This window comes from Bradyrhizobium sp. B025, from assembly GCF_042257955.1.
GTDB classification, from domain to species: domain Bacteria; phylum Pseudomonadota; class Alphaproteobacteria; order Rhizobiales; family Xanthobacteraceae; genus Bradyrhizobium; species Bradyrhizobium diazoefficiens.
Window position 1 is genome coordinate 1,783,444 of sequence record NZ_CP170150.1, and the last position, 114,344, is coordinate 1,897,787.

Sequence of the window (114,344 nt, forward strand, 5' to 3'; positions counted from 1 at the left end):
TAGCTTGAAAATGAACAATGTTCAAGAAGAATCGCTGCGCGACCAAAAAAAAATTCGGCGACGGCTCCTGATCCTGGAGATCGCCCGCACCAGAATTTCTTCTAAGGGTTTGAGATCATTGAAGGTTCGTGACGTCGCCGAAGCCGCCGGCTGCTCGGTCGGCAGCGTCTATAACGAGTTCGGCGACTTCGACGGGGTGATCCTGACCGTCAATCGGGAGACCGTTCAGGCGCTCACATCGCGGCTTGCCGGGGTTCCGGCCGAGGATCCGGTCCGCCAGCTCTACGGGCTTGCCGAGGCCTATCTCGAATTCTTTGCGGAGCACGCCAATTTGCTGCGTTCGCTGTTCGAGCATCGGATGGAGGACGATCGCCCCTATCCGGACGACATCCTTCAGATGGTGATGGACGCCTTCGCGCTGATGCACCCGCCGCTGGTGCGGCTGCTGCCGGAAGCGGATGACGTGAAGATCGCGCTGTTGTCGCGCACCCTGTTCTCCGCGGTGCACGGCATCATCTCACTCGGTCTCGAGGAGCGCATGGTGGCCGTGCCGCCCCAGTTGCTGCGCCAGCAGGTGGAGCAGTTCCTCGACGCGCACCTTGCGGGCCTCGGGATTCTGCCTTTGCGCCGATAGGGCGGGCGGCCTCAAGCGCGGGCCGCATCGCGTGGCCGTGCTGCAACGAGGACGACGTCGGCCCGCACACCGTCGACCTGAACCCGATTGCGTCCCTTTTCCTTGGCGCGATAGCAGGCGGCATCCGCGCGCCGCATCGCGTCCTCGAGCGTGGTGTCGCGGTCGGTGATGCAGGTGATGCCGATGCTGGCGGTCACTGCAAAGCAGCGATCGTCCCAGGCGAAGCTGAACAGCTCGAGCGCTCGTCGCAGCCGTTCGGCGATGTCCGTTGCGTCGAACGGCGAGCACCGCGGCAGGATCAGGCCGAATTCGTCGCCGCCGAGCCGGGCCACCAGATCATGCGGGCGCCGGTCCTGTTGCAGGAGGCGCGAGACCTGGCAGAGCAGGCGGTCGCCCGCAAGATGGCCGCAGCTGTCGTTGACGTTCTTGAACTGGTCGAGGTCGAGCAGGATCAGGCCCAGCGAGCCTGCCGCGATATTGTCGAGCTCGCCTTGCAGGCGCGCCTCGAAGGCGCGGCGGTTGGCAAGGCCCGTCAGCCAGTCGTGCGACGCCTGCCAGGCCAGGCGCTCCTTCTCGGCATGCAGGGCATCCTCGAACGCCTGTCGTTGCAGCACCAATCGCCGCGTGTGCCAGATCAGCAGCAGGATCAGCGTCACGGCGGTGAGGATGTTGATGCTGGTCAGCGTCAATTTGATCGCGCGGGAGCCTTCGCCGAGGACGGTGGAGAAGCGGTTGGCATGCACCGTGAACTGGGTGTTGAGCTCAGAGAGCCGCGACGACAGGAATCGCAGGCGGCCGCTGTCCTGAACAGGGCCCTTCTCCAGCTCGGACCGGATGACCTCGCCGAACACGCTCAGCTCCAGCAGCATCGGATCGGTGGCCGCCCACTCGCGGATCGCTTCCTGGAGGAAGCTGACGCGGTTGAAATAGCGAAACAGCCAGATCAATCCCGGAACGTCATCGGGATGGTTGCCGCCTTGCAGGAAGCCGATGCGGGCGGCTTCGACGTCGACGGGATCTCGCTCGAGCGCCCAGCGTGCGAACTCGTCGCCGATCGGAACGGCGAGCGAGGCCTGGTATTGCGCGAACTGGCTCGGTTCGCCCGAATGCAAATAGCTATTGAGGAAATAGACGGCGTTCTTCTGCGAGCGCGACCACAGCGCTTCGCCCGCGACATAGGCGCGGACCGATGACATCACCTCGAGGCTGAATCCCGCAATCGCCGCCTGAAGCACGACGACCATCACGAAAGGCGAGACGAGCTTGATGACATGAAGGAAGCTGTGTCCCTTCGTCGACGCCGATGTCCTGCGAAACACCCTTAGTTCCCCAAATCGATCAACGACCCCAGCGGAGCGTTGCGCCTGCAACGTCAAGTAGAAGGGATGGTTGCTTAACTCGACCTGAAAGACGCGGGGGACTGCGCCGTAGGGTGAAGGCGTCGTGACGTGGATGCGCGCAGATCGCTTCAAATACTGAGGAAGCGGAACTGGCGCGGTATTGGCGAACCAATGCCGCGCATTCGTGGCGTGCGGTTTACCCGATCGAGAGAATTGCTAGACCAGCACCGGCTTGCGCACGCGGCCGACGTCGCCGAACACGCGCAGGTAACGCTCGATCTCCGAGGGGAGGCCGGTTGCCTTCTCCGGATTGTCGGAGAGCTTGACCGCCGGATGGCCGTCGACCGACGACACCTTGCAGACCAGCGAGATCGGATCGAGATTGAACGAGCCGTCCGGGGCGCAGCCGACGAAGTCGTTGGTGAGGTTGGTGCCCCAGCCGAAAGAGAGCCGCACGCGGCCGGTGAAGTGGTGATAGGTCTCCTCGATCGAGCCGACGTCCATCGCGTCGGAAAAGACGAGCAGCTTGTCCCTGGGGTTGCGGCCCTTCTTCTCCCACCAGGCGATGATCTCCTCGCCGGCCTGGATTGGCGGCGCGCTGTCGGGGCGGAAGCCGGTCCAGTCGGCGACCCATTCCGGCGCATCGCGCAGGAACGCTTTCGTACCGAAGGCGTCGGGCAGTGCGATCAGGAGGTTGCCGCCGTAGGTCTGACGCCACTGGTCGAGAATGCGATAGGGCGCCCAGCGCAACTCCTCGTCGTCCTTGGCGAGCCCGGCCGCGACCATCGGCAGCTCGTGCGCGTTGGTGCCGATGGCCTCGAGGTCGTTGTCCATCGCGAGCAGCACGTTGGAGGTGCCGATGAAGGAGGAGCCCAGGCCTTCCTTCACCGCCTCGACGCACCAGCGCTGCCAGAGAAAGCCGTGACGCCGGCGGGTGCCGAAGTCGGAGAGCCTCAGGTTCTCGAGCTTGCGCAGCCGCTCGACCTTGGTCCACAGCTTGGCCTTGGCGCGGGCGTAGAGCACGTCGAGCTCGAAGCGGCCGCGGCCCTTGATCGCCGCGCGCGAGCGTAGCTCGTTGAGAATCGCGAGGGCCGGAATCTCCCACATCGTGGTGTGGGTCCACGGCCCGTGGAAGTGCAATTCGTACTGCCCCTCGACCTTGCGCAGCTCGTATTCGGGCAGGCGGAATTCGGCCAGCCAGCGGATGAAATCCGCCGAGAACATATGGGTCTTGCCGTAGAAGGTGTTACCGGCGAGCCAGATCAGCTCCTTCTTGGTGAAGCGGATGGTGCGGGCGTGGTCGAGCTGGGCGCGCAGCTCGCCCTCGTCGATGATCTCGGCGAGCCGCACATGGCGCGAGCGGTTGATGACCGAGAAGGTCACCTGCTGATTCGGGTAGTCATCCCGAATCATCTGTAACATCAATAGCTTATAGAAGTCGGTATCGAGCAGGCTGCGGATGATGGGATCCAGCCGCCAGCTGTGATTGTAGGTCCGGCTCGCAATATCGGTCACTGTCATGGCCGAATTCTAGCGTGGCGGTCCGCGCGCAACCAGTGGGTTTGGCGAAGGGCGGCCTGAATTTGGGAAAGGCCTGTTGGAAGGCTGCCTCCCGTCACCGCCGGCCCGTACCGGAAGATGGCTTCGGCCTGATCCGGCAACGACGCCGAGCATCCTGATATCGAGGGCGGTGCGAAGACGCGCCTATCCGCGGCCGCTGCGCGCGCAGCTGATTGCCTCCGCGAGCACGTCGCGGTCGCCGATGTGATTGGCGAGCAGCAGGATCAGCCGAGCGTTCATGCGCAGCGCTTGCTCTTCGTTCAAATCCCGCTGGCTGCCGATCAGTTCGGCATAGAATCCGTCTGGATCGGCGATATTCGGTGAGCGGTTGAGCATCATGCCGCAATCTCCTTCTGCCGTACGGCGTCTTGAGCAGTAGCGCGCAACAGCGCCGCGGAGATCTTTCCTTCGTCGAAGCCAGCCCAGCGCGCGGCGACATATTGGTCGGGCCGGAAGAGGTATGTGGTGCCAGTCGACGTGCCGTAGCGACTCGCCAGAACACCCCTGGGATCATCAATGTCACGCCCGACACGGATGACCCGTGCCGCGATTGGCCCGACCTCGATCCGCTCGTTGTCCACCGCTTGGTCGAATGTCACGACGACGAAGCCCGCGCCAAGGCAGTTGAGAAACCAGTCGGGCTTGCCGCCAATCGTCACCGGAGCGTCCGCAGCGTTGGTGCCGGGCCGCATCTCGCCGTCGAGCAGGCTGTCGTCCAAGGTATTGAGGGGCGAGGTAACGTAAGGTGTCGGTGTCGACAGCCGGCCGCTGTTGACCAGTGGGCGCGCAAAGCCGTGATGCTGCGCGAGTTCGAGCACGGCGTCGCGGAAATGGCGGCTTACCTTGGTTTTTGGTGTGATGAAGTCGGTCGCTCGCGTCGAGTTCAGGATGTTGTCATCGGCGGCGTATGCGCGTTCGTCGTGATAGCTGTCGAGGAGCGCCTCCGGCGCCTCTCCACGCAATACCATAGCGAGCTTCCAGGCGAGATTGTCGATGTCCTGCACGCCGGTGTTGGCGCCGCGGGCACCGAACGGTGAGACCTGGTGTGCAGCATCGCCGGCAAACAGCACCCTGCCGTGGCGGAACTCGTCGATCCGCCGACAGGCGAACTGATAGATCGAGACCCATTCGAGCTCGAACTCCGTATCCTCGCCCAGCATCGCCTTGATGCGCGGGATGACCCGCTCCGGCCGCTTCTCCTCGTCGGGATCTGCGTCCCAGCCGAGCTGGAAGTCGATGCGCCATATGTCGTCGGCCTGCCGGTGCAGGAGCACGGACTGCGCGGGATGGAACGGCGGATCGAACCAGAACCAACGCTCGGTCGGGAAATCCGCCTTCATGGCGACGTCGGCGATCAGGAAGCGGTCCTCAAAGTACTGCCCCTTGAATTCGGCGCCTACCATCTTGCGCGTATCGGAATTGGCGCCGTCGCAGGCGATCACCCACTGCGCCTCCATAGTGAAGATGCCATCGGGCGTCTCCACCGCGAGCTCGGCATGATCGGCCGCCTGCTTGAGGCTGATCAGCCGGTGCTTCCAGCGTAGATCGATGAGTGGGCTGGCGCGGCACCTGGCGACCAGAATCTCCTCCAAATGATATTGCTGGAGGTTGATCATGGCGGGCCACTCGTGGTCGCTCTCGGGCAGGAGGTCGAACTGGTAGGAAAGCTCGTCGCGAAAGAATACCTTGCCGACGTTCCAGCTCACGCCGCGTTCGACCATGGGATCGGCGCAGTCGAGCCGGTTCCAGATCTCCAGCGGGCGCTTGGCATAGCAGACGGCGCGTGAGCCGATGCTGACGGTATCGTTGTCGTCGAGCAAAACAACCGGCTGGCCGCGCGCCGCGCAATCGAGGGCCGCGGTGAGCCCAACGGGACCTGCGCCGATGACGACGATCGGGTGCCGTTTGACGATGCCCTCGGCCTGTTCTTTCGAGCGCAAATAGCCGAACTTCGGATAGATGTAGTTCGTCATGTCCGGTTCCTCGCGAGTCGTGCCGAATTCAATGCGCGTCCTGAAACTCTTTCTCGTGCATCCAGGCGTTATGACGTGGCGGACGCTTGGTGCGTGACCATTCCTCGACCATCTCGTGCGCGACCGATTTCATGCGGTCGATCTGGTCCGGCGTGGCGGTCCAGGCTGCGATCTCGAGGCGGTGGCCGCTCGGATCGCGAAAGTAGATGGACTTGAAGATGGTGTGGTCGGTGACGCCGACGACGTCGAGGCCGGCAGCTTCCGCGCGCGCCCGGGCTTCCTCGAGCTCGGCGAGGTCCTTGACCTGAAAGGCGATGTGCTGGGTCCATTCCGGCGTGTTGGGATCGCGGCCCATGGGCGGCGAGTTCGGCAGCTCGAAGAAGGCGAGGATGTTGCCGTTCCCTGCATCGAGGAAAATGTGCATGTACGGATCGGGTGCCTTGGTGGAAGGCACGCGATCCTCGGCGATCGCGCCGAGAAGATCCATGTTCAAGACCTTCTTGTAGAACTCGACGGTTGCCTTGGCGTCGACGCAGCGATAGGCGACGTGATGGATCTTCTCGATTTTCATGGCGGCGTCACTCCCTTTGATGGTTGCGGAATTAGTATCAAATGTTACAATCTCCTGGGTTGATCTGGATCAATCTGCCCGGAAAACTTTTGGAGGAATGCAAGCCAGGGACTGAGCGGCATGGCGGGACGTTTGCGCGAAGCACGAAATAGGGCAGCGGGTCCGGCGCAGGATGCCGGCACCGAGCTCGATCTGCAGCAGTATTTTCCGTATCGGCTGGCGCGTCTGGCCGAACAGGTGTCGCTGGCCGTGGCCGAAGTCTATTCGGAACGCTTTGCGCTGACGCGTCAGGAATGGCGTGTGCTTGCCATTCTTGGCGCGCGGACCCAGATTGCGACCAAGGAAATCGGGCCGCTCACCACGCTCGACAAGATGCAGGTCAGCCGCGCCGTCCAGGGACTGGAGACGCGCGGCATCGTCAGCCGAAAACATGCTTCTGATGACCGTCGCGAGCTGATCGTTTCGCTGACGTCAGCAGGCCGCGCGCTTTTCCGCAAGATCGTGCCGTTCGCGCTGGAACGGGAGACGAGGCTGCTTGCCGTGCTGACTTCGGAGGAGGTCGAGGTTCTCGACCGCGCGATGCGCAAGCTGTCGGCGGAATTGACCTGAAGTTCGGACGTTCCCGATTCTGCCGTTCATGCTCCTGCGGCGGTCTCTGCTACCGTCTCGAGCTGGTTCCTGATCCAGCGATGGGCCGGGTCTTTCTGGTAGCGCTGGTGCCAGACCATGAACATCGGCAGCTCGGCCAGGGTCCGAGTGCCCGAGGCCAGCGGAATTCGGGCATGTGCGAAGCCCTGCATGACACCGGACGCGAGCAGGCTCGGCATGCTCGCGAGCATCTGCGTGCCGCGCAGGAACGACGGCACGCCTGAAAAGCTCGGCACGGAGATGGCGATGTCGCGGTGGAAGCCGTTGGCCGCCAGCCGGCGGTCGAAGTCGAGCCGCTCATTGTCGGTGTAGACCACGGTGATGTGGCGCGCTGCGAGATAGGCGCTGCGACCTGCGGGCGCGGTACGTGCCTTCGGGTCAAAGTAACAGACGTAGTGGTCGCTCAGCACGCGCTTCTGCACGATGTCGACGCCGGACGGCGGCAGCGGCGTGATCATGAGATCGCATCGGTTCTCGCGCAGCATCGCGGGTGAGGGTGACTGCGAGGGGATTACCCGCAGGTGCAGGCTCTTCACCTGTTCGCTGACATGGCCGAAGAAGCGCGGCAGCAACAGGTCGCGCTGGAAATCGTTGGCGGCGATCGTCAGCGAGAGCTGGGCCTGCGCCGGCTCGAAGCTGACGCCGCCGGCAAAGCTGCGCATCTCGTCGATCAGCGCACGCGCCTTCGCCGCGAGGGCCTGGGCGTGCGCGGTGGCGACGATGCCGCGGCCGGACTTGGCGAACAGCGGATCTCCAGCGATCCGCCGCAGCTTGTTCAAGCTGTGGCTGACGGCGGATTGCGTCAGGCCGAGCCGCGTTGCCGCCGCCGTCACCGAGCCTTCTTCCAGCACGGCGAGGAACAATTCGAGGGCATGGCCGTCGAGGGCCAAATGATCGATTTTTTTCATGGAATTCATTATAATCGATCTATTTATCTTGAGAATAGGTGGCGGCATTATCGTTCAATAAGCCGCGCACCCGGACCCCGGGATGCCCTAGGGAGAGACAACGCCGATGAATGCCCAGGCGACAGCCTTGCAGGATCCCCGCCTCAACCGCCCCGAGCCGCTCACGCCGCCGCTCGGCGACGGCGGCTTCTTCCAGCGCGACCGTTCCATCCATCCGCCCGCGTATGCCCCCGGCTACAAATCCTCGGTGCTGCGCTCGCCGCGCCAGGCGCTGCTGTCACTGGAGAATTCGGTCTCGGAAATCACGGGACCGGTGTTCGGCCACAACGATCTCGGCCCGCTCGACAACGACCTGATCCGCAACTACGCCAAGGACGGCGATCCTGTCGGCGAGCGCATCATCGTCCACGGTCGCGTGCTGGACGAGACCGGCCGCGGCGTTCCGAACACGCTGGTCGAATTCTGGCAGGCCAATGCCGGCGGCCGCTACCGGCACAAGAAGGACACGTATCTGGCGCCGATCGATCCGAATTTCGGCGGCTGCGGCCGCGCGCTGACTGACGACACCGGCTATTATTATTTCCGCACCGTGAAGCCGGGTCCTTATCCCTGGCGCAACTTCGTCAACAGCTGGCGTCCCGCCCACATCCACTTCTCGGTGTTCGGCTCAGGCTTTGCGCAGCGGCTGATCACGCAGATGTATTTCGAGGGCGATCCCCTGATCCCGGTCTGCCCGATCCTGACGACGATTCCGGACAAGGATGCGCTCGATCGCCTGGTCGCGCCGCTCGACCTCAACGCCTCGACACCGTTCGACTCGCTCGCGTACCGCTTCGACATCGTCCTGCGCGGTCAGCGTTCCACCTATTTCGAAAATCGCACCGCGGGGAACTGAGCAAATGCCGCAGCCGCTCAACTATCTCAAGGAAACCGCCTCGCAGACCGCCGGCCCCTACGTCCACATCGGCCTGATCCCGGCCATGGCCGGCTTCGATATCTTCGAGAAGAACTTTTCCAACGTGCTGGTGACGCCGAACACCCGGGGCGAACGCATCACGCTGGAAGGCAAGGTGCTTGACGGCACCGGTACGCCGCTGCGCGACGTGCTGCTGGAAATCTGGCAGGCCAATGCGGCCGGCCGCTACAACCATCCGGCCGACCGCTCGGCCGGCGCGCTGGAGCAGGAGTTTCGCGGCTGGGGCCGCGCCGGCTCCGACTTCGACAGCGGGCTCGTGACCTTCGAGACCATCAAGCCCGGCGCCATCACCGACAAGGCAGGGCGCAAATGCGCGCCGCACGTCAATGTCTGGATCGTCGCGCGCGGCATCAATATCGGTCTCAACACGCGGCTCTATTTCTCGGATGAAGAGGCTGCCAACGCCGGAGACCCCGTGCTCAACCTGATCGAACAGCCGGCCCGGCGCAAGACGTTGATCGCAACGCGAAGCGAGCGCGCCGGCAAGGTCGTGTATTCCTTCACGATCAATTTGCAGGGGCCCGAGGAGACCGTGTTCTTCGACGTCTGAGAGTCGTGCGGCCTCCCGCAGGATCACTCCACCTGGTCGCCGCGATCGATCGCTACGCGCGCGAGGAATTGCGGTAACTGGCGCATCTCGCGCGATCCCGGCCGATTGGCCGGATCGCGCCCCACTTTTGGTTTCAGTTCTGCTAAATCAATGAATACGTCCGCCTGTCGGCGCAGGTCGTCGGCGACCATGGCTGGCTGAGTGGAGAGTATGGAGACGACCGTTACGCGGACACCGCGGCGCTGCAGCGCTTCCACCAGCGAACGAAAATTGCCATCGCCCGAGAACAACACGATCTGATCGACGTGCTCGGCGAGCTCCATCGCATTTACGGCGAGGTCGACATCCATGCTGCCCTTCACCTTGCGGCGGCCGGTGATGGCGTCGACGAATTCCTTCGTGAACTTGGTGACGACGGTGTATCCGTTATAGTCGAGCCAATCGATCAAGGGGCGGATCGACGAATACTCCTGATCCTCGATGAGGGTCGTGTAGTAGAAGGCCCGCAACAGCGCACCTCGGCTTTGGAATTCGCCGAGCAGACGCCTATAGTCGATGTCGAAGCCGAGCGCCTTGGAGGTGGCATGGAGATTGGAGCCATCGATAAAGAGTGCGATCTTCTCAATCGAAGACATTATACGTAAATCTCCAGTTGCACGCGAAAGGCGGCCGATCCCACCGCCAGGGCGCGGCGTGTCGGCCGGAAAAACAATGAAGGCACCGATGGCTTGCCGAAAAAGCAGCGCAGACGACCGGACAGGGGCGGCCGTCTTGCGCCCAGGTTAGGGAGGATCCAATGCCACCAGCGCCAGGGCGCCGAATGCAGCCAGGCTAAGGCGCGCGCATTCCCTACTCAATTGTACTGAGGTAAAGGGCCTCTATCCAAAGGATAGGGCCCGATATACGAAGGTAAGTGGCAGCGCGGGCAACAAAGGCCATTGCGGTTCCCAGCGTGGCCTTCGACCATGGGCGCGGCTGTTCGATCGGCTGATGTGTCAGCCTTCATCACCATGCAGCCGGGTGCGAAAGGCGCGCGGCGATAGCCCCGTGGCGGCGGCATAAACGCGGCTGAAATAGGCGGGGTCCTCGAAGCCGAGCGCGTAAGCGATCGTCGAGACCGGCAGGTTGGTGTAGACGAGGTTGCGCCGCGCCTCGCGGATCAGGCGGTTGAGGATCAGGTGAGAGGCGGTGTCGCCGGTCGCCGCCCGCGTCACCCGGTTGAGATGGGTCGGCGTGATCGACAGCGTGCCTGCGTAGTCCGCGACGCTCCAGCGTTCCAGATGATGCTGCTCGAGCAGCGCCTCGAAGCGGCGGAACAGGCCGGATTCGGCAGTGCCATTGCCACCGGTCTCGCTCGTGAGCGCGCGGGCCACGAGCCCGATCATGGCTGCGGACAAGGCGCGCAGCACATGTGCGCGGCCGAAATCGCGGGCGGCGTGTTCGGCGAAGATCTGCTTCATGGTGGCGCGGATCTGCGGCGTGCCGCGCACCACGCCTGATTGTGACAGGGCCCCGCGCAGGCCTTCGGCGGCGAGCAGCGCCTCGTCCAGAATCTCCGCCGCGATGGTCAGCACCCAGCCTTGGGTCTCAGGCACGAAGCGGAAGCCGTGGACGTGTCCGACGGGTACGTTGACGATCTGCATCGGCTTCAACGGCACCACGCGTCCGTCGAGCGTCGCCTCGCCGCCGCCGCGCTCGACCAGCAGGACCTGATGCAGCCGGGCATGGCGGTGCACGGCCAGGGTCCAGTCGTGAAGTACGGAGCGGGACGCGATCGTCTCACAATGCACGACGTCGGGCAGGTCGCCGGACTCGCCGAACAGATTGTAGACCCGGATCGCGGGGGCAGGGGCGGCGCTTTTCATGTTCGAATAGTACAAGACAAAGACGAAACCCTCCATCGGTTTGCGCGGCTGAATCTGCAAAAAAGTGCCGACGGGAGGACGCGAAAATGAAAGTTCAGGTCTGTATCATCGGTGGCGGGCCGTCCGGGCTGCTCTTGTCCCAGCTCCTGCATCTGAAGGGCATCGACACGGTCGTGCTGGAGAAATACAGCCGCGACCACGTGCTGGCCCGGATCCGCGCCGGCGTGCTCGAGCACGGTTTTGCGAAACTGATGCGTGAGGCGCAATGCGGCGAGCGGATGGACCGCGAAGGCGAGATCCACCGGGGGTTCGAGATCGCCCATGACGGGGTGCTCTCCCACATCGATCTGCACAAGCACTCCGGCGGCAATTCGGTGCTGGTCTACGGCCAGACCGAGCTGACGCGCGACCTCTACGAGGCGCGCGACCGCCTTGGCGGCAAGGTCGTGCACAATGCCGAGGACGTGACGCCGCATGATCTCGCGTCGGACCGCCCCTACGTGACGTACCGCTCGAACGACGAGATCGTTCGCGTCGATTGCGACTACATCGTCGGCGCCGACGGCTTCCACGGCGTCAGCCGCAAGTCGATCCCAAAGGACGTGCTGCGCGAATACGAGAAGGTCTATCCGTTTGGCTGGCTCGGGGTGCTGTCGCGCACCAAGCCGGTCTCGTCCGAGCTGATCTATGTGAAGCACGAGCGCGGCTTTGCGCTGTGTTCCCTGCGTTCACAGGTGCTGAGCCGCTACTACATCCAGGTGCTGCTCACCGACAAGGTCGAGGACTGGTCGGACGACGCGTTCTGGGCCGAGCTGAAGCGCCGCCTGCCGGAAGAGGTCGCCGGCCGCTTGATCACGGGGCCCGCGATCGAAAAGAGCATCGCGCCATTGCGCAGCTTCGTCGCCGAACCGATGAGCTATGGCCGCCTGTTCCTCGCCGGCGATGCCGCCCACATCGTGCCGCCCACCGGCGCGCGCGGGCTGAACAGCGCCGCCTCCGACATCTACTATCTCTATCATGCCATGCTCGCACATTATCAGAGCGGCGATGATTCCGGCCTCGAAGGCTATTCCGCCAAGGCGCTGGCGCGGATCTGGAAGGCGCAGCGTTTCTCCTGGTGGATGACGATGCTGCTGCATCGCTTCCCCGATCGTCTCGACTATGAGGATCGTCTTCAGCAGACGGAGCTGGAATATCTGTTCTCGTCCGAAACGGCGCAGCGCCTGCTCGCGGAGAACTATGTGGGCCTGCCGTTTTGAGCGAGATGATCGCGCAACACGCGATGCTGCCCTCCCTTCTCCCCTTGTGGGAGAAGGTGGCGCGAAGCGCCGGATGAGGGGTATGTCTCCGCGAATTCAAGTGAGAGTTGGATGCGCCGAGAGAAACCCCTCACCCGTCTCGCCGCCTTGCGGCGAGCCACCCTCTCCCGCAAGGGGAGAGGGGAAGCTAGCGCTCTCGGCTGACGCGGCTACTTCCCTTCGAGCGTGTTGACCGGTGTCCATTCCAGCGGCGGTGGATTTGCGACAAGCGCTCTCGCGCGCTTTGCAAACATTGACGATGGCGGATCGACCTTGGCTAGCCGGTCGAACGCATCACCCGCCTTCGCGAACTCCCGTGCGCGCCAGCAGGCCAGTCCTTCCGCATACAACGCCGTCACCTTCTTCTGCTCGGCACTCTCCCCGTCTCTCTCCGCCAGCGGCTCGAACACCTTGATCGCCTCGCCGCGGCCCTGCACCCTGATTGCGTCGAGCTCGCGCCAGGCGAAGGCGTCACCTGTCTGCGCCACCGTCGCCTCCGAGGCCATGATCGCGGTGCCGTAATATTTGTTCGCACCCTCGAGCCGCGAGGCGACGTTCACGGTGTCGCTCATCACGGTGTAGTTGAAGCGGCGGCGGGAGCCGATATTGCCGACCACGGCTTCGCCGCTGTTGAGCCCGATGCGGTGCGACAGGCCGTGGCCCGCGAAGGCGGCGTTGTTGGCGTTGAGGTCCGCCAGCTTTTCGTGGCACTTCAGCGCCGCGCGGACGGCATTGCGCGCGTGGGCGGGATCGTCGGCCGGCGCGCCGAACATGGCGACGATGGAATCGCCGATATATTTGTCGACATAGCCGCCATGGCCTTCGATGATGTCGGTCATGGCGGAGAGATATTCGTTCATCAGCGTGACCAGCTCGCCCGGCGTCATCGTCTCTGCGATCGAGGAGAACCCGCTGAGGTCGGAGAAGAACATGGTGACGTTGCGCATCTCGCCGCCGAGCGCCGGCATCTTGCCGGACGCGACCATGGTGTTGATGACTTCAGGCGCGAGATAAAAGGCGAAGCTCTTGCGCAGAAAACGCTCGTCGCGATCGGCCAGCATGAAGCGGTAGCCGATCATCATCGCGAGCGCGGCGAGGCTCGCGAGCGCGGGTTCCGTCAAGGGCAGCGCCAGGGCATGCACGAACGCTCCGACGGCCACGCCGGCGTAAACGGCGGTGAGGGCGAGCCAGGCGATCACCGCGCCGCCGGGTGCGAGCATGCAGGCCGCGCAGGCGATGATCGCCGCGAACGCAATCGTGAGGATGGTCCGCGCCGGAAAGCCGAGCTCGGTCACGGCGTCGCGCTCGATCAGGTTTCGCACGACGGTGGCATGCACGAACACGCCGGCGATATCGCTGCGGGCCTTCTGCGCGGTACCCGCCGAGGCGGGCAGGGCGCAGCGCGGCGCGGGCGAGCCGTCATATCCGCCGGAAAGCCGCATCGAGGTGAGCTTACGGTCCTCGAAATTGAGGACGGTGCCGAGCAGGACGACCTTGCCCTCGAAGGCGCGGCGGAAGAAGTCGCGGTCGCCCTTCTCGACGCAGGCACGCAGGTCGGCGAAGGAATAGGCCGGGATGTCGCGGCCCATGGCACGGTAGTTGAGCGTCAACGTGTTGGGGATCGCGCTCGGGATCGTGTAGCCGGACAGCTGCATCGCGCCGGATGGTCCGGTCCCGGGCGTCGTGCCGAGCGCACGCGCGGCGAGCTCGACCGCCATCGCAGGGACCGGCTTGCCGTCGATGGCAAAGCTCAGCGGCATCCGCCGGATCACGTCGTCGGGGTCGGTATGGACGTTGAGGGCGCGGATATTGTTTTTCACCGCCAGTTGCTGCGCGCGGTAGGGCCTGTCCGGATGGTCGTTGCTCAGGATCTCGCCGAGCACCAGCTTGCCGCTGTCGGAGAGTTGCCGGAGTGCGATGAGGTAGTCCCGGTCAAAACCCTTCATGCGGCTGCCGAGTGGCGCGTCGCCGAAGGGAATCTCCGACTGCTCGATCGAGCTGGGAAAGATGACGTCGAAGCCGATCACCTTGGCGCCGCCCTCAGTGATGCTTCCGAGCACGCGGCCAATTTCGCGCGTCCAGGTCAGCGTCGGCGATCCCTTGAAGGGCGGAGTGTCGTAGGTCTCCCCGTCGATGGCCACGACGACGACCGGCGATGTCGCGGGATCGCGGCGGTCGCCGACCAGCTTGCCGCGCATCGCGGTGAGGATGTCGAGCGACAGGCCCTGCAGCGTCTGAAGCGGCGGAGACGTGAAGACCGCGCCCGCGAAGAGCGCAATCAGGATCGCTGCAACGATGTCCCGCCTTCCGATCCGCCGCATCGCCCCGTCGCAAGCCGCCTATTCGAGCCGCAGCAGGCGGCCGACGATCGGCGTCGGCGATGAGGTGGCGCTGGCGTCGACCTGGAAGGCATAGCGCTTGGCGCCGAGAATGGCGAGATAGCTGCCGCCGGGGGTCAGCGACTTCCCGGCCTTGGCAAAATCATAGAACTTGCCGCCGATCATGGCTTCGCTTTTGAGCGGCACGGTGATCGTGGGTTCCTTGCCGTCGGTGCGCTCGATCACCAGCGTGCTGCCGCTCTTGGCCTGCACCAGCGGTGCGACGCCGTAGATCGTCGGCAGCTTGGCCGGCGCGCCCTTGGCGTCCGAGCGCATGGTGCGGAAGGTGGTCGCGGCGCTCTGGTTGGCCTCTCGATCGGACAGCTTCGCCGCGTTGGTGTCGCAGGGCACCTTTTCCCGCTTGACCTCGCCGAGCTGTACGGTGCTCTGCTCGGCGCCGACCAGCACGACGCCTTCGCTGATCGTCTCGCGCAGGCAGGATTTGAGATAGCTGAGCGTGACGCTCGCCTTCGGGCCGAGCTTGATGATCTTGCCCGGCGCCACATAGTCCATGAACGCGATGCCGTCGACCTTACCCTGGACGTCCTCGACGATCGCGGCCGGGGTCTCCGCCAGAGCGGGGGTCGCGACACAGAGCGCGCCGACAACGGCGCCGATCAGGCTTCTCATGGGGATTCTCATTCAATTCTACCGATGCTCTACCGGTCCCGTCCTGGTTCGATGTTTAGCAGCGGAGCGCCCAGGCAAGTGTGACCGGAATCACTCTTAGACATTGGTGCACTCTATCAGGAACAGGTTCAAACCGGCGACCGGAGAAAACAGAGCCGCGGCAAGCTGTTGCCGGGATATGCGATCTCAGGCGGCCGGAACGGCCTGCGGCGAACGGTCTTCGGCCGTCCGGCCCTCGACGGCTCTCTCCATGACAGGGGCGAGCGTCGCCTCCGTCTTCTGAAATGGCGTCGCCTGCTGCCCGGCAGCGATCTCCATGACTTCGTTCCAGCGCGACAGAAAAGCCTCGACGCAGGCCGGGTCGAACTGCCGTCCCTGGTTCTCGACCAGGTAGTTGCGTGCCGCCTCGAGCGGCATCGGCTCTTTATATGGCCGCCGCGTCGTCAGCGCGTCGAACACGTCGGCGACAGCGACCACGCGAGCGGCCACCGGGATCTCGTCCGTCTTGAGGCCGTTCGGATAGCCTGCGCCGTCCCAGCGCTCGTGGTGGCCTGCGGCAATTTGCGCACCGAGCTGGATCAGCTCGCAACTGGAGTCCGCCAGGATCCGTTCGCCGATCGTGGCGTGGGTACGGATCACCGCCATCTCCTCGTCGGTCAGCCGGCCGGGCTTGAGCAGGATATTGTCGGGAATGGCGACCTTGCCGACGTCGTGCAGCGGTGCGGCGAGATAGATGTCGCGGCAGAGCCGGGCCGGCAGGCCGAGCTGCTCGGCGATGATGCGGCTGTAGCGGGCGACCCGCAGGGTGTGCTCGCCGGTGTCGTTGTCGCGGTATTCGACCGCGAGCGCGAGCCGCAGGATGATCTCTTCCTCGCGCTCGCCGAGCTTGCGTATCGCGGCCGCGACTTCACTGGCCAGATGCGCGGCGCGATCGTTGAGCTTGCGTACGGCTGCACCAAGCTGAATCAAATTCCGTAGACGCACCGTCATCTCGACGCTCTGCGGCTGCTTGGGCAGGAAATCGGTTGCACCGGCCTGCAGCGCTTCCATCTTGACGTCATCGGTCTGCCGCGACGTGATCATCGCGATAGGGATGTCGACGCAGCCGGGAAGGGTTCGGAGCGTGCGGATGAAGCTGATGCCGTCCATGTGCGGCATCTCGTAGTCGACCAGCACGAGGTCGAAGACGCGCTCCCGTGCGCAGGCCAGTGCCTGCACGGGATCGAGGAAGGTGGTGGCTTCGACCAGACCTTCGGCCTCGATGTGACGTTTCAGGAAGTTGAGGACGGAACGGCTGTCGTCAACCAGAAGCGCTTGGGTCAGCATCGGCGGCCGGGGCTCTCTTCGCTGGCAAGGGCACGAACCGACTGCATAACCCGTGCGAATTTAACGCGAAGCAAATGCGCCGTGCGTGCGCACGCGCTGCGATATGCGCGCCTCGCATGCGATTTCAGCAGGCTATGCACCGTTGCATGCAATTGCGCGAAGTCCTCGGGAATGTGACCCGTAGTTGTACGGACCTCTCCGTTAGGGGTTTGCTCACTTGATTCGCGTCAAACGTGTATCGGAATTTTGCAAGGGCGGGGACAGCGATGGCGCTCAATCCGACGGAGCCGAAGTGGTCGTTGCGGTTACCCGCCGATTGCAGCATCGCGGCCATTCGCAGTGTCTATGACCTCATTCGCGAGGCGTTCGGCCGCGAGCAGCGGCTCGAGATCGATTGTTCAAGCGTCGACAAGGCCGACGTGACCTCGATCCAGCTTCTGCTGTCGACCGCCAGGACCGGCGAGGCCCAGGGCCGCCCGGTGGTGCTCACCGCATTCTCCCAATCTCTGCGCAACACCCTTCGCCGCGCCGGCTTCGCCAGCGAGGCGATGATCGAACAGCACTTCCCGCAAAAGAAAGATGGCACCTGATGGCCACGATTCTGACCGTCGACGATTCCCCCAGCATTCGGCAAATGATCAAGGTCGTGCTCGAGCCGGCCGGTCATAACGTGATCGAGGCCGGTGACGGTGCGCAAGGGCTCGCCAAGGCCCAGGCCGGCAAGCTCGACCTCGTGATCACCGACCTCAATATGCCGGTCATGAACGGGCTGGAGCTGATCCGGGCGCTGCGCAAGCTGCCGAGCGCGGTCGGCATGCCGATCGTGTTCCTGACCACCGAATCCAACGACACGGTGAAGCAGGAGGCCAAGAGCGCCGGCGCCACGGGCTGGATCACCAAGCCCTTCAAGCCGGAGCAGTTGCTCGCCGTCGTCGGCAAGCTGGTGCGCGCATGAGTGCAATGGACCCGACCGAGGTCTTTCGTCAGGAAGCCAGTGAGCTCTTCGAAGTTCTTGAAGGAGCCCTGCTCGATCTCGGCCTGCGTCCCGATGACCGCGAACTCGTCGATTCCGCCTTCCGCGCCCTGCATACGATCAAGGGCTCGGGCGCCATGTTCGGCTTCGACAAGGTCGCCTCCTTCACCCACGAATTCGAGACCGCGTTCGATCGCGTCCGCAAGGGCGAGATCAAGCCGACGCAGGAACTGATCTCGGTCGCGCTCGCCGCCAAGGACTATATCCGCGCCCTGATCGAGGATCCCCAGTCGACCGATGACGTCATCGGCGAAGGCATCCTCGACGACCTCAAGCGCTTTGTCTCGTCCGACCAGCCTGTTGCGCCGGTCGCCGGGATCGCGGAGGCGGCGGCGCCGGTCGAGAGCAAGCAGGCCGGCTGGCACCTGTATCTGGAATTCGAATCGCACATCCTGCGCAACGGCTCGAACCCGCTCGACCTCCTGGAAGATCTCTGCAAGCTCGGCCCCTGCTTCGTCGTGCCTGTTACCGACGGCATCCCGTTCCTCGACGAAATGGAGCCGGAAGACTGCTATCTGAAGTGGGACGTCAAGCTGCACGCGGCCTGCGACAAGGACGCGATCGACGACGTCTTCATGTTCGTCCAGGACGAGATGAAGCTGACCCTCTCGCCCTTGGAGCATGTCGAAGCGCCCGCGCCGATGCCGCTATTCCAGCTCATCGACGAGGAGCCGGCGCCTGAGGCCGAGATGCCTGCGCCGGTGGTCGAGGCTGCTGCCGCGCCGATCGCCGCGCAGCCCGCCGCAAAGGCGGAGCCCAAATCTGAACCGAAGCCGGAGCCGAAGGCCGAGGCCAAGCGCGACGATCGCGGCATCGCCACCGTCCGCGTCCAGGCCGAGCGCCTCGACGAACTGATGGACCGGGTCGGCGAGCTCGTCATCGCCCAGGCGCGGCTGACCCAGCTCGCATCGTCCGGCTCCGACCTCTCGATCAAGATGATCGCCGAGGAGATCGAGCGCCTCGCGTCTTCCTTGCGCGACACCACGATGGGCGCGCGCATGGTGCCGATCGGCTCGCTGTTCGGCCGCTTCCGCCGCCTGATCCACGATCTGTCGCGCGATCTGTCGAAGCCGGTCGAATTCGTCACCACGGGCGAGGACACCGAACTCGACAAGACCATGATCGAGTGCCTGGCCGATCCGCTGGTGCACCTGATCCGCAACGCCATCGACCACGGCATCGAAGACACCGCAACGCGCGCCGCCAACGGCAAGACCGAGCAGGGCCGGATCGAGCTCGCCGCCGTTCATTCCGGCGCGCAGGTGCTCGTCACCGTGAAGGACAATGGCGGCGGCCTCAACACCGCGCGCATCCGTGCCAAGGCGGAAGAGCAGGGCCTGATCGCAGCCGGCGCCGTGCTGACCGATCACGAGATCCACCAGTTCCTGTTCCACCCGGGCTTCTCGACCGCACAGACCATCTCGGCGCTGTCGGGACGCGGCGTCGGCATGGACGTGGTCAAGCGCACCATCGAGAACATGCGCGGCACCATCGACCTGTCGACCAAGCCGGGCCAGGGCACCACCGTGACGCTGCGCCTGCCCTTGACGCTCGCGATCATCGAAGGCCTGCTGATCCGCGTCGGCGAAGGCCGCTACATCATTCCGCTGTCGGCGGTGGAGGAATGCGTCGAGCTGACGGCCGAGGACGAGCGCTCGCGCGGCCGCAATTTCCTCAACGTCCGCGGCAACCTCGTTCCGTTCCTGCGCCTGCGCGAGATCATGTCGTCGTCGGGGGCGCCCGACCGGCATCAGAAGACGATCATCATCTCGACCGGTGAAAGCCGCGTCGGTCTCGTCGCCGATCAGATCATCGGCAACCACCAGACCGTGATCAAGTCGCTCTCCAAGCTGCATTCGGATGTCACGATCTTCTCGGGCGCGACCATCCTGGGTGACGGCACGGCGGCGCTGATCCTCGACGTCGCGCAGCTCGTCGCGCTGGCGCAGTCGAAGGTCGAGAAGCAGCACATCAGCGAGGCGGCGTGATGAACGAGACTTTGGCCGGCGAGCATCAGGCCGACGCGATGCAGGTCGTGATGATCGGCCTCGGCGAGGAGAAGTTCGCGCTCGACGCGGGCCTCGTGCGCGAGATCATCGATCCCGTGCCGGTGACCAGGGTCGCCGGCGCACGGGCTTTCGTTCCCAGCGTGATCAACGTACGCGGCAACGTCATTCCGCTCGCGGACCTGCGCATCCGCTTCGGTATGCCGCAGCTCGACAACTCGGCCGACACGCGCATCGTCGTCATCGAGCTGGAGCTCGACGGCGAGCCCGTCCTGGTCGGCGTCACCGCCGACAAGGTCTATGAGGTCACGGAGATCTCGCAGACCGACGTGCAGCAGACGCCGCGCGTCGGCATGCACTGGAAGCCGGAGTTCATTCGCTTCATCGCCAAATGGCGTGAAGAGTTCGTCATCGTTCCCAACATGGAACGCATTCTGAATTGAAATGAGTCCCAGGGGTGGGACTTGAGGTCTAGGGGCTGGAAATGAGATTTACGGTCAAAGCGAAGCTGGCCAGCGCATTCGGCCTGGTCATTGTCCTGTCCATGGTCGCCGGCGGTGTCGCGTACATGAAGCTCGGCGACATGATGGCCACTGCTGACAGCATGGTCCTGCGCGCGACCCGGATGGAGAAGGCGACGCAAATCGAAAAGGATATCCTGCTTCAGCTGCGGGCGGAGAAGAATTCAATTCTCGGAGCGGAAGCCCAGGCCGAACAGTTTGCCGCCGATGCCGCCAAGATTCGTGACCAGGCGCTGAAGACCAAGGACGAGGTCTACGCGTTGGCGAGCGAAGCCGGCAGGAAGCTGCTCGACAGCTTCGCTGTGACATACGCCAAGATGAATGCGTATCAGGAAGAGACGTTCAGACTGGCCAAGACCGACAAGGCAAAGGCGACCGAACGCTCCATGGGCGACGGTCGCAAGGTCGTCGCGGACGCGATGGAAGCCATGAGCGCCTATGTCGGCAACACGAAAAAGCAGATGGCGGAGCAGGCGGTCCAATCCAAGGAGGAAGGCCACCAGGCGCAGTTCGTGCTGATGACGCTGCTCGGCATTTCGCTGGCGATTGCGATCGGGGCTGCGCTCTGGATTTCCATCTCGATCAGCCGTTCGCTGGGCCGCGCCGTTGGCCTTGCCGGCGCGGTTGCGGAGGGCGATCTCAGCCAGACCATCCCGTCCGCCAGCAACGATGAGATTGGCGACCTCGTCAGGTCCCTGAACGTGATGGTCGAGAAGCTCCGGCAGATCGTCGCGGAGGCGTTGACCGCCGCGCAGAACGTCTCGGCCGGCAGCCAGGAGCTCTCCGCCAGCGCCGAGCAGCTCTCGCAGGGCGCGACCGAGCAGGCCTCGTCCGCCGAGGAAGCTTCCTCCTCGATGGAGGAGATGGCCTCGAACGTGAAGCAGAACGCCGACAACGCCAACCAGACCGAGAAGATTGCCGCGCAGTCCGCCAAGGATGCGGAATCCAGCGGCGCGGCCGTCGGTCGTGCGGTTAACGCGATGCAGACGATCGCCGAGAAGATCACTATCGTGCAGGAAATCGCACGGCAGACCGATCTGCTGGCGCTCAACGCCGCGGTCGAGGCCGCGCGGGCCGGCGAACACGGCAAGGGCTTTGCGGTGGTCGCTTCCGAGGTCCGCAAGCTCGCCGAGCGCAGTCAGGCGGCCGCGGCCGAAATCGGCACGCTGTCCACGGAGACGGTGAAGGTCGCCCGGGAGGCCGGCGACATGCTGTCCAAGCTCGTGCCCGACATCAAGAAGACGGCTGAGCTGGTCCAGGAGATCACCGCCGCTTGCCGTGAACAGGACGTCGGTTCGGCCCAGATCAACCAGGCGATCCAGCAGCTCGACAAGGTCGGCCAGCAGAACGCCAGCGCCTCCGAGCAGGTCTCCTCGACCTCGGAGGAGCTCGCTTCGCAGGCCGAGCAGCTCCAGTCCACAATCTCGTTCTTCCGCATCGACCATGCCGGCCGCGGCGAGAGCGCGGCGCCGGCGCCGATCGATCGTGCCGTTACCCAGCTCCGCGCCAAGGCGGCGCACATGGCTGCGGCGGATCGCGGCGTGAAGAAGCTCGCGCCTGTCCGCAAACCCGCACGTGCGATGAAGGTCGCCGGCAGTGGCGGCTTCGCGTTCGACATGCACGACGGCGAAGACGACCGCGACGCCGAATTCCAACGCTGATCAGGCGGTCCGGCCTCGTGCCGGATCGTGCTCATTCGCAAACCCCGGGACCCCTGGACTGCAGCATGGCCGCAACCTCGCAATATCTGACGCTCGGACTCGCCGGCGAGACGTTCGGCATCAGCATCCGCAACGTCCGCGAAATTCTCGACATGCGGCCGATCTCGCGGCTGCCGCATGCGCCGAACTTCCTGCTCGGCATGATCGACGTGCGCGGCAGCGGCTATCCGATCGTGGACCTCCGGACCAAGCTCGGCCTGCCGAGCGTGGCGACGACGGAGGCGACCCGCATCATCATCCTCGACGTGCCGATGAAGGACCGTCTGGTCGGTGTCGGCTTCGTCGCTGATTGCGTGTTCGAGGTCACCGACATCGACGAGCAGGCGATCGAGCCCATCCCCGAGGTCGGTGGCAAATGGCAATCCGACTACGCCGCCGGCATCGGCCGCAAGGGCGAGAAATTCGTCGTGATCTTCGATCTCGCCAAGCTGATGGCGCATGACGAGATCCCGGAAGGGCGCGATGCGCCCCGCGCCGCCTGAGTTTGCAAGAGTTAAGCATGGTCAAGCGTATGCCCCCCAATTCGAACCAACGAGATTGACATGAGATTTACCGTCAAAGCCAAGCTTGCCAGCGCCTTCGGCGTCGTCATCCTGCTCTCCATGATCGCCGGCGCGGTCGGCTATGTGAAGCTGTCGGACATGGTCGGCACCACCGAGACTCTGGTTAGCCGCGCGGGCCGCATGGAAAAGGCCGCGGAACTCAAGGAAGGCATCCTGTTTCTGGTGCGCGCCGAAAAGAACTCGATCCTCGCGGCGACCGATGCTGAATACGATCAGTTCGTAGCCGACCTCGCCAAGAATCGCGAAGCGCTCATCAAGTCCAAGGACGAGATCCACGCCGCCGCCAGCGAAGGCGGCAAGAAACTGATGGAGAACTTCTCCACGGCGTTTGCCAAGCTGAGCGCCTATCAGGATGAGACGGTCAGGCTCGCGAAGTCCGACAAGCCGAAGGCCCTGGACCGGTCCATGCATGACGGCCGCAAGGTGGTCGCGGACGCGCTGGAAGCAGCCGACGGCTACATCAAGAACGTCAAGAAGAACATGGCGGAGCAGGCCGAGCAGTCCAAGCAGGACGGCGCCCGCGCCGAAATGCTGCTGATGAGCCTGGTCATTGCCTCGCTCCTGATCGCCGCTGTTGCCGCCACCTGGATCGCCCTCAACATCAGCCGCGCGCTGGCACAGGCCGTCGGCCTCGCCGACGCGGTGGCGATCGGCGATCTCAGCCGTAAGATCGAGTCGTCCAGCAATGACGAGATCGGCGATCTCATCAAATCGCTGAATGCGATGACCGTGAACCTGAACGCCACTGCGGCCGTCGCCAACGAGATTGCGCAGGGCAATCTCATGGTTGAGGCCAAGCCGCAGTCGGACAAGGATACGCTGGGCCTTGCCCTCGAGCGCATGGTGGAAAAGCTCCGCCAGATCGTGTCGGAAGCTCTGACGGCGGCGCAGAACGTCTCTGCCGGCAGCCAGGAGCTTTCCGCGAGCGCCGAGCAGCTTTCGCAGGGCGCGACCGAGCAGGCCTCGTCCGCCGAGGAAGCCTCGTCCTCGATGGAGGAGATGGCCTCGAACGTGAAGCAGAACGCCGACAACGCCAACCAGACCGAGAAGATCGCCGCGCAGTCGGCCAAGGACGCCGAGGCCAGCGGCGCGGCCGTCGGACGTGCCGTCAACGCGATGCAGACCATCGCCGAGAAGATTACCATCGTGCAGGAGATCGCGCGCCAGACCGACCTGCTCGCGCTGAACGCGGCGGTCGAGGCCGCGCGCGCCGGCGAGCACGGCAAGGGCTTTGCAGTCGTCGCTTCCGAAGTGCGCAAGCTTGCCGAGCGCAGCCAGGCTGCGGCGGCCGAGATCGGCACGCTCTCGACTGAAACAGTCAAGGTCGCGCAGGAAGCCGGCAATATGCTTGCCAAGCTCGTTCCTGATATCAAGAAGACCGCCGAGCTGGTCGAGGAGATCACCGCGGCCTGCCGCGAGCAGGACGTCGGTTCGGCCCAGATCAACCAGGCGATCCAGCAGCTCGACAAGGTCGGCCAGCAGAACGCCAGCGCTTCCGAGCAGGTGTCCTCGACCTCGGAGGAGCTCGCCTCGCAGGCCGAGCAGCTCCAGTCCACTATCGCTTATTTCCGCATCGAGCAGGGTGGAAAGGGCCGCGCGGCCGCACCGATCGACCGGGCGGTCAATCAGTTGCGCGCCAAGGCGGCCACCATGGCGGCCGTCGAGCGCCCGGCCAGGAAGCCGCCGGCCAAGCCCGCGCGTGCCATGAAGGTTGCGGGCGGCGGTGGCTTCGCCTTCGACATGAACGACGGCGAGGACGATCGGGACGCCGATTTCCAGCGCTAAGGCTCTCTGAGGGATCGGCCCCCACCGGGGGCCGATCCGTCTTCAGTGATTGCGGTAACGTGTAGGATTCAAGATGGCCCGGGTGGCCCGACATTCAGTGCAGGCGGCCATCTCGGACCGGGGCCGGCGACCATGATGCCCGCCGTGCAGGACATGGCCGTGCATCTGTCGGACCGCCACTTCCGGACCATTGCCGAATTGATCGAGGGCCAGGTCGGCATCAAGCTGCCGCAAGGCAAGCGGCTGATGCTGGAGGGGCGGCTGCACAAGCGCGTGCGCGCGCTGAACTTCTCCGACCTCAACGAATATGTCGACAACCTGTTCGGCGCGGAGCATTTCGACACCGAGCTCACCCATCTGATCGATGTGGTGACGACCAACAAGACCGACTTCTTCCGCGAGCCCCAGCACTTCACTTTCATGCGGGACGTCGCAATCCCGGCCCTGCTCAAATTGCATGGGCGGAAGAACGCGAACCTGAAGATCTGGAGCTCGGCGAGCTCCACCGGCATGGAAGCCTACACGACCGCGATGGTGCTGGACGACATGACGCGGAACGGCTCGCGGTTTCAGTACCGCATCCTCGGGACCGACATCTCGACCGCGGTGCTGCGCCTTGCCAAGACCGCGATCTACACCCGCGACGTTCTCGCGCCGGTGCCGGAGCCCTTCGTGAAGCGATACTTCCTGTCGTCGCGGGACAAGTCGCGCGGCGAGGTGCGGGTGGTGCCGGAATTGCGGCGCATGACGCATTTCATGCGGATGAACCTCATGGATGCGTCCTATCCCGTCGACCGCGACGTCGACATCATCTTTTGCCGCAACGTCCTGATTTATTTCGAGCGCGAGACGCAGCGCAAGGTGATCGAGCAATTGTGCAGCCATTTGCGGCCCGGCGGCTATCTGCTGGTCGGACATTCGGAATCGATGATTCACAGTGCAGTGCCGGGTTTGAAGCAAGTTCAGCCAACCATTTTCAAGGTCTAGCCGGAGCGCAACCAGAATGCCGAGGGAGAAAGTTCGCGTGCTGATCGTGGACGATTCGGCGTCGGTGCGCCAAATCCTTCAGACGATCCTCAATGACGATCCGGACATCGAGGTGATGGGGACCGCGTCCGACCCGTTCGCAGCCGCGCGCCGCCTCCAGAACGAGATCCCCGACGTCATGATCCTCGACATCGAGATGCCGCGCATGGACGGCATGACGTTCCTGCGCAAGATCATGGCGCAACGTCCGATCCCGGTGATCATCTGCTCCTCGCTGACCGAAGAAGGCTCGAACGTGATGTTCGAGGCGTTCGAGGCGGGCGCGGTCGACATCGTCCCGAAACCGAAGATCGACACGCGGCAGGCGCTGCTCGAATGCTCCACGCGGCTGCGCGAGGCCGTCAAGTCGGCGGCGCGCGCCCGCGTGCGCCCGCGTGCGGAGCGCCGGGTGGTCGAGAAGAAGCTGACGGCCGACGCCATCATCCCGCCGCCGGTGCAGGGCAAGGTCCGGCCGACGACGGAGCGCATCGTGTGCATCGGCGCATCGACGGGCGGCACCGAAGCGCTCAACGACGTCCTCGAGATGCTGCCGCCGCACTGCCCTCCGCTTCTCATCGTTCAGCACATGCCGGCGGGGTTCACCGCGGCGTTTGCCAGACGTCTCGACAGCGTCTGCCAGATCCGGGTCAAGGAGGCCGAGGACGCCGAGCCGGTGCTGCCGGGCAGCGCCTATATTGCCCCGGGCGCCCGTCACATGCTGCTTCAGCGTATCGGGCTGCGCTACCAGATTGCGATCAAGGACGGTCCGCCAGTGTCGCGGCATCGCCCCTCAGTCGACGTGCTGTTCCGCTCGGCGGCCCAGCACGCCGGCGCCAACGCGCTCGGCGTCATCATGACCGGCATGGGCGACGATGGCGCGCGCGGAATGCTGGAGATGCGCAAGCTCGGCGCCTCGACGCGAGCACAGGATGAAGACAGCTGCGTGGTGTTCGGCATGCCCAAGGAAGCCATCGCCCATGGCGGGGTCGAGAAGGTCGTGCCGCTGCACCATATTCCGCGCGAGATCATGCTCTGGTATCAGGCCGGGCACGTCGCGGTGGCAGGTTGATTGCAATGTCCGCCATTCCGGCCACCACGCTCACTGAAGCGACCGCGGCGATCGAGGATGTCTCGTCGCGCATCGAGGATGTCTTTGCGCGCGTCGGTCGGGAGCTCGGTCGCGGCCACATCATCTTCAAGGAGCTGAACCAGGGCCTCGCCACGCTCTCCGAGGAGCTCTCCGGCGCCGAGATCGAGGGCGCCGCGACCGCGCTGCAGGAGATCGCCGCGCGGCTCAGCGAGCTGGCGCAGACGCTGCCGGCCGAGAGCGCACTGCTTGCGACGATCGGCAAGAGCACGGAGGAGGCGTCCTCGCTGCTCAAACCGCTGTTCAAGCACATCGGAATGATCACCATCATCGCGCGCAGCGCGCGGATCGAGGCGGCTTCGCTCGATGGCGACCGTGAAGGCTTTCTCGCCTTTACGCAGGAAGCCTACGATCTCGGCAAGGCCGTGCAGCGCTCGATCGAGGGCTGCGCACGGGACCAGCAACGTCTGTCGGAAGCCGTTGCCACCGCCTCCGGCCGGCAGAAGGAGTTCGAGAGCCGTTACGGGAACCAGCTGGTCTCGGAGAGCGCCGAGCTCGGCGAGGCCTATGGCGGATTGCGCGACCAGCGCAGCAAGAGCAGCCATGTCGCCGATCTCGCCAGCGCCAGCACCAGGAAGATCGCCGAGGCGGTCGGCAGCGCGATCATTTCCTTGCAGGCCGGCGACAGTACGCGCCAGCGTCTCGAGCATGTCTGTCACGGTCTCGGTCTTGCGTCAGGACCTTCACCAAGCCTCGTTCCCGAACCCGTCACGAGCGATGACGGCGCGCGCGCCATCTGCCTGTTGCAGGCCGCCCAGCTGAGGGACGCCCAGCGCGAGTTCGGTGGCGACATCGGCCAGATCGTTCGCGCGCTGGCGGCTATCTTGAATGATGCGGCCAGCGTCGTCGGCCACGGCCGCACCCTGTTCGGCGGTGAGGATGGCGGCTCGTCGTCGTTCCTGACGCGCATCAAGCAGATATTGGCGCATGCCTCGACCCTCATCGCCACCTGCGAGGGCGCCGGCCGTGCGGTCGATGACGCGCTGGCCATTGTCGAGGATACGCTGGCGAAATTTCGCCAGGCGATCGCCGGGCTCGCCGATGCGACCGTCGACATCACCCTGATCGGGATGAATGCCGGTCTCAAGGCAAGCCATCTCGGCAGCCGCGGCAGCGCCTTCGTCGTGATCGCCAACGAGCTCAAGGCGACTGCGGACCAGGTTTCGGCGGGGGCGGGGCGCCTCCGGCCCGTGCTCGACGGCATCGAGCGCTCGGCCAAGGCACTGAAGGAGCTTCGCGTGCAGGGCGATCCCACGCAGCTTGCCAACCTCGAGCCGCAGATCCTCCAGGCGCTGCGCGAGGTCGAGGCCGGCAACGAACGGCTCGACAAGCTGATGAGCCGGCTCGTCGACGAGGGAGCGGAATTCGAGAGCCTGATGAATTCGGCGCAAGGCCTGATGAGCAAGCTCGGCGAAAGCTCCGCGACTTTGCCTGCGGTGGCCGCGCGCCTCGAGACTGCGAGTGCGGTCGCCCGGCGGCCGCAACCGGGTGCGCAGGACGAGGCCATGCTCGACGATCTCTTCGCGCGCTACACGATGGAGCGCGAGCGGGACGTCCACCGGGAGTTCCTGCAAACGCTCGGGCTTGCGTCGGTCGCCGCCACGCGGCGCATCGAGGCGGTCGAGACCGCCGACGACGGCATAGAATTGTTTTGACGTCGGTGCCGTCGCGTCGCGCGCCGGCGGCAATTCGATGGATCGGGTTTTCGGGGCGTTAACCCTGCCGAAAGCGCTGGCGGTTTGGTCATTGTCGCGCCCCAGAGTTGGTTGCAAATACCCGTCAACTTTCACGCCGAGAAATTCGTATGTTGAGAGACGGCAAATACGCTGCCTGGTTCAGGACGCCGCGCGGCCAGGGCACCGGCGTCGTGGATCTGATCGAGGGCCGGATCTCGGGTAGCGACAGCTTCTTCACCTATGGTGGCTCTTATCGTGTCAATGAGAAGCACTTCTCGGCCGTCTTGACCGTGAACCGGCACACCGATGGTCCGCCGAGCGTGTTCGGGCCGGACGAGGTCGAGGTCGATCTTGCGGGTGTGTGCAATGGCCTGGTCGCGACCTGCTCGGGCACGGCCAAGGAAGCACCCGACGTCAAATTCGAGGCGACGCTGATCTACAGCCAGGAAGATGCGCCTGCCGCCGACGCTCGATGCGCGGTCGTGAAGCTCAATGCCGACAAATTGCCCAAGAATCTCGACAGCCGCTCCCGGCCGCGCCATCCATTTGCGTCGCCCAAGGATACAGCAAAGGATACAGCAAAGGATCCCGCGTCTTAGCTTTGCATTGACGCTGTTGTCGCGAAAACCCTTCGTCACCGCATTGCGGCAACCGTGCCTTTAGAGGTGAAATCTAGGTTGAGGTCCATAACAAAAGACGGACAGGGACATGCCTCAAATCTGGATGACATATGACGAACTCGCGACGCTCAACGGCTGTAGTGCTGCCGAAGCCCGGCTTCAGGCGCAGCATCTGTCGCTCGATCGCCGCAAGAGTCGCGACGGTAACACCCGCGTCAAGCTGAACCTCGCCTTGATGGCCCGGTTCTTCGAGACCATTCGCGAAGCCGAATTCGGTCTCGATGATGCGATCGCGGCGTTGCGTGAAACCCATCGGCAGATGTCGGGAGTTCTCGCGACCCAGCAGGAAAGCCTCAGGCGCGGAGTGGCGTAGGTCCGCCGCGCCCTCGGCCGCGCTAAGACGGCGGCCTTGGCAGGAAAGCCAGGATGGTTTGGGCCAGAAGGACGCCGACGGTGCCGCCGGCGGCCTTTTGCAGCACATCGATGAGCCGCGGATCACGATCCGGCGTCACCGCCTGCAAAACCTCGAGACCGACTGCAACGGCCACTACGAACGCGCAAGCCAGTTTGACGCGCCCCGGCAGCAGAAACGACAGCAGGAAGCCCAACAGGCCGTAGGCGCTGAAGCGCTCGATGACGACGACCGAGTAGGCCTCCGCATGGCCCATGAGCGCCGGCCTGCCCGCGAGCTTGGCCAGCGTGGCATAGATGATGAGCGCGAGGCAGATTCCGGCGGCTGCGATGAGATGATTGCGGCGCATGGCGCCAACATAACCGGTCGGCCCGCTGGTCGCTTTCGAAAGCCAGGAACATCGTTAAGGTTTATAGACCTTCGCGGGCATGAACCGAGGTTCACGAGCGAACGGCAGAGACGGCCCATTTCGGCGGTTGCGCATCTGACGACGTCAAGCGTGGCGATGCAGTCGCGATTTCATGCTGAATTGGCTGGGGGCGTCATCAACTCGCCGGCTCCCCGGTCTTGTGACCCACAATCTCACGGCCACGAACAGGATGTTGATGCCAAGCCAGATCGACATCACGATCAGGAAAGAGCTTGCCATGGCGCCGCCTCCCGCATTCCTTTCGGGAACAATGCGGGGCGCGGTCGAGAGTTCCGGCTTTGCGGAGGGGCAGCCGATCGTCCCTGCCCAAATTCTCGTCATTGACGAGCCGGGCCAGCCGGGTCAGGCACGAAGCCGCGCGCCCGACCGCATGACGAAGTCGTCGGCAGGAGGGCGACGTTCAGCGCCGATTGTAGGACCAGCCCTTGTCGACATCGGTCGGGTAGTGGGCTGCGAAGTACGGATTCTTGAGGCAGTTTCGCGCAGGATCATAGATCCAGTCCGCGCACTCGCGGTAATTCAGAAATCTGCAATCGAAGCCAAAGGCACACCATGGCGCGCCATTCGGAAATCCGAACCGCACGGGGACTTGCGCCGACGCCATCGAGGGCAGAGCCAGGAGCAAAGCTACAGCCAGTGCGCGGGACAACATGATCCATTCCTCCAACAAACGATCGGGCGGACATCGAAGCCCGTCGATGATCAATCTTCATCGCCGGGCAGCTTAACATCCAGGCGCGGAGAGATCGAGTGCGCTGAAGGCGTTCGGGCTGCGTCGATTGGCGGCTTTCCGCTCACCGGTCGATCGGGCAGGCGCGCACGTCCGTGAACTGTCGCGCACGGCCGGCGCGACGGACGCTAGTTCTTCTTGCTGCCCTTGGATTTCAGCGACAGGCCGAGACGCAAGGCCATGCGCTTGATCGCATCGGGCGAGCGACCGAGAAGCTTTGCCGCCTCTTCCAGCGAAGTCGAAGACTTGGCCAACTCCATCAGCCGGCGGTCTTCCTTGAACGACCAGGGCCTGCGCGCCATAACCGAATTCATCCTCTCGTCGACACAACGACAAAGCCGCCAAGCGGACCCATGTTCGCTCGACGGCTTTGCTTGGGTGGGGCCGGGCTTGGGGCAGCCCGGTGTGAAGATGGATATGCGATCCCTCGGCATTCGCAACAAACAACGCGGATTAAGCTAACCGCTCAACCTTACCGCGATGAAATCGGCGCGCGGCGCTCCGTAGTACCACGGTGTTTTTGTGAACCGCGGTCGATCCGCGCGCTCCGACAGCCGCGATCGAGGATGTTCTGTCATCATGTCCGGCTGTCGCAGAGCCAGCGGACGGCCTTCGCCAAGCCCGCTTTCGAAGCCTCGCGGGGACGCCGGCCGGGCTCGCGTCCGGCCTTGCCGGAATCCACGGCGTCGCGGAGATCGTGGCCGGACCGATCCGCCACGAAGCCGGCCTCGTCGCGTACCCGTTGTGCGGAGCCGGGTCGCCGCATCCTCGACTGACGGGCGCCATACCCGGAGACATCATCTTGCAGCGATCACTTGATCTTGCCGCGATCACCTGCGCGCGATTGCAGAATCGTCGTCGCGGCGGCTGCGTCGCGCGGAATCAATTTGAATTGAATCACCGCGCGGTGTCGATCGCAACCGCTCCGAACGAGAAGCGATCCAATCGCGACGACGCGCAAGGTGCAAGCAAATCCCGACAAGCAGCATTGCACTTCGCTCAGACGACTCGTCACGAGATCGTCGAATTCGTTCGGCTATGTTCGCGCGAACGGCGAAGAACAAATCAAACAAACAATCAGAAGACCGAGATGCTTCAGAGAGCGCGAGCGGCACTTCCCCTCACGAAGATCAGAGAGTGGGCATTCGAAGGCGCATTTTTCAGCGTTGCGCTGATTGCGATGGCGGGCTGGGTGTACTTCATCACGCTGTTGCTGGTGCGGTTGTTCCTCTGGTTCTTCGGCTGAGCGCGCGGCGGACCACTTCGCAAGCACGGTGCTGCCCAAAAAATCTCGGGCGTGGCAAGAAAATCAGCGGCGCTCATCATGATCTCGACACAACTCGAAGATGACACTGGCGCATCGTGTTGGCGATGGCGCGGACGTGTATTCCGATGATTTACAACCGGCGTGGCACGGTTGCAGGCAGGGGCGTGGATGCAGGGGAGTGGATCATGACGGGAACGCGGGTAGACGCCATCACCAGTTCGACGAACACGGCGCCGCGGCGCTATTTCGTCGATGCGGGTGGCCGGCGTGTCCTGATTGGGCTGACGCCCGAGGAGACGTTCGAGTTCGAGCGGCTCGACAGTGGCCAGGCGCCGGGCCGCGTGCAGGTCGCGTCCGGCGGCCGTGACGTGTGGCCGGATGCCGGTGAGCGGCGCCGGCTCGAGCTCTACGAGAAGCACGAGGGCGCCTGGAGGGCCTGGATGGCGCAAAGCCGCACCGAACGGCGCGAAGGCTTCAATCTTTATTAACCATCCCGGACCCATTTTCTGGTCTGGCGCCTCGAACCGGAAAGTGCACGCATGTTTCAGCTCTTCTTGCGGGCCCGCACCCATAACTTCCTGAAGGACCGTTTCGGGGGAGAGCAGACGTTCCGTGCGCGCTCGCCCGAGCGCGACGCCGAAACCGATCGCACGCGGATCGAAGCCATCATGATCGCGATCGAGGACGCGCTCCATGCGGCGGAGCGGGAGCAATCGGGCCTCAATCGCCGGGTGGAAGACGTGCTGGCGCGTGCGGCCGTGACCTTCGGCAACGGCGATGACGAATATCTCGAGCGCGAGGCGCTCGACAATCACCATCAGGATCTGTTCGACAAGGAGATCCTGAACGGCCAGCGCCGGCTCAAGGAGCTCGGTGCCTCGATCGCGCATTTCAAGTTCCTGAAGGCGGCGATGCTGAGCCGCTTTCCGGAATATCGGCCTCCGGCAAGCTCCACCAATTAGAGTGTGGCGCGCGAGCGCGGGCGGCTAGATCGCGAGCATGCTGTTGCCCTGGATGGACAGCAGCGTCAGATTTCCGGTGGCGTACGCCCCGGTATCGATGTTGGCGCGGTTCTCCAGCAGCTCGGCCTGCCGCACCGGCGTGTGGCCGTGCACGACATACTTGCCGAAACGCCTCTTGCTCTGGAGGAATTCGTCCCTGATCCACAACAGGTCGGATTCGCGCTGTTCGGAGAGCGGAATGCCCGGGCGCACTCCGGCATGGACGAAGAAGAAGTCGCCGCATGTGAATGTCGGCCGCAGCTGGCGCAGGAACGCGATGTGCTCCGGCGGCATCGCGGATGTGAGTTCGCGCACGAGATCGGACTGTTCGTCCTTGCTGAGGCCCGGCGCGGCCGACACGCCATACGACATCAGGGTCTGGAGTCCGCCGAACTGAAACCAGTCGGTGGCGCGCGAGGGGTCCTCCAGTACCGAGGTGAAATAGGCCTCGTGATTGCCCTTGAGGAAGACCGTGTTGCGGCGGCGGCTGCGCCTGATCAGGAGGTCGAGGGTGTGGCGCGAGTCCGGTCCGCGATCGATGTAGTCGCCGAGGAAGACCTCGATCGCGCGATAGGGCCGGCTGTTCGCCATGTCCGCATCGATGACGGCAAACATCTGTTCGAGCAGGTGCGCGCAGCCGTGGATGTCGCTGAGCGCATAGATGCGCACGCCGTTCGGTAGCTTCGGCCGGGGCGAATTTCGGGGCGCTGTCGTGGGCATGGGGCCCAACTCTTTCAGAGAGCTTCGCCCGGGATGTCAATATGCTATCGACGGAATCGGGGTGCCAAGAGCCGCTTTTTTCCCGCCTTCTGATGCTGAAGGCTCATCCGGAGCTCTGTAAATCGCCGATCGTCGCTGCTTCCAGGCGGACTAGCCGAAGCTCCGGCTGTCGAACGATGGCGCGGCCTTGCCGCGATAGGCTGACGCTCGCACGCGGACCAGAGCCGCGCCGCAGAAATAGCCAAACTGGAGCACCGCCGCAAAGACGAGAATCGTAACAACGGTGTGACCCGAATCATGTCCCTGCCAGACCGCGCCCGCGCCGAGGATCGCTGCACCGAGAATGATGGCAGGCGGCAGGATGAAGACTCGGAATCGGCCTCCCAGCAACGATCCGATCAGCAGGCTGAAGACGACGACGGTACTCACGACACAACTCCTCGAATTGGTCACGAGTGTTAATGGCCGCGGGCTAATAACGACTTAAGCGGCATGGTTGAACAGTCGTTCAAATGCGCGCGACGCGCTGCGCGAAAATGACGCGATTTGACAGAAATCGCGGCGCATTGCCCGCATAATTGTCACGTGTGTGACAGCAGTTTGAGCATTCTCTCGATGCGATACTGCGTTGCAGAAAAATCGATTTGATTTTCTCGGTGCACTGCCGCAATGTCGCTTTGTTTAGTTAAGATATACTTCGGCGCACGTCGAAAAATTTCGATCGATTTGCTCGCAATCGTGATTGCGGGTGCGTGACGAGGCAGCGAGGTTCGGATGGCTGTAGCAACTTACGGTTCGGAAAACTATTATTCGGCTATATCGAACCGACGCGGTGCCCTCCAGAGACCCCTCCAGGTGGCTTTGATCGCCGGCGACTTCCTCGCCGTGCTGCTCAGCTATTTCGTCGCGAGCGGTTTGTATCGCGTGCTTGTCGTCGAGCAGGATTCGTCCGTCGGAGCCGGTCTCGTCGTCGGCGCGGTATTCGTGACCATCGCCTATTTCCAGGGCGTCTACGATCATCACCGCCTGTTGAGTACGGTCTGGCAGCTGCGCAAGGCCCTGGCGGTCTGGCTGATCTCGTTGACCATCCTCGCGGTCGAGGCATTCCTGCTCAAGTCGTCCGCGGATCTGTCGCGCGGAACTACGCTGCTGTTCGCTGCGACCGGCGGCGTTGCCTTGGGCGGGCTCCGCGTGTTGTGGCGCCTGGCCCTGACCTCGAGCTATGCCAAGGGCCGTCTGGTCGATCGCAAGGTCGTGCTGCTCAGCCTCAAGCCGCTCGATTTCACCTCGACCCGCTTCAAGGATCTGCGCAAGCACGGCTTCAACGTCGTGCGGCATTTCGTGCTCGAGCCGTCCGAAGAGGGCGCAGGCTGGGATAGCGAGATTCGCGACATCATTCGTCAGGGCCGGACGGCGGACGTGGAAGAATATCTCCTGGTCATCGACTGGGACGAGATGCCGCTTCTCCAGAAGCTGAGCCAGCATCTGCGCGTCGTTCCCCAGCCGATTCGTCTCCTGCCGGATTTTCCGATCGCGGATCTGGTGTCGCGTCCGTTCCAGCCGGTCAGCGGCACGGTCGCGATCGAGATCCAGCGTGCGCCGCTCAGCGTGTTCGAGCAAGCGCAGAAGCGCTGCCTCGATATCGGCCTTGCCTCGTTCGCCCTGCTGTTGCTGGCGCCGCTGCTGGTGACGGCCGCGATCATGATCAAGCTCGATTCCAGGGGCAACGTGATCTTCAAGCAGTCCCGGCGCGGCTTCAACGGCAAGCAGTTCGAGATCTGGAAGTTCCGCTCCATGACGGTGGCGGAGAACGGTCATGTCGTCACGCAGGCGACGAAGAGCGACGCGCGTGTCACCCGTGTTGGCCGCGTGCTGCGTCGGACCAGCATCGACGAGCTGCCGCAGCTCTGGAACGTTCTTCGCGGCGAGATGTCGCTGGCCGGGCCGCGCCCGCACGCGCTTGCGCATGACAATTACTACGACCAGCTCATCAGCAATTACGTGTACCGGCATCACATGAAGCCGGGCCTGACCGGATGGGCCCAAGTCAACGGCTTCCGTGGCGAGACGCCGACCATCGATCTGATGGAAAAGCGGGTCGAGTATGACGTCTGGTACGTCAGCAACTGGAGCATCTGGCTCGACATCAGGATCATCCTGAAGACCGCGCTGGCGCTGATTCATCAGGAAGCCTACTGAGCCGGACTGAATCTGGCGCGCATTCGTCGCGCTGGATGCCGATCACGTCCGTGCGAGGCGGAGACGGCCTGCATCTTGCAGCACGCGATCTATCGCCCCCCATCGGCCATTGGAGCCACCGAAACGCGGAGCCTTGCAGATTGAGCCATCGCCTCGTCAGGTCAGCCCTCATGCTGTTGCTGCTCGCCGTCGCGGTTGTCGCGTCCTGCTCCGATGCGCTCGCATTGGAATGGGGCGTCGGCGGGCCGCCGCAGAAGCGCAGGGATCTCGAGCCGATCTTTCAGCTGATGAAGGCGCGAGGGCTGACGCAATACAGGACTGGCCTCAATCTCACGCAGGATGCCGAGCCGGTCGAAGCGCCGATGTTCCGGAAAACCGTCGCGCTGGCCAAAAAATATTCGATCACGCTTCATCCTCTCATCAACTTCCCCTTCCGCTATGGCGACCGCACAGACAGAGGGCGCTATCCGAAGGGAGACGGGGAAGCCCTCTACAGGCAGGGTTACGATCGGACCTACGCGTTCGTCCGGCAGTTCAGCGCAGATGTCCTCGACTGGGAGCTGGAGAACGAGATCAACCTGCTCGCTCTCGATTCCGACGGGAAAAAGCTGTTCGGGCGCGGGATGACGGCGGCTGACTTCGAAATGCCGGTGATGGAGGATTGGGCCCAAGTGTTGCATGGCGCCTCCGATGCCATCGACCAGATCAATCGCGAGACCGGAAGCCATCTGCGCAAGGTGTTGAACACGACCTCGACAATGCTGGGCTTCCTGGACTTCATGGAGTCCAGGGGCGTGAAATACGACGTGATCTCCTACCACTATTACGAGGTGGCGGGGCAGAATCCGCATCGGCACTGGAATGGACGAAATTTGCCCTTCGACCTGTTCAAGAAGCTCGCGTCCTATCGCCGCCCGGTGACGTTCAACGAGGTCAATTGCGGCGAGATCTACAAGACGGCCTATGGAAACCAGCCTGGCGATGCTCTGACGGAGCAATGCCTGCGGACGTTGCGGGACACCTTCCAATATCTGAAGAACCAGAAAGACGTCGAGATCGAAAGCGTCATGGTCTACGAGCTGTTCGACGAGCCGCAGAAGAAGCCTCCGGAGAACAGGTTTGGGCTGATGTACGAGATCGACAGGCCCAAGGTCGCGCTCTTTCTGCTCTCGGAGTTTGCGGGCGGCCGTCTGTCGGCTGAAGAATTGACAGAGTTGAGAACCAGGGGACTGTAGCTCTCGGTCTCCGTGCAAAGAGAAGAACCAGCAATGTCCCTACTTGGATCCGACCGCCCCAACGCCGAAAAGTCGGGCAGTATTCTAGGCTTCAACGGACTGCGCGGTCTTTCGGTCGTTCTGGTCTATCTCAATCACAAGTGCGGACTGCAGTTCTACTCAGGCAGCGTCGGCGTCTGGATCTTCTTCATCCTGAGCGGGTTCCTCATCATCGGCGAGCTCAACAGGCAGCGCAGCAAGGCCGAGACGGCCGCGTCCCGGCCTGCAGCGGAGATCGTCACCTTCTGGGTGAAGCGCGCGACGCGCATCTTTCCCGCATATTATGCGCTTCTCGCCATCCTGTTCCTGACCCGGGCGTATTTTCAGCACGCGGGGCCCGACCTCGGCTTCCGCTATCACGTCGTGTACCTGTCCAACTACTGGATCGGCAGCGTCATCGGCGGGACCGCAGGTCCCTTCGGCGTGCTCTGGACGCTCTCGGTCGAGCAGCAGTTTTACGTGGTCGCGCCCTTCCTGTTCATCCTGCTTCCCCTGGAGCGCCATTTCGTCACCTGCATGTGCGTCGTCGCCCTCGGGCTGGTCGGCCATTTCCTGATGTATTCGTCGGGCTTCAATCACACCGCCATCCACACCTTGTCGCCCTGGAATTTCAGCCTGATCGCGTTCGGTGGCGCGATCACGATCCTGCATCTGCACAGGCAAGGATGGGCTCCGAACGGAAACGGCACGTTCGCGTTTCTCCTCATTTTGGCGTTCGCGTTGTGCTCGAACGGCGTGATTTACGACGCGCCTTCGTATCTTTTCCCGGTGATCGACACTGCGATCGGGCTTTGCCTAGTCGCCCTGGTGTGGTGGGTTCGCGCCAACCAGGAAAGTGTCGTTGTTCACGCACTGGAGTGGAAGCCGCTCGAGCATCTCGGGAAGATCAGCTACGGCTTCTATCTCGTGCATAACTTCATCCCGAACCCGCTCGGCAAGGCGCTCACGCTCTATGGCGGGATGTCGGTGCCCAACAGCGTGAAGATCAGCGCGGGCGCAGCCATCGGCTTCGTGATCTCCTACGCGGTCGCGCATGTGTCCTGGAAGTACTTCGAGTCGCCGATCCTGCGCAGCCGCCGCGGGCTGACCAAGTTCTTCCTGCAATACCTGCCCGACAGCCCTTCCCAGGGCGTGCCGCGAACCGAACTCAAATAGGCGAGGTGTTTGCGTGGCGCCGAATGTCGCGGACATCGGCGCACACGCCGAGGGCCCCTGCCAACCTCAACGGCTCGTACGAACGCCGTCGCCGTCGGTTGGATAGCAGCGATGGCGGACCCGCAGGCCTTTCTCCGCGACGAAATGCGAGAACAGGTCCCGATCGGCTTCCGGCGCCGCGCAAGTGCGTTCGAGCAGCGCGACGCGCGCCTCCATGCCCGCCGCCTGATAGAGCGTGGCGGCGCTGGGGAACAGGCGGGCCTGGAAGATGTCGGCGAAGTCCTGTGTGGCGTAGTCCTTGAGCTCCGGCGAGACCGCGTTGAAGACGCGAAGAGCCAACGGTGCGCGGATGAGCTGGAGCCAGGCCTCGTGCGGCGCGAAGCGATAGGAAAGATCCAGCAACTCCGCTGTTCGCGGCCCGAAGCCGACCTGGCGGATTTCGGCCCAGTAGCGGCCGAACCAGCCCAGTCCTTCCGTCGGTGCGCACGTCAGCAACGCGAGGCTCGTGGACGCGACGGCGTCTGCGTCGATGTCGATCTGCTTCAGATCGCCTGCGCGGGTCGAGTCGTCGGCGATTGCGAGCTGGAGCAGCAGGAGTTCGCGCAGCGTCTTGGCGCTGCATAGTCGGCGGGCGGACGGCAGATTGTCCCCCACGATCCGCCTCAAGCGATCGGTTTCATAGCGTTCGCCGCGCGCCACGCGGCCGGCGATCTGCGGGACCGCGGGATTGGTCACATCCGGGACAACCGATGCGACCCAGACCAGCGCGACAGCGGCGAGAGCGATGGTCGAGCCGCGCAGAAGCCAGCGAAACGCGGATCCCGCCGGCTGCTGTGCCGGCGGCTCGGTGCTAGGCGCCCTCGACATAATAGCTGTTGTAGTGCGAGCCCTTGTACGCCTCGATCCGCTTCAGCATCTTCGGATTGGCGCGATTGAGCACGGCGCCCAGGAGCTTCTTCTGGATGCCCTCGGAGCTGGCCATCGATTCCTGGAGCGCATTGCGGCTCGTGCGGCCCCACTCGATCACGTAAACCATCGCATCGACGAGGTGGCTGACGGCCTTGGCGTCGGCCACCGGCATCACCGGCGCCAGATCGATGACGATGTACTCATACTCCTCGCGAACCACCGCGAGCAGGTCGGCCATCGACTTCGAGGCAATGACGTCCGCCGAGTTCACCATGCGCGAGGCGACGACGGAGGGCAGGAAGTCGAGCCCGCTCTCCTTGCTGCGCTGGATGTGGTAGCCGAACGAGTGCGGATCCTTGAGGGCTTCGACCAGACCGGTCTTGGAATGTGGAGCCAGCGCCCGCGTCAGCGAGCGAGTGTGAAGGTCGCCGTCGATCAGCAGCGTGCGGTGGCCGGTCAACGCGGTCAGATGACCGAAATTGGCGGCGACCGTGGTTTTTCCTTCCTTCGGCAGGGACGACAGGATGCCGATCACCTTGACCTCGCGCGAGAGGCGCGCGACGTCGATCGACACCTTGATGTTCCGCAGCGTCTCCGCAAACCGCGAGAACGGGTGCTCGACGACGTAGCTCGATATGTTTGCTTCCGGATGATCCGCCGAGGCTCTCGCCGGGCGAATGTCGGGAAGGACGCCGAGGCATTTCACCCCGAGCTGGTCCTCGACGTCGTTCGGAGACCGCAGTACGTCGCTCATCAGCTCCTTCGTGAAGGCGGCGCCGAAGCCGAAACAGAGGCCGCCGAGCAGGCCGCCGGCCAGCGCCAGCAGCGTCTTGGGCGAGCTCTTCTTGTCGGGCTTGACCGCCGTGCTGATGATGCGCGCTTCGCTGATCGGGAAGCTCTGGTTCTGCGTCGCGTTCTGAAGCTTCTCGAGGAAGTTGTTGTAGAGGTTGCGATAGGTGTCCGCCGCGCTCTCGAGATCGCGCAGCTTGACCTGCGCCTGGCTGGTGCTGCCGGCCTGGGACACGAGATTCTTGAGGTTGTCCTCGAGTGCCGTCTCGCGGCTCTTGGCGATCTCGTACTCGCTGCGATACGCGTCCGCGATACGGCGCACTTCGTCCGCGATGGCCTTGCGCAGCTCGTCCATGCGGTTGGACAGGTTGACGGCCGCCTGGTGGGTCTTGCCGTAGCGGGTCGACCAATCGGCGTATTGGGCCGCAAGGTCGAGATACTGGGCGCGCAGGCGGGTGATCACGGTGTTGTTGAGGGCGTCCGTCACCGTCGGCTGGACCAGGTCCTTGTCCAGCAACGCCTCGATCCGGTCGAGACGGGCCTTGGCCTCCGCGGTTGCCGCATGCGCGGCGATGAGCTGAGAGTTGACGTCGGCGAGCTGCTGCTCGCTCATCAGGCCCCGGCTGGTGCCGACGATGTTGTTCTGCGCCTTGAACGTTTGCACGGCGCGGTCGCTCGCCGTCGCTTGCTCACGCAGCTCGGCGCTGCGTTGCTGGAGCCATTCGCCGGCGCGCTTGGTCGACTGATATTTCGCTTCCAGCGCGCCCACGATGTACGCGTCCGCGATGGCGTTCGCGATCTGCGCCGCCTTGTTCGGATCGATCGAGCGGAAGTTCATCGAAAGGACATAGGTCGTCAGCACGCGCTCGACCTTGAGATTCTTCTGGAGCAGCTCGACCGCGCCACGCTCGACGCGCTCCTTGCTCGGAGGGCCGTCCGATCCGAACATCGCGACGACCTTGCCGATGACCAGCGGAATCAATCCTGGGTCTGAACCGTTGAACTCCGAATCCTCGGTGAGCTTCAGGCGCCGGACGATCGACAGGAGCAGGTCGTCGGACTGGAGAATCTCGACCTGGCTGTCGACGAAGCCCGGGTCGATCAGCGCGTTGGCGGTTCCGCTGTCCTTGTCCAGCACCTGGGTCTGACGCGTATCCATCAGAATGCGCGCATTTGCCGTGTACATCGGCGTCGCAACGATCAGGTAGACGAGAACGAGCGCGAGCGTACCGGCCACGATGGCGACGATCAGCGGCCATTGGCGACGTACGATGTCCAGAGCGCGCTCGGCGCTAAGCGTCGTGCCACCGACCTCGATGGCATATCTCGGACGTTGCGGAAACTGGTCTCGTGGCTGAAACATCTCTGGGAATCTTGAGGTTGTCACTCAGGGAGGGGAACGGGCTTGAACGGGTCGGCGAGTTCGGTCTTCCATTCACCCGACATCAGGCCGGCGCCCTGGCTCGAGCCTGCCGGCTGGTTATTGGCTGTAGATGGGGCAGGGCTCCCCGAAGCGGGCGCAACCGCCGTATCCTGATCCGCGAAATATCCCTTGAGCACGGAGCCGTCGTGCAGCTTGGCGACGAATTCGCTGATCCTGCGCGCGACGTCGGGTTTGGTCGCGACGCAGCGCTCCTCGGCACGGTGAAGCCCGGCGCCGATTGCGATGCGATCGGCCTGGCTCGCCTCGCGCAACATGTCCCGGACCGGCTCGAGCGCCGCGATGTCGGTCACCAGCAGCCCGGTTAGCCGTCCCGAGAGCTTGTCCCTGTCGTTCTTCGACTGCCGCAACAGAACCGAGGGATCCGAGACGAAGGCACTGATCGCGGCCGATGGGGCGCGTTCGCCGCGATCGACGCATTGCGCATGCGCCGGCGTTGCAAACGCTGCGAACAGCGCAACGGCGACGGCAATCGGCGAAGCCCGGAGAGGACCACGCAACAAGCTATCGAGTTTGAGGAGGATCGCGCTCATATCTCGTTGCGAACTATGGATGGCGTATCGATTTAGACCGTAGGTCCTTGATGGCCCAAAACTATGTCAAATTCTTGTGCGGCGCAAAATATAACCCAGCGCGGACCGAATTGCCATCCTCCGCACCGCGATTCAACATCGACGAAGCTGCTGCTGCGATCAGACGCAGATTCAGCAAATGATTGCATCAAGGCCGCATGCCTTAAGCACGATTCTTAGGCAAACGCCATGGTCAAGACAAAGGCGCGAGGGAATGGTCCAGGGACCATCTCCTCGCGCCTGTCGATTGGGGCGGGTAGAGTGGAACGTCGCGCGATCTATTGGACGGTTCGCAGCATCGCGAGACGCGTGGCCCGCAGGCGCTCGCCATGCTCGCCAATCGCGACCCAGAATTGCGGGTTGCCGCCGGACTGCATCGAGATCCACTCATAGTCCGCCGCGTTCCAGGGGCGCACCGAAGCGGAAAGATTGTCGAGAACGAAGTCTCCGTCGGCGAGACGCGCGACCAGCACAAGGTGGCCCCTGCCGCCCGTCAGGACAACTGCAAGTCGCAGCGCCGATCTGGGCCAGCCCATCTCGATCAGCTGATGGCGCTTGGTGACCGCGTAGTCGTTGCAATCGCCGGCGGACGGCGCAAGCGTCCAGCGCGCCACCATCGGATTGGTGGATTTCTGCATCGGAGTGATGGACGCGTTGACCGAACTGTTGACCTCGCGCAGCATGCTCATTGCCCGCTCGCCCGAAGGCAGGGTCCGTTCGGCGGTGTCGGCGGCGCATTCGGCGTCGTAGTTCATGCAGAACTTGACGAATTGCAGCGGCGCGAGCGCATTGTCGTACTCGCTGATGAATGCGCGCTTTGCCTGGTTCTGTGAACCGTCGTTCAGCGTGTCGGCCTTGGCTGCCGCACCGGCCGTCGCGACCCCGATCGCAACCAGCGATTTGATAATCCAGCTCATGACATCCCCATTTCGCGTTTTCTTTTTGACGCTACGGGTATCTCACAAACGATTTGAGCTTTGGTTCCGCGGAAATTTACAATTGTAGCGAAATTGGCCGGTATCGAGACCGGCCGGGCAGGGGTGGTTAATCCGCTGTCAACGCGGCGGTTCCAGTCGTCAACGCGACGGGCTTACGGAGGTCAGAACCGCGGTCGACGTCGCTGCAAACAGCGTTTGCGTCTGCGACTGGGCGCTGCCGCCGCTCTGATTCAGCACCACGGGCACGGTCGAGGTTGCCGCGCCACCGCGCGCCTCCGCGGCGGTCGAGCCCGGCCCGCCTCCGGCAGTGGTTTCGCCCGTCGGATCGGCGCCCGCCGTCACTTCGGTGGCGATATCGCCGGTTATGCTGGTGAACGACTGGATCAGATCGGGATTGTCTGTCTTGAGAACCGCCTGCTGGATCAACTGGGCAACCTGAGGCTGCGTCAGCACGCAAGTGGAAGCCGCAGTACCGAGGCCGGCGCCGATGGCGCGGCTCTGATCCGCGCTGCTGGCCTTCGCTAATGAGGCAATGCCCTCGACGGTCTCGGGACGTGCGGTCAAAAGGTCGCGGACAGCCGATGCGAGACCGCCCTGGCCGTCCTTGAACTGATCGAGCAGGCCTCCGGGATTGGCCAAAAAGTCGGTGGCGCGCTCCGCCGAAACGATTCCGGTGTTGGCGACACAGCCTGCACTGACGCCGGTCGCAGCAAATGCAGCCGGCGACCAACCAAATAATGTTAGTGCTCCGACAACCACAGCGAAGCGCTTACCAGAATTCCAACTCATTGCCCTGCCCATTTCCATTCTTTTTACTTTAACTCGATTTGCGCAGATTTGCCACGTTCTTTTCGCAATTGTGACGGCAGCGATTGCGCGAGGCCACATCCGACGATAGCCGCGAAAAACACGCCATATCCGGGGATTTGCAGTGAAAAATCGATGCAGCTATGTGATACGCCCAATACGGCGACGCTCGCGCCGATGACGGGTATGTAGCGATCGCGCTTCCTGCGCAAGCTTCCGGTAAGCAAATGGTAAAAGTACCAGAGGCTGACGAGCGCGATCACGGCAAAGGCGGGAATGCCCAATTCGACGGCAATTTCCACCGGCGTGCTGTGGGCGCGATCCCAGATGCCGAGACTGCCGAGCACTGCGGGTCTGTAGGCGGGAAAAACAGCCTCGAAATTGCCGAGCCCGATTCCGAGCAGCCGATGATCGGCGATGATCCCCAATGAGGCCTGGTAGGCTGCAACCCTCTGGGGATCGATCAGCCCATGTTCGACGATTCGCCCTGCGACGAGGCCGCCGACGAGCTGCAGGAGTACGAGCCCTGCAGCCGCCGAGCCGCCTAGGACCAGCCATTTCCGCGATCTGCCGAGTTCGAGCGGCACGAGATAGAGGATGATGGCCAGCACGAATGTGCCGACCGACAGCAGAAGGCCCGCGCGCGATCCGGTCATGGCAAGCGCAATCGTGCAGATCGCGAAGCCCGCGCCAAGCGCCACCGGCGTGGAGAGCATCTGCTCCAGCTGTGCTCGCCAATCCGGTTGCTCCGGCGGCCCGCTCTCCTGGCGGTGCATGGTGCGCAGGAGCGGTACCAGAAACAGCAGGGCGCAGCTGCCCCAGAACGTCGCCCCCGTGTTTCGGTTGACAAACGTTCCCGTGACGAAGCCGAGATAGGCTTCCTTCTGCCGGAATAGGACCACGTCAGGCGCGATCAGCTCCGCCAGGATTCCGTAGAGCGCATACAGGCAGCCGGCCCATGCCAGTATTCGTAGCAGCGAACGGGCAGCTCTCGCATCGCTTGCAAGAATCACCGCGCGCGTGAAGGCGAGTGACAGCAGCAGGACCGACCCGAACGCCAACCACGGTCCGCGTGCGGTCATAGAAAGGCGGTCAGGCAGGGCAAGACCGAACGACCGTCGCGGCAGTTCCCAGATGGTCGCGGATTGTGCAGGAGGGCCGCTCCACATTTGCATCGTGACGATGACGCCCACTGTCGCGACGGCCACTGCCGCCGGAATCAGCAGCATGGCGTTGCGACGGCTCACCGCTGAGAGATCGGCGGTCAGCAGGCTGCAAACGAGCAGAAAATTCCAGAAGCAAATCCACGCGAGGTCGAGGGATCCGAGCGGAAGTGGCGCCAGCACAAACACGGCTGCGGCGAAAAATCGCGATATCGCGCCCAAAGGCCCCTCTGTCGTTCTGCTCAGCGCCGACGGAGCTATCAGAACCTCGCATGAGATCAAGTTAATGCGAGCTGGCGTGTTGACCGTCATTCGCACGATTGCACGGAATGCGGCGGAGGTTCGCGCGCGCAGCCCTGATCTGTTCCAAACGCAATGCCCGTTGCCTCACGAAAGCTGAATTGAAGTTTATGAGCACGTTGCCGAAGCCGGAGCACAGATGTGTCCGGCTTCTTGCTGCCGCATCTTGTGTGCAGTGTCCGGCGCCGGAGATCGGCGGTTCGGCTCTTTTCAGTTGAATAAACCACCCGGTGGAGGCATTATATTGCACCGCAGCATTTCGCTTTGGTCGAATCGTAGAGCGTCTTTCAAGTGCTAGCTCATCAAACAAAGGCGCACTACGTTCCACTGGACAGCGTCCGCGGCCTCGCCGCCCTCTGCGTCGTCGTCCATCACTTCGTCGGATCGGATCCGCTCGCCGCTGCGCTGCCTCACCGCGCCTGGATCGACGTCGCGTTCTTTCACAATTCCTGGCTCTTCGTCGATTTGTTCTTCGTGCTGAGCGGCATCGTGATCTCGATGAGCTACGTTCAGTCGGAATTCAGCGAGTTCGACTTCCGAACGTTTACCCTGCGTCGGATCGCACGCATCTATCCGCTGCACATCGTCATGCTGTTCGCGTTTCTGGCGTTCCGCCTGATGCGGCTATCGCTGACCGAAATGGGCCTGCTGCACTTCTCCACCAACGAATCGGCGGATCTCCAGGTTAACAACGTGTACTCGTTCGTCGCGAACGTGTTCTTGCTCCATGCCATGGGCGTGCTCGACTATCTGAGCTGGAACGGCCCGAGCTGGAGCATCAGCGCCGAATTCTACACCTACATTGTATTCGCCGGCGTCGTCGTCATGGCGCAGCGCCTCGGCTACATCAGGCTCGTCTATGTCCTCAGTGCCGTGCTGGCCGTCCTGGGCGCGGCGCTCATCATCTTCGTGCTCAAGAATGAAACGCTTGATTTCCAGACCAACGGCTTCACCCGATGCTTTCTGGGTTTCTTCATCGGCGTGCTCACGCTTCGCTTCGTCACCGGGAGAGGCCGCGCGGTGAGCCCTCTCGTTCAGTCGGTTTGCCAGATTGGACTGGCCGCCGTTGCCGTCGTGCTGGTCTGTGTCGTCGGCTTCGATGAACGGCTCAGCTTCGTCGCGCCGGTCGTTTTCGCCGCTCTGCTGGGCTCGCTGATGGCGTTTCCCGAGCGGCTCCTGCCGAAGCTGTTGTCTGTTCGACCCCTGGTGTGGTTGGGCAAGCGCTCCTATTCGATCTACATGGTGCACGCCCTCGTCCTCGTTCTCATCCAGTACTTCGCGCGGGGCGTGGGGCCGGCGCGTCTGCAGATGGTGGACAATCTTCTTCCCGGACTGGCGGCGTCGCTGCTGCTGGCCGTCTTCGTCGTGGCCGTGCTTGCGCTTTCCAACTTCACCTATCTCCGGGTCGAGATGCCCGGTTCGCGGTTCGTGCTTCGGCTGTTCAGCCGCCGTGCCGTTCCCTCTGTTGCCGCGGCGGAGTGAGGCGCGATGTCCAGCAGCTCTTCGGCTCTCCCGAGTTCGGACTGGCGCATCGTCGATCCGGTGCGGATGCCTCTGCATCATCAGCAGGAAGGCAGTGCATTCTTCAATCTCGAGGCGATCGCACTCCTGCTTTATTTCTACCGCGACGCGCTCGCAGGCGCGCTGCGCTATTATCTGGCGGTCCTCAAGATCAGTCCGTTGTGGTTCCTGCCCGACATTTTTGCCCTGGTCTGCATTTTCGCCTTCGTGCAGCGCTACATCCTGATGGGACGGAACCTCGTCGCCATCCTCACGCTGTTCTACATCTGCTTTGCGCTCTACCTCGGATACGTGTTCCTGGGTTATTTCAGCGGCATGATGTCGTCGTTCAAGATGATCGCGCCGGTGTTCGTCGGCTTCTGCTTCTGCGGGCGTAATTTCGGCGATTACGATCGACTACAGCGCTGGCTTCACCCGATCTTCTACCTGACGATCGTCGGGATCATATTGTCGTCTCGCTTCCAGATGCCGTGGGTGGGCTATGCCTACGAGACTTTCGGCACGACGCGGCAGGCGACGCGGCTGTGGTGGTCGGCTTCCGAGACACGCCTGGCGGGGCTGGCTGCCGACAGCACGATGGCCGCGTTCTTCGTGTTCATTTCCTTTGTGATCATCTCGGTGCGCCGAAGCCTGCCGTGGTGCCTGTTCTGGACGCCCATCGGTCTCTACGCCATCAAATTGACCACAAACAAGACGTCGCTCGGCGTGATGGTGATCTACGTTCTTTGCCTGATCATCGTTCGTCTCGTTCCCGAGCGCGAGAAGTTTCCCATGCTGCGGCGGATGGCGCTTCTTTCGTTCCTGTCGATCCTGGTGCCGGCGGTGCTGATCGCCTTGTTCTCCGGCAACGGCCTCGTCAGCATGTCGCGCGGCCTGTTCAGCCTGCAGGACCGCGTCAACAACAGCTGGCAGCTGCCGTTCGTCTACATGGCCGATCTCATGCCGGTCGGCTTCTTCGTCGGCTGCGGCCTCGGTTGCTTCAATTATCCGCAGCTGCTGTTCTCGAACAAGCTCAGCTATTACGTCCCGGTGGATAATTTCTACCTCGGCACCTACCTGATGTTCGGGCCGATCTTCGTGGTGTTCATGATCCTGGTCATCCTCGCGGTCGCAAGGACCAGGGACATCTACAAGCTGTCTTTCGCGGTCGCCATGAACCTCTTCACCATCACTGTCTTGGCCTATGGCCCGGCAAGCGGTCTGATCATGCTGGGCGTGGCCTTCAGCGAGGTCTTTGCGCGGGAGAAGGGTGACAGGACCGCCCCGAGTGCGGCACCGCTCGCGCCTGACGTCGAGGATCTGGTTTCGCGGCCGGCATGATCGCCATGGTGCTTCATGCAATGAGCTGCGGCGCGCAGCGCGGGCTCCGGTCCGTCGCCTTCTTTCATCTTGAGATCGGATCGTGGTGGTGAGCGGAGACAGCAGGAATTTCGTAGAGGCGATACAGGGGCTGCGCGGTGTCGCGGCGCTCAGCGTGCTGATCGTGCATCTCCAGGACATGCCGCTTCTGGCGGGCTTCCTGCCCCCCATCTGGCCGTGGCTTGAAGCGACGGTCAACATGGGCGGGCACGGCGTCGAGCTGTTCTTCATGATCAGCGGCTTCCTGATTCCGGCGAGCCTCATGCGCCACCGCAGCGTCGGGAAGTTCTTTCTCGATCGCGCCCTGCGTATCCTTCCCGTGTTCGTGATCCTGCACCTGATCCTGTTCACGGCAGGGCCCCTGGTTGGCTACAAGTTCTTCAAGGGGATCGATCTGCCGACATATCTCAAGCTGTTCCTTGTCAATCTGGCGTTCCTGCCGGACGCACTGGGATTGCCTATCGGCCAGCAGAACGCCTGGACCCTGAGCTACGAATGGGCGTTCTACATCCTGTTCGCGCTGGTCTTCGTGACGGTGGTGCGGCGGAAGAACTGGCTTCTGGCGGCGCCTTTTATCCTGCTCGGTCTCGCGGGCATCGCCTTTCGGCCGATCGCCGCGTTCTTCCTTGTCGGATTGCTGTTCAGTCTCGTCAGCCTGCGGATCCGCGTCGTCGGCTGGCCCGGGTTGCTGGCCGGCATCCTTTGCGGGGCCGCGATGTACGTGTCGATCGAATATGTGCATCCGCTGGTCGGCTTGCTCCCGGGGGCGCTGCTGTTTGGAATGGTCCTTGCTCCAGACTCCGGTGTTGCCGTTGCTCTGAGCGGCAAATTCCTCCAGTTCCTTGGAAAGATCAGCTATAGCCTCTATTTGGTCCATCCTTTTGCGCTATTCCCGTTGCAGGTGATCGGAGTGAAGCTGGCCGCGCACGGAGTCAATCTCTGGCTCCTCTGGGCCGGATTTGCAGGTCTTGGCTTAATTGCCGCGCTGATAGCGGGTGCGGTCAGTTACGAGCTGATCGAAGTGCGACTGCGCCGTTTGCTGGATCCGGCGCTGCGAGGACTGTTTTTCGGAGTGCGTCGTGAAGCCCGTTATGTCGCCTGAGCGCATGCGCTCGCCATCGTTTCAGCCGGATCACATGCGGGTAACGTCATGATCATCAAGAATCTGCTCTCGATGTCGAGCGTGAACGTCGTGAAGTCGGCGGTTCAGTTCCTCATCACGCTGCTGATCACCTATTTCGTGACGCCGACGGAATTCGGGCTCGTGGCGTTTTCGCTGCCGTTCATCGCCTTCATCTCCATGCTGACCGACCTCGGGCTGTCGAGCGCGATGATCCAGAGGACGTCGCTCACGAAGGAGGAGGCCGGTGCGGCGACGACGCTGATGGTCGCGATCGGGATCGGCTGTGCATTGGTGCTGGCCGCCGCATCGAAGCCGCTCGGAGCCGCCGTCGACATGCAGGGACTGCCGGCCGTGCTGGCCGCGCTCTCCGGTTCGGTCGTCTTGTCCATTTCCGCGATGGGACCGCGTGCGGTTCTGGAGCGCTCGCTGCAATATCAAACGATCGCCCTGATCGAAGCCGGGGCCGCGATGGCGTCCGCGACGGTGGGCGTGGTCGGCGCCCTGCTCGGGTGGGGGATCTGGGCGTTGATCGCGTACTATGTCCTGATGCAGGCGGTGCGCGCCGTCGCGTTCTATGTGAACACCAGACGCCACATTCATCTGAACTTCAAATGGCGCGGCGTCGCCCTGATGCTGTCGTTCGGCGGCTGGGTGCTGGCCTCGAACGTCCTCAACTTCACTGCCAGAAACGTCGGCAATCTCCTGATCGGCGCCAAGTTGGGCGCGGCGGCGGTCGGCCTGTTCGGTCTCGCCTTCCAGTTCATGACGCTTCCGCTGATGATTCTCTCCTGGCCGGGCGGAGGGGTTCTCATGGCCACCTTGAGCCGGATGAGCGGCGAGCGGGAACAGGACCGGCGCAAGGCGGCAATTTGCGCGGTGCTCGGCATGACGGCGATGATCACGTTCCCGGCGATGATCTATCTGACCTTCGGGCTGAAATATCCCGTTGCGACATTCCTTTCGCCGCATTGGCAGGAGGTGCTGCCGCTGATCGCCATTCTCGCGCCCGCGGGTGCCGCGCAGTCGATTGCGGCCTATGCCGGCCCGATCCTGCTGGCCCACAACCAGGCGCGGCTCCAGTTTTGGGTGAGCAGCGCCAATAGCGCCAGCATGATTCTTGCTTTTGTCGTCGCACTGCCGTTCGGACTCACGGCCGTCGCCGTGGTGTACCTCGTCGTGTCGATCCTGGTTTGCGCTTTCATGCTGATGATCGGAGCCCGCAACTGCGGGGTTCCCTATGCGTCGTTGTTCGGTTCCCTGATGCCCGCCACCGTGGGGACGTCCCTGGGGACGTTGTGCGCGCTCGTGGCGACGAAGGGCGAGGTCGCAAGTCTGTCGCATTGGCTGATCGCGACGGCCGTTTATGCGGTCGTCGTGCTTTGCAGCTACGTGATATTCAGGCGTCGTATCTGGAACAGCATGCAGTCGCTGCTCGGCGGATCGGTTCCGCCGATGCAGGCAAATCTTCCCTCGGCAGGTTAGTAGAGATCGGTTGATGTCTTCAGGAGAGGGAATGGACGACAAGTCCCAGCCGGGAATTCCGTGGCGCGAGGACCTGATGGCAAACACCGGCAGGTCCGGCGTTGGAGCCGCTATCGTCGCCTTGCTGACGAGCCCGGGCTTTGCCGTGATCACGACGTGGCGGATCGCCAAGATGCTGCGCTTCCGGACGCGCTGGGGTCATCAGATCACCTGGCTGCTCGTGAGGGCGCTGATGCGGCGAGGCTGCTACATCTCGGTTCTCGCAGAAATCGGACCGGGACTGATCCTGCCGCATCCGACCGGAGTCGTGATCGGTGAGGGGGCGCGGATCGGCCGTTCCGTGATGCTGTATCACAACGTCACGCTTGGCCGGCGCGCCTGGGATGAGCCGGGTTGTCCGACCATCGGGGACGATGCCGTTATCTATACCGGTGCCGTAATCGTCGGCCCCATTTCGATTGGCGCAGGAGCAAACGTCGCCGCCAACGCGGTTGTGACGCGTGACGTTCCGCCGCGTTCCGTCGCTGCGGGAGCACCTGCGCGGATCGTGCGCTCGGAAGCACCCGATCGGATGCGCGCTTAAAGCAGCAAGGCGGGGCGCAGGGCCGTGTCGGGTTATCGGGGCATTGCGCTCAAAAGAGGCTCTTGTTCAACACCTGCTTTTCGGGCGGTTCAGTGTTGTTCGGAACCGTCACCCGTTCCGCGCTGCTCGTTTGTTCGCGGACCGGCGAACCGTCCTACGCATGGGCCTGAGCAGGTTCCGTTGGTTCGAGCGATGTCGCGGCCGCCCATGATGCGACAAGCGGCAAATTGCATAGATTCCGGCCATCATCGTGACGCCCTTCTAGTCGGCCTTGGCGGCAAAGCGGTCACAATTCTGATTGCTGGCTATGTATAGTTGTGTCGGGAAACGTCCAATCATGTAACCGAGGGCCAGCCGATGTCGTCGATCATTACCGATTTTTCGCAAGTCTATCCCTATCTCGACGGCTCGAAGTTCAAAGACACCATCGTCGTGCAGTATCGGGGCGACGGCGACGTCAGATACAGATGCGACGTCCTGGTGGATATCTGTCGGGGCAAGCGGGTCTTGCATGTCGGGTGCTGTGACCATCTGCCGCTCATCAAGCGCAAGATCGACAACCGGGATTGGCTGCACGGCCTGATTACGGAATGTTCCGAATACACCGTCGGCGTCGATATCGATGCGGACGCGGTGCGGGAAGCGTCACGAGTTTCCGGCCTCGACAACATGGTCGCGGGAGACGTGACGTCGGGTCAAAAGATCGAAGCAATATCCGGCCGGAAGTTCGACATCGCCGTGTTCGGCGAAGTCGTCGAGCACATTCCCAACCCGGTCTCGTTCCTGTCGCGCTTCAGGGAGAACTACGGCGACGTCGTCGACCAGATCGTGATCACCGTTCCGAACGCCTTCAGGGGCGGCAACATCAAGGGTATCCTGAAGAACGTCGAGACGATCAACAGCGATCACCGGTTCTTCTTCACGCCCTATACGATCGCCAAGGTCGCAATCGATGCCGGGTATGCGCCGGTCGAGGTGAAGATGGCGACCTTCATGCGCGCCGGAATGCTGAAGTCGATGCTGCTGCGGCAGCTTCCGCTGCTCGCCGAGGACATCATCTTTATCGGTGCGGCCACGCGGCCGCACTGACGTCGTTTCATCCGCTCATCCGTGTTCCGCCATCGGGCCGGCAGGCGTACCTGCCGGCCCGATGCGTCGTCAGACGAACAGGAAGTTGCCGTGATCGAGCGTCGCCGAATTCACATTCTTCAGCAGGATGGAATCGGCCGAGGTGAGCTGGATCAGCGTGTCGGAGCCCGATTGCGAAATCTGGAGGTGGCTGTAGTCGGCCACCAGTGATTTCAGGATTTCGATCGTGTCGTGGTTGGACGCGGTTCCGGCGTGGAAGCTCTTGATCTGGTCGTTGCCGCCGTCGAACATGACGGTAGTCGTGCCCGGTGCGGAGGAGAAGACGTCGTTGCCGGTGCCGCCGGCCAGCGTCAGTCCCGCAGTCACGGCCGTGACGGTGTGGGTGCCATCGGTGTTGAGGACGTCGATCGAGAGCAGCGAGCCGCTGGTATTGTAGCTGTCGTGTTCGACGGCGCCCGGCAGGCCGGAGACCTTGAACTTGAAGACATCCGTCGTTCCGTCGGCGTTGTTGAGGGTCTCGGTCGTCTTGACCCCGGTAGAGTCGTAGACATCGGTGACCTTGCTGCCGTCCGACTTGATGACTTGCGTGTAGTCGAGCGTGCCGTCTGCGTGCGAACGGATGAGCGACGTCATCTTGCCCGCAGCGTCGATGTGCTGCTGCTCCGTGACGTAGCTCTTGCCGGTGATGTTGTAGATCGTGTTGTCGTGCGAGCCGTCGGTGTTGTTGGCATAAACCGCGGTCTTGACGCCCGACGTGTACACCGTCGTCGAGTTCGAGCCGTCTTTGTTCAGCACGTAGTCGCTGGTCAGGCTGCCGCTGCTGTCGAACAGCTTCGTCTCCTTGGAGCCGTCGGCGTTGACGACGTAGATCGAAGCGTTCAACCCGTTCGCGTAGTTCGTGGTCGTGACGTCGCCGCCCGCTGTCTTGTGGATCTCCTGGCTCAGGGCTCCCGACGAATCATAATTGTCCGTCGTGGTCGAGCCATCGGTTGAGTTGAGGATCTCGCTGGTCTTGTGGCCGGTGCTGTCATAGAGGTCGGTGACCTTGCTGCCGTCGCTGTTGATCACCTGCTTGTAGGCAAGCGTGTCATCGGCATGGAGGCGGGTCAGGGTCGTGAGCGTGCCGGCCGCGGTGAGGTGCTGGATCTCGGTCGTGTAGCTCTGGCCCGTGATGTTGTAGAAGGAGTTGTCATGGCTGCCGTCAACATTGGTGACATAGAGCTTGGTCTTGACGCCGGCCGAATAGACCGTGTTCGAGGACGAGCCATCCTTGTTCTGGACCAGGTCGCTGGCGATCTTTCCGCTGGAATCATACAGCTTGGTGTCCTTTGACCCGTCGGCGTTGACGACGTAGACCGACGCCAGCAGCGAGCCATTGTAGTTGGTCGTGGTGGTGTTGCCGGAACTCGTCGTGACGATCTCCTGTTTCAGTGCTCCGGACGCCGCGTCATAGATGTCGGTCGTCGTGGCCGACGACGTGACGGTGACGACGGAGATCTTGTGACCCGTGGAGTCGTACTGGGTCGTGACCTTGCTGCCGTCGCTGTTCAGCACCTGGCCATAGGCCATCGTGCCGTCGGCGTGGGTGCGGCTGACCAGCAGCAGCTTTCCGCTCGGGTCGATGTGGTCGTGCTCGGTCGTGTAGGACTGGCCGGTGATGTTGTAATAGTAGTTGTCGCGGCTGCCGTCGGCGTTGGTGACGTAGGCCTTGGTCTTGACACCGGCCGTGTAGACCGTGTTCGAGGACGATCCGTCCGTGTTCTGAACCAGGTCCCCCGAGATGATGCCGTTGGAGTCGTAGAGCTTCGATTCCTTCGAGCCGTCGGCGTTCACCACGTAGACCGACACCAGCAGCGAGCCGTTATAGTTGGTCGTTGTCACGTTGCCGGAGGTCGTCTGCACGACCGTCTGCTTGAGGACGCCGGCGGTGGTGTAGAAATCGGTCGTGGTGGCCGTCGACGTCGTGGTGACGACCGAGGTCTTGTGACCCGTGGAGTCGTACTGGGTCGTAACCTTGCTGCCGTCGCTGTTGAACACCTGGCTGTAGGCCATGGTGCCGTCGGCATGGGTCCGGCTGACCGACAGCAGCTTGCCGCTTGCGTCGAGATGATCGTGCTCGCTGGTGTAGGACTGGCCGGTGATGTTGTAATAATAGTTGTCGAGGCTGCCGTCGGCGTTGGTGACGTAGGTCTTGGTCTTGACACCGGCTGTGTACAGTGTGTTCGAGGACGAGCCATCAGCATTCTGGATCAGGTCGCTCGCGATGATGCCTTGGGCGTCGTACAATTTCGACTCTTTTGACCCGTCGGCGTTGACGACGTAGACCGACACCAGCAACGTGCCGTTGTAGTTCGTCGTGGTGACGTTGCCGGAGGTCGTCTGCACGACCGTCTGCTTGAGGACGCCGGCCGTGGTGTAGAAATCGGTCGTGGTCGCCGACGCCGTGACGGTGATCACCGAGGTCTTGTGGCCCGTGGAGTCGTACTGGGTCGTGACCTTGCTGCCGTCGCTGTTGTAGACTTGGCTGTAGGCCATGGAGCCGTCGGCATGCGTGCGGACGACGGACAGCAGTCTTCCGCTCGCGTCGAGCTGGTCGTGCTCGGTCGTGTAGGACTGGCCGGTGATGTTGTAATAGTAGTTGTCGTGAGTGCGGTCGGCATTGGTGACATAGACCTTGGTCTTGACGCCGGCCGTGTAGAGCGTGTTCGAGGACGATCCGTCCTTGTTCTGGACGAGGTCCGCGATCAGATTGCCGCTTGCATCGTAGGTCTTGGTGTCCTTGTCGCCGATCGGCGAGACCGTGACGTCACGCACCATCTTGCCGTCGGTATAGGCGATGTTCTCCGACGAGCCGTCGGTATTGAGCGTGACCTTGCTGGTGATGACGCCGTTCGTGAAGTTGGACGTGCTGGTCGATACAAGCCTTGCCGAGGAGTCGTAGACCCTGGTCACGCTCCAGGTATCGGTCGAGTTGGTGACGGAGAACTGGTAGCCGCCCTGGATCGCCGCCAGCGCGTTGGTATAGTGCGAGATCATGTACTCCATGGTCGCGATCGAGGCGACCGGAAGCACGTGCGTGTCGGTGAGCGTGATGGTCTGAAGCGAGGTCGAGGCGTTCAGCTCGGACATCTGCGACACGATGTCCTCGGCGGTTCCGCTGACGTCGGTCACGGCGGGCGGTGTCGTGCCGCCTCCTGTCGGAGCGTCGATCTCGATGATCAGGGGATGATCCGTGATCGGAACCACGATCTGGCTGACGTCGGTGTAGGTGGCGATCGGCGAACTGCCCTTCAGCGGGTCGTAAACGTTGATCAGATGGTGGACGCTGCCGAGGTTCACCGTGACCGAACTGGTTGGATTCGAGATCTCGGTGTCGGTGGCGTCGTTCCAGATCTTGGGTTCCGCCCAGACCACCAACTCGTAGGCGCCGTTGCTCTTGCCGAGAACCATGCTGTTCCCGGACGCCGGCAGACCGTCGAGCGTGTAGTTCAGCGAAGCCGTCGGCGTGTGGCCGCCGGTGCCGTCGTCAGCCAGGATTGTCGTCAGATTGTGGATCGCGGTCGCCGCCAGCTTCGGGGTTCCGTCGCCGTTGAACAGGCCCCAGTGCGATTCCGGATCGGTGGGGTCGTTGCTCGCCGAAGCGTCGAGCAGCTGATAGAGATAGGTGGTGCTGACGCCGTCCTTGTAGGCGTCGACCAGCGTGTTCAGGATCGACTTGGCCTGCACGTTTTCGCTGGCGCCAACATAAGGTGTATCGCTCTTGGTCGTATAGCCGGTTTCCGTGATGACGACGGGATCGCCGGGTGTGATCGACGTCGCGTTGCCGAGCAGAGCCTGGAGGGCTGCCGCGGGGGTCAGGCTGGTGCTGACATAGGCGTGGGAGTTGGCGTAGTCGGTCGCTCCCGACATATCTCCAAGTTTGGCGTAGTCGGTCGTGTCGTTGTAGCCCAGTGACAGATTGTAGACGGGGATGTCCTTGAGCGCGGCGTCGGCCTTGATTGCGTTATAGTAGGCCGCCTGGAACTGTGCCGCGGCGGAAACGCTGGAGCTGCCGTTGTAGCTGAAGCCCTGGATGTTGGCCTCGTTGAGGCCTTCCAGCGCGATGACGCTGCCGGGATGACTGGCCGCAAACTCCTTGACGGACTCGAGATAGGCTTGGAGCGCTGCGGTTCCGCCTTCTGGAACACCCGACGGAACCACGAGATCGAATTTGTATCCGTCCTTCGCGAGTCCTTCGACGATCGGTTGCGCCTCGGGGCTCGTGGCGAGTCCGCCGCGCAGTTTGGTCACCCCGAGATATTTGAGGTCGTCCTCTACGAGGGCGAGGTTGTCGTAGGCGCCCCACGAATAACCGACATGGACATTGACGCCGATGGAACTGATGAAGGTGCTCGCCGACAGGATCGTTTGATCTGGTGATGCGGTGGTCATCGGTATTTCAGAGCCTTTTCTGGAACGCGAGAGTTCGTTGCCGCCTGTGTCCGTCGTATCGGCCAATCTCTGTTTTTCGAGTTGGTGAGATCGGTAAAAATGGAAGCACCCCGGAGATTCTCTCGCCGAGACTTTCCTGCGCGACGCTCACAGCGCACGAATCTGCTTAGACTGAGCTTCATCTGTGAAGACCACGCTAATGTGCTTGCAGCATGACGTCGCGATGGCGATGCAACGACGATGTTCGAGCGATGTTGTGCCGATGCCTAATCGCAACGCATTTGCTTCTCGTGCGGGCAGATTTGTTTCCAATGTCTTGCGTCAAGCGCTGTTAGGAGTCGTAGAAACACGGATCAAGCGTCGAATGTGACACTTGGTCTTGCGCCGAAGTCGAGCAGTGCCACGGCACTTTCGCACGCAATTTCTTTTCTTCTCTCCTGGTGTTGTGGTGGTCGCGTCGATGTCGATGAAATTTTCGTCTGCCTTCCGAACGGGCAGGGGGTGATCTTCACTGGCATTGAAGCGGGAGGTCGAACGAACGACACGATCGGACGGACGCGCGTCGCGGAGGCGGGGCGAATATCGAGGATGTGCAACCTGGCGTTGCTTTCGCGATCCGCGTGGCAGGCTCACCCCGACCGAGGCGGCGGGGGCGCGTGAAGGCAACGTCGAGCGATGCGGCCATGCCGGGCGGAGTGTCGCAGATCCGCAACGTCAATATGTTAGGCGCGCAAAGCTATGGCGGGCAAACCGCTGGCACGGCACGAATTTTGCCGCTAAGCACTGGTTAAAGTCTCGTTGATCGAACGGAGTAGAAGGCCATTCCTATGCAGGATCCCATGTCGGGCGCCCCGAATGTCATGTTTCTGGTTGAGGTCGTGAATTGCAATGACGGGATTGCATCCTATTGCGAGACCTTGGCCACGGGGCTGCACGCCCGCGGCGTGCAGATCCACCTGGTCTCCGGCATCGTGCGGTCGGACGAGAAGTCCGAATACAAGCGCCAGAAGCTGGCGGCGGCGGTCAAGCAGTGGCACGTCGTTCCCGGACTTCGCAAGCTGCCCTCGCTGTCGATCTTCATGCAGCTCTGGAAGCTGATCCGGGAGAACGACATCACCGTGATCAACGTCCATGGGCTCGGCATGCTGATGTGGGGCAGGCTGCTCTCCCTGCTCACCGGCGCGCGCTGCGTCGCGACCTATCACCCCTCGGTGCTCGGGAACATCGAGAAGGTGCAGAATGCGCCGCAATCGACTTTCAGCCCGGTCCAGATCCTGTTCTTCAATCTTTTCTTTCCGCACACCCTCATCCTGATGTCGGAGGAATCGCTCCGGCATCTCAGGCGCTACGTCTTGTTCGGCAAGAACCGGATCGCCAAGGTGTATGGCGGCGTCGATACGGTGCATTTTCGGCCGCCGTCGGATGCCGAGCGCCGCGATGCGCGCGCGAAATTCGGGGTTGCCGAGGGTGAGTTCATGTGCCTGCTGGCGGCCCGTCTCGCCTGGGTGAAGGGCCATGATTTGCTCATCAAGGCGGCGCGCAGGATCCGCGACAGCGCCAGTCCTTCGCCCATCGACATCAAATGCTACTTCGTCGGCAGCGGCGGCGCCGAGCGCGAGAAGGAAATCAAGTCGTTTGCCTTCGCCAACGAGAAGGACAAGGACACGTTCAAGTTCCTCGGGTTCATGGGCGACGTCCGCGAAATCCTCTGGGCCGCCGATGTGTTCGCGCTGCCGAGCCGGTTCGAAGGATTCCCGCTCGGCGTCGCCGAGGCCATGGCGACGGGGCTGGTCCCGGTGCGGACCCCGGCAGGGGGCGCTTCGGATCAGATCATCGACGGCCAGACCGGCTTCATCGTGCCGTTCGAAGACGTCGACGCGCTCGTGGGGGCGCTCGAGAAGCTGGCCGATCCCGCGTTGCGCGCCGCGCTGTCGCGCAATGCTCTTGCGCGCGCCCAGCAATATTTCGGTGTCGGGCCGATGGTTGACCAGACCCTCAGGATCTACGGTTTGGCGGGCGATGCCAGCGGGAATCCGCTGGCCCATCCGATGCAGGCCTAGTTCGAACTGCGTGCCGAGGCCAGCAGATCGCCTCGCCACGTCACCAGGACGACGGCGAGCCCGGCGAAGGCGATCTTTCCCGCGAGCCAGAGCAGAGAGGCCGACGGAGCTGCCGCGAGCATGGCGATCGCGGCGGCCGCGACGGTTGCCTCCACGATCAGCAGCGCCCGTGGCGCAGCGCGGAACCGGATCAACGGGCCGCTGGCGAAGAGGATGATGAGTGCGGTGGCCAATGCCGCACTCGCGATTTGTCCGGCGACCGATATGTGCAGCAAGGCGCCGATCGAAGCGGCCGCCGATACCAGCACCAGCTGGCACGCCGCGACGACCACCAGCCTGGTGGCCGATTTGGTCAGATGCGGCACCACTGCGAGCGTGGCCTGAAGGTGAATGTGGAGGAAGTAGAAGACCGCCGCGACCGGCGCTGCGTTGAGAAAATCGACCAGCAGATCGGCCGGGACGAACAGATGCGCCGCATCGGGCAGAAGGCCGATCAGCCCCCCCAGCATCACGATCGTCGCGCAGAGGATGAAGTCGAGCATGCGGGCGGTTGCTCTGCGCGCATCGCCGTCGACGTCGCGCTCGAACTGCACGACGACATTGGGGTAGCTGACGGTGTGAATGGCGGTCACCAGAACGGAGAACGGCCGCTGCAGGAGGTCGATCGCCATCGAAAAACCGGCGGCTCCCGTCGACGTCCGTCCGAGCGTGGCGATCACGATCAGGCGCAAGGTGACGGGGACGGAGAGATGGATGACGGAGGCGGCCGCGGCCATGATGCCGTATCGGCAGAAATTGCGCCAATCCGTCAGCAGGGCGTGTCGCGACGCCCGCTGTAGCGAGGTGCGATGCACGATCAGGCTCACCAGAAGCGCCGCGCCGTAGCCCGCGGCGATGCCGCACAGCGTCGCCGCCGCGGTGCCGTAGAGCAGCGCCGCCGTGACGGCGCCGGCCAGGAGCACGCTGGCGCGCAGGATCAGGAGGACGGATGCGGTCGCCAGCCGATCGGACACGCGCACGATCATGAAGTACAGGTCGGTGGCGCCCTGTAGCACGGCCATCGCCAGCGCGAGGGCGACGACGCTTGTCTCGAGCGTGCCCACCAGCCCCGCCACGCTGCCGACGAGCAGCAGAACCAGCGCGCTGAGCAGTCCCGCGCTGAACAGCGAGAATCGCAGACGCGCCGCCTCTTCTCCGGAAGCGGCGGCGAGGAAGCGAACGCCGGCCAGTTGCAGCCATTCGAACACGAAGACGCAGAACAACTGGCTCGCCGCCAGTGCCAGCGAAAACGAGGTGTATTGGGCTGGCGAGAGGATATGGCTGACGGCGAAGATCAGAATGATCGCGGATGCACTCTGGTAGATGTAGCTGCCGAATGCGAGCAGGCTGATCATTTCTGGCTACGCGTGAAGGAAAACATGGCGGGATGATTGAAGGCCGTCGGTGGCATCTGCGTCCGCCCCCATTACGTGCGAGGCATGCCGCGGCCGCGCATGAGCTGGTCGTAGACGTTGCGATAGCCGGTGACCACGTCGTCAAAGGTCCATTTGTTGATGCCGGATTTCAATCGTCCGCTCATCTCCACGATCTGCTGGGGAGCCTCGACGATCGCCGAAATGCTCTTGGCGATCGAGTCCGGATCGGGAGACGTCAGCCAGCCGGTCAGGCCCGGCTTGATCGCCTCCTGGATGCCGCCGAACGGCGTGCCGAGCAGGGGCTTGCAGGCGGCCTGGGCATCGGCGACGACGAGCGGGCTTGGATCTTCCCAGACCGAGGGGACGACCACGACATTCACCTGTTCGTAAAACTGCTTCGGCTGCACGAAGCCGAGAAACTCGATCCGCGCATTGGGGGCGAGCCCCTTGATCTGCTTGCGCTGGCTCTCGGAGGCATGACCCGCGATGACGAGCCGGATCCGCTCAGGCGGGATCGTCGCGATGGCGCGAACCAGATTGTAGATGCCTTTTTCTTCGGTCAGTCGCCCGATGAATCCGAATGTGACGGTGCCGTCGAGCATCGCCGTCTCTTCGCTTCCGACGTCGGCCGTCGAGGCGTTTCGAATGACGATCTTCAGCGGTGTCTGCGTGAAGAGACCGAGCCCGGTATGGATGTCGAGAATGCGCTGGCTGACGCCGACGACGGCGTCCAGATGTCGCGTCGCCCCGCGGCGGCGAAGGGTCAGGATCTGGCAGCTCATGCAGCTCGCCTTGCAGGCGTGTCCGTCCGAGAAGCGCGAGCAGCGGGGGCAGGTGAGATAGTAGTCGTGAAGCGTGTGCAGGACCGGGATGCCCAGTTCCGCCGCGGTTCGCCACACCGCCGTCGTCAGGCCGGAGAGATTGTTGGAATGCAGGATGTCCGGTTTGAATGCCTTGATCCTGGCCGCGACGAGCTCCGACATCTGCTGCCAGTCCTCGATCGCGTGCCAGATGCCGCGCACGGGCGCGCTGTGCTGCTTGGCGAAGGGGAAGTAGATGTTGTGCACGGCCGCCGAGTGCACATCGATGCCGTTGCAGGTCTCCATCTGCTGGTTCGGTGTGGAGGCAGCACGTATCACTTCCACGCTGTCGTTCTGGCCGACCAACGTCTCGGCGAGGCGACGGACGAAAGTTTCCGCGCCACCGACCACCTTCGGAGCCAACGGCGTCGGATAGAGGGATGACGTGATAAGGATCTTCATCGAAAAGGTCTGTCCAGCTATCCTGCCAAATGGCTTCGTGAAATCTCCGTTTCGGCCTATTGCCGGCTCGTTCGACTGTTATTCAAATAGACGTCCAAATATTGACCTGTCACTGAATCGGCAGAGAACCTCTCGGCAAACCCGGGCTGCGGAGGCCGGGCGAGCTTCCAGCGTGATCTCTCGTTGACGGCCTTCAGCATCAGTTCTCCCAGTCGCTTATGATCGTTGGGCTCGTAGGACCCAACCATGTTGGAAAACCCCGCGATCTCGGGAATCCCTCCTGCTGTGGAGCAAATAGTTGCCCGGCCGGCGTTGATGCTTTCGATCAACGTCCGGGGCAGCGGCTCCGGCCAGACCGAACTCACCAGGCATACGTCGATGCCGGCATAGAATTCGGCCGCCTTTGCAAAGCCAAGCCATTCGACGTTCCTCCCGCTGCGGCTTTTGAGCCCCCGGACGTAATCCTCAAGCCCCTTTCCGGCAATTTTCAGTTGCCATCCCTGGTCGGGGAGCTGCGCGGCGGCTTTTAGTACCACTTCGATACCTTTTTCCGCCTCGAGCCGGCCGATGAACCCGAATATCAGGTCATCCGAGCTCGAGGGAGGTGAGGGTACTACGGAGCTTGGATCGGCGATGTTGAAGATGACCCGGCCATCGGTGCCCGGGAAGTATTTCAGCCTGGTATGCTGGTCGAGCACGAACTGGCTGTTCGAGACCACCGCATCGACCATGCGCGAGGCCAGCAGATAGGGAGACGTCATGGCCGCGCAGAGGGTGCAGCGCTGCGCACATGTCGCGTCTCCGCGAAACAACGTCGAGCGTTTGCAGAGCAGGGAATAGTCGCGCAAGGTGTGCACGATCCGGATGTTGCGCCGCCTGGCTTCCGCCCACAACGAGACCGAAAATCCGGTGAGGTTGTTGGTGTGGACGACCTCGGGCTTTTCGAGATCGAGAATTTCGGCGAAGCGCGCCGCGGACTTGCGATTCCACGTGTCCTGGAGATGCCACTTCAGGCGCTGGACCGAGGAGGGCTTCCTGTCGTTGCCGAACGGCCAGTAGTCGTTGTCCAGCGGCACCCGGTAGATGCGCACGCCCCTGAGCTCGTTGACGGTGCGATCCTGCTTGTTCTGAAGGCAGACCACGGCAACCTGGTGGCCGCGCTGAACCAGCGCCTCCGCGAGCAGCGACACAGACACTTCGGCGCCGCCGATGATTTCGGGCGGATAGAGCGTGTTAACGATCAGTATCTTCAAGGATAGCCCCGGATTGCGCAGTCCGCCGCAGCGTCAGTTCGATGGCCGAATCTCGAAATCCGGCACGGCCGTGCCCTTGACACTGACAAGCAGGGGCGTCGTCGATAACGCCGTCCAGGCGCCGGCGGCAGGGCCCGGTGCTTGCTGACATACATAGCTGATCTCGGCATTCGGTTCCGCATTTTTTAATCGAACTTCGAAGCGCTTCGACGGATTCTCCGACCAAAGCGCCACTTTCGTCTCGGATCCGCTGTCACTGCGGATCTGCACGACGCCCGGCATCGGCGTGGTGCGCGCCGCCTTCAGGCTCGTACGGATGAAGGCCCAGCTTTCGCGAATGGAACACACCGCGGGCTTCGGCGAATTGTCGAAATGATAGATGCCGAAATTGTCCTCGAGTTCGCCGGGCTTCGTCCCGCTGTCCTTGAGCTCGTAGAGCCATATTCCCTTGAGCCAGGGACCCGCGGTCGATGACCAGAGGATGATCTGCGCCATGTTGTCGGCCGAGAGCTGCTCGTTCACGCCGCATTTCGCGGTCGGGGTCGGCCAGCCCGTTTCAGTCAGGTAGATCGGATAGTTGGGATTGCCGGTCGCCTGTGCGACGCGTTGATGAAAGTTTTCCAATCGCTCGATCGCTTCAGCCGCGGTGCGCCCGGCCGGCGGCAGGCAATGGTTGTAGATGTGGATGGACATGCCGTCGGCGATGCGAGGCAGGTCGGTCTTCAGCAGGGCGTCGGTCCATTTCCAGCCCGGATCGTCGCCGAGTGCGCCCACCACGAAGGGCGCAGAAGGCGCCGCCTGCTTGACCGCCGGCTGCACCAAACGGGCAAGCGTCACGTAATTTTCGACCGTGAATTGCGGCTCTGCGCGCGCTCGGAGATTGTACTCGTTCCACAATTCGAAGATGGGCTGCCGCGCAGCGACCGCTTGCGCGGCCGCCGCAGCATAGGTGACGAATCTCTGGCGCGCTTCGTCGGTCGTCGGCGGATCGGAGTTCGGGACGAGGTGATGGCCGGCTCCGAGAATGAGCAGAGGAATTCCGACACCGGACCTGATCTGGGTCTCGAGGCGGCCGTTCAGGGCGTTGAAGCCGAGCCGCTTGCCGGGCAACTCGAAATCCGACCAGGGGAAGTCGTCCCGGAACGCGGTGACCCCGAGCTCCTTCATTTGCTTGATGGCCGTCGCAGGTACGTAACCGCGAGCGCTGGTGACGCCGCCCAGGCCCTGGTGCGTACCGACGCCCAGCAGGAAACGTTGGTCGAGCGGTTGCGCGGTCTGCGCGTTCGCAGGATATGAGAGGCCGGTCGCGGCGCAGAGACCGCACATCAGCATCCGGAAACGACGCAAGGCTCGTTTCCTCTTTGGCTCCGTCACGCTCGTATCCACTCCTGCTCGCGTCAACTCGACAAGGCTAATCCTCTTCTGTGGCCCGAATTGGGTGAGGCGACCTTGTCCGCGCGCCCCCACGGAGCGCGCCGAGTTGGGCTATTTGGAGTTCACGATCACCGTGCTGATGTTGTCCGCATTCGTGGTCGCCGCGTTCAGCGGGTTCATCAGCTTGACGAATTCGGTCGACGGCGATTCCGCCACCGAAATCACGTCATGATCGCGCATCCTGAACGTATCCGCCTGGAACCAGCCGTCGGGCTTGCTCATGTCGAACTTGTAGACGGCGGGGATCGTCTTGGTCGGGAACTGGGATACTTCGACCCCGATACGCTCCAGGAGCGGCTTCGGCTCGAAACGGTAGACGTAGATGGACTTGGAATCCGCACGGTTGCCGTCGAGGCCGCCCGCCTTCGCGATGGCTTCAGCCAGCGACATGTTGTCGTTCTCGAACGAGAAGCGGCGATTGTTGGTGCCGCCGATCGATCCCGGCGATGGCGTCGAACCGAACACCATGTAGACGCGCGGAATGCGGGTCAGGAAGACGACGTCGCCCGGCGCGAGCAGGACGTCCTCGCCGGGGTGGTGCACCACGGTCGACATCGACTCATTGTAGGTGCGGCCCTCGCGCTTGATCGTGATCGTGCTCTCGTAGGAAGGGTATTTCGGGCCGCCGGCGCGCGCGATCGCGCCCATCAGGCGAATGCCGCCGGGGTCGACCGGAAAGCGGAGCGGCGAGTTGACCTCGCCGAGCACGCTGATCTGGTTGCCGCGCTGCTCGGCCACGCTCACGACCGCCTGCGGATCGATGGCGCGGTCCTTGAGGCGCTCGCGGATGATGTTCGACACGGCGCGCGGCGTGAGCCCGGCGACCTTGATCGATCCGGCGTAGGGAATGTTGATGTTGCCGGACTGGTCGACCTGCTGACGCGGAATGTCGACGAAGTTACCCGGCCGGACGCCCGCTTCGCGCGGAATGAACAGGCCGCCCGCCTGCGCTTCGTACACGGTTACGGTGACGATGTCGCCGATGCCGATCGTGACGTCGCGATAATTGCCGCCGGGAAGACGCGAGAACACCATCCCGGAGGAATCGGTGAAGGCGTTGGTCGCCTGAACGATCGCCGGATTGACCGGCATCAGGGCATAGGCGAGCGGTGCGGTCGGCTCGGTGACCAGCGCAGCGTTGGTCTGCGTGGCAACGGCATCCGGAGAGTCCAGAGGGATGAAGCCCGCGCAACCCGCCAGCGAGATGCCGACAGCAGCCAGCGCCAGGATTCGACTAATCCCGAAATCAAAAGAAAAACGTTCGGTCTTAGCCACCACCATTCCCTCGTACTCATTTAAAATCGGAATCACCGTACCAACCATCGTGCGGGTGAGTCACTGCTGCCTCTTCGACTTTATGGTAAAGCACTTATGGCTGTGACCTTATTGCAACTTGTGAACCGAGATACACGTCAGAATCGCTGTGCAAAATTTGTGCGCGACGTACTCTTTTATAAGCAGTTCGCAAACTAGACATACACGTGTCCGATCGATGTCACGATTGAGGCCGCGACTGAACTAGTGAGCTGCGGCGCGCAGATGGAATTGCATCGTCGCGAGATGAGATCGCCTAAACTTCAAGTCTTGGATCCGATTTTGAGTGACCCTGCGTTGTGTTTTCGTCGTCCTGCGGCGGGCATGGAGCCTGAGCGGACGCCCTCGCCGGGTGATCGCACCGATATTTCTGCGGCGGGATTCCACCTCCGTTAACGCTTAGATTCGGAAGCTGGCCGCGCGCTGGCGTCCGTAAGGTCTTCCTAATCCTGATCCGCCTACTTGTCGGCCAAACCAAAAGGGAAGGCGAAGACAATGTTGCACACCGGATCACTGCTGTTCGCAGCCGGCTTTCTCACCTGCGCGATGATGGTCGCCTCCGCAATTGCGTGGTCGTTCTCCGACAACCGTGTGAGTGACGGCGAGTTCGCGCAGGGCGATGCCCGCCGGATGGCTTGATCGCACGGCCGCTACGACCGCAGATTGTTCGGGAAGTCGGATTGCAGCTTCGCCTGCTGCCCGGATTCGCTTGTCCGCACGTGCAGGACGTCGGCATAGACCTGGCTCAGGGTGCGGTGCGTCTGCTCGATGTCGTAGAGGCGGCTGAAGCGCTCATATCCGGCCCGGCCGACCGCAGGCAGGTCCAGCCGGCTTGCGCGCTGAAAACCTTCAACCAGCTTTTCCGCCGAGACCTCGTCGCACAGCACGCCCGTCGCATTGTCTTCGACGATTTCCGGCAGGGCGCCGATGCGGAAGGCGATGATCGGCTTGGCCGCCCGCATGGCCTCGATCGCCACCAGGCCAAACGCCTCCCAGCGTGACGGAATTGCGACCATGTCGGCCTGGTCGAGCTCGGCCTCGATCTGGTTGCGGTTCATCCAGCCCAGGAAGGAAACGTTGGCCGGCAGATCGCTTCGGTGGAATTTGCTGACGACCGACGCGCCGATCAGGCGCACATCCAGCGTGTTTCCGAGCGCGCGGGCCGCCTCGATGAGGAGATCATACCCCTTCTGGCGGTCGAGGCGTCCGATGAAGAGGACCTTGATCTTCTCCGATCGCCACGGCGCTGCGCGCGTGTCGAGCACGGGCCGCTGCTTGGAAATCCCGTTGTGCACAAGAACGAGGCGGTTCGCCGCGATCCCGACCTGCATCGCATCGGTCCGCTCGCTTTCCGAGATGCACACGATGCGGTGGGTGAATTTCGACAGCACGAGCTCGGTGAACTTCGTGACTTCGCGGCTGAGGCGGCCGGTCTCGCGGCCGAATGCCCATCCGTGCGGGCAATAGACGATGCGTGAACGCCGATAGGTCAGCCAGAGCACCGGGCGCACCACGAGCCCGGCGAAGGACGAGTGAAGATGGATGACGTCGGGCCGAAACTCCCGGACCGCACGCATGGTCGCAGACAGCATGCGAAACAGGCCGACCGCGTTGCGGCCGTCGCGCGGAAACGTGGTGATGGCATCATCCTCGATGTTCACCAGATCGCTGCGATGATCGGACGGGACGACATAGTTGACGTTGCCGCGCCCGAAGCTCGCGCATTGATGCGGATGCAGCTCGTTGAGGTAGGTCGCGATGCCGCCTCTGACCGTTTCGGCGACATGCAGGACTTTCAGGCCGCTGGACAACGGTCATTCCTTTCTTGGCTTGCAGGCGCCGGATATTGCAGGCGCGCGTCTAACGTCTCGAAGCAGCAATATTTGGGCCGCGTCATTGTGTCTGATGGCTGGATGCGGCGTGGGGAGCGGGTTTGGCGAGGAATTCGAGCATCGCTGCGGCGGACTTGGCCCAGGAATATGTCGCCAGTCGCCTCTGCTGCTTCTCCTGTTCCGCCGGCGAGATCCGGCCGAGTGCAATTCTTTCGTGCATTCGTGCCGAAAGCTCGCCCGCGTTGAGGGGGTCGAAATAAACGGCCGCGTCGTCGCAAGTTTCGCGCACGGCTGCGGCCGAACTCGCGATCACCGGGCAGGCGAAGTACATCGCCTCCAGGGGAGGTATGCCGAAGCCCTCGTAGAGGCTGGGAAAAACGAACGCGGCAGCTCGAGCGAACAGCGCCGCGATCTCCTCGTCCTTGAGGCGCCCGGCGACGACGACGCCGGTTCTCGATTCCATGGCGTTGCCGCCAAAGACCTTGCTGTTGTCGCCTCCGACCACGACCAGCGGAAAATCCGCGCGGCCAAGCCGCTCGGCGGCGCGAATGGCGGTGTCGACATTCTTGTTCTTCGTCATCGAGCCGACGAAGAGGAAGAACCCGTAGGGCGCAAGATGCAGCTTTTCGATGATCGAGAAATCGGGCACGACGGTGGCGAAGTGCTCTGCGCTGTTGGGGATGACGGGGATCGACGCAGGATCAAGCGACAGCGCCTCGGCAAGTTCGTTGCGCGAAAACGTGGAAACTGTTGCGATCGTTGCTGTGCGTGCCAGCAAATGGCCGAGCGTCCGATGCAGGGCGAGGTAGCGCCAGCTGAAGAAGTCCGGACGTCTGAAAACCTGCGCATCGTGAATCACGACCAGGTGGTCGCGATGAAGCACGGGGCCGGAATTGGCGAGGCTGATGAGGCGCGTGCCGGCGGCCGCGCGTGCCAGATCGATCTGGTCCCACGCGTGCCCCTGCAACGATCCGACCTGCCTGACGTTGATACGGCGAAGACCGGGGAGCGGCTGCGCGTTCGGCGGCGACAGCACTTGCCACTCTGCGTCCAGGAGTTGTCGCGGAGCCTCTCCGCTCGCCAGCAAACGGTCCATCGCCTTGACGATTTCGGCGGCATAGCGCTGCACGCCGGTTAGCGACTGTGACAGGAACCTGCCATTGATGGAGAGTTTCAAAGCCGATCTTTTTCTTCGTGAGTGTCTTGTTTTTCGTGGGTGTCTTACGGTGGGTATCCTGCGCGAACGTTGCCTCAAGACTGAGCATTCGCGCCGAATATACGATCTATGCGGTGTAACACATGTGGAGCTATCGTCCGAGCATCCTCGCAGGCGGATAGCATGCGAGGATGCATGGCGCCATCATGTTTCCTACACATTTCGATGCGCTTACATGAGCGCCTGATTTGACGATTGTCGTGATCGTCCGAACCTTGCCTCTCATGTCCTGGTCTGGCATTGCATTCGCGGAATCAACGAGGTGACAAATTTGCGGCCAGTGATCGTTACCGGTGCTGCCGGCTTTATCGGAATGCACGTTTGTGAACGGCTGTTGGCGCGTGGCGAGCAGGTCGTTGGCATCGATGCGCTCACTCCGTATTATGATCCCGCGCTGAAACGTGCACGCCTTGCAACGCTCGAGCACCGTCCCGGGTTCAGCTTCCACGAGATCGATCTTGCGGACTTCGCCGCGGTGACGCGCGTTTTCGACGAGGTCTCGCCCGATCGGGTCGTGCATCTGGCGGCGCAGCCAGGCGTGCGTGCGTCGATCGACGATCCCATCACCAGCATCCGCGCCAATTGCGACGGCTTCGTCACCGTGCTCGAAGCCGGCCGGCGCCATGGTGTGGCGCATCTCGTCTACGCCTCGTCGAGCTCCGTCTACGGCGCCAACCGCACCTTGCCGTATTCGACCGAGCATTCGGTGAACCATCCGGTCAGCCTTTACGCCGCGAGCAAGAAGGCCAACGAATTGATGGCGCACACCTACGCGCATGTTCACAAGCTGCCGGTGACCGGTCTGCGCTTCTTCACCGTCTACGGTCCATGGGGCCGGCCCGACATGGCCGCCTGGCTGTTCACGCGCGCGATCTTCGCCAATGAGCCGATCAAGATTTTCAATAATGGCGACATGTGGCGCGACTTCACCTATGTCGACGACATCGTCGAGGGCGTGATCCGCACCCTCGACCGGCCCGCGACACCGAATCCCGCGTGGAACGCGGAAGCGCCGGAAAACTCGACGAGCTATGCGCCGTATCGCGTCTACAACATCGGCAACAACAGGTCGGTCAATCTGATCGAGTTCGTCGAGACGCTGGAGAAGATCATCGGCAAGCCGGCGATCCGCAAGCTGCTGCCGATGCAGGCCGGCGACGTCCTGGAGACACGCGCCGACATTTCCGCGCTCCAGCGCGACGTCGGTTTCGCGCCTTCGACGCCGCTTGCGGAGGGGCTCGGCCGCTTCGTCGAGTGGTATCGAAAGTACCACGGCGTGTAACCCCGCGACCGCGCCCACACCGTGTTCCGCATCCGGACCGATGGTTAAATGCAGCGCACCGGTCGCATATGTCGACTGCATTGTGTGCATGCGGCGCGTTTTTGGGAAATGTCCGCCGTTGCCCCCGCGCAAGGCGGTGAAGGTTTGTTCGGCAGGTGATGCAGGCTGCCCTAATGTTGGGCGTGCGGTCGGATAGAGAATTGGTCTAGGGTGTTCAGTGGAGCATCCGTCTTCAACGGAAAGAGTCTTTCATGCGAATCGCGATGATCGGAACGGGCTATGTGGGACTGGTGTCCGGGGCCTGCTTTGCGGATTTCGGTCACGACGTCACCTGCGTCGACAAGGACGAGAAGAAGATCGCGGCGCTCCATCGCGGCGAGATCCCGATCTACGAGCCCGGGCTCGACGAGCTGGTCGCGACCAACGTCAAGGCCAAGCGGCTCGACTTCACCACCGACCTGTCGAAGCCGGTCGCGGACGCCGATGCCGTCTTCATCGCGGTCGGCACGCCGTCGCGCCGCGGTGACGGGCACGCCGATCTGTCCTACGTCTACGCCGCCGCGAAAGAGATCGCGCAGTCGCTGTCGGGCTTCACCGTCGTCGTGACCAAGTCGACCGTTCCGGTCGGCACCGGCGACGAGGTCGAGCGCATCATCCGCGAAACCAATCCCAACGCCGACGTCGTCGTCGCCTCCAATCCCGAATTCCTGCGCGAGGGCGCGGCGATCCGCGACTTCAAGTTCCCCGATCGCGTCGTGGTCGGCACCTCCGACGAGCGTGGCCGCAAGGTGATGGGCGACATCTATCGCCCGCTGTCGCTGAACCAGGCGCCGCTGATGTTCACGGCGCGTCGCACCGCCGAGATGATCAAATACGCCGCCAACGCGTTCCTCGCGACCAAGATCACCTTCATCAACGAGATCGCGGATCTCTCCGAGAAAGTCGGCGCCAACGTGCAGGAGGTCGCGCGCGGCATTGGCCTGGACAACCGCATCGGCACCAAGTTCCTGCATGCAGGTCCCGGCTTCGGCGGCTCGTGCTTCCCGAAGGACACCAAGGCGCTGATCAAGATCGCGCAGGACTACGACGTGTCCTTGCGCATCGTCGAATCCGTGCTGGCCGTCAACGAGAACCGCAAGCGCGCGATGGCGCGCAAGGTCAGCCAGGCGCTCGGCGGCTCGCTGCGCGGCAAGACCATCGCCGTGCTCGGCCTCACCTTCAAGCCCGACACCGACGACATGCGCGATGCGCCGTCGATCCCGCTGGTGACCGGCCTGATCGACATGGGCGCCAAGGTGAAGGCCTTCGATCCCGTCGGCATGGAGCAGGCGAAGAGTGAGCTGCCCAGCATCACCTATTGCGAGGACGCCTATTCCTGCGCGCAGGGCGCCGATGCGCTGGTTGTCGTCACTGAATGGGTGCAGTTCCGCGGCCTCGATCTCGACCGGCTGAAGAGCGTCATGGCCCAGCCTGTCGTCGTCGACCTCCGCAACATCTACAGCCCCGAAGACATGCACGCCGCCGGCTTCACCTACGAGAGCGTCGGCCGTCCGTCGTCTCAGGCCTAGTACACGAGCCGCGGGGCACTGAGCTTCGCGACCTTTCGCCCGCCTCGTCCCGAGGCGGGCGAAATCGTATCCGATGCGATATGATCGGTCACACGAAGCGGTCGCGCCCGGCCCGTCGGCCTCGCTGCCGCTATGGAGATTGTCATGACCGACGACACGCACTCGATCCGCAGCGGCGGGCTGACCGCGACCATCAAGGCGCACGGCGCCGAAATGTGCTCGCTGAAGAGCGATGCCGGCCTCGAATTCGTCTGGCAGGCCGCACCGGCCTGGCCGCGCCACGCGCCGCTGTTGTTTCCCATCGTCGGGCGTCTCGCCAACGACGAGTTGCGGCACCGGGGCAAGACATACCGGATGACCCAGCACGGCTTTGCGCGCGACAGCCGCTTCACGTGGGCGGAGCGCGGCGAGAGCCGCTGTGTGCTCGTGCTCGAAGACAGCGAGACGACGCGCGCGCTTTACCCGTTCGCGTTCCGCCTGACGGCCACCTATGCGATCGACGACGCCGGTCTCGATCTCTCGCTCACGATCGCCAACACCGGCAAGGAAACATTGCCGGCTTCGCTCGGTGGCCATCCCGCATTCAACTGGCCGCTTGAGCCCGACGTGTCCAAGGAAGACTATGCGCTGACCTTCGCGAACGCCGAGTCGTCGCCCGTCCGCCGTCTCGACGGCGGCTTGCTGCGCGCGGCAACGGAGCCAAGTCCCGTCAGCGGCACCGTGCTCCCCTTGTCCGAATCCCTGTTCGTCGATGACGCCATCATCTTCGATCGCATCGACAGCAATTCGGTGCTTTATGCGGCCGGGCCGGGCGCACCCGGCGGGCCCTGGCTGAAAATGTCCTGGCGCGGCTTTCGCGAGCTCGGCGTCTGGTCGAAACCGTCAGGCGCGCCGTTCCTCTGCATCGAGCCATGGCGCGGCTATGCCAGCCCGACCGGCTTCGACGGCGAGTTCAGCGACAAGCCCGGCCTGATGCACATCGCAGCCGGCGCCGAAGAGCGCTTGTCGTTCCGGATCGAGGTCGCATCGTCCTGAGATCGGCGGCCTTCAGACCTCGATCCGCGTGAGGTCCTCGCCGAGCACGACGGGACCCGAATAGTCCTGCCGGACATCCGCGAGCAGCGCGTTCAGCATGGAATCGTCGGTGCGCGGCCGGTGATGGGTCAGCGCGAGCTTCTTCACGCCGGCCTTGGCCGCGACCTTGCCGACCGTGTCGCCGCAGGCGATCGTGAATTTCGCAAGCCGGCGGAGGTGCTCGTTGTTGATCTCCGGCGTCGCGAGAAAGCAGCACTGCACCAGCAGGTCGGCTCCCTCAGCCAGTCGCTCCAGGCCGGGGCAGGGGACCGTGTCGCCGGATATCGCGATGACCTTGCCCTCCGCCTCGAAGCGGTAGCCGAGACACATCCAGCGCGCGAGGAAGGCCGGCGGCATGTCGAGGCCATCGCCATGCGAGACGAGCTCGGCGCTGATCTTCCAGCGCCCGGTGTCGAGAACCGGGCCCGGAATGATGTCGGTTGCGATGACCGGCTTCCAGCCGCCGAAGGTCGGCTCGCCCCGATCCCGCCAGGTGATGTCCTTGTCGTAGACCTGTGTGACCAGCGTGTTGACCAGCCGTTCGGTATCCGGCGGCCCATAGATGCGCAGCGCGTCCTTGCGCCCGTGCATCCATGAATTCAGCATCACATCGTAGAGGTCGCCGATGTGGTCGAAATGGTGATGGGTGAGAAAGACCGTGTTGATGGCGCCAAGCGGCACGCCGGCCTTGCTGAGCTGCACCATGACGCCGCGGCCCGCGTCGAACAGGATGTTCTCTTCGCCGAGCCTGATCAGCGTGGTCGTCGCCATGCGGCGCGGGTCCGGGCGCGGGCCGCCGGTGCCGAGCAGTATGACTTCCATGGCGCCTACTCCAGCGTCCAGATCCCCCGGGGACTCACATTAGATTTGAAGTCCGCGGCGGGGCAAGCCGCATCGGGCGTCGGAGGCGCTGCCGTTTCTCCGAAGTGACGGGCTTCTTTGCATAAGCCGGTGGTTGAATCCGGGTCCCGATGTGCGCGGTCGGCCGTCTTGGGCCGGCTCCCGGCGCTCGCGCGAGCCGTGCCTGCGCGATGATGCGCGGGATGAGAATTGTGGGCCAATTCATACTTTATACGTCGAGACTGTGACCAATATTGTTTAGGCAACACAACACGCCTAGTATTCCAGCAGGCAATTTCGGGGGCTCGAACCAGTTGTGAATGTTCGTTCACAGGACAGCGCGTTGCGCGACGACTTGAATTTTCAGGCCGGCCCGCAAGCACACAGGACATCCACCATCGTGGCTGATCCCGCACGTCAGGACGTGCGTCCCGCAGGCCGCGAGCGGCTGATCGTCGTCGAAGACGATCCGGTGACGCGGACGATGCTGGTCGGTTACTTCGGCGAGAACAATTTCGACGTGGTCGGTGCCGGCTCCTGCGCGGAATGCCGCCAGGCGCTGCGTGGGCGCGCCGACCTCATCTTCCTCGACGTGCAGTTGCCCGACGGCGACGGCTTCGAGCTCGCCAAGGAAATCCAGGCGACCAGCAACGCGGGCATCATCTTCGTGACCCGCCGCGACACCGACGTCGATCGCATCCTCGGCCTCGAGATCGCGGGCGACCACTACGTCACCAAGCCGATCAATCTGCGCGACCTGCTCGCGCGCGCCCGCAGCGTGCTGCGGCGGCGCTCGATCGACCGCAAGGCGGCGCGCAACCACAATTCGATCGCCTTCGGCGACTGGATCATCGATCTGACGCGGCGCGAGCTGCTCGGCAACGACGGCAAGCCGGTGTCACTGACGCGGGCCGAGTTCGACCTGCTGGCGGCGCTTGTCGGCGCCGACGGCAGGCCGCTCAGCCGCGACTATCTGATCGAGGTCGTCAGCAACCGCCAGGCCGAGGTCGACATCCGCACGGTCGATGCGCTGGTGGCGCGGCTGCGCCGCAAGCTCGTCGGCAGCGGCACGCCCGTGATCGCGACCGTCACCGGCGTCGGCTACAAGCTCGCGCTCAGCGAACGGCTCTAGCCTCATCCGTCGAAAGACCTGATCGCCCTCGCGCCTACCGCGCGCGGGCGCTCTGCGCGGCCCCGACCAGACGGTCATCGACCGCGTAGAGCGCGCAGGTGGGCGACCATTTCATGCAGGCGCTGAGCGAATCGCGCTGGGCATCGTCGGCCGTCGCGCGCCCCGAACGCCAGCCGTAACCGCCGTTGGGCGACACCGCAAAAGCCTTGTGCGGCACGGTGCTGGCGAGATAGCGCGCGAACTCGGCGCGCGCGGCCTCGTTGAGCTGGCTCGGCGGCGGCAGCGGATCGGGCGGACTGAGGACGTCGTGGCCGAGCCCGCGCTCGCGCAGGAAGGCGTCCATATACGGCGTCCATTGCGGACGGCCGACCACGGAATAGAGATAATGGCCATCGTCGCCGTAAGGCGCCGCCGCGACGAATTTCACGTTGCCGCCGCCGCCGCGAAACCCGTCATAGAGCCGGTGGGCGAGATCGGGCCCGAAGAACAGGTCGTTGGTCGCGTAAACCCACAGCATCGGCACGCGGGACGTCTTGCCGAAGGTGGCGAAGGCCTGCACCAGCCCACCCTCGTTGCAGACGTCGTCGTCCTCGCGCGAGCCGCGGCCGCCGGCAAAGCTGATCGCGGCGACGAGACCGGCCGGTGCCTGCGCCGTCAGCGCGACGGTGGCGAGCCCGCCGGCGGAATGGCCGGCCGCGATCATGCCCGATGTCGTGACGTCGGCCCGACGCGCCATCGCATCGATCGCCGCGCGCAAATCCGCGACCGCAACCGCCGCCGCGGGCAGGTAGGCCGCGTTGGCGCAGCCGCCGACGCTGTCGACGCGTCCGCCGGGCGAGGTGCCGTAGCCGCGCCGCATCACGATCAGCGCGGCAAAGCCGCGCCGGGCGTATTCCAGCGCGATGCCGTAATATTTGTGCGCGGACATGGTCGCGCGGTCGTCGAAATTGCGCGGCGAGCCGTGGCTGAGCAGCGCGAGCGGATAGCGCTTCGTCCCCGCCGGGCGCACCAGGAAAGCTTCCAGCCCCTGCGGCCCGGCCTCCGTCATCGGGATGCGCAGATCCTCGGTGTAGAACTCGGCGGCGTTCGCGCGAGCCGCAGCCCCCGCAATGGCGAGCAAGATAAGCACGGGCAGATGCCAGCGCGCGAGGTCCATGCGTGGATGATTCTCCGTGGCCGCGCGGATCATAACAGAACCGCATGACCCGGCGAACGGGCGTTGCCCGGATCTAGCGTCCGCCCCGATCGTTCATCTCAACGTCTGAAGATAGGCGATGACATTGGCCCGGTCTGCGGGGTTCGGCAGCCCCTTGAAGAACATCTTGACGCCGTGGACGTCGCCGCGGGGGTCGGCGAGATAGGCGTCCAGCGTTGTTGGCGTCCAGGCCTGCTTGTTGGCCTTCATTGCATCAGAATAGGCGAAGTCCGGGACGATTGCGGGCTTGCGGTCGATGACATTCCAGAGACTTGGGCCGACCTTGTTCACCCCGATCACCGCCGCGTGGCAGTTCTCACAGGTTCGCTGGAAGACGGCCTTGCCCCTCGCCGGATCGCCCTCCGCGGCGGAGGCGGACGACGTGGCCAAAGACGATGTGGTCAGGGCCAGCATGAGCACGAAGATCAGACGACCGGTCATCTTAGTCTACTCCCCCACGGAATCAGCCAAGGAATTAGGCGGCTAATCCCGCAAATCCCCCGCCTTCGTTTATCAATCGGAAAGCAGCGTGCCCCACGCGGCGCGGCGGCGTCTTTGTCCTGCATCAACCGATATCCGGGACCAAAGTACGAGGGCGCGCCATGCGTAATCGCCATGGATCATCCTGTGCGGATTGGCGTTGTCGGTTGATCGTTGACCGGAGCGCGGCATCGGGCCGGTTTGGCGACGGGCTGACCGATGGTATGGTGTTCTAGTGCGTCGTTCGAAGGGTACAGGGGAGTTGCAGTGGCAGAAGTCGATCCCGCGGCGGGTAAGCCGGTTGCGCCGAGCGCGCTCGCCAATATTCCGCGGCTGGTGACGGCCTATTTCGCCGGCAAGCCGGACGTGGCTGATCCGGCGCAACGGGTGGCGTTCGGCACCTCCGGTCATCGCGGCACCTCGTTCAGGAACACCTTCAACGAGGGCCATATCCTCGCGACCACGCAGGCAATTTGTGACTACAGAAAGGAGAAGGGGCTGACCGGCCCGCTCTTCATCGGCATCGACACCCACGCGCTGGCCGAGCCGGCGCTGGTCAGCGCCGTCGAGGTGTTCGCGGCGAACGGCGTCGACGTCATGGTCGACAAGGACGGCGGCTACACGCCGACGCCTGTCATCTCGCACGCGATCCTCACCTACAACAAGGGCCGCACGTCGGGCCTCGCGGACGGCGTCGTCGTCACGCCCTCGCACAATCCGCCGGAAGACGGCGGCTACAAATACAATCCGCCGCATGGCGGCCCGGCCGACACCGATGCGACCTCCATCGTCGAGAAGCGTGCCAACGCCTATCTTGCCGACGGGCTCAAGGGCGTCGCGCGCATGGACTATGCCAGGGCGAAAAAGTCCGCGACCGTCCACGCCTACGACTTCATCACGCCCTACGTCGCCGATCTCGGCAACGTCGTCGATCTCGATCTCGTCAAATCCGCCGGCATCAATATCGGCATCGATCCGCTCGGCGGCGCCGCCGTGCATTACTGGCATCCGATCATCGAGCGCTACGGCCTCAAGGCCACCGTGGTGAACGAGGCGATCGATCCGACCTTCCGCTTCATGACCGTCGACTGGGACGGCAAGATCCGCATGGACTGCTCCTCGCCTTACGCGATGGCGAGCCTGATCGCGATGCGCGACCGCTTCGACGTTGCCTTCGCCAACGACACCGATGCCGACCGCCACGGCATCGTGACGCGCACCGGCGGCCTGATGAATCCGAACCACTACCTCGCGACCGCGATCTCCTATCTGTTCGCGCACCGCCCGAACTGGAGCAAGGATGCCGCGATCGGCAAGACCGTGGTGTCGAGCTCGATCATCGATCGCGTGGCCAAAAAACTCGGCCGCAAGCTGGTCGAGACGCCGGTCGGCTTCAAATGGTTCGTCGACGGCCTCCTCACGGGCGGCTTCGGCTTCGGCGGCGAGGAGAGTGCAGGGGCCTCGTTCCTGCGCCGCGACGGCACGGTGTGGACCACCGACAAGGACGGCATCATCCTCGGCCTGCTCGCCGCCGAGATCATTGCGAAGACCGGCCGCGATCCGAGTCAGCTGTTTGGCGACCTCACGGCCGAGTTCGGCGTGCCGCATTACGCGCGCATCGACGTCGCGGCGACCACACCGCAGAAGAACATCTTGAAGTCCGTCACGCCCGAGCAGCTTGGCCTGAAGGATCTCGCCGGCGATCCCGTCCGCGCCACGCTGAGCAAGGCGCCCGGCAACGGCCAGCCGTTCGGCGGCATCAAGGTCGAGACCGATTTCGGCTGGTTCGCAGCGAGGCCGTCGGGGACCGAGGACGTCTACAAGATCTACGCGGAGAGCTTTCGCAGCACCGAGCACCTGAAGCGGATTCAGGAAGAGGCCCAGGCCGGGCTGGCGAAGGTGTTCGGGGCGTAGTTGCCCCAAGAGCAGAGCAAAATCACACGCGTGCACGATAAATCGTCATGCCCGGGGCTTGCCGTCTTGGCTGAAGCTTCGCCGGCCCAACACCGAATGCCCGGCGAAGCCTTGGCGGAGCCGGGTCCCGGGCATCCACGTTCTTCGCACCGCGTGGCAACGCGTGGATGGCCGGGACAAGCCCGGCCATGACGCTATTGAGGCGCTAGTGACTGAGCTCTCAAACCATATGCGGTAAGGATGTATACTGGATAGCCTATAATGGTAATTTGGTAGGGCTATTTCGGCCTTGAATGGCTCTTTTTCCTCCCTTATTGTATACATAACGTATTCATAAGCCGTGGGAGTGAGACCGATGACAAAACCCTTCCCGATGAACGCCTGGTACGCCGCCGCCTGGGACGCCGAGGTGAAGCCGGCGCTGTTGCCGCGAACGATCTGCGGCAAGCACGTGGTGATGTACCGGAAGGCCGACGGCTCGGTGGCCGCGCTGGAGGATGCCTGCTGGCATCGCCTGGTGCCGCTGTCCAAGGGCCGGCTCGAGGGCGACACCGTCGTCTGCGGCTATCACGGCCTGAAGTACAATGCGCAGGGGCGCTGCACCTTCATGCCCTCGCAGGAGACCATCAATCCCTCGGCCTGCGTCCGCGCCTATCCCGTGGTCGAGCGCCATCGCTACATCTGGCTCTGGATGGGCGACCCCGCGCTGGCCGATCCCGCGCTCGTGCCCGACATGCACTGGAATCACGATCCGGCCTGGGCCGGCGACGGCAAGACCATCCGCGTCAATTGCGACTACCGCCTCGTGCTCGACAATCTCATGGACCTCACCCACGAGACCTTCGTGCACGGCTCCTCGATCGGAAACGACGCGGTCGCCGAAGCCCCGTTCGACGTCACCCATGGCGAGAAGACGGTGACGGTGACGCGCTGGATGCGGAACATCGAGCCGCCGCCGTTCTGGGCCAAGCAGCTCGGCAAGCCCGGCCTTGTCGACCGCTGGCAGATCATCCGCTTCGAGGCGCCCTGCACCATCGCTATCGACGTCGGCGTGGCGCCGACAGGCACCGGCGCGCCGGAAGGCGACCGCTCGCAGGGCGTCAACGGCTTCGTGCTCAACACCATCACGCCGGAGACGGAGAAGACCTGTCACTATTTCTGGGCCTTCGTCCGCAACTATCAGATCGGCGAGCAGCGCATCACCACCGAAATCCGCGAGGGCGTCTCCGGCATCTTCCGCGAGGACGAGCTGATCCTCGAAGCGCAGCAGCGCGCGATGGACGAGAACCCGGATCGCGTCTTCTACAACCTCAACATCGACGCCGGCGCGATGTGGACGCGCAAGCTGATCGACAAGATGGTGGCGAAGGAAAACGCGCCGCAGCACCTTCAGGCCGCGGAGTAGCGATATGGCCGAGCGCGAGGTCGACCGCTCCGTCTCGCAGACCGTGAAGGCGCAGCTCGCGCTGCGCGACCAGATCCTGTCGGGGTCCTTGCGTCCCGGCGAGCGCATCTCCGAGCTTCAGGCGGTGGAGACGACGGGTGCCTCGCGCACGCCGGTGCGCATGGCGCTGGTGCGGCTGGAGGAGGAGGGCCTGTTGGAGGCGATTCCCTCCGGCGGTTTCATGGTGAAGGCGTTCTCCGAGCGCGACATCTCCGATTCCATCGAGCTGCGCGGCACGCTGGAAGGGCTCGCCGCGCGCTTTGCCGCCGAGCGCGGCGTCTCCGCGCGCGAGCTCGAGCCGTTGAAGGAATGCTCAGCTGCGATCGACGAATTGCTGCGCCAGGTGCCGATCTCGGTCGACGCCTTCTCGTCCTATGTCACGCTGAACGCGCGCTTCCACGCGCTTCTCACGGAATTGTCGCGCAGCCCGCCTTTGATCCGGCAGATCGACCGTGCCTCCGCGCTGCCGTTCGCCTCGCCAAGCGGCTTCGTGATGGCGCAATCGGCGCTGCCCGAGGCGCAGCAGATCCTGATCATCGGGCAGGAGCACCACCGCGTCGTCATCGACGCCATCGAAAACCGCGAGGGCGCGCGCGCCGAAGCGATCATGCGCGAGCACGCGCGGCTCGCCGTACGAAACCTGCGGCTCGCGCTGCGCAACCGGACTCATCTCGACCTCTTGCCGGCGCTCGCGCTGATCAAGACCGCAACCGACCAGGGCTAGTCACCATGCGCTTCATCGAAACCTGGACCCCGGCGACGCTCGTCTCGACGCGTGACCTTGCGCCCGGCATCCGCGAATTCCTGATCCTGCCCGACCAGTTCGACGGCGCCGCCTATCCGGTCGGCAGCCACATCAATGTCAGCGTGACCATCGACGGCCTGCCCGAGACGCGGTCCTATTCGCTGGTCGGCGAGGCCTCCGCGCGTGGCTTGCGGATCGCGGTGCGCCGCGCCGAGGATTCCCGCGGCGGCTCGCGCTATATGTGGCAATTGGCACCGGGCGCGCGGCTCGACATCACGCAGCCCGCCTCGCTGCTCGCGGTCGACTGGGCGCGCGACAATTATTGCCTGATCGCCGGCGGCATCGGCATCACCCCTATCCTCGGCGCGGCGCAGGCGCTGGCGCGGCGAGGGGCAAACGTCACGCTGCACTATGCCGTGCGCTCGCGTAGCGAGGCCGCCTATCTCGACGATCTCGCCGGGATGCTCGGCGACCGCCTGGTGGTCCATGCGAGCGACGAAGGCCGCCGGCTCGATCTCGACGCGCTGTTCGCGTCATTGCCGCAAGGTGCGCTGGCGCTGTTCTGCGGCCCGATGCGGATGCTGGATGCCGCGCGCCACGCCTGGATCGGCGCCGGCCATCCGCTTCCCGATCTCCGCTACGAAACCTTCGGCTCCAGCGGCACGCTGCCGACCGAGACGTTTCGCGTGCGCTTGAAGGACACGGACATCGAGCTGGAAATTCCCCGCGAGCGCTCGATGCTGGACGTGCTCAATGCCAGCGGGCATGACGTGATGTACGACTGCAAGCGCGGCGAATGCGGGCTGTGTGCCATCGACGTGGTCGACGTCGACGGCGAGATCGACCATCGTGACGTCTTCTTCAGCGACCATCAGAAACAGAGCAACCAGAAGATCTGCGCCTGCGTCTCCCGTGCCCGCGGCACCATCACCGTGGACACGTTGCTGCGCGCGGACGCGATCTGACCGGGCTGGAAGGCGTACCCGGAAAACGCGATCGGCCTGAAGGCTTGCGCATCCGCTCTGCGTGACGAAGCGGGCTTCGTTTGCCGCGCCAACGAGCCGGCAAGAGCGCTTCGTACGGTCCACCAATCATGATAGGATTGCTCTCGGCAGTCAAAGTGTTCAGCCGGTCTTGGACAACAAGGGTGGAGGTTCTGCCATGAAATCCAATTCGGTCTCGCGGGCAGTCGATGAGTTCGCCACAGGGAGTGCCGACTCGCTGATTTTGATCGGCCGCGTTCTGCTCGCGTGGGTATTCGTCGGAAGCGCCTACGGAGCAATATCCGACTTCAGCGGCTCCGTGGGTTATTTCAGGTCCCTGCACCTTCCAGCACCTGAGCTGTTCACCATGACGAACATCGCACTGGAAGTATTGATATCCGTTGGTTTGATATTGGGCATCGGCACACGCTACTGTGCAATTCTGACGTTTGTGTTCGTCGTGGCGGCAACGGCTATCGCGCACCGCTACTGGGAGTATCCCGCGGGCGCGCAGCAGATTGGTCAATACAACCATTTCCTGAAGAACATCTCGATCATGGGAGGCGCGATGTTGATCTTCGTCACCGGGGCAGGCCGGTTCAGTTTCGATCGGGCATCGTAGCCGACATCACTTCAAGTTGGGCTTGAAAGCTTCCGCGATCACGCGGCGGACGCTCTTTGAGAGCGGTTTCAGGGCCTTGCTCAGGAAGGCGAACAGAAGCATCAGCCATGTCGCAAGCGCGGCACACCACAGCACGACGTCAAATATCTCAGGCATGATGATGCCCCTCAAAAATGACTACTCTGAAATGGGGGCAAGTGTTGCTTAGTGGAGCCGACACAGCAAGTCATCTTTAGAGGTAGCGCGCCGAAACACTCGGAAACCACTCTCAGAACAGCGGGTAGCCTTAGGTCATGGAAGCAGACCAATCCCATGATACCGGCGACTTTCCGACTGTATGCTCTACGCCGCGTAGGTCGCCACCAACTTTTTCGTGTCGAGCAGCGCGAGCACGCCATCGGCCGACACCGGCCGGCTGATCAGATAGCCTTGGACTTCGTCGCAACTGATCTGGCGCAGATATTCGAGCTGGTCGGCTGTCTCGACGCCCTCGGCGACCACGGCGATGCGCAGGTCGCGTGCGAGCGAAATCACCGACTTCACGATCGCGGCACAGTCGGGCTGCACCAGCATGTCGCTGATGAAGGACTGGTCGATCTTGATGCGGCTGAACGGCAGCTTGCGCAAGTAAGTCAGTGACGAGAACCCGGTGCCGAAATCATCCAGCGCCACGGTGACGCCGAGTTGCAGCAGCGCGTTCAGGATCGACGCGGCCGAGCCGTATTTCGACAGCAGCATCGATTCCGTGATCTCGACCTCGAGCCGGCTGGGCGAGACCTTCGCGTCGGCCAGCGCCTGCACGATGGTCTGGAGGATGCCGGTGTTGTGAAACTGCGCCGCGGAGAAATTCACCGCGACCCTGATCTCTTCGGGCCAGTCCGCCAGCGTGGCGCAGGCACGCCGGATCACCCATTCGCCGATCTCGTGGATCAGCCCTGTCTCCTCGGCGATGGGGATGAACTCACTCGGCGGCACCAGTCCGCGCGAGGGATGCTGCCAGCGCAACAGCGCCTCGAAGCCCGTGATCCGGTTCTCGGCGAGGTCGAGGAACGGCTGGAACGCGAGGAACAGTTCGTCCCTGGAGATCGCGCCCTCGAGGTCCGATTGCAGCGCCTTGCGGTCGCGCGACACCCTGTCGTCGCTGACCTCGAAGAAGCAGACCGTGCCGGGTCCCGCCTTCTTGGCGCGGTAGAGCGCGGCGTCGGCGTTCTTCATGACGTCGAGCGCCGTGTTGCCGTCCCGTGGCGCCAGCACGATGCCGACGCTGGTTGCGCCCACGATCTGGCGGCCTTCGATCGGGAACGGCTCGGCGAACGACGCGACGAAGCGCTCGGCGATCTCGAGCGCATCTTCGGGCCGTGCCAGATTGGCCATCACCAGCGCGAACTCGTCGCCGCCGATGCGCGCGACGTGCTCGGCTGCGCGGGTGCAGCGTTGCAGGCGGCTTGCGACCTGGACCAGGAATTCGTCGCCGGCGGGATGGCCGAACTTGTCGTTGACCTCCTTGAAGCGATCGAGGTCGAGCAGCAGCACCGCGAACTCTTCGCCCGACAGGGCCAGCCGCTTCAAGGCGGCATCGAGCGTCTCGTTGAAGGCGAAGCGGTTGGGCAGATGCGTCAACGGATCCTGCCGCACCGTGCGCTCGGCCTCGACCTGCCGTATCACGCGCCGCGCAAACGAGAACGAATTGACGAACACGGCGCGGAGCAGCACGGTCCCGTAGACCGCCACCAGGATGGCGATCAGCAAATAGGCCACATCGTTGCTGCGTCCAAGGCAGATGGCGATCCCGAGGAAGAGGGGCGCCGTGAATGCGATCGCCGCGATCGGAATCGTGGCGAAGGCAAATGCACCGCCGGCAAGCATCCCGGAGCACAGGCAGGTGATGACGAGTTTTCCGCCGGTGTCGGCGTCGGCGAAGAAGGCGACCGGTACGATGCCCCAGACAGCCCCGAGCACGAAGGCATTGCGCACCAGCCGGTGCACGGCGCGCCGCGAGACGAATTGCGGCTTGGTGATGCGGCGCGAGGCATGGGATTGCACACCGAACGCGATTGCGGCGCCGGCCACGGTGACCGCCCAGATCAGGGCGAACGCCCTGTCCGGCGACTGCCACAGCGCGATCGCCAGCACGGCGGCGTTGCAGGCATTGGCGAGCATGATGCCGACCGAATAGCCGAGCACCAGCGACATCTGTTCTGCGCGGATGTGACCGGCCAGCGCCTCGTCGGTTGCGGGACCGCCGAACGCTGACAGATCGCCGGCGAACAGCCGCGCGAAATAGGTGGTCAGTTGAGTCCGCATTCCAGAGCCTAGCAGGATGGGCCGTTCGTCCGGCTCGATCGGGAGAATTCGCTGCAAACCTTTGACGAACTATGAATTATCCCCGCTTGGCACGGTCGCCGCGACCACTTCTGCGTGTTCCAATCGACAGTATCGATAACAAATCGATACAAATGCGGCACCCCGCGTTACGGTTGTAACGCGAGGAACATTTCGCCACCAATTCTGCTGTCATGCCCCGCGAAGGCGGGGCATCCAGTACGCAGCGGCCTATCGGATCAATCACCGGCGCTGGTGGAATACTGGATCGCCCGCCTTCGCGGGCGATGACACCTGTGTCCGGGAGACGCGATCACCGCCCCAGCTGTTTCGGGTCGTAATAGAACCGTTCTTCGATCAACTCGTCACCCCGCCAGGTCTGCCACGCGATCTCATCCAACGTTCGGACGACCCCTTCAGCGCTGGTGAAGCTGAACCGCCAGCGTGTCGCGACAGTGTCGCCCTCGATCAGGCTCGGCCCGATGCGCGCGGCCTTGACCTCCTTGGTCGCTGCCAGCACACCGCGCTCTTTCGCCGCCAGTGCTTCCCGGCCGACAGTCGGCGCGGCGTTGTTTTCATAGGTGGCGGCGTCGGGCGCATAGAATTGTTCGATCGCGCCGACGAAGTCCCCGTCCTCCAGCCGCTTTGCAAAAGCTTCGACGATCTCACGGCTCGGCATGGCGCACCTTTCGATTAAAACCGACTGTTGGTCGGTAAATACCGACCGGTAGTCGAAAAGTCAACTGGCTGCGTGAAGCGAATTCGATTACACGAGATTGATGAGATGAAGCCCAGCCAGTGCCTCAACGAAGATGCGTTCCCTCCCCCCTTGTGGGGGAGGGCTAGGGAGAGGGGTAGCTCAGCAAAGAGTGCCAGTTGTTGATGATGCACCGAACGGATGCGCGATCGATGGAATCCCCGCGTGGCACCCCCCTAACTGACCCTCCCCCACAAGGGGGGAGGGAACGGAAAGAGCGTCGCTCGTGGCCGAACTCGCTTCGATCTCAACTCACCGCGCTATAGACGAGACGACATGGCGAAACAGGCGGAGCGGAGGGCGGCGACATCGGAGGCGATCCTGGCGGCGGCACGCCGCCTGTTCGGGACGCAGGGCTTTGCCGCCACCACCATGGACGAGATCGCGGAGGGGGCCTCCGTCGCCAAGGGGGCGGTCTATCATCACTTCAGGACCAAGGAGGCGGTTTTCGAAGCCGTGTTCGAACTGGTCTCGCGCGATCTCGTTGCGGAGATCGACAGCACCGCGCGGGGTGAGAGGGACGTGCTCGCCGCGATGGTCGCCGGCACCCAGCATTACTTTGCTGCGACCGCCAAGGGCCCGACCGGTCAGATCATCCTGCGCGACGGCCCGGCCGTGCTGGGCTGGGAGCGTTGGCGCGAGATCGACGCGCAGCATTTTGGCGGCAAGCTGCCGCGCGCGATCGCGGCCGCCATGGAGGCCGGCCTGATCGCGCGGCAGCCGGTCGAGCCACTGGCGCGGCTGCTGCTCGGTGCGGTCACGGAGGCTGCGGTCGCCTGCGCCGGACGCGCGGATATCGCAAGGGCGGGCGCGGAATATGCCCGTGCGTTCAAGTCGCTGGTCGAGGCGCTGCGTCTGCGCGCATGATCGTGGTAAGTGACGAAACGGAAACGCCCACCAACAAGAACACTGGCAAGACATGACCGCAAACTCCTCTCTCGCACCAATCGATCCCGAATTCGACTACATCATCGTCGGCGCCGGCTCCGCCGGCTGCGTGCTCGCCAACCGCCTGTCTGCGGACGGCAAGCACAGCGTGCTGCTGCTCGAGGCCGGCCCGAAGGATTCCAACATCTGGATCCACGTGCCGCTCGGCTACGGCAAGCTGTTCAAGGAGAAGACGGTCAACTGGATGTACCAGACCGAGCCGGAGCCCGAGCTGAAGGGGCGCCAGGTGTTCCAGCCGCGCGGTAAGACGCTGGGCGGCTCGAGCTCGATCAACGGCCTGCTCTATGTTCGCGGCCAGCACGAGGACTATGACCGCTGGCGCCAGCGCGGCAACACCGGCTGGGGCTATGACGACGTGCTGCCCTATTTCAAGAAGGCCGAGAGCCAGTCGCGCGGCGCCGACCAGTATCACGGCAGCGACGGCCCGCTGCCGGTCTCCAACATGACCGTGACCGATCCGCTGTCGAAGGCCTTCATCGACGCCGCGGTCGAGACCGGTCTGCCCTACAATCCCGATTTCAACGGCGCCACGCAGGAAGGCGTCGGCCTGTTCCAGACCACGACGCGCAACGGCCGCCGCGCCTCGACGTCGGTCGCCTATCTCGGCCCGGCGAAGACGCGCGGCAACCTCAGGATCGAGACCGAGGCGCTCGGCCAGCGCGTGCTGTTCGAGGGCCGCCGCGCCGTCGGCGTCGAGTATCGGCAGGGCGCAACTGTGCGCCGTGCCCGCGCGCGCAAGGAGATCGTGCTATCGAGCGGCGCCTACAATTCGCCGCAGCTGCTGCAACTCTCCGGCGTCGGCCCCGGCGATCTGCTGCGCAAGTACGGCATTGACGTGGTGCTGGATGCGCAAGGCGTCGGCCACGATCTCCAGGACCACATGCAGGTCCGCATCGTGATGCGCTGCTCGCAGAAGATCACGCTCAACGACACCGTCAATCATCCGCTCCGCCGCACGCTCGCCGGCGCGCGCTATGCGCTGTTCCGGAAGGGCTGGCTGACGATCGCGGCGGGCACGGCCGGCGCGTTCTTCAAGACCAGCCCGCGGCTCGCCTCGCCCGACATCCAGGTCCACTTCCTGCCGTTCTCGACCGACAAGATGGGCGAGAAGCTGCACGATTTCTCCGGCTTCACCGCCTCGGTCTGCCAGCTCCGCCCCGAAAGCCGCGGGACCTTGCGGATCCGGAGCGCCGACCCGACCGTGCCGCCGGAAATCCGCATCAACTACATGTCTACCGAGACCGATCGCACCACCAACGTCGAGGCCCTGAAGATCCTGCGCAAGATATTGAATGCGCCGGCGCTGAAGCCGTTCGTGGTCAGCGAATACGATCCCGGGGCGAAGGTATCCACGGATGGAGAGCTGCTCGATTATTGCCGCGAGCGTGGCAGCACCATCTACCATCCGACCTCGACCTGTCGTATGGGCAACGACGCGCTCGCGGTGGTGGACCAGCGGCTGAAGGTGAGGGGGCTCGAAGGCCTTCGCGTCGTCGACGGCTCGGTCATGCCGGACCTCGTATCGGGGAACACCAACGCGCCGATCATCATGATCGCCGAAAAGGCCTCCGACATGATATTGGAGGATGCGCGGTAAAACCCGCGCGAGAAGGAGCAGACAGTTTGGCTACGCGACTGAAGATCGGCACACGCAAGAGCGCGATGGCGCTGGCACAGACGGAAGAGATCGCGCGCCGCCTGACCGCCGCCGTGCCCGGTCTCGACGTCGAGATCGTCAAGTTCGACACCACGGGCGATCTCGACCAGACCAGCAAGCTGTTGCCGCATGGCGGCAAGGGCGGCGCCTTCGTGGCGCAGATCCGCGCCGCCGTTCTGTCGGGTGAGCTCCAGGCGGCGATGCATTCGCTGAAGGACATGCCGGGCAACGAGGACACGCCCGGCCTCGTCATCGGCGCCACGCTGTCACGCGATCCGCCAAGCGATGCGCTGGTACTGCGCGACGGCGTGACGCTGGAGGCGCTGCGCCAGTCGCGCGGCAAGGGTTTCAAGATTGGCACCAATGCCGTCCGCCGGGCCGCCTATGCGCGGCGGTTGTTCCCCGATGTAGAAGTGATCCACTTCCGTGGGGCTGCTGACACGCGCGTGCGAAAGCTCGACAATGGCGAGAAGCAGCGCCTGCCGGATGGCGGCGCGGTGGGGCCGGCGGATGCGCTAATCATGGCGCGCTCGGGCCTCGATCGCGTTGGTCTGGCGGGCCGCATCGCCTACGAGTTTACACCGGCGGAGATGCTGCCGGCGGCAGGGCAGGGCATCGTCGCCGTCGAATGCGCCGCGCAGGACTGGCAAACGCGAAAAATCCTGTCATCGATCGACGATCCCTCTGCGCACGCCTCCGCCGATGCCGAGCGCGAGGTGCTGTGGGTGCTGAATGGCCACTGCAATTCGCCGGTGGCGGGCTTCTCGACCATCGCAGGCGGTCAGATGTCGCTCACCGCATCCGTGCTCGACCTCTCCGGCAACACCATCATCGAAGCCTCGCGCACAGGCCCCGCCAACCGGCCGCGTGAGCTTGGCCGTGCGGTGGGACTTGAACTGCTGGGGAAGGGCGCTGCCGAGATCATCGAGCGCAGCCGGCCGCGCTAGCCTGCTGCTAAACGATCGTCGGTGCGATGATGTAATTCTGCGCCTGTCTTGCCCGACGAGTCAAACGTGACCGCGGCAGGGCTCAGAACCATGCCGACCGAAATTCTCCAATGATTTGTACTGTGCATCTACTGTGCATGGGGTTGTTTTCGCGTTTTTTGTTTCCGCCCCTTCGGGGGCGGGACTTGTCACCCCCGCACGCGCTTCAGCATCTGCTCGACATGGGCGATCGGCGTTTCCGGCTGGATGCCGTGGCCGAGATTGAAGATGAAGCGCCCTTGCGCAAAGTTCGCCAGCACGTTGTCGACCGCGCGGTCGAGCGCGGCCCCACCCGTGATCAGCACCAGCGGATCGAGATTGCCCTGCACGGCGACGCGTGATTGCACGCGCTCGCGGATGAAGGCCGGCTCCGCGGTCCAGTCGATGCTGACGCCGTTGACGCCGGTCGCCTCGACATAACCAGGCAATTGCGCGCCGGCGCCGCGGGGAAAGCCGATGATCTTCGCGTCCGGCACTTTTGCGCGCACGCCCTCGACGATGCGCCGCGTCGGCTCGACCGACCAGCGCGCGAACTCGGCGGGCGGCAGCACGCCGGCCCAGGTGTCGAAGATCTGCAAGGCATTGGCACCGGCTGCGAGCTGCGCCAGCAGATACTCGATCGAGTTGTCGACCAGCACGTCGATGATTTTCGCAAACGCGTCCGGATGCCGGTAGGCCATCATCCGCGCCGGGGCCTGGTCGGGCGTGCCGTGGCCCGCGACCATGTAGGTCGCCACCGTCCACGGCGCGCCACAGAAGCCGATCAGCGCGGTCTTGGGATCGAGTGCGCCGCGCACGATCTTCAGCGCATCGAACACCGGCGCGAGCTTGCCGAAGTCGGCGCGCGGTGCGAGCGTGGCGACCTTCGCAGGATCATCCAGCGGCTCGAGCCGCGGGCCTTCGCCGACCTCGAAGCGCACGGAGCGGCCGAGCGCGTAGGGGATCACCAGGATGTCCGAGAAGATGATCGCCGCATCGAAGCCGAATCTCCGGATCGGTTGCAGCGTGACCTCGGCGGCAAGTTCCGGGTTGAAGCAGAGATCGAGGAAGCCGCCGGCCTTCGCCCGCACCTCGCGATATTCCGGCAAATAGCGGCCGGCCTGGCGCATCATCCACATCGGCGGGATGGCTTGGCGCTGGCCGGAGAGCACGTCGATGAAGGGCTTTGTCGCTGACTGGGGCACGAAGGATCCTGAGCAAGGTTACGGCTCCTGATACACCGCCGCGGCCTTCAGCGGAACAGGGGAACAAGCGCAATTGGGCCGCGTTGACCAACCAATGGAGGAGATCATGGTTGAGTCATTCAATCCCGCGCCGCACGACAAGCACGCCGACGATCTGCATGAGGCACTCGTCGCCGATCGCCATGCCAAGCTCGATACCGGGCTCAAGGACAGCTTCCCGGCGTCCGATCCCGTGAGTGTCGCCCAGCCGACACCCTCGAAGGCCGATGCAGACGCGGACAATCCCTCGCTCTGGGACAAGGTTAAGGCCATCTTCAGCTAGCGGGAGGGGCGCCGGATTCCGATAGGTTCGCTAATACCCTGTTAGCGATGCGCTGATCCTTGCGTCCGTAGGACTACGGGAAAGCGCAGGTATCACGGTGTATTTCGGCAGTCATTTCAGAGTTCAATAACAGAAGCGGCAGAGTTTCCGAACGATCGGAGAATTCTGCCGCATGAGCGCTGCTACCCAACGAGCCGGATGGAGCCGCCTGCCGCTACGCGCGGCGGCGTTTGTCGTGCTGACCTGCGCGACCATCCTCGGCGTCAGCGCCTGGCGTGAATGGGCCGCTCGCGACGCGGTGCTCAAGGGCGCCGAGACCGAGATGGCGAACGTTGCGCGCTCGCTGACGCAGCATGCCGAGGACAGCCTCGATCTGCTCGATTCCGGCGTCGTCGGCGTCGTCAGCCGGCTGGAGATGGACGGCACCGACCCTGCCACGATCGCCAAGCTCAGAAACCTCATGGAGGTGCGCAAGAAGGCGACGGAGCGCGTGCACAGCTTCGCCATCATCGACGACCATGGCAACTGGCTGACCTCGCCCGGCACGATCGGCTCGACGCTCAGCGACGACGCGTTCTTCCGCCATCACCAGCTCTCCCCGAAACGAGAGGCCCATCTCGGCCGTCCCGTGAAGAGCCTGCTCGATGGCGAATGGGTCCTCACCCTGTCGCGCCGCTTCAACAAGCCGGACGGCAGCTTTGGCGGCGTGGTGCTCGCGACCATCAGCTCCGGATATCTGTCGCATTTCTACGAGCAGTTCGAGATCGGCCGCAACAGCTCCGTGGCGCTGACGCATGGCGACGGCCTGATCGTCGCGCGCTACCCGAGCAACGAGAAATTCGTCGGACGCAGCGTCGCCGACAAGCCGCTGTTCCGCAACCCGAGCCTGCAACGGCCGAGCGGCGCCTATCACTTCAAGTCGCCGCTGGACGGCGCCGAACGCGTCAGCTTCTTCAAGCGCTCTGGCCGCTATCCGTTCTTCCTGCTCGCGACCGTCGACAAGGACCAACTGCTGGCGCCCTGGCGCGCCGCCGCGATTTCCCGCATGCTGTATGTGCTCGCGCTGGTCATGTTGATCGCGATCATCGGCGCGGTGCTGGTGCGGCAGTTGCAGCGGGGCCAGAGCATGGCGGCGGCCCTGGTCGAGAAGGAAGCACATTTCCGCCTGCTCGCCGAAGGCTCCAGCGACATGGTGACCCGTATCGGGCTCGACGAGCGGCTGCGCTATGTCTCTCCCTCGTCGATCCGCGTCGTCGGCTGGCGGGCCAGCCAGCTGATCGGAACGCCCGCGCTCGCGGGCGTTCACGCGGACGACCTGCCGCAGGTCCAGGCCCTCGTCGATGCCATGAAGCGCGGCGAGAAGGACGAGGTGCGCGTCACCTATCGCAACTCGCACCGGCAGAAGGGTGAAGTCTGGCTCGAATCGACCATGCGGGTGACACGCAAGGACAACGGCAGCGTCGACGGCGTGGTCGCGATCTCGCGCGACATCACCGAGCAGAAGACGCTGGAAACCAGGCTCGAGACGCTCGCGACCGAGGACAGCCTCACCGGGCTTGCCAACCGCCGCTGCTTCGACGACCGGCTGAACGACGAATGGGCGCGTGCCTATCGCGACCGCTCCAGCCTCGCCCTGCTCATGATCGACGTCGACCATTTCAAGGCCTACAACGACGAATATGGCCATCCCGCGGGCGACGCCTGCCTGCGCGTGGTCGCAAAGATCCTCGCGGCCGAGATGCACCGCGCCGGCGATCTGGCTGCGCGCTACGGCGGCGAGGAATTCGCCATGCTGCTCCCCAATACCGATGCGGCCGGCTGCGCCCGGATCGGCGAGCGGATCCGCGAGGCCATTCACCAGGCAGGCCTCGTCCACGCCTCGAGCCCGATTTCGGCATCTGTGACCGTCTCGCTTGGCGGCGCGACCTGCCGGCCGTCGTTCGAGCGCACCGCAGGGTCCGCTTCGCTGGTGGAGGCCGCCGACCGCGCGCTCTACGCCGCCAAGGATATGGGCCGTGACCGGCTGATGATGTCGGGCGAGGTCATGAACCTGCTGCCCAAAGCGTCCGGTCAGTAAAGGCCGTCCGGCAGCAATATCGCTCAATAATGCGGCGGGCGCTCGTTGGCGGGGCCCGGCGCATTCGTCTCGGCCTCCTGCAGCCGCTCACTGAGCTGCGCGATCTGCCGCGTCAGCGCGTCGATCTGCTTCCACTGCGCGGTGATGGTCTGGTTCAGCGTCTCGATCGTGTCGTCCTGGTAGGCGAGGCGTGTCTCCAGCGTGTCGATGCGCTCGCTCAGCGTCTTGATCTCATTGGTCACGTGTTGCGTCCTTGTCCCGTTCCCGCAGTCCGTGGCCGAGCGCGACGCGCTCGTCGAACACGAAGCATTCGCCGCGCCAGCGGCTCTGCGCTTCCGGCACTTCCTCCAGATATTTCAGGATGCCGCCCTTGAGGTGATAGACCTCGGCAAAGCCGCGCGCGAGCAGGTGCGCGCTCGCCTTCTCGCAGCGGATGCCTCCGGTGCAGAACATCGCGATCCTGCGGTGTTTTGCCGGATCGAGCCGTTCCGCGGCAAAGTCCTTGAACTGGCCAAAGCTCTTGATACCGGGATCGACCGCGCCCTCGAACGTGCCCATCGCCACCTCGAAGGCGTTGCGGGTGTCCAGCACCAGCGTGTCCGGCGCCGCGATCAGCGCGTTCCAGGCGGCGGCATCGACATAGGTGCCGACCTGCCGGGTCGGATCGGCAGCCGCGTCCCCGAGCGTGACGATCTCCTTCTTCAGCCGCACCTTGAGCCGGCCGAACGGCATCGCCTCGGCGGTCGAGAATTTCAGCTCGAGATTGTCCAGCCGGCCGCCGAACATGACGCCATGGGCGAGCTCATGGGCGAAGGTGTCGATGGCGTCAGGTGCGCCGGCGATCGTGCCGTTGATGCCCTCCTGCGCCAGCAGCACGCTGCCCTTCAGCGCCTGGCCAGCGCAGAACGCGCGCAGGGGCTCGCGCAGCTCGCGGTAATCGGGCAGGGCGGCGAACTGGTAGAAGGCGGCGACCTTGGTGACCGAATTCTTGTCAGACATGGGGCTCGTTTAGCAGGCGGCCGGCGCCCAGAAAACCCGCATGGCCGGAGCTTGCAAAAGGTCTATACGCCCAGCGGATGGCAGCCATTTCCCTGGCATGCCAGCATTGCCCCGGCGGGCCGGAATGTGTCATGTAAGCCCGGTTTTTCCGAGAGGGCGCGCCGTCCGCGCGCACGGCCCAAGAGAGCAAGAATTCGCATGAGAAACTTCCATTTCCCCGGCAGGTCCACGGTTCACGCCACCAACGCGATGGTGGCGACCTCGCATCCGCAGGCCTCGCTGGCCGCGATCGAGGTGCTGCGCGAGGGCGGCACGGCAGTGGACGCGGCTGTGGCCGGCTCGGCCGTGCTCGGCGTGATCGAGCCGCAATCGACCGGCATCGGCGGCGACTGCTTCGCGCTGATCCAGCCGCGCGGTGAAGGCAAGATCATCGCCTATAACGGCTCCGGCCGGGCACCGAAGGCGGCGAATGCCGACTGGTATCTCGAGCGCAAGATCACGTCCGTGCCGCTGACCTCGGCGCACGCGGTCTCGATCCCCGGCGTGATCGACGCCTTCGCGACCGTGCTGCGCGATCACGGCAAGTTCGGCTTCGACCGCCTGCTCCAGCCCGCGATCAAGGCGGCGGAAGAGGGCTATGTCGTCGCGCCCCGAATCGCGTTCGACTGGAAGAACCAGTTCGAGAAGCTGAAGGGCGGCACCAACACCGTGCGTTACCTGTTGCCGGGCGGCAAGCCGCCGGTGGCCGGCGATATCATCCGCCAGGCCGAGCTCGGCAAGACGCTGCGCGCGATCGCCAAGGACGGCCGCGACGCCTTCTACAAGGGCGCGATCGCGGAAGACATGGTCGAGACCCTGCGCGGCATCGGCGGCCTGCACACGCTCGACGATTTCGCCGCGCATACCACCGAAGTGACCACGCCGATCGGCACCATGTACAAGGGCTACGACGTCTGGCAGTGCCCGCCGAACGGCCCGGGCGTCACTGCGCTTCTGATGCTCAACATCCTGTCGCGCTTCGACCTGACCAAGTATGCGCCCGTCAGCGTCGAGCGCTTCCATCTCGAGGCTGAAGCCGCGCGCATCGCCTACATGAACCGCGAGATGCATGTCGCCTCGCCCGACCACATGAAGATCAACGTCGCAGAGATGCTCGAAAAGGGCTTTGCCGACGAGTACATCAGCAAGATCCGCATGGACGGCATGCTCGACCTGCCGAACGTCGCGCCGCCGATGAACCCCTCGACCATCTACATCACGGTCGTGGACAAGGACCGCAACGTCTGCTCGTTCATCAATTCGGTCGCGCATTCCTTCGGCTCGGCGATCGTCTCGAACAAGACCGGCGTGCTGCTCCAGAACCGCGCCGGTGGCTTCCGCATCCAGCCGGGCCATCCGAACTGCATCGAGGGCGGCAAGCGCCCGCTCCACACGATCATGCCGGGCCTGCTCACCAAGGGCGGTCGTTCCACGATGCCGTTTGCGGTGATGGGCGGCCAGTACCAGCCGACCGGCCAGACCCATCTGTTGACCAACATCCTCGACTATGGCTGCGACGTGCAGGAGGCGATCGACATGCCGCGCGGCCTGCACTACGAGGGCCAGTACCAGCTCGAGGACAGCGTGCCGGCCGACATCGTCGAAGGCCTGAAGAAGCTCGGCCATAAGACCACCAGCGTGGTCGGGCCGCTCGGCGGCGCCCAGGCGATCTGGATCGACTGGGACAAGGGCACGCTCACCGGCGGTTCCGATCCGCGCAAGGACGGCTGCGCGCTCGGCTATTGATCGAGGGCCAGAGCTGCAACGTTACGGCTGGAAACTGCACCCTCGTTGCGCTAGACACCTCCCGCCTCAAACGGAAGGTGTCTTATGCAGCGTTTCCAGCGCGTGCTCCTCGCCATCATGTCGGCACTCGCGATCACCGTGATCGCCGGCGTGTCCGATTTCGTTTCCACCACGGCCTCGGCCCAGACCGCAGGAAAGACCATGACCACAGCTTCAGGCTTGCAAATCATCGACACCGCCGTCGGCACCGGCGCCTCGCCGCAGCCCGGCCAGATATGCGTGATGCACTATACCGGCTGGCTCTATGAAAACGGCCAGAAGGGCAAGAAATTCGACTCCTCGGTCGATCGCAAGGAGCCGTTCGAGTTTCCGATCGGCAAGGGCCGCGTGATCGCCGGCTGGGACGAGGGCGTCGCCTCGATGAAGGTCGGCGGCAAGCGCACGCTGATCATCCCGCCGCAGCTCGGCTACGGCGCGCGCGGCGCCGGCGGCGTGATCCCGCCGAACGCGACGCTGATGTTCGACGTGGAATTGCTCGCGGTGAAGTGACGGCGCAGCGTCATTCCGGGATGGTCCGCAGGACCAGGCCCGGAATCTCGAGATTCCGGGTTCGCTTCGCGCCCCGGAATGACGGTGCGAATGGATAAAACAAAAAGACCGGCCTTGCGGCCGGTCTTTTCGTTTGCAGCTCTGCGCGCGTCACTCTGCCGCGCGCCTCGCTGCAGCCGCGGCGCGATCGATCGCTTCCTTCGCGGCGTCCTTGGCATCGCCCATGGCCTGCTGGCCCTTGCCCTTCACCTCCTGGACCACGCCTTCGCCCTTCAGGCGGTCGGAACCGGTTGCCTCGCCGATGCCCTGCTTGGCCTTGCCGATCGCCTCGTTGGCGTTGCCTTTGATCTTGTCGGTCGTGCTACCCATGAAACTCTCCTTCCAGTTCTATCGCGGGGACAACACGGGACGACTACGAGCGTTCCTTTTTTGGTATGGCTTGATGCCGCGGCTTTGGTTAGTTTGCCGCGCACGGAATCAACAGAAAGCAAGATCATGACGGGCCATGACCACACGCATTCCCACCATGCACACGATCATGACGATCGCTGGAAACATGACGGCGTGCGCGTCATTCCCGGCAACCAGCTCGATACCAACGTGCCGTCGACGGCCGGCATGGACCGCGCGGCCGCCATCAACTTTGCACGCGTCGGCGCGCAGAAATTGTGGGCGGGCACGGTCAGCATCAAGCCCGACGCCAAGACCGGTGCACATCACCACGGCCATCTCGAAAGCGTCATCTATGTGGTGAAGGGCAAGGCGCGGATGCGCTGGGGCGAGAGCCTGCAATTCACCGCGGAGGCCGGCCCCGGCGATTTCATCTTCGTTCCGCCCTACGTGCCGCACCAGGAGATCAACGCCAGCCCCGACGAGGTGCTGGAATGCGTGCTGGTGCGCAGCGACGGCGAGGCGGTGGCGATCAATCTCGACATCGAGCCGGTCGAGAAGCCGGAGACCGTGCTGTGGATCGATCCGGTGCACCGGGACCCGAACGAGAAGAAGTAAGGCCGGCCCGGGCCTGCCGGTTCTGTGCGACAGAACTACGGCAGGCGGGCCTGAAAAAAATATCCGGAAGCCGTGTCGGATGGCCGTCTGCCCGTCCGTCCTTGGGCAGAACCCCGCCCAAGGAGCTTCCGATGCCCAAGATGATCTTCGTCAACCTGCCGGTGACCGACCTCAAGCGCGCCACGGCCTTTTATGAGGCGGTCGGCGCGGTTAGGAACCCGCAGTTCTGCGACGATACGGCGAGTTGCATGGTCTTCTCCGAGACCATTTTCGCGATGCTCTTGACCCACGACAAATTCCGCCAGTTCACACCCAAGCCGATCGCGGATGCGAAGACCTCGAACCAGGTGCTGCTCTGCCTGTCGGCCGACAGCCGCGACGAAGTCGACGCCATCGTCGGCAAGGCCGAGGTCGCGGGCGGGGTGGCCGATCCCAGCCCGAAGGATGAGTACAGCTTCATGTACGGCCGCAGCTTCGAGGATCCGGATGGCCATATGTGGGGTGTGAATTGGATGGACCTCGCGGCATTCGCCGCGCAGTCCGAGATGGCGAACGCCTGATCGAAAATCCGAGAGCATTGAAAACCTGAAGAGGAGCGTTCTCCATGTCCAAGCTCGTGCCCTGCATGTGGTTCAACGGCGATGCCGAGGAAGCCGCGAAGTTCTACGTCTCGCTCGTTCCGAATTCGGAGATCACGCACGTCCAGCGCAACGTTTCGGACGGCCCATCCGGCAAGACAGGCTCCGTGCTCGTCGTCGAGTTCACGGTGGCCGGGCAGCCCCTGGTCGCGCTCAACGGCGGCATGAAGATGGAGTACACCCACGCGATCTCGCTGATGATCTATTGCGACGACCAGGCCCAGGTCGACAGCGTCTGGAACGCCTTCATCGCCCATGGCGGCAAGGAAGAGCAGTGCGGCTGGCTCAGGGATCGCTGGGGCGTGGCCTGGCAGGTCGTGCCGAAGGTGATGTTCGAATTCCTTACGAGCCCCGACAAGGCCGCGGCCGCGCGCGCGATGCAGGCCATGATGAAGATGGTGAAGCTCGACGTCGCCGTGTTGCGTCAGGCGTTCGAGGGCAAGTCGGCGGCGTGACGGCGGCACAGGTGCCGTAGGGTGGGCAAAGGCGCTATTGCGCCGTGCCCACCATCTGTCCCCAGTTGAGAGAGGAGTGGTGGGCACGCTTGCGCTTTGCCCACCCTACGAGACCGGGGCTGCGCGTACCAAGCCGCCGCTAATAATTAATCCTTAGCCCCACGCCGCCGTGGATGGTGTTCCCCACCGGCTGCGGACCCAGCGTGCCATTGGCGAAGAGGTCCACGATCCAGCCCTTCTGCACGCGGAAGCCGAGGCGGCCGCCATATTCGAACCAGCCCTGGTTGCCCATGGTCGGCACCACCATGCCGTCGCCGGTCACGGTGGCGACGATGCCGCTATGGCTGGCGAACGACTGCACCCAGCCGCCGTTGATGTTGGCCTCGATGTTGCTGCCGTAGAGATGCGTCCACTGGCCGCCGATCTTGACCAGGCTGGTGCGGTCGGTGCCGGTCGCGATCGTGGCGTCGAACGGATTGAACGCCACGGCGCTGTCCGAATAGCCGGACACGCGCTGCCAGAGCTGCCAGACCTCGATCGAGGCGGCGACCTCGTCGCGCGGCGAGACGCGGCTCATCCAGCCGGCGCGGCCGTAGACGGCGTAGTTGGAGGCGTTGGTGGAGCTCGTGACGCTCACCGGGCCGAGGCTGGTGTTGTAGCTGTGGGTGTAGCGCGCCTTCTCCCACGGCGTCAGGATCGTGCCGATGTCGAAGAACGGGCGCGACGAGCCCCAATCGGTGAAATCATAGCGCAGCGCGAAGGCGCCGATCGGTGCGCTGGTGATGTTGTAGCCACCCTCGCTGTATTGCGTGTAGGCGATGCCGGCGAGCAGCGACAGATTGTTGGTCAGCTCCTTGCGGCCGTGGATGCCGGCCGAGAACGAGCCGGCCGAGCCGAACGCGCTGATGCAGTCGCTGCAATTGACCTGCTCGTTGACGCCGAGCAGCACCGTGCCGAGCACCCGGTTGGTGATCATCTGGTTGAAGCGCTGGTTGGCGAGACCGCCGATCGAGTTGCCGCTGGAGTCAGCGCCGGTCGGCGTCGGGCTCGGCGCGGGATACGGACTCGGCGACGGATACGGGGTCGGTGACGGATACGGGCTCGGGGACGGCGCCGGCGAGGGCGAATATGTCGGTGACGGGGTGGGCGTCGGTTCGCCGCACTCGGACTCGCAGGCCGCCTGCGCAGCCGCTGGACGGGCATCGAACGCGACGAGCGCAAACGCAGCCACTGCGGTCAGCACGCCGGCGAGAATGAAGCGCCTCAGGTGGAGTTCCGCCATCGTCACCGTCCGCACAGCATGCCGTCGTCATGGACGGCGGGCGTGATGGTCGGCGAGGCGTTGGCATATTGGTTGACCGAGCATAGCCCGGCATTCGCGGTGCAGGTCGCGGCAAAGGTCCAGGGCGGCGTGTTGGTCTTGGTGATGCTGACCTTGCCGCCCGTCGAGGTGATGACCGCGGTATCGCCGGGCTGGGTGAGCTGCACGCACTGGAAGCTCGTCGTGCAGACGCTGGCCGCGCCGTCCTGAAGCACGACGACGGACCGGCCGCGCTGGGACAGGATGTCGAGCGTGGTGCCGCGCACGCCGATGGTCGCGAGCGGCGTCGTGATCTTGTAGGCGGTCTTCTCGGAATGTCCGGTGACGAAGCGGAATGCGCCTGTCGTCATGCGGATCGCGACGTCGCGATAGCTGTGCTCGTCGTTGAAGACGGTGCGGTCGAGCTTCAGCGTGGCGCTGGGACCGAGCGACAGATTGGTGCTGTCGGCCATGACGAAGCGCGCCGCGCTGTCGGCGCCGGTGCGCACGGTCTCGTCGCGCAGCATGCTGTCTCCGACGCTGATCGGCGTCGTGGTCGCGGCGACGCGGACCACCTCGTTCTGGATCACGACGGCTTCGCCGACGCGCGTCTGCGCCTGCGCGCAAGGCGCCGCGCACACTACGGCCGACAACAGAGAGAGGAAAAGCCAGAAACGCAAATTCATTTCGCAACCGATCGATGTGTCCCTGATCGTACCGGATCGCGCGCGCTTGCGATGTGGCGAAATTATCACAAGCGGCGCGGGACATGCGCTATGCTTAGTGACAGTTGCGGCAGAATGCGTTCAATGAAAAGCGTCATCCATAGTTTTCTCCGCGGTGAAGCAGATTTGCCACGCAAAACATCCCCACAAAAGCCGCTTGAATTGCCTGCGGTTCCGAAGATGTCGCGGAGCGCAGTGATTGCTGTCGCAATTTTCCTGATGGCGCATCTGGCGCTGCTGATCGGTCTCACCGCGCCGGAGAAGTTCGTTTTCGACGAGGTGCATTACGTCCCGGCGGCGCGGCAGATGCTTGCGCCGGTGATGTCGCAGCCGATGCTCAATCCGATGCATCCGCCGCTGGCCAAGGAGCTGATCGCCGCGTCGATTGCGGCGTTCGGCGATAACGCGCTCGGCTGGCGCTATCCGGCGACCTTGTTCGGCGCGCTTGCGATCGTCGCGATCTATCTGTGCGGCCTCGCGCTGTTTGCCGCGCAAGGGCCCGCGATCGCCGCGGCGCTGATCGCGGCCTTCAACCAGATGCTCTACGTGCAGGCGCGCATCGCGATGCTCGACATCTTCGCGCTCGGCTTCGGACTGCTCGCGACCGCCGCCTTCATGCATGGCTTTCGCAGGGAACGGCCGCATGCGCTGTTCGCGCTCGCGGGCAGCCTGTTCGGCTGTGCTGCGGCCTGCAAATGGAGCGGCCTGTTTCCGCTCGGCATCTGCATCGTCATCGTCGCGGTGATCCGCCTGATGCAGGGCTGGCGCACGCTGTTCGCCGAAGCAAGGCCGGACGATTGGTATCGGCCCGACCTCTGGCCCGACTTCAGGGCGCCGCATGTCGCGCTCTGCTTCGCGGTGCTGCCGGCGATGACATATCTTGCCGCTTTCATTCCGCTCTATGGATTGTCGCTGCCCGATCTGATCGAGGCGCAGCGCCGGATCTTTGCCGACAACACCACCACTGCGATCGCCGGCCACACCTACATGAGTTCGTGGCCATCCTGGCCGCTGCTCGCCCGCCCGGTGTGGTTCCTGTTCGACAAGACGGCGGAGGACAGCGTGTCGGCGATCGTCTTCCTCGGCAACCCGCTGGTGCTGTGGCCGGCGCTGGCCGCGCTCGCGATCGTGCTGCGCGACGTCGTCGTCGCGCGCCGCTGGGACGCGTTCCTGATCGCGGCGTTCTATTTCGGCCCGTGGCTCGCCTGGGCGCTGCTGCCGCGCACGCTGGGTTTCATCTACTATTATCTGCCGGCCGCGACCGCGGCGTCGCTTGCGCTGGTCTATGTGCTGCGCCGGAACGGCCTGCCGCGCTGGCTGCTGTGGGCCTATGTCGGCCTCGCCGCGATCGGATTTGCGATCATGCTGCCGATCTCCGCAGCCTTCATCGGAACGTCGATGCAGGGCTTCAACCGGCTGATGCTGTTCCAGAGCTGGATCTAGTGCCCGCTCGCGTGCATAGGCCCCGGTAGAATTCTCTTGCGCTGCGGCAGGCCTTCGCCGATCCGGTGCAGCTCGAATCGGCGATCCTCAACCTCGCGCTCAACGCTCAGGACGCGATGGTATCAGGCGGGCGCCTGACCATCTCGACGGCGAACGCATCGCTCGATGTGGGCGATCACAACACGCATCCCGACGTCGGGCCGGGCGAGTATATCGTGATCGCCGTGACCGACACCGGTTCCGGCATGCCGAGGCGGGTGCTGGAGCGGGCGTTCGAGCCCTTCTTCACCACCAAGGAGGTCGGCAAGGGCAGTGGGCTCGGGCTCAGCATGGTCTACGGCTTCGTCAAGCAATCCAACGGCCATGTCACGATCTACAGCGAGCCGGGCCTGGGGACGACCGTGCGGATCTATCTTCCGGCCGTGCTGGCGAAGACGCAGAGCGCGCCGCTGGCGGTCGAGAAGGAGGTGGTGCAGAGCGGCTCCGAAACCGTGCTGGTGGTCGAGGACGATCCGTTCGTCCGCTCCTATGCGGTGATGAGCCTGGAGAGCCTGGGCTACAGGGTGATCTCCGCGGTCGACGGCAAGGAGGCGCTCCAGACGCTCGCCGCAGCGCCGCACATCGACCTGCTGTTCACCGATGTCGTGATGCCCGGAGGCGTGAACGGCTGGGAGCTTGCAGGGCTCGCGCGCAAGGCAAGGCCCGAGATGCGCGTGCTGCTGACGTCGGGTTACGCCCTCGAAACACTGGCGGCGAACGGTCACGTCCAGCAGGGCGCCCCGATCCTTGAAAAGCCTTACCGCAAGGCGGAGCTTGCGCGCTTGGTGCGGGAGGCACTCGCCGCAGCGGTGCCGGTCTGAGCCGGGGTCCGCCTGCCGCGCGGGCGGCGGGCGGTGGGTCGGCACGACAGCGCGATGAGATTGAAATGAATCGTCATCGCGCTGTAGTTCATTGTCTGAGCATGGTCTTTTCGGAAAGCCGCTGCGCACTTTGCGCTAGCGCGGCCCTCCGGGTCCGGATCATGCTCTAGATCATTTCGACGCGGTCTTGGTGTCCATGTTGACGACCTGAACGCGGCGGTTGATCGGGTCGGCGCCGTTGGCGGTATCCTTCAGCTTGGTCTTGCCGTAGCCGACGGTGACGAGATCGGTGCCGTTGAGGCCGTAGTTCTGCACCAGGTACTTCTTGATGGTGTCGGCCCGACGTTCGGAGAGCCCTTGGTTGTACTCTTCGCCGCCGATCGCGTCGGTGTGTCCGGCGACCACGAAGGTCGAGCCCTTCAGCGCCGGGTCGGAGAGCGCCTTGCCGAGCGCCTGCACTGACGGCACCGACGTCTTGGCGATGTCGGCCGAGTTGTAGTCGAACTGGATCTCCAGATCGATCTTCGGCTTGGTCGCAGCCAACTCGGCGATCTGCTCGCGTTCGCCGGTCGAGAGCGACCGGGTCGAGCGGTTGCGCACGGTGTTCAGGAACGTCGCTTCCTTGGCCTGCACCGCCGGATCGGCCTGCGGACCGGCGGACAGACCGCGGGTCACCGGCTTCGGCTTCAACGCATCCAGGATCTTGTCGGAAGAGATGTTGTTGTCGCCGGCCAGTGCCAGGCCCGCCGTCATTGACAGCGCGGCCGTGAGCGTAATCGCCTTCAGTGCAAAAAACTTATCAAAACGGGTCATTGTGGTATCCTCGCTGTTACGCCTGATGACGATTTGATGCTGCGAGCATAGGGCAGGTTCAAAGCCCCCGATGTGATCCTGGTCACGGTGGCTGCAGGAGCCTGCGGGCTCATCCTAGCGCACTTTGCGCCGTTTCGGAGTGCGCGACCGGGCTGCTTTGCTTCCGGAGGGAAGGTCAGGCTCGGCAGGCCAGCAATTATCGTCGCGTCTTCTTTGAGGCCGGTTCGATCCTTCACGACCCAAACGTGATCTAAATCACATTTCTCTTCCGTGGAAGAGATCACACTGGGGGCGTCGGTGGTTCTTGATCTCTGGAGAAAGACCATGCGTTTCCTGATCGCGGCAGTGTCCTTCGCAGCCTTCGTCTTCAGCGGTAACGCGGCGTTCGCCGACAAGCGCGTTGCCTTCGTGGTCGGCAACGCCGCCTACAAGAATGTCCCACAGCTTCCAAACCCCGCGATCGACGCCAGGTCGATGGCACGGGTGCTGCGCAATGTCGGCTTCGACGTGGTCGAGGGTAGTAACCTCAGCCGCGACGCCATGACGGCGAAGCTGCTCGAGTTCGGCAAGAAGAGCGAAGGCGCCGATGTGGCGCTTTTCTTTTATGCCGGCCACGGCATCGCTGTGAACGGCACCAATTACCTGCTGCCTGTCGACGCCGACCTCAAATCCGAGATGGACGTCAAGCTGGGCGCTGCCATCAACGTCGATCTGACGCTGGAGCAGACCATGGCGGATGCCAAGGTGAAGCTGGTGTTCCTCGATGCCTGCCGCGACAATCCCTTCGCCGCAAAAATCCGCTCGGCCAGGGCGACGCGGTCGGTCAATGTCGCGAGCGGCCTTGCCGAGATGAAGTCGGGCGAGGGCACGCTGATCGCGTTCGCAACCGGCCCCGGCCAGACCGCGCTCGACGGCGAAGCCGGCACCAACAGCCCGTTCACCCGCGCGCTTCTCGCCAATATCGCCCAGCCCGGCATCGAGATCCAGCAAGCCATGACCAGGGTCCGGGCCCAGGTCAACGACGAGACCAACAAGGCGCAGCTGCCCTGGGGCCACACCAATCTCACCGGCACGGTCTATCTCAATCCGGCGGCCATGGCCGCGCCCGATGCCGCAGCGTCGGCATCCGTCGTCGCCCAGGCCGGCGAGGTCGAGCTCGAGTTCTGGCGCTCGATCAAGGACACCAACAAGGTCGAGGAGCTCAACGCCTACCTCACAAACTATCCGAACGGCACCTTCAAGCCGCTGGCGCTCGCCCGCATTGCCGCGCTCCAGGACGGCCCCTCGACGACGACGCGCAACCTCACTGCCGGCGTCGATCCCGCGACCTTCACGGATACGGCCGACCAGGTCTCCGAAGACCAGATCGGTCTCGACAAGAACCAGCGCCGCGACGTGCAGCGCCGCCTCACCGGCCTCGGCTTCGACGTCAGGGCGACCGGCAAGTTCGACGAGGAGACCCGCACCGTGATCAAGCGCTGGCAGGCGGCGCGCGGCTATCCCACGACCGGCTATCTCAACAGGCTTCAGCACAAGGCGATGCAGTCCGAGATCGTCTCTGCCCGCGTTACCGCCTCCGACGAGTCCGAGGACGAACCCGCCCGTCGCCGCGCGTCCGGTGGTGGCGGCCGCCGTGCTCACGGCGGTGGCGGTGGCATGGGCGGGCCGGGCGGCTTGTTCGGCCACATGATGGGCGGCCTGTTCCGGCGGTAGTTCGGCGAACGGCGATGCGTGAAGGCAGCTCGATCCCGGGCCGCTTCCGCTTTGGAAACCCTTGCACACCGATGGCCGCAAAGCCGTCTCCGCAGGGCCCGCTCGCGAACAAGAAATCGGCCAGATGCAAGCCTAGCAGAGTTCTTCGCCATCAACCGCAGACGAAGGGGAGCCGAGTTCCATCCAGTGCCGAGGCCGAGTGATTATCAGTCCTATCGCAGCGGCCCGCCGGATCGGTCTGTGTCCCTGAGCTCCATGCCCATCTATATCGGCGCGGCGATGATCGCGGTGGCGATCCTGCTGTCGACCCTGATCACGGGCCTGACCTCCCGCTATGTCGGCCTCGACGGGCCGAACGACGAGAACATGTGGCTGGTCGACCGTCTCACCGGCAACGTCTACCGCTGCCAGGCGGAGGGGCGCGGCAAGGCCTCGTGCGAGCCCGATATCGCCACCGGTAGCCTCAGCGATCGGCCCAGAGCGCCGAAAGACGGCCGTTGAGGCCCTTCGTCTTCGCAGCGCAGCAAGAAAATTGTCTTCGCCGCGAAACGTCCGCGCGAGAGAATACGTAATTGCGAAGGCCGGCATGACGCCGGTTTCGTTTTACGGAGGAGACTTTTCCATGAAGATGTTGCTCACGACCGCAGCTTTTGTCGCGTTCACTCTTTCGTTGTCTCCCGCCTCCGCCGCCATGATGGCGTGCACCGGCGAGAACATGATGAAATCGACGGCCATGATGATGGGCACCGCCGACACGCCGGCCAAGATGGCGGCCAACAAGGAAATGGCCATGGCCAACACCGACATGAGCAACGGCAAGATGAAGAGCGGCTGCATGCATTACATGAAGTCGCAGAAGGCCATGATGGCGAAGTAGGCCTCGTTCATGCCGAACGGCCGCGCTGTCAGCAGATGGCAGCGCGGCATTTTCTTTTGTTGCTCCTGGTCCGCTGCTTTCTCCCGGTGCGAATCCCGCTACATTGCTTCCTGCAATGTCACGCGCGCCCAAACCGATCCCACTCACCACGACACAGGCCCGGCAGATCTGGCTGCACGCCCAGCGGCTTGATGAGCGCACCCCGTTCGGCGAGGGTGCGCAGGCCGTTGCGGATGCGACCGCTCATCTCGGCTACGTGCAGATCGACACCATCAACGTCATCGAGCGCTGCCACCACCACATCCTGTTCAGCCGCATTCCGTCCTACCGCCGCGCCGATCTGCGCCAGGCCCAGAGCGTCGACAGGAGCGTGTTCGAATACTGGACCCATGCGCTGTCCTACATCCCTTCGAACGATTTCCGCTTCTTCCTGCCGGCGATGCGCGAGCACCGGCGCGAAGGGCACAAATGGTTCGCCTCGGTGAAGCCGGCCGACACGCGCAAGGTGATGCGGCTGGTGCGCGCCGCGCCGCTGACGATCCGCGACATCGAGGACGACGTGCTCACCGAGAAGGAGCATCTGTGGCAGAGCCGCAAGCCCTCGAAGCGCGCGTTGCAGCTTGCCTTCTACACCGGCGCCGTGACCATCAGCGAGCGCCAGGGCATGCTCAAGACCTACGAGCTGATGACGCGTCATTTCGGCTGGGACAAGCTGCCGAAGCCGGCATCGGCAAAGGACATCACGGCCTATCTGCTCGATCGTGCGCTGCGGTCGCAGGGCGTGGTGAGTCTCGATTCGGTCTGCCATCTCGACGCGCCGAGCAAGAAGGCGGTCGCGCGCCTGATTGCCGCGCGCGTCCGTCGCGGCGAGCTCGTCCCTGTCGCGATCGACGGCGCCGGCAAGCAGGAGCATTGGGCGGCGCCCGCGGTGCTGGAGGCCGGCGGTGAGGGGCCATCGCCCGATCTCGTCCACATCCTCTCGCCGTTCGATCCCCTGATCATCCAGCGCAAGCGCACCAGTCTCATTTTCGGCTATAACCATCTGTTCGAGGCCTATGTGCCGAAGGCCAAGCGCAAGCTCGGCTATTTCGCGCTTCCGGTGCTGGTCGGCGACGAGATCGTCGCCGCGCTCGATCTCAAGACCGACCGGCAGGCGAAGAAGCTCTTGATGCAGAAATGGACCTGGGTCGGGGAGGGGAGGAAGACCGCGGGGCGCAAGGAGCTCAAGCGTGTGATCGAGGAAGAGCTCGATCGCTTCGAGCGGTTTCAGCTGGCGGATTGAGCGAGGCTGCGCGTCTCGGCGAGCCGATCGATCCAGATGCCGAACGCAATCCGGCCGTGGTGAGCCTGAACGCATCGAGCCATGGCGCATGCATCAACCGGGAGAACTCGACGACGACCGCGATCGCCGCCGCGATGGCCGCAAGCTGCATCCGCGACAGCCGCGGCAGCAAAACCCCGACCAGCAAGAACACCATCGTGGCCCACAACAGCGAGCCGCCATACTTCACGACGAAGGCGGGAAGGCCGAGCGGGAGGCCGTGCCAGCGCAGGGACAGTCCGCAGGCGATCACGACCAGCGCCAGCCCGGCCCGGACCAGGGATGTCCGAAGCGGCGCAACCGGTTTGACCGGTTGCGCCCCATGCATTGCTTGCTCCATTGACTCTTTCGCGGCGATGCTCAAAACCCCGGATCAGCCCATAAAAGCAACAACCCCGGGGGGAAGCCATGAGCCAGACCACGACCTATGCCGGTTCCGCCGGCACAGCCAAGACGGAAATCGAGACCTCGACCATCCGCGCCATCTCCTGGCGCCTGATCCCGTTCCTGGTGCTGGCCTACTTCTTCTCCTATCTCGACCGCGTCAATCTCGGCTTCGCCGCGCTGACCATGAACGCGGAGCTGAAATTCACGCCGCTGATCTTCTCCTGGGGCGCCGGCATCTTCTTCATCGGCTATTTCATCTTCGAGGTGCCGAGCAATCTGGCGCTGGAAAAGTTTGGCGCCAGCCGCTGGATCGCCCGCATCATGGTGACCTGGGGCATCATCTCGGCGCTGATGGCGATGGTCAGCGGCGTGACGAGCTTCTACGTCCTGCGCTTCCTGCTCGGCGTCGCCGAAGCCGGCTTCTTCCCCGGCATCATCCTCTATCTCACCTATTGGTATCCGGCCGAGTATCGTGCCCGCTTCCTCGCGGCCTTCGCCATCGCCGTCCCGGTCTCGACCGTGATCGGTGCGCCGGTCTCGGGCCTCTTGCTCGGGCTCGACGGCGTGATGGGGCTGAAGGGCTGGCAGTGGCTCTTCATCATCGAAGGCATCCCGTCGGTGCTGCTCGGCATCGTCACCTGGTTCTACCTCACCGACAGGCCGGAGAAGGCGGATTGGCTCTCGGCCGAGCAGAAGGCCTGGCTCAAGGCGAAGCTCGATTCCGAAATTGCCGCCAAGCAGGCGGTGAAGCATCTGTCGCTCGGTGAAGCGCTGTCCTCGCCCAAGGTGATCGCGCTCAGCCTGATCTATTTCGGCTTCGTCGGTGCGCTCTATGGCATGCAGTTCTGGCTGCCGCAGATCGTGAAAGCGTTCGGTCTCACCAATGCCCAGACCGGCTTCGTCACCGCGATCCCGTATCTGTTCGGCACCATCGCGATGATCCTGTGGGCGCGGCATTCCGATGCGACGCGCGAGCGCGTGATGCATGTCGGCGCGCCGCTGCTGCTCACCGCGGTCGCGCTCGGCGTCTCCTCCTATCTCACCGACCCCACCCTGACGATGGTGGTGCTGACGGTGGCCGCGATCGGCGTGTTCTGCTGCTTCGGCGTGTTCTGGACGCTGCCGACCGCCTGGCTCTCCGGCACGGCCGCGGCCGGCGGCATCGCCCTGATCAACTCGATCGGCAACCTCGCCGGCTTCGGCGGGCCGTATTTGATCGGCTGGGTCAAGGAAGCCACCGGCCAGACCTCGACCGGACTGCTGGTGCTCGCGGTGCTGCCCCTGCTCGCCGGCATTTTGGTGTTTGTCGGCGGCCACGACAGCAAGCACGAGTTCGCCGGGCAGGGGCGGTAAAGCACCACTCACGACTGCGTAGCCTGGATGGAGCAAAGCGAAATCCGGGACCACGCGCACGATGCTCCAAAGGCCCCGGATTGCGCTGCGCCCATCCGGGCTGCGAGCTGTCTCATCCAACGTCGCCCTGGCGCAAGCCAGGGCCCATACTCCGCGGCTCCTCTTGGGGCACGCGGGGAGACGGCCTCTTCCAGCAACCGAGTTCAGGGGTAATGGGCCCTGGCTTTCGCCAGGGCGACAGGGATCACCACCCCTTAACGATCACGCTTTCCTGATGACTGACGATTATTGACTTTTATCAGTGATTAGTCGACATTCCTCTCATTGCAGTCGCAGGAGTGTCCTCCGATGTTCGTCCGGTCGGTTTTATCCAGCTATTCCAAGCTCTTGGCGGGTGTGTCGCTGGCCTTGATGGCCGCTGCGCTGGCCGGGTGCAATGACACCGTCGCCGAGAAGGCCGAGCCTCCGCGGCCGGTCCTGGTCGCGACCGCGCATTATGATGCAGAGACCCCGGAGCGCAGCTTCGTCGGCACCGTCAGGCCCCGGATCGAGAGTGATCTCGGCTTCCGTGTCGCCGGCAAGGTCGCCAAGCGCCTCGTGGAGGTCGGCCAGACCGTCGAGATCGGCCAGCCGCTCGCCACCCTCGACGAGGTCGACCTGAAGCTCCAGGCCGAGCAGTCCGTGGCCGAGCAGACCGCTGCGACCGGCGTGCTGGCCCAGGCCGCCGCCGCCGAGCAGCGCGCCAAGGATCTGAAGGCCAAGGGCTGGACCACGGACGCGCAGATGGATTCGAGCCGCGCCGCCGCCGATGAGGCCCGCGCACGGTTGAACCGGGCCGAGCGCTCGGTCGAGCTGACCAAGAATTCCCTTTCCTACGCGACGCTCAACGCCGACGCCCGTGGCGTCGTCACCGCAACGCTGATCGAACCCGGCCAGGTGGTTGCCGCAGGCCAGGCTTCGATCCGTGTCGCCCGCTTTGCCGAGAAGGAAGCGGTCGTCGCGATCCCTGAGACGCTGGTCGGACGTGCCAAGTCGGGCGCCGCCAGCGTCACTCTTTGGTCGGAGCCGGGCAAGAAATATACGGCCAAGCTGCGCGAGATCGCGCCCACCGCGGACACCGCCACGCGCACCTATCTCGCAAAGTTCTCGCTGCCCGAGGCCGACGACAAGGTTTCGCTCGGCATGACCGCGACGCTGACGCTGTCGGACGCCGCCACCGAGCGCGTCGCGCGGCTGCCGCTGTCGGCGCTGTTCAACGAAGGCGGCAAGCCCTCCTTCTACGTCGTCGACGACAACGGCGCGGTGACGCTGAAGCCGGTGGTGGTGAAGTCCTACGAGAGCAACGACGTCATCATCACCAGCGGTGTCGAAGAGGGCGCCAGGATCGTCGCTCTCGGCGTGCAGAAGCTCGATCCGGGCCAGAGGGTGCGGGTCGTCTCGTCACTGTCTTTCTAGGGGCGCCCCGAAGGGCGAACTCTATGGTGCGCAATTGCGCACCTGAGAATCTCGAGATTCCGGGTCTGGTCCTTCGGACCATCCCGGAATGACAAGAGAAGTCGAGTTTCGTCGTGTGAGGTGAGTTTCGGCCCAAGCGCAAATGCTGGGGCTGAAGCGGCGAAGCGATCCAGAACCTGCCCAGCCCCCTGGATTGCTTCGCTGCCTCGCGACGACGGGTTGAACTGAGTGGCTGTCGTTTTTTGCAACTGGATCGTCTTTTCGGAGAGAGCGATGAAGCGCTTCAACCTTTCGGCCTGGGCCGTCAGCCATCCGACGCTGGTCCTGTTCCTGATGCTCGTGCTCGGTGTCGCCGGCTTCTTCTCCTATCAGAAGCTCGGCCGCGCCGAGGATCCGTTCTTCACGGTGAAGGTGGTCAACGTCTCCGTGATCTGGCCGGGCGCGACCGCGCAGGAGATGCAGACCCAGGTCGCCGATCCCATCGAGAAGAAGATCCAGGAGCTGCCCTATTTCGAGAAGGTGCAGACCTATTCCAAGCCGGCCTTCACCGCGCTCCAGGTCACCTTCCGCGACTCGACGCCGCCGAAGGACGTGCCGTACCTCTTCTATCTGCTGCGCAAGAAGCTTGTTGACGTGCAGGGCCAGCTGCCCGCCGGCATCCTCGGACCCGTCGTCAACGACGAGTTCTCCGACGTCGATTCGATCCTCTACATGATGACCGGCGACGGCGCCGACTATGCCCAGCTCAAGAAGGTGTCCGAAGGCTTCCGTCAGCGCCTCCTGAAGGTGCCGGGCGTGACCAAGGTCGACGTCTACGGCAATCAGGACGAGCGCATCTTCGTCGAGTTCAGCCACGCCAAGCTCGCCACCCTCGGCATCACGCCGCAGGCGCTGTTCGACTCGCTTGCCAAGCAGAACAACGTGACCCCGGCCGGCACGGTCGAGACCTCCTCGCAGCGCGTGCCGCTGCGCGTCACCGGCGCGCTCGACGGCGCCAAGGCCGTGGCCGAGACCCCGGTCGAGAGCAACGGTCGCGTCTTCCGCCTGGGGGATATCGCCACCGTCACGCACGGCTATGTCGATCCGCCGAGCTTCGTCGTGCGCCAGGAAGGCAAGGCCGCGATCGGCATCGGCGTCGTCACCGCCAAGGGCGCCAACATCCTCGATCTCGGCAAGGAGGTCGAGAAGGCCACGGCCGAGTTCATGAAGGCGGTGCCGCAGGGCATCGATGTCAAGCTCATCGCAGACCAGCCCAAGGTGGTCGAGCACGCCGTCGGCGAGTTCGTGCACTCCTTCATGGAGGCGCTCGTCATCGTGCTGTTCGTCTCGTTCCTGGCGCTCGGCTGGCGTACCGGCATCGTGGTCGCGCTCTCCGTGCCGCTGGTGCTCGGCATCGTCTTCATCGTCATGAACACGATGTCGCTCGACCTGCACCGCATCACGCTCGGCGCTCTGATCATCGCGCTCGGCCTGCTCGTCGACGACGCCATCATCGCGGTCGAGATGATGGTGGTGAAGATGGAGCAGGGCTGGGACCGTATGCGGGCGGCATCCTTTGCCTGGGAATCCACTGCGTTTCCGATGCTCACGGGAACGCTGGTCACGGCCGCTGGCTTCCTCCCCATCGGCTTTGCCAATTCCGCGGTCGGCGAATATGCCGGCAGCATCTTCTGGATCGTGGCGATCTCGCTGGTCGCCTCCTGGTTCGTGGCGGTGATCTTCACGCCCTATATCGGCGTCAAGCTGCTGCCCAACATCAAGGTGCACCACAACCACGATCCGCACGCGGTCTATGAGACCCGCATGTATCGCGGCCTGCGCGCCGTCGTGCAGTGGTGCGTCAATCACCGCATCACGGTGGTGGTCGCGACCGTCGGCGTCTTCGTCGCCTCGATCGTCGGCTTCGGCCATGTCCAGCAGCAGTTCTTCCCGCTGTCGGAGCGGCCCGAGCTGTTCCTCCAGCTGCGCCTGCCGGAAGGCACGGCCTTCAACGTCACCGAGAAGGCGGTGAAGAAGGCCGAGACGCTGCTCAAGGACGACCAGGACATCGAGACCTATACCGCCTATGTCGGCCAGGGCTCGCCCCGATTCTGGCTCGGCCTCAACCCGCAGCTGCCGAACGAGGCCTTCGCCGAGATCGTCATCGTCGCCAAGGGCGTCGAGGCGCGCGAGCGCATCAAGGCCAAGATCGAAAATGCGGCTGCCGAAGGTTTTCTGTCCGAGGCGCGCGTCCGCGTCGACCGCTTCAACTTCGGTCCGCCGGTCGGCTTCCCCGTGCAGTTCCGCGTGATCGGTCCCGATGCCAACAAGGTGCGCGAGATCGCCTACCAGGTCCGCGACGTCATGCGCGAGAACAAGAGCGTCAAGGATGTCCAGCTCGACTGGAACGAGCAGTCGCCCTACCTCAAGCTCGTCGTCGACCAGGACCGCGCCCGCGCCATGGGCCTGACCCCGCAGGACGTGTCGCAGGCGCTCGCAATGCTGATCTCGGGCTCGCAGGTCACGACCGTGCGCGACGGCATCGAGAAGGTCGGCGTGGTCGCCCGTGCGGTCCCGTCCGAGCGCCTCGACCTCGGCGGCGTCGGCGACCTCACCATCACCTCGCGCAATGGCGTTGCCGTGCCGCTGCAGCAGATTGCCAAGATCGAGTACTCCCACGAGGAGCCGATCATGTGGCGGCGCAACCGCGACATGGCGATCACCGTGCGCTCCGATGTCGTCGACGGCGTGCAGGCGCCCGACGTCACCAACCAGATCACGCCGAAGCTGAAGGCGATCAAGGATCATCTCGAGCCGGCCTACCGCATCGAGCCGGGCGGCGCGTTCGAGGAATCCGCCAAGGGCAACGCCTCGATCTTCATCCTCTTCCCGGTGATGGTCATGGTGATGTTGACGCTCTTGATGATCCAGCTTCAGAGCTTCTCGCGCCTGATCCTGGTGTTCCTGACCGCGCCGCTCGGCATCGTCGGCGCGTCCCTCGGCCTCAACGTCGCCAACGCCCCGTTCGGCTTCGTGGCGCTGCTCGGCCTGATCGCGCTCGCCGGCATGATCATGCGCAACGCGGTCATCCTGGTCGACCAGATCGAGACCGACGTTTCTCATGGCTTGACGCGCCGGGAGGCGATCGTGGAGGCGACCGTCCGCCGGGCCCGTCCGGTGGTGCTGACGGCGCTGGCCGCCATCCTCGCCATGATCCCGCTGTCGCGCTCGGCGTTCTGGGGCCCGATGGCGATCACCATCATGGGTGGCCTGTTCGTGGCGACCTTCCTCACACTCCTGTACCTGCCGGGCCTCTATGCCCTGTGGTTCAGGAAGAGCCTGGACGAGGCCGGCACCCCCGAGCAGCCTGCCGCGCCGCAGCATGGGAGCGATGACCCGCACGCAATTCCGCTTGCTGAAGCGGCTGAATAAGTGAGAAGAAGTGCTGATTGACGAGTCCTGACAGATGACACTGATTGCGGAACATATCGAAGGCGACACCCGGGATCGTATCCTCGAGGTGGCCGAGCGGCTGTTCCGCCAGATCGGCTACCAGAAGACCACGGTCGGTGACATCGCCAAGGAGCTCAGGATGAGCCCGGCCAATGTCTATCGCTTCTTCGAATCGAAGAAGGCGATTCACCAGGCGGTGGCCCGTTCGCTGATGGGCGAGGTTGAGATCGAAGCGCAGCGGATCGTGGCGAGGCCCGGTCCGGTGCTCCCGCGCTTCCGCGAGCTGCTCACCACCATCCATCGCATGAACACCGAGCGCTATGTCGGCGACAACAAGCTGCATGAGATGGTCGAGATCGCGATGCAGGAGGACTGGGACGTCTGCGTCGCCCATATGGAGTGCATTGCCGGGGTGATCGGCCAGATGATCGCGCAAGGCGCGGCCTCCGGCGAGTTCGAGGCCCCGGACCTGCAATTGGCCGCGCTCTGCGCCTCCACGGCGATGATGCGCTTCTTCCACCCCCAGATGATCGCCCAGTGCGCCACCAAGCCGGGCCCGACCATCGACCAGATGATCGATTTCGTCATCGCGGGTCTGTCGCCGCGTCACTGATCAATGTTTTGAGTTGACCGTCATTCCGGGGCGATGCGAAGCATCGAACCCGGAATCTCGAGATTCCGGGCTCGGTCCTGCGGACCGCCCCGGAATGACGGAAAACGGAGAAGCAAGCGCGTGACCGACAAAGACCTCTACTTCTACGAACCCTCCAAGGGCCACGGCCTCAAGCACGATCCGTTCAACGCCATCATTGCGCCGCGGCCGATCGGCTGGATCTCCTCCCGCGACACCAGGGGCCACGTCAACCTCGCGCCCTACAGCTTCTTCAACGCGTTCGCTTACGTGCCGCCGATCATCGGCTTCTCCTCCACCAACTGGAAGGACACGGTCGAGAACATCAAGCAGACCGGCGAGTTCGTCTGGAATCTCGCCACCATGGATCTTGCCAGGCACATGAACGCGACTGCCGCGCATGTCGCCCCCGAGGTCGACGAGTTCGAGGTCGCCGGCCTCACCGCCGTGCCCGGCAAGCTCGTCAACGTGCCGCGCGTGGCTGAGAGCCCGGTCGCCTTCGAGTGCAAGGTGTCCGACATCGTCCGCCTCAAGGGCGCCGACGGCAGGGAGGCCGATGCCTGGCTGACGCTGGGCGAGGTCGTCGCGGTCCATATCGACAAGGCCATGATCAAGGACGGCGTCTACCAGACCGCCGCCGCCCGCCCAATCGTCCGCGCCGGCCGCCGGGGCGACTATTTCGAGATCAAGCCGGAAAACATGTTCGAGATGGTCCGGCCGGATTAGGTCCGGCCACCGCTCTCTCCACACGTCATTCCGGGGCGACGCGTAGCGTCGAGCCCGGAATCCATACTCCCGATCGTGGTTATGGATTCCGGGTTCACGCTACGCG

The 114,344-nt window shown here is 63.8% G+C and carries 104 protein-coding genes; 61 read left to right on the forward strand and 43 right to left on the reverse strand.

All coding sequences use genetic code 11. The annotated features are described in order from the left end of the window. Positions 1–10 precede the first annotated feature (10 nt). Positions 11–634, forward strand: a complete 624-nt coding sequence (locus ACE10W_RS08265) for a TetR/AcrR family transcriptional regulator (RefSeq protein ID WP_304553703.1) — start codon at positions 11–13, stop codon at positions 632–634. 11 nt (positions 635–645) lie between these two features. Here ACE10W_RS08265 and ACE10W_RS08270 read toward each other — a convergent pair whose 3' ends face one another. The 5 genes from ACE10W_RS08270 to ACE10W_RS08290 all read right to left on the reverse strand — a co-directional run bounded on the left by ACE10W_RS08270 (position 646) and on the right by ACE10W_RS08290 (position 6,078). Further along, positions 646–1,953: a GGDEF domain-containing protein gene (locus ACE10W_RS08270; RefSeq protein ID WP_304551052.1), complete on the reverse strand. Its 1,308-nt coding sequence runs from the start codon at positions 1,951–1,953 to the stop codon at positions 646–648. 237 nt (positions 1,954–2,190) lie between these two features. Beyond that, complete coding sequence (gene pncB / locus ACE10W_RS08275; protein ID WP_060910765.1) at positions 2,191–3,495, reverse strand: nicotinate phosphoribosyltransferase; 1,305 nt, start codon at positions 3,493–3,495, stop codon at positions 2,191–2,193. 183 nt (positions 3,496–3,678) lie between these two features. Further along, the gene (locus ACE10W_RS08280; RefSeq protein WP_011085116.1) at positions 3,679–3,873 is read right to left on the reverse strand and encodes a DUF2783 domain-containing protein; all 195 of its coding nucleotides are present in this window, start codon (positions 3,871–3,873) and stop codon (positions 3,679–3,681) included. Further along, a complete protein-coding gene (locus tag ACE10W_RS08285) occupies positions 3,870–5,507 on the reverse strand; it encodes an FAD-dependent oxidoreductase (RefSeq protein ID WP_304551054.1) in 1,638 nt (545 codons plus the stop codon). Before ACE10W_RS08285 ends, ACE10W_RS08280 begins: the two co-directional genes overlap by 4 nt. A gap of 28 nt (positions 5,508–5,535) precedes the next feature. Beyond that, positions 5,536–6,078: a VOC family protein gene (locus tag ACE10W_RS08290; RefSeq protein ID WP_011085118.1), complete on the reverse strand. Its 543-nt coding sequence runs from the start codon at positions 6,076–6,078 to the stop codon at positions 5,536–5,538. A 120-nt stretch (positions 6,079–6,198) separates the two neighbouring features. On the opposite strand from ACE10W_RS08290, the gene ACE10W_RS08295 reads away from it, so the two are divergent. Further along, positions 6,199–6,687: a MarR family winged helix-turn-helix transcriptional regulator gene (locus ACE10W_RS08295; protein ID WP_011085119.1), complete on the forward strand. Its 489-nt coding sequence runs from the start codon at positions 6,199–6,201 to the stop codon at positions 6,685–6,687. 26 nt (positions 6,688–6,713) lie between these two features. Here ACE10W_RS08295 and ACE10W_RS08300 read toward each other — a convergent pair whose 3' ends face one another. Next, positions 6,714–7,643, reverse strand: a complete 930-nt coding sequence (locus ACE10W_RS08300) for a LysR family transcriptional regulator (RefSeq protein ID WP_028174284.1) — start codon at positions 7,641–7,643, stop codon at positions 6,714–6,716. Positions 7,644–7,740: 97 nt separating this feature from the next. Here ACE10W_RS08300 and pcaH point away from each other — a divergent pair, with 97 nt between their 5' ends. Together pcaH and pcaG are read left to right on the forward strand one after the other, a co-directional pair. After that, entirely contained in the window at positions 7,741–8,529 is a 789-nt protein-coding gene (gene pcaH, locus ACE10W_RS08305) for a protocatechuate 3,4-dioxygenase subunit beta (RefSeq protein WP_161536164.1), read from the forward strand. Between the two features lie 4 nt (positions 8,530–8,533). Then, entirely contained in the window at positions 8,534–9,160 is a 627-nt protein-coding gene (pcaG, locus tag ACE10W_RS08310) for a protocatechuate 3,4-dioxygenase subunit alpha (RefSeq protein ID WP_028174286.1), read from the forward strand. A 23-nt stretch (positions 9,161–9,183) separates the two neighbouring features. Here the strand turns inward: pcaG and ACE10W_RS08315 are convergent, their stop codons facing one another. Next, positions 9,184–9,795: an NYN domain-containing protein gene (locus ACE10W_RS08315; protein ID WP_304551055.1), complete on the reverse strand. Its 612-nt coding sequence runs from the start codon at positions 9,793–9,795 to the stop codon at positions 9,184–9,186. 360 nt (positions 9,796–10,155) lie between these two features. Beyond that, positions 10,156–11,061, reverse strand: coding sequence for a helix-turn-helix domain-containing protein (locus ACE10W_RS08320; RefSeq protein WP_304551056.1), 906 nt, complete (start codon positions 11,059–11,061; stop codon positions 10,156–10,158). A gap of 50 nt (positions 11,062–11,111) precedes the next feature. On the opposite strand from ACE10W_RS08320, the gene pobA reads away from it, so the two are divergent. Further along, complete coding sequence (gene pobA / locus ACE10W_RS08325) at positions 11,112–12,284, forward strand: 4-hydroxybenzoate 3-monooxygenase (protein WP_304551057.1); 1,173 nt, start codon at positions 11,112–11,114, stop codon at positions 12,282–12,284. A gap of 209 nt (positions 12,285–12,493) precedes the next feature. Here pobA and ACE10W_RS08330 read toward each other — a convergent pair whose 3' ends face one another. From ACE10W_RS08330 to ACE10W_RS08340, 3 genes are all read right to left on the reverse strand, one after another. Beyond that, positions 12,494–14,644 (reverse strand): adenylate/guanylate cyclase domain-containing protein, encoded by a 2,151-nt coding sequence (locus ACE10W_RS08330; protein ID WP_304551058.1) that lies wholly within the window; start codon positions 14,642–14,644, stop codon positions 12,494–12,496. A gap of 18 nt (positions 14,645–14,662) precedes the next feature. Further along, entirely contained in the window at positions 14,663–15,331 is a 669-nt protein-coding gene (locus tag ACE10W_RS08335; protein ID WP_304551059.1) for a hypothetical protein, read from the reverse strand. Positions 15,332–15,517: 186 nt separating this feature from the next. Beyond that, positions 15,518–16,657: an HD domain-containing phosphohydrolase gene (locus ACE10W_RS08340; RefSeq protein WP_028174292.1), complete on the reverse strand. Its 1,140-nt coding sequence runs from the start codon at positions 16,655–16,657 to the stop codon at positions 15,518–15,520. A gap of 266 nt (positions 16,658–16,923) precedes the next feature. On the opposite strand from ACE10W_RS08340, the gene ACE10W_RS08345 reads away from it, so the two are divergent. The 12 genes from ACE10W_RS08345 to ACE10W_RS08400 all read left to right on the forward strand — a co-directional run bounded on the left by ACE10W_RS08345 (position 16,924) and on the right by ACE10W_RS08400 (position 29,128). Continuing rightward, complete coding sequence (locus ACE10W_RS08345; protein ID WP_304551060.1) at positions 16,924–17,247, forward strand: lipid asymmetry maintenance protein MlaB; 324 nt, start codon at positions 16,924–16,926, stop codon at positions 17,245–17,247. Next, positions 17,247–17,612 (forward strand): response regulator, encoded by a 366-nt coding sequence (locus tag ACE10W_RS08350; RefSeq protein ID WP_008142319.1) that lies wholly within the window; start codon positions 17,247–17,249, stop codon positions 17,610–17,612. The genes ACE10W_RS08345 and ACE10W_RS08350 overlap by 1 nt, the downstream gene beginning before the upstream one ends. Further along, positions 17,609–19,678, forward strand: coding sequence for a chemotaxis protein CheA (locus ACE10W_RS08355; protein WP_304551061.1), 2,070 nt, complete (start codon positions 17,609–17,611; stop codon positions 19,676–19,678). The genes ACE10W_RS08350 and ACE10W_RS08355 overlap by 4 nt, the downstream gene beginning before the upstream one ends. Beyond that, complete coding sequence (locus tag ACE10W_RS08360; RefSeq protein WP_161536159.1) at positions 19,678–20,139, forward strand: chemotaxis protein CheW; 462 nt, start codon at positions 19,678–19,680, stop codon at positions 20,137–20,139. The genes ACE10W_RS08355 and ACE10W_RS08360 overlap by 1 nt, the downstream gene beginning before the upstream one ends. 41 nt (positions 20,140–20,180) lie before the next feature. Then, a complete protein-coding gene (locus ACE10W_RS08365; protein ID WP_304551062.1) occupies positions 20,181–21,878 on the forward strand; it encodes a methyl-accepting chemotaxis protein in 1,698 nt (565 codons plus the stop codon). A 65-nt stretch (positions 21,879–21,943) separates the two neighbouring features. Next, positions 21,944–22,420 carry a chemotaxis protein CheW gene (locus ACE10W_RS08370; RefSeq protein WP_028174296.1) on the forward strand — a complete coding sequence of 159 codons (477 nt, stop codon included), beginning with the start codon at positions 21,944–21,946 and terminating at the stop codon, positions 22,418–22,420. A gap of 60 nt (positions 22,421–22,480) precedes the next feature. Then, positions 22,481–24,286, forward strand: a complete 1,806-nt coding sequence (locus ACE10W_RS08375) for a methyl-accepting chemotaxis protein (RefSeq protein ID WP_028174297.1) — start codon at positions 22,481–22,483, stop codon at positions 24,284–24,286. A gap of 132 nt (positions 24,287–24,418) precedes the next feature. Continuing rightward, entirely contained in the window at positions 24,419–25,273 is an 855-nt protein-coding gene (locus ACE10W_RS08380) for a protein-glutamate O-methyltransferase CheR (RefSeq protein WP_011085135.1), read from the forward strand. Between the two features lie 16 nt (positions 25,274–25,289). After that, positions 25,290–26,381 (forward strand): chemotaxis response regulator protein-glutamate methylesterase, encoded by a 1,092-nt coding sequence (locus tag ACE10W_RS08385; RefSeq protein ID WP_304551063.1) that lies wholly within the window; start codon positions 25,290–25,292, stop codon positions 26,379–26,381. Between the two features lie 5 nt (positions 26,382–26,386). Continuing rightward, entirely contained in the window at positions 26,387–28,114 is a 1,728-nt protein-coding gene (locus ACE10W_RS08390) for a chemotaxis protein (protein ID WP_304551064.1), read from the forward strand. A 149-nt stretch (positions 28,115–28,263) separates the two neighbouring features. Beyond that, entirely contained in the window at positions 28,264–28,734 is a 471-nt protein-coding gene (locus ACE10W_RS08395; protein ID WP_028174299.1) for a hypothetical protein, read from the forward strand. 109 nt (positions 28,735–28,843) lie between these two features. After that, complete coding sequence (locus tag ACE10W_RS08400; RefSeq protein WP_028174300.1) at positions 28,844–29,128, forward strand: hypothetical protein; 285 nt, start codon at positions 28,844–28,846, stop codon at positions 29,126–29,128. A 22-nt stretch (positions 29,129–29,150) separates the two neighbouring features. Here the strand turns inward: ACE10W_RS08400 and ACE10W_RS08405 are convergent, their stop codons facing one another. Together ACE10W_RS08405 and ACE10W_RS08410 are read right to left on the reverse strand one after the other, a co-directional pair. Next, the gene (locus ACE10W_RS08405) at positions 29,151–29,516 is read right to left on the reverse strand and encodes a VanZ family protein (RefSeq protein ID WP_011085140.1); all 366 of its coding nucleotides are present in this window, start codon (positions 29,514–29,516) and stop codon (positions 29,151–29,153) included. A 939-nt stretch (positions 29,517–30,455) separates the two neighbouring features. Then, complete coding sequence (locus ACE10W_RS08410; RefSeq protein ID WP_129557530.1) at positions 30,456–30,641, reverse strand: hypothetical protein; 186 nt, start codon at positions 30,639–30,641, stop codon at positions 30,456–30,458. 383 nt (positions 30,642–31,024) lie between these two features. On the opposite strand from ACE10W_RS08410, the gene ACE10W_RS08415 reads away from it, so the two are divergent. From ACE10W_RS08415 to ACE10W_RS08425, 3 genes are all read left to right on the forward strand, one after another. Further along, positions 31,025–31,573 (forward strand): hypothetical protein, encoded by a 549-nt coding sequence (locus ACE10W_RS08415; protein WP_304551066.1) that lies wholly within the window; start codon positions 31,025–31,027, stop codon positions 31,571–31,573. Positions 31,574–31,779: 206 nt separating this feature from the next. Then, on the forward strand, positions 31,780–32,082 hold the full coding sequence (locus ACE10W_RS08420) for a hypothetical protein (RefSeq protein WP_028174304.1): 303 nt from the start codon (positions 31,780–31,782) through the stop codon (positions 32,080–32,082). Positions 32,083–32,133: 51 nt separating this feature from the next. Continuing rightward, positions 32,134–32,556 (forward strand): hypothetical protein, encoded by a 423-nt coding sequence (locus ACE10W_RS08425; RefSeq protein ID WP_028174305.1) that lies wholly within the window; start codon positions 32,134–32,136, stop codon positions 32,554–32,556. A 24-nt stretch (positions 32,557–32,580) separates the two neighbouring features. On the opposite strand, the gene ACE10W_RS08430 is transcribed toward ACE10W_RS08425, so the two are convergent. Both ACE10W_RS08430 and ACE10W_RS08435 read right to left on the reverse strand, forming a co-directional pair. Then, entirely contained in the window at positions 32,581–33,315 is a 735-nt protein-coding gene (locus tag ACE10W_RS08430; RefSeq protein ID WP_304551067.1) for a metallophosphoesterase family protein, read from the reverse strand. Positions 33,316–33,465: 150 nt separating this feature from the next. Beyond that, a complete protein-coding gene (locus ACE10W_RS08435) occupies positions 33,466–33,744 on the reverse strand; it encodes a hypothetical protein (protein ID WP_231166650.1) in 279 nt (92 codons plus the stop codon). A 345-nt stretch (positions 33,745–34,089) separates the two neighbouring features. On the opposite strand from ACE10W_RS08435, the gene ACE10W_RS08440 reads away from it, so the two are divergent. The 3 genes from ACE10W_RS08440 (at position 34,090) to ACE10W_RS08450 (ending at position 37,943) form a co-directional block, all read left to right on the forward strand. After that, the gene (locus tag ACE10W_RS08440) at positions 34,090–35,514 is read left to right on the forward strand and encodes an undecaprenyl-phosphate glucose phosphotransferase (protein ID WP_375762592.1); all 1,425 of its coding nucleotides are present in this window, start codon (positions 34,090–34,092) and stop codon (positions 35,512–35,514) included. Between the two features lie 140 nt (positions 35,515–35,654). Continuing rightward, positions 35,655–36,749 (forward strand): glycosyl hydrolase 53 family protein, encoded by a 1,095-nt coding sequence (locus tag ACE10W_RS08445; RefSeq protein WP_304551068.1) that lies wholly within the window; start codon positions 35,655–35,657, stop codon positions 36,747–36,749. 33 nt (positions 36,750–36,782) lie between these two features. Further along, positions 36,783–37,943 carry an acyltransferase gene (locus ACE10W_RS08450; RefSeq protein ID WP_038966607.1) on the forward strand — a complete coding sequence of 387 codons (1,161 nt, stop codon included), beginning with the start codon at positions 36,783–36,785 and terminating at the stop codon, positions 37,941–37,943. Between the two features lie 66 nt (positions 37,944–38,009). Here the strand turns inward: ACE10W_RS08450 and ACE10W_RS08455 are convergent, their stop codons facing one another. The 6 genes from ACE10W_RS08455 to ACE10W_RS08480 all read right to left on the reverse strand — a co-directional run bounded on the left by ACE10W_RS08455 (position 38,010) and on the right by ACE10W_RS08480 (position 44,874). Then, positions 38,010–38,810, reverse strand: a complete 801-nt coding sequence (locus ACE10W_RS08455) for a hypothetical protein (protein WP_304551069.1) — start codon at positions 38,808–38,810, stop codon at positions 38,010–38,012. Next, positions 38,794–41,004: a GNVR domain-containing protein gene (locus tag ACE10W_RS08460; RefSeq protein WP_161536154.1), complete on the reverse strand. Its 2,211-nt coding sequence runs from the start codon at positions 41,002–41,004 to the stop codon at positions 38,794–38,796. Before ACE10W_RS08460 ends, ACE10W_RS08455 begins: the two co-directional genes overlap by 17 nt. 20 nt (positions 41,005–41,024) lie before the next feature. Beyond that, on the reverse strand, positions 41,025–41,582 hold the full coding sequence (locus ACE10W_RS08465; protein WP_231166652.1) for a hypothetical protein: 558 nt from the start codon (positions 41,580–41,582) through the stop codon (positions 41,025–41,027). Positions 41,583–41,932: 350 nt separating this feature from the next. Further along, on the reverse strand, positions 41,933–42,571 hold the full coding sequence (locus ACE10W_RS08470; RefSeq protein WP_060910779.1) for a transglutaminase-like cysteine peptidase: 639 nt from the start codon (positions 42,569–42,571) through the stop codon (positions 41,933–41,935). Positions 42,572–42,730: 159 nt separating this feature from the next. Next, positions 42,731–43,399: a hypothetical protein gene (locus ACE10W_RS08475; protein WP_304551070.1), complete on the reverse strand. Its 669-nt coding sequence runs from the start codon at positions 43,397–43,399 to the stop codon at positions 42,731–42,733. Between the two features lie 5 nt (positions 43,400–43,404). Next, positions 43,405–44,874 (reverse strand): O-antigen ligase, encoded by a 1,470-nt coding sequence (locus ACE10W_RS08480; RefSeq protein WP_304551071.1) that lies wholly within the window; start codon positions 44,872–44,874, stop codon positions 43,405–43,407. A gap of 279 nt (positions 44,875–45,153) precedes the next feature. Here ACE10W_RS08480 and ACE10W_RS08485 point away from each other — a divergent pair, with 279 nt between their 5' ends. From ACE10W_RS08485 to ACE10W_RS08510, 6 genes are all read left to right on the forward strand, one after another. Beyond that, positions 45,154–46,344: an acyltransferase gene (locus tag ACE10W_RS08485; RefSeq protein ID WP_304551072.1), complete on the forward strand. Its 1,191-nt coding sequence runs from the start codon at positions 45,154–45,156 to the stop codon at positions 46,342–46,344. A gap of 6 nt (positions 46,345–46,350) precedes the next feature. After that, positions 46,351–47,703, forward strand: a complete 1,353-nt coding sequence (locus tag ACE10W_RS08490) for a hypothetical protein (protein WP_028174313.1) — start codon at positions 46,351–46,353, stop codon at positions 47,701–47,703. 88 nt (positions 47,704–47,791) lie between these two features. Then, entirely contained in the window at positions 47,792–48,844 is a 1,053-nt protein-coding gene (locus tag ACE10W_RS08495; protein ID WP_304551073.1) for an acyltransferase, read from the forward strand. A gap of 48 nt (positions 48,845–48,892) precedes the next feature. Then, complete coding sequence (locus ACE10W_RS08500; RefSeq protein WP_011085157.1) at positions 48,893–50,347, forward strand: lipopolysaccharide biosynthesis protein; 1,455 nt, start codon at positions 48,893–48,895, stop codon at positions 50,345–50,347. A gap of 31 nt (positions 50,348–50,378) precedes the next feature. Beyond that, a complete protein-coding gene (locus tag ACE10W_RS08505; protein ID WP_304551074.1) occupies positions 50,379–50,930 on the forward strand; it encodes a serine O-acetyltransferase in 552 nt (183 codons plus the stop codon). Between the two features lie 357 nt (positions 50,931–51,287). Next, positions 51,288–52,019, forward strand: a complete 732-nt coding sequence (locus ACE10W_RS08510; RefSeq protein WP_028174315.1) for a bifunctional 2-polyprenyl-6-hydroxyphenol methylase/3-demethylubiquinol 3-O-methyltransferase UbiG — start codon at positions 51,288–51,290, stop codon at positions 52,017–52,019. Between the two features lie 69 nt (positions 52,020–52,088). On the opposite strand, the gene ACE10W_RS08515 is transcribed toward ACE10W_RS08510, so the two are convergent. Continuing rightward, on the reverse strand, positions 52,089–56,450 hold the full coding sequence (locus ACE10W_RS08515) for an RHS repeat protein (RefSeq protein ID WP_304551076.1): 4,362 nt from the start codon (positions 56,448–56,450) through the stop codon (positions 52,089–52,091). 839 nt (positions 56,451–57,289) lie between these two features. Between ACE10W_RS08515 and ACE10W_RS08520 the strand changes: the two genes are divergently transcribed. Next, a complete protein-coding gene (locus tag ACE10W_RS08520; RefSeq protein ID WP_304551078.1) occupies positions 57,290–58,510 on the forward strand; it encodes a glycosyltransferase family 4 protein in 1,221 nt (406 codons plus the stop codon). Here ACE10W_RS08520 and ACE10W_RS08525 read toward each other — a convergent pair. The 5 genes from ACE10W_RS08525 to ACE10W_RS08545 form a co-directional block, all read right to left on the reverse strand. Next, positions 58,507–59,904, reverse strand: coding sequence for a hypothetical protein (locus tag ACE10W_RS08525; protein ID WP_304551080.1), 1,398 nt, complete (start codon positions 59,902–59,904; stop codon positions 58,507–58,509). The genes ACE10W_RS08520 and ACE10W_RS08525 overlap by 4 nt on opposite strands. A gap of 71 nt (positions 59,905–59,975) precedes the next feature. Then, complete coding sequence (locus ACE10W_RS08530; RefSeq protein WP_304551082.1) at positions 59,976–61,187, reverse strand: glycosyltransferase family 4 protein; 1,212 nt, start codon at positions 61,185–61,187, stop codon at positions 59,976–59,978. 56 nt (positions 61,188–61,243) lie between these two features. Continuing rightward, complete coding sequence (locus ACE10W_RS08535) at positions 61,244–62,440, reverse strand: glycosyltransferase family 4 protein (RefSeq protein ID WP_304551084.1); 1,197 nt, start codon at positions 62,438–62,440, stop codon at positions 61,244–61,246. A 33-nt stretch (positions 62,441–62,473) separates the two neighbouring features. Then, on the reverse strand, positions 62,474–63,766 hold the full coding sequence (locus ACE10W_RS08540) for a hypothetical protein (protein ID WP_304553704.1): 1,293 nt from the start codon (positions 63,764–63,766) through the stop codon (positions 62,474–62,476). Between the two features lie 159 nt (positions 63,767–63,925). Beyond that, the gene (locus ACE10W_RS08545) at positions 63,926–65,155 is read right to left on the reverse strand and encodes a polysaccharide biosynthesis/export family protein (RefSeq protein WP_039183945.1); all 1,230 of its coding nucleotides are present in this window, start codon (positions 65,153–65,155) and stop codon (positions 63,926–63,928) included. 528 nt (positions 65,156–65,683) lie between these two features. Between ACE10W_RS08545 and ACE10W_RS08550 the strand changes: the two genes are divergently transcribed. Further along, positions 65,684–65,827: a hypothetical protein gene (locus ACE10W_RS08550; RefSeq protein ID WP_165448142.1), complete on the forward strand. Its 144-nt coding sequence runs from the start codon at positions 65,684–65,686 to the stop codon at positions 65,825–65,827. Between the two features lie 11 nt (positions 65,828–65,838). Here ACE10W_RS08550 and ACE10W_RS08555 read toward each other — a convergent pair whose 3' ends face one another. Both ACE10W_RS08555 and ACE10W_RS08560 read right to left on the reverse strand, forming a co-directional pair. After that, positions 65,839–66,999: a glycosyltransferase family 4 protein gene (locus ACE10W_RS08555; RefSeq protein ID WP_028174323.1), complete on the reverse strand. Its 1,161-nt coding sequence runs from the start codon at positions 66,997–66,999 to the stop codon at positions 65,839–65,841. 82 nt (positions 67,000–67,081) lie between these two features. Then, the gene (locus tag ACE10W_RS08560) at positions 67,082–68,197 is read right to left on the reverse strand and encodes a glycosyltransferase family 1 protein (protein ID WP_304553707.1); all 1,116 of its coding nucleotides are present in this window, start codon (positions 68,195–68,197) and stop codon (positions 67,082–67,084) included. A 310-nt stretch (positions 68,198–68,507) separates the two neighbouring features. On the opposite strand from ACE10W_RS08560, the gene ACE10W_RS08565 reads away from it, so the two are divergent. The 3 genes from ACE10W_RS08565 (at position 68,508) to ACE10W_RS08575 (ending at position 72,121) form a co-directional block, all read left to right on the forward strand. Beyond that, positions 68,508–69,518: an NAD-dependent epimerase gene (locus ACE10W_RS08565; protein WP_028174325.1), complete on the forward strand. Its 1,011-nt coding sequence runs from the start codon at positions 68,508–68,510 to the stop codon at positions 69,516–69,518. A 251-nt stretch (positions 69,519–69,769) separates the two neighbouring features. Beyond that, the gene (locus ACE10W_RS08570; protein ID WP_304551087.1) at positions 69,770–71,086 is read left to right on the forward strand and encodes a UDP-glucose/GDP-mannose dehydrogenase family protein; all 1,317 of its coding nucleotides are present in this window, start codon (positions 69,770–69,772) and stop codon (positions 71,084–71,086) included. Positions 71,087–71,230: 144 nt separating this feature from the next. After that, positions 71,231–72,121, forward strand: coding sequence for an aldose 1-epimerase family protein (locus tag ACE10W_RS08575; protein WP_370205608.1), 891 nt, complete (start codon positions 71,231–71,233; stop codon positions 72,119–72,121). Between the two features lie 12 nt (positions 72,122–72,133). Here the strand turns inward: ACE10W_RS08575 and ACE10W_RS08580 are convergent, their stop codons facing one another. Beyond that, positions 72,134–72,982 (reverse strand): MBL fold metallo-hydrolase, encoded by an 849-nt coding sequence (locus ACE10W_RS08580; RefSeq protein WP_011085172.1) that lies wholly within the window; start codon positions 72,980–72,982, stop codon positions 72,134–72,136. 334 nt (positions 72,983–73,316) lie between these two features. Between ACE10W_RS08580 and ACE10W_RS08585 the strand changes: the two genes are divergently transcribed. Beyond that, positions 73,317–74,132 carry a response regulator transcription factor gene (locus ACE10W_RS08585; RefSeq protein ID WP_011085173.1) on the forward strand — a complete coding sequence of 272 codons (816 nt, stop codon included), beginning with the start codon at positions 73,317–73,319 and terminating at the stop codon, positions 74,130–74,132. A gap of 34 nt (positions 74,133–74,166) precedes the next feature. Here the strand turns inward: ACE10W_RS08585 and ACE10W_RS08590 are convergent, their stop codons facing one another. Both ACE10W_RS08590 and ACE10W_RS08595 read right to left on the reverse strand, forming a co-directional pair. After that, a complete protein-coding gene (locus ACE10W_RS08590; RefSeq protein ID WP_304551089.1) occupies positions 74,167–75,288 on the reverse strand; it encodes a S9 family peptidase in 1,122 nt (373 codons plus the stop codon). 93 nt (positions 75,289–75,381) lie between these two features. Beyond that, on the reverse strand, positions 75,382–75,768 hold the full coding sequence (locus tag ACE10W_RS08595) for a cytochrome c family protein (protein WP_028175093.1): 387 nt from the start codon (positions 75,766–75,768) through the stop codon (positions 75,382–75,384). Between the two features lie 306 nt (positions 75,769–76,074). Between ACE10W_RS08595 and pgm the strand changes: the two genes are divergently transcribed. The 5 genes from pgm to ACE10W_RS08620 all read left to right on the forward strand — a co-directional run bounded on the left by pgm (position 76,075) and on the right by ACE10W_RS08620 (position 81,515). Next, positions 76,075–77,721 carry a phosphoglucomutase (alpha-D-glucose-1,6-bisphosphate-dependent) gene (gene pgm, locus ACE10W_RS08600; RefSeq protein WP_304551090.1) on the forward strand — a complete coding sequence of 549 codons (1,647 nt, stop codon included), beginning with the start codon at positions 76,075–76,077 and terminating at the stop codon, positions 77,719–77,721. A 355-nt stretch (positions 77,722–78,076) separates the two neighbouring features. Then, positions 78,077–79,126, forward strand: a complete 1,050-nt coding sequence (locus tag ACE10W_RS08605) for an aromatic ring-hydroxylating dioxygenase subunit alpha (protein ID WP_028175091.1) — start codon at positions 78,077–78,079, stop codon at positions 79,124–79,126. Positions 79,127–79,130: 4 nt separating this feature from the next. After that, positions 79,131–79,889 (forward strand): GntR family transcriptional regulator, encoded by a 759-nt coding sequence (locus tag ACE10W_RS08610; protein WP_011085178.1) that lies wholly within the window; start codon positions 79,131–79,133, stop codon positions 79,887–79,889. A 5-nt stretch (positions 79,890–79,894) separates the two neighbouring features. Continuing rightward, positions 79,895–80,875: a PDR/VanB family oxidoreductase gene (locus tag ACE10W_RS08615; RefSeq protein ID WP_011085179.1), complete on the forward strand. Its 981-nt coding sequence runs from the start codon at positions 79,895–79,897 to the stop codon at positions 80,873–80,875. 196 nt (positions 80,876–81,071) lie between these two features. Then, positions 81,072–81,515, forward strand: a complete 444-nt coding sequence (locus tag ACE10W_RS08620) for a DoxX family protein (RefSeq protein WP_028175088.1) — start codon at positions 81,072–81,074, stop codon at positions 81,513–81,515. Between the two features lie 6 nt (positions 81,516–81,521). On the opposite strand, the gene ACE10W_RS08625 is transcribed toward ACE10W_RS08620, so the two are convergent. The 3 genes from ACE10W_RS08625 to ACE10W_RS08635 form a co-directional block, all read right to left on the reverse strand. After that, a complete protein-coding gene (locus ACE10W_RS08625) occupies positions 81,522–81,671 on the reverse strand; it encodes a hypothetical protein (RefSeq protein WP_166466020.1) in 150 nt (49 codons plus the stop codon). Between the two features lie 186 nt (positions 81,672–81,857). Beyond that, on the reverse strand, positions 81,858–83,819 hold the full coding sequence (locus ACE10W_RS08630) for a bifunctional diguanylate cyclase/phosphodiesterase (RefSeq protein WP_028175087.1): 1,962 nt from the start codon (positions 83,817–83,819) through the stop codon (positions 81,858–81,860). 331 nt (positions 83,820–84,150) lie between these two features. Continuing rightward, complete coding sequence (locus ACE10W_RS08635) at positions 84,151–84,516, reverse strand: nuclear transport factor 2 family protein (protein ID WP_011085182.1); 366 nt, start codon at positions 84,514–84,516, stop codon at positions 84,151–84,153. A 354-nt stretch (positions 84,517–84,870) separates the two neighbouring features. Here ACE10W_RS08635 and ACE10W_RS08640 point away from each other — a divergent pair, with 354 nt between their 5' ends. The 3 genes from ACE10W_RS08640 to hemC are packed head-to-tail and all read left to right on the forward strand — an operon-like array spanning position 84,871 to position 88,146. Then, positions 84,871–85,461, forward strand: coding sequence for a TetR/AcrR family transcriptional regulator (locus ACE10W_RS08640; protein WP_304551091.1), 591 nt, complete (start codon positions 84,871–84,873; stop codon positions 85,459–85,461). 52 nt (positions 85,462–85,513) lie between these two features. After that, a complete protein-coding gene (locus tag ACE10W_RS08645) occupies positions 85,514–87,139 on the forward strand; it encodes a GMC family oxidoreductase (RefSeq protein WP_304551092.1) in 1,626 nt (541 codons plus the stop codon). 26 nt (positions 87,140–87,165) lie between these two features. Beyond that, positions 87,166–88,146 carry a hydroxymethylbilane synthase gene (gene hemC, locus ACE10W_RS08650; protein WP_304551093.1) on the forward strand — a complete coding sequence of 327 codons (981 nt, stop codon included), beginning with the start codon at positions 87,166–87,168 and terminating at the stop codon, positions 88,144–88,146. 188 nt (positions 88,147–88,334) lie between these two features. On the opposite strand, the gene hemE is transcribed toward hemC, so the two are convergent. Then, positions 88,335–89,369, reverse strand: coding sequence for a uroporphyrinogen decarboxylase (hemE, locus tag ACE10W_RS08655; protein WP_011085186.1), 1,035 nt, complete (start codon positions 89,367–89,369; stop codon positions 88,335–88,337). 106 nt (positions 89,370–89,475) lie between these two features. Here hemE and ACE10W_RS08660 point away from each other — a divergent pair, with 106 nt between their 5' ends. Beyond that, positions 89,476–89,691, forward strand: a complete 216-nt coding sequence (locus ACE10W_RS08660) for a hypothetical protein (protein ID WP_060912948.1) — start codon at positions 89,476–89,478, stop codon at positions 89,689–89,691. 172 nt (positions 89,692–89,863) lie between these two features. Beyond that, complete coding sequence (locus ACE10W_RS08665; RefSeq protein WP_304551094.1) at positions 89,864–91,768, forward strand: diguanylate cyclase; 1,905 nt, start codon at positions 89,864–89,866, stop codon at positions 91,766–91,768. A gap of 23 nt (positions 91,769–91,791) precedes the next feature. Here ACE10W_RS08665 and ACE10W_RS08670 read toward each other — a convergent pair whose 3' ends face one another. Continuing rightward, entirely contained in the window at positions 91,792–92,010 is a 219-nt protein-coding gene (locus tag ACE10W_RS08670; protein ID WP_011085189.1) for a SlyX family protein, read from the reverse strand. Further along, complete coding sequence (locus ACE10W_RS08675) at positions 92,000–92,767, reverse strand: rhodanese-related sulfurtransferase (RefSeq protein ID WP_304551095.1); 768 nt, start codon at positions 92,765–92,767, stop codon at positions 92,000–92,002. The genes ACE10W_RS08670 and ACE10W_RS08675 overlap by 11 nt, the downstream gene beginning before the upstream one ends. 198 nt (positions 92,768–92,965) lie before the next feature. Here ACE10W_RS08675 and ggt point away from each other — a divergent pair, with 198 nt between their 5' ends. Together ggt and ACE10W_RS08685 are read left to right on the forward strand one after the other, a co-directional pair. Next, the gene (ggt, locus tag ACE10W_RS08680; RefSeq protein WP_028175080.1) at positions 92,966–94,552 is read left to right on the forward strand and encodes a gamma-glutamyltransferase; all 1,587 of its coding nucleotides are present in this window, start codon (positions 92,966–92,968) and stop codon (positions 94,550–94,552) included. An 84-nt stretch (positions 94,553–94,636) separates the two neighbouring features. Continuing rightward, on the forward strand, positions 94,637–95,101 hold the full coding sequence (locus ACE10W_RS08685) for an FKBP-type peptidyl-prolyl cis-trans isomerase (protein ID WP_011085192.1): 465 nt from the start codon (positions 94,637–94,639) through the stop codon (positions 95,099–95,101). A 150-nt stretch (positions 95,102–95,251) separates the two neighbouring features. Here the strand turns inward: ACE10W_RS08685 and ACE10W_RS08690 are convergent, their stop codons facing one another. Next, on the reverse strand, positions 95,252–95,470 hold the full coding sequence (locus ACE10W_RS08690) for a CsbD family protein (protein ID WP_011085193.1): 219 nt from the start codon (positions 95,468–95,470) through the stop codon (positions 95,252–95,254). Positions 95,471–95,596: 126 nt separating this feature from the next. On the opposite strand from ACE10W_RS08690, the gene ACE10W_RS08695 reads away from it, so the two are divergent. The 3 genes from ACE10W_RS08695 (at position 95,597) to ACE10W_RS08705 (ending at position 97,202) form a co-directional block, all read left to right on the forward strand. Continuing rightward, entirely contained in the window at positions 95,597–96,109 is a 513-nt protein-coding gene (locus tag ACE10W_RS08695; protein WP_011085194.1) for a cupin domain-containing protein, read from the forward strand. Between the two features lie 131 nt (positions 96,110–96,240). Further along, positions 96,241–96,669, forward strand: a complete 429-nt coding sequence (locus tag ACE10W_RS08700; protein ID WP_028175078.1) for a VOC family protein — start codon at positions 96,241–96,243, stop codon at positions 96,667–96,669. A 44-nt stretch (positions 96,670–96,713) separates the two neighbouring features. Beyond that, the gene (locus ACE10W_RS08705) at positions 96,714–97,202 is read left to right on the forward strand and encodes a VOC family protein (protein ID WP_304551101.1); all 489 of its coding nucleotides are present in this window, start codon (positions 96,714–96,716) and stop codon (positions 97,200–97,202) included. A gap of 139 nt (positions 97,203–97,341) precedes the next feature. Here ACE10W_RS08705 and ACE10W_RS08710 read toward each other — a convergent pair whose 3' ends face one another. Both ACE10W_RS08710 and ACE10W_RS08715 read right to left on the reverse strand, forming a co-directional pair. After that, positions 97,342–98,484: a hypothetical protein gene (locus tag ACE10W_RS08710; RefSeq protein WP_304551103.1), complete on the reverse strand. Its 1,143-nt coding sequence runs from the start codon at positions 98,482–98,484 to the stop codon at positions 97,342–97,344. Positions 98,485–98,486: 2 nt separating this feature from the next. Next, a complete protein-coding gene (locus ACE10W_RS08715; protein WP_028175076.1) occupies positions 98,487–99,188 on the reverse strand; it encodes a FecR domain-containing protein in 702 nt (233 codons plus the stop codon). Between the two features lie 51 nt (positions 99,189–99,239). Here ACE10W_RS08715 and ACE10W_RS08720 point away from each other — a divergent pair, with 51 nt between their 5' ends. Then, positions 99,240–100,670 carry a phospholipid carrier-dependent glycosyltransferase gene (locus ACE10W_RS08720; protein ID WP_304551105.1) on the forward strand — a complete coding sequence of 477 codons (1,431 nt, stop codon included), beginning with the start codon at positions 99,240–99,242 and terminating at the stop codon, positions 100,668–100,670. Between the two features lie 65 nt (positions 100,671–100,735). After that, entirely contained in the window at positions 100,736–101,530 is a 795-nt protein-coding gene (locus ACE10W_RS08725) for an ATP-binding protein (RefSeq protein WP_304551107.1), read from the forward strand. A 171-nt stretch (positions 101,531–101,701) separates the two neighbouring features. Here ACE10W_RS08725 and ACE10W_RS08730 read toward each other — a convergent pair whose 3' ends face one another. Beyond that, positions 101,702–102,343 (reverse strand): OmpA family protein, encoded by a 642-nt coding sequence (locus tag ACE10W_RS08730; protein ID WP_011085204.1) that lies wholly within the window; start codon positions 102,341–102,343, stop codon positions 101,702–101,704. 324 nt (positions 102,344–102,667) lie between these two features. Here ACE10W_RS08730 and ACE10W_RS08735 point away from each other — a divergent pair, with 324 nt between their 5' ends. The 4 genes from ACE10W_RS08735 (at position 102,668) to ACE10W_RS08750 (ending at position 106,215) form a co-directional block, all read left to right on the forward strand. Then, entirely contained in the window at positions 102,668–104,056 is a 1,389-nt protein-coding gene (locus ACE10W_RS08735; protein WP_304551109.1) for a caspase family protein, read from the forward strand. Positions 104,057–104,311: 255 nt separating this feature from the next. Beyond that, entirely contained in the window at positions 104,312–104,557 is a 246-nt protein-coding gene (locus tag ACE10W_RS08740) for a hypothetical protein (protein ID WP_028175072.1), read from the forward strand. A gap of 121 nt (positions 104,558–104,678) precedes the next feature. Continuing rightward, positions 104,679–104,933, forward strand: coding sequence for a hypothetical protein (locus ACE10W_RS08745; RefSeq protein WP_038967382.1), 255 nt, complete (start codon positions 104,679–104,681; stop codon positions 104,931–104,933). Positions 104,934–105,048: 115 nt separating this feature from the next. Then, positions 105,049–106,215, forward strand: coding sequence for a winged helix-turn-helix domain-containing protein (locus tag ACE10W_RS08750; RefSeq protein WP_304551110.1), 1,167 nt, complete (start codon positions 105,049–105,051; stop codon positions 106,213–106,215). Here the strand turns inward: ACE10W_RS08750 and ACE10W_RS08755 are convergent. Then, positions 106,157–106,582 (reverse strand): DUF2809 domain-containing protein, encoded by a 426-nt coding sequence (locus tag ACE10W_RS08755; protein WP_304553709.1) that lies wholly within the window; start codon positions 106,580–106,582, stop codon positions 106,157–106,159. The two genes, ACE10W_RS08750 and ACE10W_RS08755, sit on opposite strands and share 59 nt — an antisense overlap. 80 nt (positions 106,583–106,662) lie before the next feature. Between ACE10W_RS08755 and ACE10W_RS08760 the strand changes: the two genes are divergently transcribed. From ACE10W_RS08760 to ACE10W_RS08780, 5 genes are all read left to right on the forward strand, one after another. Beyond that, positions 106,663–107,994, forward strand: coding sequence for an MFS transporter (locus tag ACE10W_RS08760; protein WP_060910809.1), 1,332 nt, complete (start codon positions 106,663–106,665; stop codon positions 107,992–107,994). 348 nt (positions 107,995–108,342) lie between these two features. Further along, positions 108,343–109,449 (forward strand): efflux RND transporter periplasmic adaptor subunit, encoded by a 1,107-nt coding sequence (locus ACE10W_RS08765; RefSeq protein WP_011085209.1) that lies wholly within the window; start codon positions 108,343–108,345, stop codon positions 109,447–109,449. A 273-nt stretch (positions 109,450–109,722) separates the two neighbouring features. Continuing rightward, a complete protein-coding gene (locus ACE10W_RS08770; protein ID WP_011085210.1) occupies positions 109,723–112,860 on the forward strand; it encodes an efflux RND transporter permease subunit in 3,138 nt (1,045 codons plus the stop codon). A 34-nt stretch (positions 112,861–112,894) separates the two neighbouring features. Continuing rightward, complete coding sequence (locus ACE10W_RS08775; RefSeq protein WP_028175068.1) at positions 112,895–113,494, forward strand: TetR/AcrR family transcriptional regulator; 600 nt, start codon at positions 112,895–112,897, stop codon at positions 113,492–113,494. A 120-nt stretch (positions 113,495–113,614) separates the two neighbouring features. Next, positions 113,615–114,238 (forward strand): flavin reductase family protein, encoded by a 624-nt coding sequence (locus ACE10W_RS08780; RefSeq protein ID WP_028175067.1) that lies wholly within the window; start codon positions 113,615–113,617, stop codon positions 114,236–114,238. The last annotated feature ends 106 nt before the right edge of the window (positions 114,239–114,344 follow it).

Bases quoted from the DNA above. Each gene is read 5' to 3' on its own strand.
- ACE10W_RS08635 (WP_011085182.1), bottom strand. From the start codon at position 84,516: ATGCCGAGCCGTGAGATCGTCGAAGCTTTTGCAAAGCGGCTGGAGGAC.
- ACE10W_RS08370 (WP_028174296.1), top strand. From the start codon at position 21,944: ATGGCCGCAACCTCGCAATATCTGACGCTCGGACTCGCCGGCGAGACG.
- ACE10W_RS08360 (WP_161536159.1), top strand. From the start codon at position 19,678: ATGAACGAGACTTTGGCCGGCGAGCATCAGGCCGACGCGATGCAGGTC.
- ACE10W_RS08630 (WP_028175087.1), bottom strand. From the start codon at position 83,819: ATGCGGACTCAACTGACCACCTATTTCGCGCGGCTGTTCGCCGGCGAT.
- ACE10W_RS08460 (WP_161536154.1), bottom strand. From the start codon at position 41,004: ATGTTTCAGCCACGAGACCAGTTTCCGCAACGTCCGAGATATGCCATC.
- ACE10W_RS08620 (WP_028175088.1), top strand. From the start codon at position 81,072: ATGAAATCCAATTCGGTCTCGCGGGCAGTCGATGAGTTCGCCACAGGG.
- ACE10W_RS08770 (WP_011085210.1), top strand. From the start codon at position 109,723: ATGAAGCGCTTCAACCTTTCGGCCTGGGCCGTCAGCCATCCGACGCTG.
- ACE10W_RS08365 (WP_304551062.1), top strand. From the start codon at position 20,181: ATGAGATTTACGGTCAAAGCGAAGCTGGCCAGCGCATTCGGCCTGGTC.
- ACE10W_RS08735 (WP_304551109.1), top strand. From the start codon at position 102,668: ATGCGTTTCCTGATCGCGGCAGTGTCCTTCGCAGCCTTCGTCTTCAGC.
- ACE10W_RS08580 (WP_011085172.1), bottom strand. From the start codon at position 72,982: ATGGAAGTCATACTGCTCGGCACCGGCGGCCCGCGCCCGGACCCGCGC.
- ACE10W_RS08765 (WP_011085209.1), top strand. From the start codon at position 108,343: ATGTTCGTCCGGTCGGTTTTATCCAGCTATTCCAAGCTCTTGGCGGGT.
- ACE10W_RS08695 (WP_011085194.1), top strand. From the start codon at position 95,597: ATGACGGGCCATGACCACACGCATTCCCACCATGCACACGATCATGAC.
- ACE10W_RS08540 (WP_304553704.1), bottom strand. From the start codon at position 63,766: ATGTGCGGTCTCTGCGCCGCGACCGGCCTCTCATATCCTGCGAACGCG.
- ACE10W_RS08700 (WP_028175078.1), top strand. From the start codon at position 96,241: ATGCCCAAGATGATCTTCGTCAACCTGCCGGTGACCGACCTCAAGCGC.
- ACE10W_RS08390 (WP_304551064.1), top strand. From the start codon at position 26,387: ATGTCCGCCATTCCGGCCACCACGCTCACTGAAGCGACCGCGGCGATC.
- ACE10W_RS08340 (WP_028174292.1), bottom strand. From the start codon at position 16,657: ATGCTGACCCAAGCGCTTCTGGTTGACGACAGCCGTTCCGTCCTCAAC.
- ACE10W_RS08590 (WP_304551089.1), bottom strand. From the start codon at position 75,288: ATGGACCTCGCGCGCTGGCATCTGCCCGTGCTTATCTTGCTCGCCATT.
- ACE10W_RS08575 (WP_370205608.1), top strand. From the start codon at position 71,231: ATGACCGACGACACGCACTCGATCCGCAGCGGCGGGCTGACCGCGACC.
- ACE10W_RS08345 (WP_304551060.1), top strand. From the start codon at position 16,924: ATGGCGCTCAATCCGACGGAGCCGAAGTGGTCGTTGCGGTTACCCGCC.
- ACE10W_RS08280 (WP_011085116.1), bottom strand. From the start codon at position 3,873: ATGATGCTCAACCGCTCACCGAATATCGCCGATCCAGACGGATTCTAT.
- ACE10W_RS08285 (WP_304551054.1), bottom strand. From the start codon at position 5,507: ATGACGAACTACATCTATCCGAAGTTCGGCTATTTGCGCTCGAAAGAA.
- ACE10W_RS08430 (WP_304551067.1), bottom strand. From the start codon at position 33,315: ATGCCCACGACAGCGCCCCGAAATTCGCCCCGGCCGAAGCTACCGAAC.
- pncB (WP_060910765.1), bottom strand. From the start codon at position 3,495: ATGACAGTGACCGATATTGCGAGCCGGACCTACAATCACAGCTGGCGG.
- ACE10W_RS08470 (WP_060910779.1), bottom strand. From the start codon at position 42,571: ATGAGCTGGATTATCAAATCGCTGGTTGCGATCGGGGTCGCGACGGCC.
- ACE10W_RS08775 (WP_028175068.1), top strand. From the start codon at position 112,895: ATGACACTGATTGCGGAACATATCGAAGGCGACACCCGGGATCGTATC.
- ACE10W_RS08750 (WP_304551110.1), top strand. From the start codon at position 105,049: ATGTCACGCGCGCCCAAACCGATCCCACTCACCACGACACAGGCCCGG.
- ACE10W_RS08615 (WP_011085179.1), top strand. From the start codon at position 79,895: ATGCGCTTCATCGAAACCTGGACCCCGGCGACGCTCGTCTCGACGCGT.
- ACE10W_RS08510 (WP_028174315.1), top strand. From the start codon at position 51,288: ATGTCGTCGATCATTACCGATTTTTCGCAAGTCTATCCCTATCTCGAC.
- ACE10W_RS08645 (WP_304551092.1), top strand. From the start codon at position 85,514: ATGACCGCAAACTCCTCTCTCGCACCAATCGATCCCGAATTCGACTAC.
- ACE10W_RS08375 (WP_028174297.1), top strand. From the start codon at position 22,481: ATGAGATTTACCGTCAAAGCCAAGCTTGCCAGCGCCTTCGGCGTCGTC.
- ACE10W_RS08740 (WP_028175072.1), top strand. From the start codon at position 104,312: ATGCCCATCTATATCGGCGCGGCGATGATCGCGGTGGCGATCCTGCTG.
- ACE10W_RS08605 (WP_028175091.1), top strand. From the start codon at position 78,077: ATGACAAAACCCTTCCCGATGAACGCCTGGTACGCCGCCGCCTGGGAC.
- ACE10W_RS08525 (WP_304551080.1), bottom strand. From the start codon at position 59,904: ATGATCAGCCTGCTCGCATTCGGCAGCTACATCTACCAGAGTGCATCC.
- ACE10W_RS08755 (WP_304553709.1), bottom strand. From the start codon at position 106,582: ATGCATGGGGCGCAACCGGTCAAACCGGTTGCGCCGCTTCGGACATCC.
- ACE10W_RS08710 (WP_304551103.1), bottom strand. From the start codon at position 98,484: ATGGCGGAACTCCACCTGAGGCGCTTCATTCTCGCCGGCGTGCTGACC.
- ACE10W_RS08500 (WP_011085157.1), top strand. From the start codon at position 48,893: ATGATCATCAAGAATCTGCTCTCGATGTCGAGCGTGAACGTCGTGAAG.
- ACE10W_RS08425 (WP_028174305.1), top strand. From the start codon at position 32,134: ATGTTTCAGCTCTTCTTGCGGGCCCGCACCCATAACTTCCTGAAGGAC.
- ACE10W_RS08610 (WP_011085178.1), top strand. From the start codon at position 79,131: ATGGCCGAGCGCGAGGTCGACCGCTCCGTCTCGCAGACCGTGAAGGCG.
- ACE10W_RS08315 (WP_304551055.1), bottom strand. From the start codon at position 9,795: ATGTCTTCGATTGAGAAGATCGCACTCTTTATCGATGGCTCCAATCTC.
- ACE10W_RS08530 (WP_304551082.1), bottom strand. From the start codon at position 61,187: ATGAAGATCCTTATCACGTCATCCCTCTATCCGACGCCGTTGGCTCCG.
- ACE10W_RS08595 (WP_028175093.1), bottom strand. From the start codon at position 75,768: ATGACCGGTCGTCTGATCTTCGTGCTCATGCTGGCCCTGACCACATCG.
- ACE10W_RS08480 (WP_304551071.1), bottom strand. From the start codon at position 44,874: ATGACGGTCAACACGCCAGCTCGCATTAACTTGATCTCATGCGAGGTT.
- ACE10W_RS08410 (WP_129557530.1), bottom strand. From the start codon at position 30,641: ATGAATTCGGTTATGGCGCGCAGGCCCTGGTCGTTCAAGGAAGACCGC.
- ACE10W_RS08505 (WP_304551074.1), top strand. From the start codon at position 50,379: ATGGACGACAAGTCCCAGCCGGGAATTCCGTGGCGCGAGGACCTGATG.
- ACE10W_RS08760 (WP_060910809.1), top strand. From the start codon at position 106,663: ATGAGCCAGACCACGACCTATGCCGGTTCCGCCGGCACAGCCAAGACG.
- ACE10W_RS08395 (WP_028174299.1), top strand. From the start codon at position 28,264: ATGTTGAGAGACGGCAAATACGCTGCCTGGTTCAGGACGCCGCGCGGC.
- ACE10W_RS08400 (WP_028174300.1), top strand. From the start codon at position 28,844: ATGCCTCAAATCTGGATGACATATGACGAACTCGCGACGCTCAACGGC.
- ACE10W_RS08515 (WP_304551076.1), bottom strand. From the start codon at position 56,450: ATGACCACCGCATCACCAGATCAAACGATCCTGTCGGCGAGCACCTTC.
- ACE10W_RS08320 (WP_304551056.1), bottom strand. From the start codon at position 11,061: ATGGAGGGTTTCGTCTTTGTCTTGTACTATTCGAACATGAAAAGCGCC.
- ACE10W_RS08405 (WP_011085140.1), bottom strand. From the start codon at position 29,516: ATGCGCCGCAATCATCTCATCGCAGCCGCCGGAATCTGCCTCGCGCTC.
- ggt (WP_028175080.1), top strand. From the start codon at position 92,966: ATGAGAAACTTCCATTTCCCCGGCAGGTCCACGGTTCACGCCACCAAC.
- ACE10W_RS08625 (WP_166466020.1), bottom strand. From the start codon at position 81,671: ATGCCTGAGATATTTGACGTCGTGCTGTGGTGTGCCGCGCTTGCGACA.
- ACE10W_RS08720 (WP_304551105.1), top strand. From the start codon at position 99,240: ATGTGGCGAAATTATCACAAGCGGCGCGGGACATGCGCTATGCTTAGT.
- ACE10W_RS08355 (WP_304551061.1), top strand. From the start codon at position 17,609: ATGAGTGCAATGGACCCGACCGAGGTCTTTCGTCAGGAAGCCAGTGAG.
- ACE10W_RS08490 (WP_028174313.1), top strand. From the start codon at position 46,351: ATGTCCAGCAGCTCTTCGGCTCTCCCGAGTTCGGACTGGCGCATCGTC.
- ACE10W_RS08715 (WP_028175076.1), bottom strand. From the start codon at position 99,188: ATGAATTTGCGTTTCTGGCTTTTCCTCTCTCTGTTGTCGGCCGTAGTG.
- ACE10W_RS08545 (WP_039183945.1), bottom strand. From the start codon at position 65,155: ATGGTGGTGGCTAAGACCGAACGTTTTTCTTTTGATTTCGGGATTAGT.
- ACE10W_RS08440 (WP_375762592.1), top strand. From the start codon at position 34,090: ATGGCTGTAGCAACTTACGGTTCGGAAAACTATTATTCGGCTATATCG.
- ACE10W_RS08300 (WP_028174284.1), bottom strand. From the start codon at position 7,643: ATGAATTCCATGAAAAAAATCGATCATTTGGCCCTCGACGGCCATGCC.
- ACE10W_RS08330 (WP_304551058.1), bottom strand. From the start codon at position 14,644: ATGCGGCGGATCGGAAGGCGGGACATCGTTGCAGCGATCCTGATTGCG.
- ACE10W_RS08295 (WP_011085119.1), top strand. From the start codon at position 6,199: ATGGCGGGACGTTTGCGCGAAGCACGAAATAGGGCAGCGGGTCCGGCG.
- ACE10W_RS08475 (WP_304551070.1), bottom strand. From the start codon at position 43,399: ATGGAAATGGGCAGGGCAATGAGTTGGAATTCTGGTAAGCGCTTCGCT.
- ACE10W_RS08745 (WP_038967382.1), top strand. From the start codon at position 104,679: ATGAAGATGTTGCTCACGACCGCAGCTTTTGTCGCGTTCACTCTTTCG.
- ACE10W_RS08385 (WP_304551063.1), top strand. From the start codon at position 25,290: ATGCCGAGGGAGAAAGTTCGCGTGCTGATCGTGGACGATTCGGCGTCG.
- ACE10W_RS08665 (WP_304551094.1), top strand. From the start codon at position 89,864: ATGAGCGCTGCTACCCAACGAGCCGGATGGAGCCGCCTGCCGCTACGC.
- pobA (WP_304551057.1), top strand. From the start codon at position 11,112: ATGAAAGTTCAGGTCTGTATCATCGGTGGCGGGCCGTCCGGGCTGCTC.
- ACE10W_RS08705 (WP_304551101.1), top strand. From the start codon at position 96,714: ATGTCCAAGCTCGTGCCCTGCATGTGGTTCAACGGCGATGCCGAGGAA.
- ACE10W_RS08455 (WP_304551069.1), bottom strand. From the start codon at position 38,810: ATGTCGAGGGCGCCTAGCACCGAGCCGCCGGCACAGCAGCCGGCGGGA.
- ACE10W_RS08420 (WP_028174304.1), top strand. From the start codon at position 31,780: ATGACGGGAACGCGGGTAGACGCCATCACCAGTTCGACGAACACGGCG.
- ACE10W_RS08570 (WP_304551087.1), top strand. From the start codon at position 69,770: ATGCGAATCGCGATGATCGGAACGGGCTATGTGGGACTGGTGTCCGGG.
- pcaH (WP_161536164.1), top strand. From the start codon at position 7,741: ATGAATGCCCAGGCGACAGCCTTGCAGGATCCCCGCCTCAACCGCCCC.
- ACE10W_RS08290 (WP_011085118.1), bottom strand. From the start codon at position 6,078: ATGAAAATCGAGAAGATCCATCACGTCGCCTATCGCTGCGTCGACGCC.
- ACE10W_RS08640 (WP_304551091.1), top strand. From the start codon at position 84,871: ATGGCGAAACAGGCGGAGCGGAGGGCGGCGACATCGGAGGCGATCCTG.
- ACE10W_RS08660 (WP_060912948.1), top strand. From the start codon at position 89,476: ATGGTTGAGTCATTCAATCCCGCGCCGCACGACAAGCACGCCGACGAT.
- ACE10W_RS08450 (WP_038966607.1), top strand. From the start codon at position 36,783: ATGTCCCTACTTGGATCCGACCGCCCCAACGCCGAAAAGTCGGGCAGT.
- ACE10W_RS08265 (WP_304553703.1), top strand. From the start codon at position 11: ATGAACAATGTTCAAGAAGAATCGCTGCGCGACCAAAAAAAAATTCGG.
- ACE10W_RS08380 (WP_011085135.1), top strand. From the start codon at position 24,419: ATGATGCCCGCCGTGCAGGACATGGCCGTGCATCTGTCGGACCGCCAC.
- pcaG (WP_028174286.1), top strand. From the start codon at position 8,534: ATGCCGCAGCCGCTCAACTATCTCAAGGAAACCGCCTCGCAGACCGCC.
- ACE10W_RS08690 (WP_011085193.1), bottom strand. From the start codon at position 95,470: ATGGGTAGCACGACCGACAAGATCAAAGGCAACGCCAACGAGGCGATC.
- ACE10W_RS08520 (WP_304551078.1), top strand. From the start codon at position 57,290: ATGTCGGGCGCCCCGAATGTCATGTTTCTGGTTGAGGTCGTGAATTGC.
- ACE10W_RS08350 (WP_008142319.1), top strand. From the start codon at position 17,247: ATGGCCACGATTCTGACCGTCGACGATTCCCCCAGCATTCGGCAAATG.
- ACE10W_RS08675 (WP_304551095.1), bottom strand. From the start codon at position 92,767: ATGTCTGACAAGAATTCGGTCACCAAGGTCGCCGCCTTCTACCAGTTC.
- ACE10W_RS08685 (WP_011085192.1), top strand. From the start codon at position 94,637: ATGCAGCGTTTCCAGCGCGTGCTCCTCGCCATCATGTCGGCACTCGCG.
- ACE10W_RS08730 (WP_011085204.1), bottom strand. From the start codon at position 102,343: ATGACCCGTTTTGATAAGTTTTTTGCACTGAAGGCGATTACGCTCACG.
- ACE10W_RS08335 (WP_304551059.1), bottom strand. From the start codon at position 15,331: ATGAGAAGCCTGATCGGCGCCGTTGTCGGCGCGCTCTGTGTCGCGACC.
- ACE10W_RS08550 (WP_165448142.1), top strand. From the start codon at position 65,684: ATGTTGCACACCGGATCACTGCTGTTCGCAGCCGGCTTTCTCACCTGC.